The following is a 113,405-nucleotide window of genomic DNA, read 5'->3' as shown; positions in this document are numbered from 1 at the left end:
GCGTTCAGCCCGGGCTGCGCGGCCACCTCGAGGTCGGTGAAGACGCCTGCGACCTGGGGCTTCTTCTCGACCGGGACGGTGCCGGCCGCACCGGGGATGCCGATGAAGTCGGCGCCGACGCCGTCCGGGTCGGCCCAGACGTGCAGCGTGCTGCAGGCGCCGCTCTCGACGGCGGGCCGCGACGCGACGGTGGCCACCTGGTCCCGGAACGCCACGATGACCGACTCGGCGTCGGCCCGCACGAACAGCCCGTTGCGTCCGGCGTCGATGCCGCCCGCGGGAATGGTGGAGAAGACGACGCCGCCCGACTCGGGGAGCGTGGCCACCGCCCGGCAGGGGATCGACACGTCGAGCGAAAGGGGCGCGCCGGACACCAGTGGCGCTGTGACATCGGTGACGAGGCCGTCGGCGCCGGGGCCCTGCGGCCACAGGATGGTCGCGGTGGTCTGGCGGACGGGGAGCAGCGGGGTCAGAGCGCAGAGCAGGATCCCGCTGATGCCCGCGATGATCGCGATGAGTCGAATGGTCCGGGCGGGCACGACGCTCAAGGGTAAGGGACGCACTCGTGTGCTCTGCGCCGCCATGCGGGTGGCGCGGTCACGACAATCTGAGCGGTCCCGGGCTCCACAGCCCGCTGCGGGTCTCGGTCCCAAGATCGATGCGCGCCGGTTCCGCGTTCGGGTACCAGGGCGTCAGCGACTGCAGCGCGCCCCAGTCGCGGAACCAGTCGTTCTCGAGGTAGGTCGGCACGGGGTTGGCGCGCACCAGGAGTTCGGTGATGCCGAGCGGTCCGCCGCCGATGTAGTCCATCACCGGGGAGTTGGCCTCGGCGCCGAACCGGTCGGGCAGGATGCGCCACTTCGGCACCTCTGTGACGCCGTTGTTGTGCCCGAACGGTCGCTGGCACGGGAAGGCAAGGCCCACCAGCCAGTCGAGCAGCACGGGGTCGGTCGAGCCGACCACGTCCTGCAGCGTGCGCAGTTCGGGGATGCGTGGCGGCGTGATCGCCATCCAGTGGTTGGGTGCGAGGTCCTCGTCGGAGGCGACGATGCGGACCTGGGTGGCGTCGTCGGGGATCGCCGACATCGGGGCGCGCAGGTTGCGCCATGCGGGCACCGCGCCCACGTCGGCGAGGCCGAGGCCACCGCCGGGCTCGTCGTCGGCGGCTTGGGCGTCGGTGGCCCACTGCACCGTCAGCTCGCCCGGGTCGAAGCGGCCTGCCGCAGCTACGACGAGCAGGGGCCCGCGCTCGTCGACGGGCGGGAGCCGGTACCACGCCGACCGGAGCCGGGACGGCTGCTGGTTGCCCGACCGCCAGCTGCCCATCACGGGGACCAGGCGCGGGTTCAGGCCGTAGGGCAGCCGGGCGCGTGAGCCGTTGATGCCCGCGGCGGTCGTGGTGCCGCCCTCGGTGCCGGGCTCGCTGCCGCTGGCCGCGGAGTCGTCGGTGTCGGCGAAGTTGTCGCTGCCCTGGGGCTCCATCACCGGGTCGGCCGACACGTCGGTGGGAATTCCGTTGGGGCTGAAGCCCTGCGTGGTCGTCGCACCCAGTGCGGCAGCGGCGGGAACGCCGATCGGCTCGAGCAGACCGCCGTTGGGGTCCTGTTCGACGAGCACGTCGTTGGCCAGTCCGCAGGTCTTCCCGGTGAGCGCGTCGAGGTTGGACCGGCCGACCGACCACGCGGGGTACTGGTCGATCATCGCCAGCGTCAGCGAGACGACCTCGAACATCACGACGAGCCACACGGCGACCGCGAGCGGCGCCTGTCCGACGCGCGACCATCGTCGCGGCTTGCTGGGCGGGGTGTCCGACCGGCCGGAAAAGTGCAGCCAGGCCGCCACGAGGAGCGCGAGCACCGACAGCCCGAGCAGCATGGTGGTGAAGCCGAACTGCCACTCCGGGAACGAGTTCGACCACGGCACGCCGAAGTTCGACACGTACCACCAGCCGTTGACGGTCGCGAACGACAGCGCGGCGACGAACAGCACGATCGCGGTGAACACCGTGCGGTTGCGCCGCGACTTCATGGCGGCGGCGGTGACGGCGACCGCGGCCAGCGCACCCAGTGACCCTGCGAGACCGGCGAACACGCCGAAGTGGTGCGTCCACTTGGTCGGGGTGAACATCATCGCGAGGAACGAGATGATCGTGATGCCGATGATGCGGCGGCTCGGTCCGAGCGCGGTGCCCGGAATCCTGCCCTTGCGCAGCGACATCGCCACCGACACCGCGAGCGCGAGCAGCAGGGTCAGTACGGCGAAACGCCGGGCGACCGAGCCGTCGGGACTGGTGGTGAACAGTCGTTCGTAGCGGATGTGTTCGTCGAACCAGCTCAGGCTGGGACCCACTGCCGACTTGAACGAACTCGCTTGCAGTTCGGCCATCAGCGTCTGGTCGCGGAAGATCAGGATGACGGTGACCGTGCACGCGGCGAGCACCGGCGCCAGCAGTGCCAGATAGCCGAAGCGCGAGACGTGTTGGCCGACAATGGTCTTCAGCGGGCCGATCGCCACCAGCAGCGCACCGATCGCCGCGATGCCGGTGGGTCCGGAGAACAGTGTCAGCGCTCCGATGATGACGGCGATCGCCACCGGGAGCAGCCGGCTGGTGGCGACGCCGCGTTCCACCGAGCACCACGTGAGCAGGATCCCGAGCGCGATGATCGGCTCGGGGCGCAGTCCGTTGTTCAGTGGCAGCCAGAACGCGAGGAACAGTCCGGCGGCGGTCCAGGCCGCCACCCGGGAGTGCTTGACGGCGTGCCCGAGCCGAGGGATCACCTCGCGGCTGATCACCCACCAGCAGGCCAGCCCGATCAGCAGGGTGGGCAGCCGCATCCAGACGCTCGCGGTGCTCACGTGCGCCCACAGGGCGAGCAGGTCGTAGTACCAGCCGAACGGCGCTTCCGGTGTGCCGAACCAGCGGTAGTAGTTGGCCATGTAGCCGGCGTTGTCCGACAGCCGGGCCATGGTCAGGATGTAGCCGTCGTCGGCGGTGTTGGCGCCGACGATGTGCCACCACACCATGACCGCGGTGACCAGACCGTCCAGCGGCGTCAGCGACCACCAGCGTGGCGGCAGGAAGCGCCGGTGCCGGACGCCGTCGGCGACGTCGAGGCGGTGCAGGGCGCCGAGAGCGATGAGCGTCATCACGACGCCGATCACCATCGCGAGCGTCTTGAACAGGGTCGGCGACGTGCTGTAGCGGGAGTCGATCGTGGCGGCGAACGTCAGGCCGGGCGGGGCGGGGCCGGACAGGTCGGTGAAGACGCCGACGATCTGCGGCCGGAAGTCGTAGCCGCCGCGCTCGCCGCGCAGCGGTGCGCCCGGGTCGTCGGACTCGGGGCCCTTCTCGAGGCCGACGAACTCGCCAGTCACCTCGTCGGCGCCCGCGGTGAACGTCAGCCGCTCGCACGCCGGGCTGAGCACCTCGTCCAGCGGTGCGCTGACGACGGGGGTGTTGCGCACGATCATCAACACGTCGTCGCCGACGCGCTCGATCAGCAGGCCGCGGTCGATGGCCTTCGGCGCCTGCTTCGGCACCGTGGACAGCAACACGTTGCGCGCACTGGTGAGGCCCGCGGCGGTGCTACACGGAATGCTGACGTCCATGGAGGTCGGCACGTAGCCGATCAGCGGCGCGTCGACGCTGGTGAGGACGCCGTTCTGCGGCCAGTTCAGTTCTGCGGTGGTCTGCTCGACCGGCAGCAGCGGGGTGGCCACGGCGAGCAGCGCGCCGAGGAGGCCGGCGACGATGGCGATGAGTCGTACGGTCCGGTGGTTCGACACCCCCGCGGCACCCTGTCGGCTCACGGGGCTAGATGTTAGTGGTCCGGGTTCCGCAGGCGTCTGGCGCTCGTCGCTCACTTGCGGATCGCCAACACGAACGGGCCGACGTCGGTGGTCTCCCAGCGCGGGTCGTCGAACAGCGCGGCGTCCAGCGCGACCTGGTAGCGCCGGACGTTCGGCTGGTTGGGGTAGACGTCGCTGGCCAGCCGCAGTGTGTAGGTGTCGTTGGCGCCGTGCCGCATCAGGAACACCGTCGGTGGCTGCCACGGCAGTCCGTCGAGCGAGGCGATGAGGTCGTCGGCGTCGGTCAGCGTGGCCCAATCCTCGATGACGGCCGACCGCTCCTCGAACTGGGCGAGCGGGTTCGCGTAGTGCGACGTCAGACCCTGGAAGCCGTAGTAGGGGTAGTAGGCGAGGAAGCCGAAGTCCGCGGTCATGACGACGGTCTCGTTGCGCGGCCTACCGGTCGCCGCGGTGATGCGTGCGTCGACGTCGGCGTAGTAGCGCTCGGCGCCGGGCGGTCGCCGGTCGGCGCGTTGGCCGTAGCCGTCGGTGTCGGTGTAGGCCACGGCGATGTCGCCCCGCAGCACGTTGGGGATGTCCTGGCTGAACGTCATCGCCCCGATGGCGCCGACCACGGTGGCGCCTGCGAGCACGCGTCTGCCCGTCGTCGGGGTGACGCGGGACGCGAGCATCCGGGCGGTCGCGATGAATCCGAACACTCCTGCGGCGGTCAGCAGCACGGTCAGCGTCGGCTGCAGCCGGAAGGAGAGCAGCGTGGTGCCCGCGAGCGTGGTCAGCATCGACAGCAGCGACCACGCGTAGACGGCGAGCACGCCGATGGCCAGGGCCCCCGCGCGGGTGGAGCTGCGGGCGTACACCACCAGCCACAGCGTGCCGAGTAGGCAGAGTGCGCCGAGCAGCGTGAACGACAGCATCGGGAAGGTCAGCTGAGCACCGTCGTCGGGCAGGTAGTGCTGGGCGGTGCCGCGGTCGGCGGGTGCGCCCCTGGCGGCGGCCAGCAGGTACGGCCCCCAGCCGATCAGCGCGATCGCACCGGAGATCACGGCGATCACCCCCAACCGCAGCAGCGGGTCCCACCTGGCGCGACCCCGTCCGGCGAGGACGAGGACCAGCGCCATCAGCACGATCGTGAACGCCGCGTACCCGAGCAGCAAGGTGTAGAAGAGCGCGGCGACGCCGAGGAACAGCCCGACCCCGATCACGGCCGCCCACCCAGCTTGCCGATTCCCGCGGCCTCTACCCCGCAGCCCCGACCACGCCAGCACGAACACCGGCGGCAGCAGCACGGAGATGATGGCCGCGTAGGGCTCGGTCGACGAATAGGCCAGCGTCGTCGCGGTGGTGGCGGTTGCCACGGCCAGTGCGTACTCGAACCGGATCATGAACGCCCACAGCCCCAGTGCGACGGCCACGGCGGCGGTGATCGAGATGATGGCCCAGGGCTTGAACGCCTCCCAGCCGGGCATGCCCGTGAGCGCGGCCATTCGCCCGCCCAGCCAGAACCAGCCGGGTGGGTAGTACGGCGGCAGTCCGATGTAGGTCATGTCGTGCGGAATGGCGGAATCGGTGAGCCGCGTGAGGTACTCGGTGCGGAACTGCTGATCCACCGAGACGCCGAACAGATACAGCTTGGTGGCGCCGAGCGGCATGGCGAGGGTGACGACGGCGAATGCGGCGAGGAACGTCACGCCGGCCGCGCGGGCCAGCCACTGTCTGCCTCGACGCCACAGCCATCCCGCGGCGAAGATGCCTGCCAGGGCGCCGAACTGGCCGACGGTGGTCAGTGCGTGCAGCTGGTTGCTGGAGTTGAACGCGGGCCATTCCACCCTGGCGATCGCCGCCAACGCGACGACGGCGACGACCACCGCGACGGCCGCGGCGCCGACCATCGCGGCCGCCGCCCGGCCGGCTACGACTAGCACGTCAGATCGGCAGCTTCCGAAAGATCGGCCGTGGCACGTGGCGCAGCACCATCATCACGTAGCGGAAGGCACCGGGAGCCCACACCAACTCCTTGCCCTTGGCCGAGGCGCTCACGGCCAGTTCGGCGACGTACTCCTTGTCGACGGTGAACGGTGCCTCCTTGGCCCCGGTCGCCTCCCAGTGCGCAATCGTCGTCGACGTCCGCACCTGGCCGGGCCTGATGACGAGCACCCGAACGCCGAACTCGCGCAGCGCTTCTCCGAGTCCGAGGTAGAACCCGTCGAGGCCGGCCTTGGTGGAGCCGTAGACGAAGTTGGACCGCCGCACCCGCTCACCGGCGGCCGAACTCATCGCGATGATCCGGCCCGACCCCTGGGCGCGCATCCGCTCGCCAAGCAGCACGCCGACGGAGATCGCTGCGGTGTAGTTGATCTCGGCGATCTGCACGGCCTTGCGCTGGTTCTGCCACAGTTCCTCGGCATCGCCGAGCAGTCCGAACGCGACGATGGCGACGTCGACGTCTCTCTTCGTGGCACCTTCGCCCCAGGCGGCATCCATCACCGCGGGGTGCGCGTCGGTGTCCACGGCGTCGAAGTCGATCCACTCGACGGACTTCGCGCCCGCCGCGGTCATCGCGGCGATGGCGGCGTCCTTGCGCGGGTGGCCCGGCAGGTCGGCCAGGATGACCCGTGCCGACGCGTCACGCAGGTAGCGCTCGCAGATCGCGAGGCCGATCTCGGAGGTGCCGCCCAGCAGCAGGATGGTTTGGGGGTTGCCCGTGGCATCGAAGACCATTTACAGAAGCTCCAGACGTCGGGCCATGTCGGAGACGAAGACGCCGTCCGGATCGACCTTGCGGCGCACGGCGATCCACTCGTCGATGCGTGGATACATGGCGTGGAACATGTCGGCCGTGGTGCGCGCGTCCTTGGCGGTGTACAGCCTGCCGCCGAACTCGAGCACCCGGCGATCCAGGCCGTCGAGAAATTCGCCCAGTCCCGGCCGGATCGGGAAGTCGACGCAGACGTTCCATCCGGGGATGGGGAAGCTCAGCGGCGCCTGGTTACCGGGCCCGAAGAGCTTGAACACGTTGAGGAACGAGACGTGTCCGGAGCGCTGGATGTCGACCAGCAGCCGCTTGAACTCGTCGACCGCCTCGACGGGGACCACGAACTGGTACTGGGTGAAACCGTCGGAACCGTAGGCGCGGTTCCATTCTCCGACCATGTCGAGCGGGTGGTAGAACTGCGTCAGGTTCTGCGTCTTGCCGCGGTAGGTCTTGCCCATGCGGTACCAGACTTCGGTCATGGGGCCGAACGTCAGCTTGTTGGCCAATCCGTTCGGGAACACGTCGGGCGCGGTGAAGAACTGCGGCGCATCGAATCTCAGCGGATCCTTCCGAAGCTTCGGCGGGAGCTGGTCGATGGTGGCCAGTGAGCCGCGGGAGATGACCGCGCGGCCCAGCTTCGGCGGCGCGCTCATCGCGTCGAACCAGGCACTCGAGTAGGTGTAGTTGGACTCGGTGCCGTCACTGTGGAACGCGATGGTCTCGTCGAGGCCGGACGTGACGTCGCCGTCGGCGATGAAGTAGGCCGTCTCGGTCGGCGTCATCGCGATCGTGGCGCGCAGGATGATGCCGGTCAGTCCGTTGCCGCCGACGGTCGCCCAGAACAGCGGCGCCTCGTCGCCGTCCGGGGTGAGGTGGTGCACGTTGCCGTCGGCCGTGAGCAGGTCCATGGCGCGGACGTGGTTGCCGAAGCTGCCCGAGCTGTGGTGGTTCTTGCCGTGGATGTCGCACGCGATGGCGCCGCCGACCGTGACCTGGCGGGTGCCGGGAAGGACGGGCACCCACAGGCCAAGTGGCAGGGCCGCGCGCATCAGCTGGTCGAGGTTCACGCCTGCGTCGACGTCGACCAGGTGGCTGTCGCGGTTCATCGAGTGGATCTGGTGCAGCGCGGTCATGTCGACGACCACCCCGCCGCCGTTCTGCGCGTTGTCGCCGTAGGAGCGGCCGAGCCCGCGCGCAATCACGCCGCGGCCGTCGGCCTCGGTGACGGCCTTGACGATCACCTCGGGATCGGGTGTCGACAACACCCGGGCCACGGTCGGCGCAGTGCGGGCCCAGCCGGTGAGCCGGCGGGTCGTGGTCTCCAACATCGTGACGAGGGTACCGCGCCCGCCCCACCGCTCACCTCAGCCGGAACATCCCCCGGTCGCTACGCTCCTGCCCACCGGAAGATCACCGCCCGCTGCACCACGAAGTTGATCACCGTGGCCGTGCCCTGCGCGATGACGAAGGCGACCGGCACCCGCCACGGCTTGTCGTCCCAGAGCGTGTACAGCGCGTAGTTGATGCCGACCTGCACGGCGTAGGTGACGGCGTACAGCACGCACACCGCGATGAATCGCGACCGGCTCGGCGGCGCCTGGAACGTCCAGCGCCGGTTGATCAGATACGCGGTGGTGGTGCCCGCGATGAAGCTCAGCGTCTTGGCCACGTTGACGTGTAGACCCAGTCGCAGGAACAGCACGTACAAGCCGAAGTCGACGATCGCAGACAGCCCGCCGGTGGCCAGGAACCGCCAGATCTGGGTGGTCAGACTCAGGTTCGGCGACATCGGGGGCTCGGCCACGCACGGAGCTTAGCCAGTGGACCCGCGCAGGCCCTCCACGCCGCCCAGCACACCGCACAGTGCGTCGACGGCGGCAGTGAAGGCGTGCTCGGCCGGTGTGCCGAAGCTGACCACGATCCCGTCGGTGCGCGGCGTCTCGGGTGTCGCGTCGGGGTGTCGGAGCAGTGCCAGCCCGGACAGCCCGATGCCGGCCTCTCCGGCGCGGCGCAGGACTTCGCCTTCGGTGCCGTCGGGCAGGGTCAGCATCAGGTGCAGCCCCGCCGACATGCCGCTGATGCCGACGTCGAAGGGGGCCAGCGCCTCGACCAAGCGGTCGCGCCGACGCCGGTAGGCCAGCCTGGCGCGACGAATGTGCTTGTCGTACATGCCCGTCGAGATGAAGTCGGCCATGGTGAGTTGCGCAATGGCGTTGACGTAGAACTGCTGGCCGCCGAGTGCAGCCACCACGCGGTCGACCAGGTCGTCGGGCAGCACCATCCACCCGATGCGCAGGGCGGGGGACAAGCTCTTGCTGGCCGACCCGAGATACACGACGCGGTCGGGGTCCAGTCCTTGCACGGCGCCGATGGGCTGCCGGTCGTAGCGGAACTCGCCGTCGTAATCGTCCTCGAGCAGGTGGCCGCCGGTGCGGTGCGCCCACTCCACGACCGCGGTGCGACGAGCGGGATGTAGGGGGACGCCGTGGGGGAAGTGGTGTGCCGGCGTCAGCAGCGCCGCGGTCGCCGAGACGCGGTCGAGGTCGGAGATGATGGCGCCGTGGTCGTCGACGCCGGTCGGGACGGTCCCGATGCCCATGGCCGCCAGCGCGTCGCGGAAGAGGAACAAGCCGTAGGCCTCCACGGCGAACGGCCCGCCGAGCGCGCGTCCCAGGATCTCGACGGCGTGCCGGGTGCCTGCGCAGATCACGATCTCCTCGGGCGAGGCGCGGACGCCGCGGACGCGACCGAGGTACTCGGCGAGTGCCTCGCGCAGCTCGATGCGCCCCCGGGGGTCGCCCATGCGCAGCGCCTCGGTGGGGGCGGCGGACAGCGCACGCCGGGTCGAGGCCAGCCAGGCGCTGCGGGGGAATGCGGCGACGTCGGGAGAGCCGGGCATCAGGTTGTGCGTCGGCGTGCCCGGTGCGCCGCGCGGTCGGGCGGGCAGCGGCGTGGGGCGGCCGTCGAGCACCCACGTGCCCGCGCCCTGCCGTGAGCCGAGCAGGCCCTCTGCGACCAAATCGGCGTAGGCCTCGGCGACGGTGTTGCGGGCCAATCCGAGGTCTGCGGCCAGCGTGCGCGACGGCGGCAACATGAGACCGGGAGCCAGCCGACCGCTGCGCACCGTGTCACGCAGCGCGTCGAGCAGCAGCTCACGGACGCCCCGGGTGCCCGGTGTGATGGCGTCGCGCAGTTCGAGGTGCAGGTCGCGGGCGCCGGTATTGGCCCATGAAGTCACCGTCGAATTGAAGCACTCCGGTGATGGCTCGGGGTGGCCTCAACCGGGTCACCGAAGGGTCCCAATTGCCTTTCGGCCGGCTTCTTCGCTCGGCGGCTCTGCGAAACTAACGCTGGGCTGGGACTGCCGACCCGAGGAGGAGCGCATCACCGACTTCGCGGTATCCGAGACGTGGCACGGCCGTGTCGTGGTGCTCGTGGCGACCGGGACCGTCGATACGACGACGGCACCCGCGCTATATGGCGCGGCCGCGGTGGCCGTCCAAAAGAAGCCGGACGGTTTCGTCTTCGACTTCACCGGGGTGGACCTGCTGACCTCGGACGGGATTCAGGTCCTGATCACGACCATGCGGATGCTCGGGCCCGACGTCGGATATGCGGTGGCGGCCGATGGACCCGGCACCAGTCGACCGCTCGTCATGGCGGGGGTGACCGAGCACATCGGCCTGTACCCCACCCTGGCCTTGGCGCTGGACGCGGTGACGGGCCGCAACGCCTCGTCCTGATTGGCCCATGAACACCGCCCAGAATTGATCCATCTCAGCGGTCCTTTGCCGCCTAGCGTCGTCGTCATGACGCAGACACTCGAACACCCCACCGCCATCGACCGACTCAGCATCTACAAGGTCTCCCCCGAGCTGTACGACGCGATGATGAAGCTGTCCAACGCCTCGGCCAAGGACGTCGACCCGACCATCGGCGAACTGATCAAGATCCGCGCCAGCCAGATCAACCACTGCGCGTTCTGCCTCGACATGCACGTCGCCGACGCACGCAAGCACGGCGAGACCGAGCAGCGCCTCGCGCTGATCGCCGCATGGGAGGAGGCAGGCGATCTGTTCAGCGCCCGGGAACGCGCCGCGTTGGAACTGACCGAGGCCATCACCGAACTGCACCACGGACACGTCTCCGACGATGTCTACTTCAGGGCCGCCGAGGTGTTCAGCGAGAAGGAGTTGGCGCAGGTGATCGCGATGGCGGTCACCATCAACACCTGGAACCGGTTCAACGTGGCGACGCGGATGAAGGCGCCGCGCCGCTGAGCGGGCCGCGCCGGGTTACACCCAGTACGGCACGCGCGCACGGTACTGCTTCATCGCGAACGCCGTGACGATCCAGCCGACGATGGTCAGTGCGATCACCACCACCCAGTGGTGCAGTTGCTGATCGGCGCCCAGCAGTGGAGCACGAACGATGTCCAAGTAGTGCAGCAGCGGATTGAACTCGATGATCTTCGCCCAGCCGCCTGCGCCCTGATCGCGCAGCGTCTGGTCGTTCCAGATGATCGGGGTCATGTAGAACAGCAGCTGGACCAGGCTGAACAGCAGCGGGCTGATGTCGCGGTAGCGCGTGGCCAGGATGCCGAAGCACAGCGCCACCCAGACGCAGTTCAAAACGATCAGGGCCAGCGCAGGGATGAACATCAGATCGGTCCACTTCCAGGGCTGCGGATAGATGATCGCGATCACGACGAAGATGACGATGTTGTGCCCGAACAGCAGCACCTGCCGCCACACCAGGCGGTACACGTGCACCGAAAGTGGCGTCGGCAGTTGCTTGATCAGTCCCTCGTTGGCGACGAACACGTCCGCGCCCTCGAGGATCGCCGCGTTGATCAGGTTCCAGATGATCAGCCCGAGCGTGACGTAGGGCAGGTGCTCGGACAGTTCGAGGTTGAACAGCTTGGAGTACAGCCCGCCCAGGGCAACGGCCATGGTGCCGGTGGCGATGGTGATCCAGATGGGGCCGAGCACCGAGCGCCGGTACCGCTGCTTGATGTCCTGCCAACCCAGGTGCAGCCATAGCTCGCGCTTGGCGAAGCCCGCCGTCAGGTCGCCCCACGCGCGCGCCATCGTCTTCGACTGCGCGGCGGCGTCGGTGAAGGTCATGCTCGACTCGTCCTCCCGAATCTCTCGCGTCTACCCAACCGTCGCAACCTGATCCACTCCCGCAGGCCGGCCGGGTCCCTGCGTGACACCAGGAAGAACCAGCCGAATCGCACCCACTCCTGGGGGATCAGCTTGCGCAGCCCGGGCTGGGACTGCAGGTAGCCGCGGTTGCGGTAGGTGAAGAACCGCTTGGTCTCGTCCGCGGGGTACTGGGTGTGCATGCGCCCGCCCAGGATCGGCTTGAACTCGTCGGAGCCCTGCGGATGCAGGTACACGGTGTCCAGGCAGGTACCGAACGGGAGACCGGAGCGCACCAGCCTGCGGTGCACCTCGACCTCGTCGCCCCGGATGAACAGTCGGATGTCCGGTACGCCAACGGCTTCCAGCGTGGCGGCGCGGAACAGGGCGCCGTTGAACAGTGACGCGATGCCGGGCAGCAGGTCGCCTGCGCCGTCCACGCGCAGCTCGGACACCCGTCGCCGCCACACCAGGCCGCGCCGCAGCGGGAACGCCAGGCGCGCGGGGTCGTCCATGTCACACACCATCGGCGAGACCTCGGCGAGCGAATGCCGTGCGGCGCAAGCCAACAGCGTTTCCAGCACGGTCTCGTCGGCGGGGCGGCCGTCGTCGTCGGCGAGCCACACCCAGTCGGCGCCGAGTGCCAGTGCGTGCAGGATGCCGAGCGCGAAACCGCCTGCGCCGCCGAGGTTTCGCAGAGAGCCGAGATACGTCGTCGGCACCGGCAGCGCGTCGACGAGTTCGCGGACGCGGGGGTCGCCCTTGCCGTCGGGGAAGTCGTTGTCGACGACGATCAGGTGGTCAGGCGCCCGGGTCTGCCCGGACACCACCGTCAACGAGCGGGCGAGGGCGTCGACGCGGCGGTGCGTGACCACCACCGCGATCACCAGACCGTCGGCGTTAGCCACCCGGGGCATCCCAGCGATCGTGCTCGTCGATGACCTCGCGCACGTGCCGCGCGGCGTCCTCGCCCTCGTAGGCGCGCACGACGTCCTCGATCTCGCCGGCCATCCGGACGGTGCCGTGGTCGATCCACATGGCGGTGTCGCAGAGCTGGGCCAGGAATTCGTTGGAGTGACTGGCGAACACCAGGATTCCCGAGCGTGCCACCAGGTCCTGCAGCCGGGTCCGGGCCTTCTTCATGAATTCGGCGTCGACGGCGCCGATGCCCTCGTCGAGCAGCAGGATCTCCGGATCGATGCTGGTGACGACGCCCATCGCTAGGCGCACCCGCATGCCGGTCGAGTACGTGCGCAGCGGCATCGACAGGTACTCGCCGAGTTCGGTGAAGTCGGCGATCTCGTCGACCTTCGCCATCATCTGCTTGCGGGTCTGCCCGAGGAAGAGCCCGCGGATGATGATGTTCTCGAAGCCCGAGATCTCGGGATCCATCCCGACGCCGAGGTCGAACACCGGCGCCACCCGGCCGGTGACGGTCGCCGATCCGCGGGTGGGTTCGTAGATCCCCGACAGCAGCCGCAGCAGCGTCGACTTGCCCGCTCCGTTGTGCCCGACGAGCCCGACGCGGTCGCCCATCTTCAGCGAAAGCGTGATGTCGCGCAGCGCCTCGATGACCACGACGTTGGAGGCGTTGCGGCCGATGGTGCCGCCCGCCTTGCCAAGGAAGGCCTTCTTCAGCGATCGCGACTTGGCGTCGAAGATCGGGAACTCGACCCAGGCGTTCTGGGTCGAGATGCGAGGTTCCACCTGTGTCAGTTTCCGCTCAGCGCCTAGAGGTACTGACCGGTCCCGGTGGAGTGTCCGGGGCCGCGTGGGCCCGGCGCTCCGACGCCCGGCGGCAGCGCGCCCTGGCGCATCTGCTCGAGCTGCTGGCGGGCGGCCATCTGCTGGGCGAACAGCGCGGTCTGGATGCCGTGGAACAGACCCTCGAGCCAGCCGACGAGCTGGGCCTGGGCGATGCGCAGTTCGGCGTCCGAGGGAACGGTGTCGTCGCTGAACGGCAACGTCAGGCGTTCGAGTTCCTCGCGAAGTTCCGGAGCCAGCCCGTCCTCGAGTTCGGCGATGCTGGTGCGGTGCACGTCACGCAGCTTGGTGCGGCTGGCGTCGTCGAGCGGAGCGGCGCGAACCTCTTCGAGGAGCTGCTTGATCATCGTGCCGATGCGCATCACCTTGGCGGGTTGCTCGACCAGATCGGTCAGCGACTTGCCGTCGCCGCCGCCATCGCCGTCACCCTCCTCGTCGGGGATGTTGCTGATGATCTCGAAGTCGCTGTCGTCCTGTGTCATGCCCTCTGCATTCCCTCTCAGCCGCGACCTACCGCTGGCCGGCCCCAACGGAACCCTGCCACTCGTAGATGCGGTCCTCGCCGTTGTCGTAGATCTTCTTCCACGACCGTGACTCGTCTAGCGACACTAGTCCGTCGGGCATGACGAACCCGCGCACGACCGGTGTGCTGGTCAGGACGTAGCGGATGTCGAGCGCCCGCACCGCCTCGGCGACCCGGGGATCGGTGTCGGCCTGATCGGCGTACGCCCAGAAGTTGAACCGCTCATACCCCGGGCCCTGCTGCTGCGGGAAGTCGTAGTGGGTCCACAGCGGGTGCAATCCCGCAACGGCGTACATCCACGCCGTGCCGTCGGTGTTGGCGTTGCCGATCACGGTGTCTCGGGCGCCGGGCAGGGTCGCGAGGTGGGCGAACGCCTCCAGGTCCTTGGCGTTGATCATCACCGAGTCGTACTTCTCGCCGATCAGGTACCGGTGCCGGGGCAGGTAGTGCCAGGCCAGGCCGACCGTCACGCCGACGAGCACGACGGCGGTCACGGCGTGCCACGCCCGCGGCGGCACGCGGGGGGCGAGCCTGCGGCCGCGGTCGACGACGAAGGCCGTTGCGGTGAACATTGCGATGCCCGCCATGGGTGCCAGCAGCATCGTGACGACCGCCGACAACCGCCGGGGGTCGCTGTAGAAGAGGTCGCTGAAGACGCCGGTGACCGCGCCGATGGGGCCGCCGAACGGGGCGGCGGAGTGCACGATCGAGACGATCAGGAGCAGCCACACCGCCAGCGGCCACCAGATCCGCCGGACGATGAGGTAAAGGAAGCCGAGCGCCGACAGCAGCAGGATCGCGTTCTGGATGGGGTAGTCGTTGAGGTGGCGGGTGTGCTGGGCCACGGCCTCGAACAGCACCCGCCTGCGTCCCTGATGGGTGACGTAGGCATGGCCGGCGATGATCTCGGCTTGGGCGAGGACGCCCAGGAACTGGGGGAGCAGCAGCAGCACGGCGGGCACCGCGACGAGGGCGAGGGTGACGGCGTCGGCCCCCCGGCCCCGGATCGGCCGCCAGAGTCCCTCGATCAGCCACCACGCCGCGACGAACGTCACCGCGACCACGCCGCCGGTGATGTGCACCGAGAAGATGCCCACCAGCGCGAGGACGGCGATCGGGACGAGGGTGCGGTGCCGCACGGCGGAGACGACGAGGACGGCGGTCGGCGCTGCCAGACCGAAGGCGGCGAGGTTGGGCATCGACGCCGTGTCGAACTCGACGTAGGGCACGGCGGTGAACGACGCGGTGAGCGCCGCGGCGGCCGCCGCGCAGCCCGCCGCCCGCCACCGGTCGTGATCGCGCAGCAGGAACCACGTCAGTGCGGCGGCGCTGACCGGGAACAGCCAGATGGCGGCGATCAGCGAGGACAGCGTGTATGCGCTGGTTGCCGCGATGCCGGTGAGCTGGCACGCCAGGGCGGCGAGCGCGTGGAACGCCGACGGGTAGAAGAGCGTCGCGTGGGTCTCGACGTTGCGCAGCTCGCCCATGTGGGTGGGTGAGGCTTGGCCGGTGTCGACGATGAAGCGGATGGTGTTCGCGTGCCACACGGAGTCCCAGTTGCTCGGCACCGACTGCCACTGCGGAAGTCCTCGCGCGGCGGCGTACCCGATGAGTACCGCGCCCAGCATCACCCCGGCTGCGACGACGAGTGCCGGCCCGGTCGACATCACAGTTCCCGGCGGAGGACGGTCGCGGAACCGCGACAGCGAAACCTGCAGCGCTGTGATGGCGATCACGATCACCAGCAGCGACCCCAGGGCCGTCCAGCCATTCCACGGAATGCCAACCGCGCCCAACGGCAGGATGGCGAGACCCACGACCCCGTAGGTGAGCGGCGCCCCGACCGCGATGGCGACGGGCCAAGTTAGCTGAGCCGTGCGGGCGACGATTGCTCCGGGGATGACTAGCAACGACCAAGCCACTAGCACGCCGAAGGCCAAGCTCACTGCACTAGTATGGCTGCCGAGGTGGCCCCGTCTGATCAAGGCACGGGCGTCGGAAGATGCCGTCGGTCACCCGAGATCGTTGGAAATTGCGGTTTTCATTCGCTCGAAGGTGGGTGGCATGGCATACGACGTCGCCCGGGTGCGTGGTCTACACCCGTCGCTGGGCGACGGCTGGGTGCACTTCGACGCCCCCTACGGCATGCTGCTTCCCGACTCGGTCGCGACGACCGTGTCGACCGCCTTCCGCGGCTCGATGACCACCGACGTCGGCCCGCATCCCGCCGCCAAGCGCAGTGCCGCGGTGCTGGCGGCCGCGCGCCAGGCCGTTGCCGATCTGGTCGGTGCCGATCCCCGCGGCGTCGTGCTGGGCGCCGATCGCGCGATCCTGCTCGCCTCGCTGGCTGACGCGTCCTCGTCGCGGGTGGGCCTCGGGTACGAGGTGGTGGTCAGTCGCCTCGACGACGAGGCCAACATCTCGCCGTGGCTGCGCGCAGCGAATCGGTATGGCGCGAAGGTGAAGTGGGCCGAGGTCGACATCGAGACCGGTGACGTCCCCGCGTGGCAGTGGGAGAGCCTGATCACCAAGCCCACGAGGTTGGTTGCGCTGACGTCGGCGTCGTCTTCGCTGGGCACCCTGACGGACCTGCGCCCCGTGACCAAGCTCGTGCACGAGAACAACGGTCTGGTCGTGGTCGATCACTCGGCTGCCGCTCCCTACCGCCTGATCGACATCGACGAGGTCGAGGCCGACGTCGTCGCTGTGAACGCGGTGGCGTGGGGCGGCCCCCCGATCGGCGCGCTGGTGTTCCGCGACCCCTCGCTCATCGACACCTTCGGGTCGGTCGCGTTGGACCCGCTGGCCACCGGTGCCGCGCGACTGGAGGTCGGCGCACACCAGTACGGCATGCTCGCCGGCGTGGTCGCCAGCGTCGAGTACCTCGCGAACCTCGACGAGGCCGCGTCCGGCACCCGCCGCGAAAGACTGGCGCTGTCAATGCAATCCGCCGGCGCCTACATGGACCGGCTGTTCGAGTACCTGCTGGCGGCGTTGCGCTCGCTGCCGCTGGTGATGGTGATCGGAGCGCCCGAGGCCCGCATCCCCGTGCTCAGCCTCGCCGTGCACGGCGTTCCGGCGGAGCGGGTGATCCAGCGTCTCACCGACAACGGCGTGCTGGCAGTGTCCAACACGACGTCGCGGGTGCTCGACGTGATCGGCGTCAGCGACATCGGCGGTGCCGTCACGGTCGGCCTCGCGCACTACACGACGATGGCCGAGGTGGACCAGTTGGTCCGTGCGCTCGCCTCGCTCGGCTAGCGTCAATCCCGTACGCGCAGCAGCACTTTCCCGGTCACTTCGCCGGCCGTCAGCATGCGGTGGGCCGCAGCGGCCTCGGTGATCGGCAGCTCGGCTCCGACGATCGGGCGCACCTTGCCCGCGGCGATCATCGGCCACACGTTGGCCACCACCTCGTCGACGATCGCGCCCTTGCCGGATGGGCCGTCCAGCGGCCGTGAGCGCAGCGCCGTCGCGATGACGCCTGCCCGTTTGGCGAGGAGCTTGCCGATGTTGAGTTCGGCCTTCACGCCACCCTGGAATCCGATGACGACGAGGCGCCCGTCCGGAGCGAGCGCATCGACGTTCCGGTCGAGGTAGGAGGCGCCCATGATGTCGAGGATCACGTCGGCCCCCTGGCTGTCGGGCTCGCGCTTGATCGCCTCGACGAAGTCGTCCTCGCGATAGTTGATCGCGACGTCGGCACCGAGTTCCCCGCAGAACGCGAGCTTCTCCGCCGAACCCGCCGTGACGGCGACGCGGCAGCCGAGCGCGCGGGCCACCTGGATCGCGTGGGTGCCGATGCCGCTCGCGCCGCCGTGGACGAGCAGGAGGTGGCCCTCGGTCAGGCCGGCGGTCATCACGAGGTTGGACCAGACGGTGCACGCCACCTCGGGCAGGGCCGCCGCGCTGTGCAAGTCGACACCGTCGGGCACGGGCATTACCTGCGCCGCGGGAACGGCGACCCGCTCGGCGTAGCCGCCGCCTGCCAGCAAAGCGCACACCTCGTCGCCGACCGACCACGTGGCAACGTTCTCACCGATCTCGGCGATCCGCCCGGACACCTCCAGCCCCATGACGTCGCTCGCGCCGGGCGGCGGCGGATAGTTGCCCGCCGCCTGCAGGACATCGGCTCGGTTCACCCCTGCGGTCACCACTTCGATGATCACTTCACCAGGCTGAGCTGCGACGTCCGGCACCTCCACCCAGCGCAGATCGTCGGCCGAGACAGCAGGGATAGCACGCATGTCAATAACGCTACTACTTGCGGTCGAGAGTTCTACTATGACGCCATGGAGGGGATGATTGCAGGGCGAACCGCGAGCGCCATGCCTGGGCTCGACATTGCCGAGGAACGATCTTGGCAAAACTTTCTAGATGCCGCGTTGCGGCTGTACGCCACGTTGAACAAACAACTGGTGGAATCGCACCACCTGACGCTCAACGACGTGCGACTACTCGACCTGCTCGACAGGTCACCGACGGGCTCAGCGCGGATGGGGGATCTCGCCGAGGAACTGATGTCGTTGCCCAGCCGGGTCACCCGTCAGATTCACCGGCTCGAATCGCAGAGCCTGGTCGGTCGCTGTTCGAGTCCGGACGACGGCCGCGGCGTGCTGGCCACCATCACGCCCGAGGGCCGGGCACTGCTGAAGGACGCGTTGGTCACCTACGGGGACGGGGTGCGCACCCACTTCCTCGGCAGGTTGTCCCGGACGCAGATCGCCGCCATGGGGGAGAACTGCCGACGCATCGGCGCCGGACTGCGCGATGCCGCGCCGCCCGCCAGGATGGGTCGGGTCTGAAGGCCTTAGGCTGTCCCACGGTGGCGTGGCAGAGCGGCCTATTGCACTCGCCTTGAAAGCGAGAGTCGGCTAACACCGACCGGGGGTTCAAATCCCTCCGCCACCGCCAGTCCTCCCAAACCGTCGCACGCCGTCAGGCGTACCCCAGCGCGGTGTTCTCCGTGCGGATGCGCACGTTCAGCATGGCGGCGTTGGCCGCGCTGAACACGATCGCGGTGACCCACGCGGAGTGCACCAGCGGCAGGGCCGCGACCTCCATGGCGACTGCGGTGTAGTTCGGGTGGTGCAGCCAGCGGTACGGTCCGCGTGCGACGAGTGGAGCGCCGGGGATGACGATGATCCGTGGGTTCCAGTGCTTGCCGAGCGTGGCGACGCACCACCACCGCGTCGCGGTGCTGAGCGCGACGAGGGCCACCATCGGCCACCCCAGCCAACCGACGAACGGCCGGTGCCCGACGGCCACCTCGATCACGCAACTGGCCAGCAGCAGCCCGTGCATGGCCACCATGGCCGGGTAGTGTCCACGGCCGAACTCCCTGCCGCCGTTGCTGATCGACCACGCGGTGTTGCGCCTCGACACCACCAGCTCGACGAGCCGTTCGGCGCCGACGGCCAGGATGAACAGGTAGTACACGGTCGCGCTCACCAGCTCAGGAGCAGGAGTTCGAAGCTGAATCCCGGGCCCATCGCGAGCATGACGCCGAGATCGCCTGCCGCGGGTGGCTGCGCCAAGGTCCGCCCCAGCACGTCGAGCACCGACACCGACGACACGTTGCCGTGTTCGCGCATGGACTGCCTGCTGTGTGCGAGCGCCGCGGGCGGCAACTCGATCGCGTTCTGGATCGCGTCGATCACCTTGGGTCCGCCGGGGTGGCAGATCCACGTGGAGATGTCGGCGGTGGTGAGACCGTGGTCGGCGAGGAACCGGTCGACCTCGCCACGCAGGTGATCGTCGGCCATGCGGGGAACGTCGCGCGACATCACCAGCCCAAAGCCGCCGGTGCCCACCTTCCAACCCATCACGTCCACCGTGCCGGGGAACAGTGCGCTGCGCGTCGCGAGGACGGCCGGGCCGCTCGGCGCGGTCGCGTACGTCGGAGCGCGGTCTGCACCCGTGGCGACGACGGCACCCGCCCCGTCCCCGAACAGACACACCCCGATGAGTGCGGGGATCGAGGAGTCGTCGCGTTGCAGCGTGAGCGAGCACAGTTCGACCGACAGCAGCACGGCGACGTGGCTCGGATAGCCACGGAGGTAGTCGTGCACGCGGGACATGCCTGCCGCGCCTGCGACGCAACCGAGCCCGAACAGGGGGATGCGCTTGACGTCTCGACGCAGTCCCACCATCGACGCCAGTCGCGCGTCGATGGTGGGCACCGCGACGCCGGTGCTCGACACCGAGACGATCGCGTCGACCTCGCGGGGGTCGACGTGTGCTGCGTCGAGAGCCGCTCGCACCGCCTGCGTTCCCAGATCCACCGCCACCTCGATGTAGGCGTCGTTCGCGGCGGTGAAGCCGTTCAGCTCGGGGTAGCGCGACAGTGGCAAGGCGAGGTTTCGGGTGTCGACACCGCTGGTGCGCACGAAGCGTTCGAAACCTGTTGGGGCGACGCCGATCAGTTCGCGTGCGACGTCGTCCTGGGTGTGGCGGTGCTGCGTGAAGGCCACGGCGGTGCCGGCGATGCGCGGCGAGCCCGTCCCATGGCGGGCGGGCGGTTCGGTGGTGGTGCGGTGCGTTGTATTGGTCATGGAATCGGATGATCCGCGTCGAGTCTGGAAACACGCCTCGAAGTGAGATAGTAGACATTCGCCGATATCAGGGAATAAGCAGTGGCACAACGATTCTGGGAGTCACCCGACGATCCCCTGGCAGGATGCCGCGAATGACGGCTACATCCCGTAGCGCCGGCGTATGCCGTGAAACCGCTGCCACATCTGCGCGACGCGCTCCCGGGGACTGACGCGCGCGGTGTCGGCGGGCAGGGCCGCGTCGAGATCGGTCGAGTGGACCAGGCGGGTATGCAGTGGCACGGGATTGCCGCTCAGCATGTGCCGGTAGGTCAGGTTGCCGCGTTCGAAGCGCTGGCTGTCCATCCAATTGTGCACGCCGGGGTCGTCGTGGGCGAGGACGATCCGCACCTTGCCGTCCGCGTCCACCGCGGTCCTGCTCGGCGTGTAGGTCACCGGTCGGTAGAGGTAGTCCATGCTGGTGAAGAACGGCCCCATGTTCGTCAGCATCCACAGCCCGTCGTGAGCATCGAACTCGACGATCAGTGCCTCGTCAGGGCCGAGCCTCCAGTGCATGTTCGTCGCTGCGCGGCCACGCCTTTCGTCGCCATCGGCGGACTCGAGCGCGGGGAACGCGTTCGGCCGGTGTTCGTCGACGCCGCCGTAGGTGAACGGGAACTCCGGCCAGTCCCGCATCAGGCCGGTGACGAAGTCGCCTGCCCACGCCATGGCGTCGACCATCGCCGCCGGAGTGGGCACCGGTTTGGGGGCGTCCATGTCGATGCGTTCGATCGACAGCCGCGCCGGCGTCTCGTTCCAGTCGTCGAAACCCTCTCGGATGAACAACTTTCGCGACTGAGTCGTGGTGGGGAGCCAGTTCGCGTCGCGCTGCGGGCCGCCGACGAACAACTCGAGTTCGCCGTCAGCCGTCGTCGTCAGCCGATCGCCGGTCAGGTTGGCCTCGGGGACGTCACCGAACGGCTCGTGCAGGACACCCGGTCCGTCGGGCCGGGCGCCCTGGACCGTGACGTTGAAGAACGGGGCGGTGCCCCGCGTGCCGGTGATGCGGTAGCTCGACCGCCCGTCGATCCAGGCCTGGTGGTAGGTGAAGTCGCCGCAGTCGCCGCCGAGCTTGCGGGTCGGGTGGCTGAACGCGTGCAACAGCGGGTACCGGGGGTCCTTGGACTCGAGCCCGAGATCGAAGGCCTGCCCCAGGTTTTGGGCGAGAAACCGGAAGGCGTCGGCGCGGTGCGGTCCCGACGCCGGGTTGCGGTCCTTGAACGCCTGCCCGCCTGCCTCCTTGAGGCGGTCGCAGAACGACGCCCAGGCGTCGCGCAGTGCCTGGTCGTCCTCGCCGTCGCCGAATGCCATTGCCGCCTCAGCCAATCCGCGCCAGCATGGCCGCCACGGTCACGCAGGCGCGCCGTGCCGCATCCAGTGGTCCCTCGCGGTCGATGCGTGGGCCGATGAGTTCCAGGTCGAACCCGTGGCGGTAGCCGTTCTCGATGGCGTGCCGAATGAATCGTTCGATGGGGATCGCGCCGTCACCGGGTACGGCGCGGGCGGGTAGCGATCGGTCGCCCAGCACGTAGTCGCTGAGCTGAATCGACTGCGTGCGCGGCAGGACCCGCTCGACCAGCGTGGCCAGGTCCGCCTCCGCCCAGCAGTGGAACAGGTCGACGACGACGTCGAGATCGGCCATCTCGGCGAGCGTCGCAGTGTCGCGCAGGGAGTGGGCGATGTGGATGTCGGCGTACAGCGCGGAGGCGTTCTCGATCGCCAGCGCGACGCCCACGTTCCTGGCGTGATCGCGGCACGGCGCGACCGCGTCGCAGAACCGCTCGGCGGCCTGTTCCCACGTCAGTCCGTCGCGACCGCCGGTCAGCATGTACACGCACCGGGCGCCGATCGCCGCCGCGGCGTCGACGACGGCGTCGAGTGCCTCCGCGGTGCGGAACAGGTGGAAGACGGTGTCGACGACGTACCCTCGGTCGGCGATCAGCGGCACCAGGGCGGGGTCGCGGAGGTGGTCGTCGACCAGGCTCACCCGGCCGAGACCCAGTGTCTGCCAATAGGCGTCGTACTCGGCTGGTGCGGCACCGAGCATGCCGACGCCGTGCACCGAGAGCCGTCCGACGTCAGCCACGGTTCTCGATTGGGACGCCGAATCGCTCGCGGAACGGCCGGAACTCCTCGTGCAGTGCCGCGAGGTCCTCCCCGATGTCGGTGAGCAGCGAGGTGGAATAGCGGAACTTGCCGTGCCGGTCGCCGCGGTTGTTGGCGAGGTAGTGGCGCATCGCCGCCTCGCCGTCGGAGGTGAGCGTCCGGTCGCTGAAGGCGTAGAACCGCTCGACGGTGCCGACCGGATCGGCGACGAAGTCGGTGTAGCGGACGTGCAGGATCCGCGGGTCGTCGACCAGGGGATTGGTCATCGTGTTGGTGACGCCCGCCCTGGTCATCTCGAGATGCCTGCGGGCCTCGACGTGCAGGTCAATCGGTCCGACGATGCCGTCGAGGATGTCGGCCATCATCATGGTCCGCGATGCGGCGACCTGTACCGGATCGCGGTGCAGCCACAGAAGGGTGGCGTCGGGGTAGGCCTCGAAGAACTCGGCGAGGCGAAAACCGTGGAAGCCCTTGCACACCCACCGCTTGGGCGCCGTGGCGAACTGGAACTGCTGCAGCATCGCGCGGTGGATCCGGTACTGCGCTGCGGCGTCGGTGGGAAGACCGCCGACGACGGTCGGCATGGGCACCCGCCACCACGCGGTCGGCGTCATGACCCGGAAGTCGAACGCCCACGTCCGTTCGTCCTCGGGCAGGCCGTCGCCGAGCATGTCGTTGTAGGGGTGGCTGTGCAACCACTTCGGCATCTTCGCGTTGATCTCGCGCCAGTCGTCGTCGGCCCGGGCTCGACGCTCGTCAGCGGCATCCGCGAGCCCTGGTGGCGGTGACGGGTACATCACCTCCCAGAAGCGCAGGGCACGGGACTCCGGGTCGGCGGCCATCAGCGCGTGGGCGAGCGTCGTTCCCGACCGCGGCTCGCCGGTGGCGAACATCGGGCGGTCGATCACCTCGTCGGCGATGGGCAGTCGGCTGCGATCGCCGAAGAGTCGAAGGCGCGACGTCAGCAGCCAGTGGCACGTCTCGGCCGCGCGACGCCTGCCGTCGTCGTCCATCGGGATGGCGTTGAGGTGATCGATGGCCACCGAGAAGCGCTGTGGCAGAGTCGGATCGTCGAAGTCGGCGAGACCCGTGGCGGCCTGGGCGGCGGCCAGCAGCTCCGCGGCGTCGAGTGCGGTGTTCATGACTGCCCGCACAGTTCGAGCAGGGCATCCTCGGTGGCGCGGACGCGTTCGGCCGACGCAGCGGCATGGCGACGTCCGGCCATGGCGCCGTAGTCGAGGATCTTCGGTACGCGGAGTCCGGCGTCGACGAACTCCTTGATCCGGGCGGCGACCCGACGCGGCGATCCGTGCGGCACTACGGCCAGGATGGCCGCCGGGTCGACCCGGTCGAGGAAGTCGAGGATGCGGTCGCGAGTCATGGTGGCAGGGTCGATGTCCTGGAAGCCCCGCCACTGGTCGCCGCAGGGGTGCTCGAACCCGAAGTCCGCCAACGTCTTCGCCGACACCTGCAGCAGGAAGGCCTGCACCAGCGGAGCGGCGACGATCTCGGCGAGTTCGTCGTCGTCGCCGATCAGACACACCTGGATGAAGCACGGCGTGATCGCCATGGGGTCGCGGCCCGCGCGTTCGGCCGACGTACGCACGGCCCCCAGCATCTCGGCGTAGTGGTCGGGCGTCCAGGCGCCCGCCGGCCACCACCCGTCGGCGTAGCGGCCGGTGATCTCGAGCATCCGGGGCCCGCTCGCCCCGATCCATATCTCGGGAAAGTGTCCGTCGTACGGTTCGGTGTCGAGGCGGGCGTGCTCGAGTTGGTAGAACCGGCCCGAGAAGTCGACCGGCCCTTGGCCTTCCCAGAGCAGGCGGATCACCCGAAGTGCCTCTTCGAAACGGCTGACGGGCGCGGCGAAGTCGAAACCGTAGGGCACGACGTTCTCGGTCTCGCCGCTGCCGAGGCCCAGGATGAACCGGCCCTTGGCGAGGTGGTCGATCGTCAGCGCGGATTGCGCCAGCATCACGGGGTGGCGCCGGACGGTGTCGACCACACTCGTGGCGAGCGGGACCCGCTGGGTCAGGACCGCCGCTGCGGCTGCGACGGCCATGCCGTCGAGGTGGCGGTGCGGGGACGGCGACGCCTCGGCGAGGTCGGTGAACTCAGGCGTCCAGATCGTGTCGGGCCAGAAGCTGACCATGTGGTCGGGCAGCCAGACCGAGTGGTACCTGCCGTCGTCGACCCGCGCCAGGGCGTCGAGGTCGATGGGCAGCGTGGTTCGAAGGAACGCGGCGGGCTGTACCTGCACGCCGTGATGCTAAGCGTGTGCACAGCACGATGCGTGCGTTTCGGCTACTCGCCCGTGAACTCGGGTGGACGCTTGGCGAACATCGCCGTGATGCCCTCGGTGAGGTCCTTGCTCGGCAGGAAGGCCGAGTTCCACGCAGCGACGTAGCGCAGGCTGGCGGCGACCTGCGCGGTGCGCTGCTCGTCGAGGACGTCCTTGACGCCCTGCACCACCAGGGGCGGGTTGGCCGCGATCTGGCGGGCGGTCTGGTGCGCGGCGGCCAGCGACGCCTCGGCGTCGGGGAAGACGTCGTTGACGAGGCCGATCTTCTCCGCCCGTGCGGCGTCGATGTCCTTGCCAGTGAGGGCCAGCTCGCGCAGGTGGCCGTCGTTGAGAATCAGCGGCAGGCGGGCCAGCGAGCCGACGTCGGCGACCATGGCCAGCTTGATCTCCCGCACGGAGAACTTGGCATCGGCGCTGGCGTAGCGGATGTCGACCGCCGAGATGAGGTCGACGCCACCGCCGATGCACCACCCGTGCACCGAGGCGACGACCGGCGTACGACAGTCCGCGACAGCGGTGATCGCGCCCTGCATCTTCTTCAGGTCGCGGTGGAACTCGGCGCGAGGCCGGGCCAGCGCGCCCTCGGCGAGCACCGGCGCGAGCGTGCCGCCCATCGACGTCAGGTCCAGCCCGTAGCTGAAGTTGCGGCCCGACCCGGTCAGCACGATCGCGCGCACGTCCGGGTCGGCGTCCAGCGCGGCGAACGCCGTTGGCAGTTCGGCCCAGAACTCCGGGCCCATCGCGTTGCCCTTGCCGGGGCCGGTCAGGGTGACCCGGGCGACGTACTCGTCGACGTCGACGGTCAGGGATTCGTAGGTGTCGGCCATGGCTGGGAGGCTAACCGGTTAGGGAGGCGAGCCGCCCAGCAGGATGTCGTTGAGCGCGATGTCCTTCGGCAGGAACTGGCACATCGCATCTGCGGCCATCCGCATGGTGTCCATCTCGTCGGTGCCGACCATGTCGCCGTAGTTGCCGAAGATCTCGCCGATGACGGCGGCCTGATCCTCGGGCGTCATGTCCATGAACTCGCCGCACGTGATGGTCTGAGCCACACCCGGTGCGCCCGGCGTGCCGGGCGTCGTGGTGCGGGGTGACGTCGAGGGCGACGATCCGCCGATCGGGGCTCCCGGTTCGGTCGTCATCGCGACGGTGCCCGGCACGGTCTGGCTACAGCCGCCGACTGCGCCGGCGACGAGCAGTGCCGCCGCCGCAACCTGAACTCGGGTCCTCATCTGGACCACGATAGGCGCTAGACGCGACGCAGGTAGAAGTACAGGTAGCGCGGGGCGCCCGATGACGTGTCGATGGCTCCCTTGCCGTTCATGATGCCCAGCACGGTGTCGTCGTCGACCTTCTTGAAGTGGTCGTGGACGGGCTTGCCGTCGTAGACCATCGACGCCGTCACCTCGCCGCGGAACTCCTCGAGCCACAGGCTCGCCTCGCCGTTCATCGCCTCGGTGTTGGAGAACTTGTTGCCCTCGGCGTCGAGGCACACCAGCGGCTTGGCCTCGGCCGCGGAGACGAACGTCTTGCCGAACCAGTTGAGCCGCTTCATGAAGCCGTTGGCGCGGTGCCCGGTCTGGAACTCGCCGCCCTGCCACTCGCCGATCATGAAGTCGATGGTCGTCGGCTCCAGGGTGTCCCAGAACGCGTCGAGGTCGGTATCGGAGATCTCGTCGGTGCGCCCGACGAAGTCGGCGAAGGTCTTCTGCGCGGGGCTCATTCTCGTCCTATCCAGTGGGTGGCGAACTCAAGGAACGCGTCGTTCTCGTGCTTGGCGGCGACCGTCACCCGCACGCCGTCCTGACCGTAGGGCCGGACCAGCAGACGGTTGTCGGCGGCGCTGTTGACGAAGTCGTCGGTCCGCTCGGCCAGCGGCAACCAGACGAAGTTGGCCTGGGAAGGCGGCACCTCGAAGCCGGCCTCGCGCAGCGTCGTCGTCACGCGGGTCCGCTCGGCCACCACGACGTCGGTGCGGGCCAGCAGTTCGTCGGCGGCCTCCAGCGACGCGATGGCCGCGGCCTGGGACACGCTGGTCGCCGTGAACGGCACGTAGACCTTGCCGAGCGCGGTGATGACGTCCGGATCGCCGACGGCGTAGCCGACGCGCAGGCCTGCCAAGCCGTAGGCCTTCGAGAACGTGCGGAGCACGACGACGTTTGAGTGCTCGCGGGCCAGGCCGAAGCTGTCGGGCAGCATGTCGTCGCGGATGTACTCGACGTAGGCCTCGTCGATGGCGATCAGGATGTCGCTGGGCACCGCGGCGACGAACCGGGCCAGCGCCGCGGGGTCGACGACCGTGCTGGTGGGGTTGTTTGGGTTGCAGACGAAGATGAGCCGGGTGCGATCGGTGACCGCGGCGAGCATGGCGTCGAGGTCGAAGGTGTGGTCGCGCAGCGGCACCTGAACCGGGGTTGCGCCCGCGGTCCGCACCTGCAGGGGATAGATCTCGAAGCTGCGCCAGCCGAACAGCACCTCGTCGCCCACCGAGGACGTGATCTGGATGAGCTGCTGGCACAGGCTGACCGATCCGCAGCCAACGGCTATGTGCTCGGGGGCGAACGATCCGCCGTCGAGCGTCTTGGCGAGGACGTCGCGTAGTTCGAGGTAGCCGTTGTCCGGGTAGCGGTTGATGGTGTCCATCGCGGCGGCGACGGCTGCCCGCACGCTGGGCAGCGGACCGTCGGTGGTCTCGTTGCTGGCGATCTTGATGGCACCCGGCACCGTTCGGCCAGGCGTATAGGCGGGCAGATCGGCCAGCAAGGGGCGCAGGCGGGCGGTCACCCGGTCAGTCTAGGGAACGCCGATATCGGCTTCGCTCTACCGGCTTTGCCTTCGTCTGGCTGGCCTGTGTACGCTTGCCCCTCGGATCGTTCGGGAGGCGTGCCAGAGCGGCCGAATGGGACTCACTGCTAATGAGTTGTCCGCCTTAAAGCGGACCGGAGGTTCAAATCCTCTCGCCTCCGCCACACTGGCCCGCGCCAGCGTGACAACTGAATATGCAAGCGCCCGTAGCTCAACGGATAGAGCATCTGACTACGGATCAGAAGGTTAGGGGTTCGAATCCCTTCGGGCGCACTCACGAGCTGGCACTCAGCTCTCGATGGTCTTCACGAACCGCTCGACCTCGCCGAACGCGGGAGCGTCGGCGGCCGGATCCTCCCAGAGCGATACGACGTGGTTGGCTGCTCCCCGCAGTAGGCGCAGGTACTCCGTCGTGTCCTTGGCACTCGAGTTCTTCAGGCGGTCGCCGATCGCGGGCACGATCGGCTCCAGCGCCACGGCGACGCTGAGCCCACTGCCCTCGCTCGGGCCCGCGCCGGCCAGCGTGACGATCTTGTCGAAGTCGTCCCGGCCCATGCGCGGGTACGCCTCGGACAGATCTGCCAGTACGTCGTCAACAATGCTCAACGGTCTACGACCTTCCCAGTCGACTGCGGGTCGATCGACCCGACCGGTGCTTGCCCAGCCCGGCCAATCGCCAAACGAAGCGCGATCACAGACTCGCCGACCGCAAACTGCTGCGTTGCGCCGAGCTGCCGGATACCGTCACCGTCAGATATTGACGAAGGAGACAAAATGGCAGCGCATCGTTCGAACACACGGTCGAATCCTCGTCGGGCGGGCGGTTTCGCGGTCGTGCGCTGGCTCAAGGTCGGAGCCGCGTCGGCCGGTATCAGCGCGGCGCTGCTTGGCTGGTCGGCGACGGGGGCCGTGGGCATCGCGGCTGCTGACGACTCCAACCAGTCGTCCTCCGCCTCGTCGGATTCCACGTCCTCCAAGGACGACAAGCCGACGTCGAAGGACGACGGCCCGTCGCAGAACGACAGCGCTACGGACGCCAAGGACGACGACAAGGACGTTCCTTCTTCCGCCGACGATGCGCCCGCCAAGGACGACGAAGAGGCCCCAGAGGCAGAAGACGAAGAAGCCGAGCCCACCAAAGAGTCGGAGCCCACCGCCGACCCACAGCCGGACAAGGTCTCGAAGCCCGCTAACGATGCGCCACCCGTAGCGCCCGAGCCCCAGCCCCAGCCGGCGCCCGACCCCGACCCCACGCCCGCTCGCACGGCAGCGGCCGCCCCCGTGAGCACCCCCACCCTCAGCGAGCCGATCGTCACGACCGCCGCGGCACCGGAGATCGCCCAGGCCGTCGCAGCCCCCACGCCGCCCTGGGCGCTGCAGGCGGTCAGCTCGCACGACGCGCGGCAGCAGACCATCACCGCTCAGCTCAACGCGTTCACCTCGTCGGTCCGGTCCTTGATCGACGCCCTACCGCTGCATCCCGTCTTCAAGGTGCACCTGGAAGGCGCGCTGTGGACGGCGCGGCGCACGTTCCTCAACCAGGCGCCGACGGTGGCGCCGGTCCTGGTGAGTTCGTCCGGCGGGCCGATCGCGGGCCGCGTCGACGCGGTGGACCCCGAAGGCGACAGGCTGGTCTACCGGCTCTCCAAGGCGCCGACCCGAGGCAGCGTGCTCGTCAACCCGGACGGCACCTATGTCTATACGCCCGGCGCGGACTTCAACGGCGTCGACACCTTCGTGATCACCGCCGACGACATGGGGACCGACGTCAATCTGCTCAATCCCTTCCGGGGAGTGGGCACCTCGGCGGGCATGCTGGTGAACCAGGGCGCCATCACGTTCTCGTTCAACTACACGACCGGCGCACAGTACTGGTCCACCGAGGCCCGCGACGCCCTGCGCTCAGTCGCCGACGGGATGGCGACCCAATTCCTGGTCACCGCACCGGTTGTCATCACCTATGACGTCACCGCGGAGAACTCGTCGACGTCGGGCAAGCTCGCAGCCGCGGGCAGCGACCTCGTGAGCGAGGCGGCCGGCTTCCTCCGGACCGTGGTGCAGAACAAGCTCATCACCGGTGTCGACGCGAACGGATCCGCAGCCGACGGCGAGATCGAGTGGAACTTCGCGTATGGGTGGGGGCTTGGCGACACCGTCGGAGCCGACGAGTACGACTTCGCGTCCACCGCGATGCACGAGCTGCTGCACTCGTTCGGATTCCTGTCCTACATCGATGAGCGGGGCAAGAACACCGGGCGGTCGTGGACGTCCATGGACGGCTTCATCGTCACGCAGACGGGCGCTAAGCCGATCGGGTCGGGGTACCGCTGGAACACCGCCTACGACGGCAACCTGACCGGCGCCAAGGGTGGCCTCTTCTTCGGGGGAGCCCACGCCGTCGCCGCCTACGGCGGACTCGTGCCGCTGTTCACCCCGAATCCGTGGGAGAGCGGCAGCTCGGGCTCGCACCTCGACGACGCGACCTTCACCGGGGCGAATCAGAAGATGATGAACGCCAAGACCGACACCGGTCTCGGTATCAGGGTCCTCAGCCAGGTAGAGCTGGGCATCCTCAGGGATCTCGGATACACCGTCGTTCCGCAGACATCGACCGTCGCGATGGCCGCGATGGTGCTCATCGTGGTTCGTCGCACGCGGAAGGCGCCGCTTGCGAAGATGGAGGCATGACACCTCCCGCGATCGAACGCTGGCACGCCTTCATCTCCGGCGGGCACGACCCCGCCGTGCTCGACGCCCTACTCGCCGACGACGTCGTGTTCCACTCGCCTGCGCTGTTCTCGCCGCAGGAGGGACGGGAGAAGACGGCGATGTACCTGACGGCGGCGGCGAAGGTGTTCGGCGGAACGGACTTTCGCTACGAGGGCCAGTGGTTCGCGGAGCGGTCTGCCGTCCTGGAGTTCGCCGCGACGATCGACGGCAAGTACGTCAACGGCATCGACATGATCGCGTGGAACGACGATGAGCTGATCACGTCGTTCAAGGTGATGATTAGGCCGTTCTCGGCCCTTCAGTTGGTGATGGGGAAGATGGCGGAGTTGCTGCAGCCGAGCTGACACTGTTCTCGTAGCGCCTCGGCCGCCATGGGCCGGGCGAAGTAGTGGCCCTGGGCGACGTCGCAACCTGCCTCGCGCAGCCAGCTGGCGGTGGCCTCGTTCTCGACGCCCTCGGCGACGCAGGCGATGCCAAGCGCGTGGGCGAGGTCGATCACCGACTGGACGATCGCCGCGGCCCGCTCGCTGCGCAGCACGGGTGCGATGAACTGGCGGTCCAGCTTCAGCTCGTCGATCGGTAGATCACGCAGGTAGCTCATGGTGGCGTATCCGCTGCCGAAGTCGTCGATGGCGATGCGAATCCCGTTGGCTCGCAGCCGTTGAATGACCCCGCCGGCCCGCCGGATGTTGGCAAGGAGCAGGTGCTCGGTGATCTCGACCGACAGCGCCGACGGGGGGAGGCCCGTGCGGTCGAGCGCGGCGGCGATGCGGTCGGGCAGGGCCAGGTCGTTGAGCGTCGGCGCGAACAGGTTGATGGCGACCGGTATCTCGCACTCGGCGGAGTCGTACCACGTCACCGCGTCGTGCGTCGCTCGATACAGCACCAGGTCGGTGACCGCACCCATCAAACCGTTTTGGCGCACCAGCGGCAGGAACTGATTGGGGGTCAGCACGCCGAACTCGGGGTGCGGCCACCGCACCAGCGCCTCGACCCCGACGGTGTTGCCCGTGCTGAGGCTGATCTTCGGTTGGTAGACGAGGTCCAGTTCGAAGTCGTCGATGGCCCGCCGGAGTTGTCCCAGCAGTTGGATCCCCGCCACGGGGGAGCGCCGGCGCTTGCCCGCATGCCATGACGGACTCTGCGTCTCGGTGCGGTCCACGTGGCGCAGGTCGGCGGTGAAGGTCTGCACGCCTCCGACGCCGGCGCGCTTGGCGGCGTACATCGCGATGTCGGCCCGGCGGATCAGTTCGTCGGCGTTCACCTCGTCGTCTTCGAGGCCGGGTGTCACGGCCAGTCCGACGCTCGGGTGCATGAACACCTCCTCACCCTCGAGGAAGAACGCCTTGTCGAAAACCTCGACAACGCGTTGCGCCGTTGTCTCGGCGGGCTGCGGCCCATCCTCGATGAGGATGGCGAACTCGTCGCCGCCGAGGCGTGCGACCGTGTCGCCGGTGGGCACGACGGTGACGAGTCGTTCGGCGACGGCGCGCAGCAGCGCGTCACCGGCCGGATGCCCGAGGTTGTCGTTGACGAGCTTGAACTCGTCGAGATCGAGCGAGAGCACGGCCACTTGGCGGCCGTCGCGGTCGCGCATCTCCATCGCGTGGTTCAGGCGATCAGAGAACAGCAGGCGGTTCGCCAGGCCGGTCAGGGGATCGCGCAGCGCCTGATCCGCGACGGCCTCCAGCAGGGTTCTGTTGTCCAGCAGCATGATCAGCTGCCGGACCAGTGCGGAACCCACCAGGATCCCACCCGAGACCAGCACCGGTATCGCCGCGGACGTCGACGACAGATCGATCAGCCCGACGGCGGCGGCGATGGCCATCGGAACGTAGGGCAGCCACTGCCACAGTCGCGACGAGTGCGGCTTGCCGGGCGCTTCGTGGTCTAGGTTGCGGATGGCGAGCAGGGCGCCCGAACTCAGCAGCACCAGTCCCACGGCCCACCCGACGACGAGCAGGTCGCTGCTGCGGATGCCCCTGGCATTGAGGTACACCAGCAGCGAGTCCGTGATCGCCAGCGTCGACAGGCCGGCGGTCACCAGGGCGAGGACCCGCCGATGGCTCGGTGGGGCGGAGGTCAGTACCAGTACCGAGATCGCCACCATGAACACGTCGGCGACGGCGTAGGTGAGTGACGTCGCCAGCTCCGCGCCATTCTTCTGATGGGCGGCGAAGATCTGTCGCAGCACCAGGACCCAGGAGACCAAAAACAGCGACGACGTGATGATGAGGCCGTCGATGAGCGGTCGCAAGCCGACCAGTCGCCGCGCGGACGCAGTGATGATGAACGCGACGATGGTGCCGACCGGCAGGGCCAGGTAGGCGACGTCGGCTATCGACGGCGACGGTGGTTCGGCGTGCACGACGAGCCCGTAGCAGGCCCAGATGGCATCGCCGATGACCCAGCCGAACAGTCCGACCGCGACGGCCATCCACGCGCGACCGCGCAACTGCGGCGTGCGGAGCGCCGCGGTGAGCGCACACCCGAAGGCGAGTGCGGAGAACCCGAGCGAGCCCAGCGCGCTGACGGCCGCCGTGACGTCCGGTCCACCCCATCCTGCGCCGAGCCAGGTGGCAAACACGACGACGGCGATGCCCGCGGCCAAGATCACCGGCTGAACTCTGTTCTTCAGGACGCGAACCCCCAGATCGAGGCCATCGTTGGGCATGTTGCCACTCTTTGTCAAGCAAGCCTGACCTTTGTTCAAACGACGGCCAGATAGGTCGTCAGCAACCAACCGACGGTATCGGTCGCGATTTGGCGTCCGTTATTCTGCTTTCGATGCGTTTGCTCCTGATCGCCGACACTCACGTACCCAAGCGCGCCAAGGACATGCCTGCCGCGGTGTGGGACGAAGTCGCGCGCGTCGACGTGGTGATCCATGCGGGTGACTGGGTGGAACCCTCGCTGCTCGACGATCTCGAAGGACGTGCCCGCCGGCTGATCGGCTGCTGGGGCAACAACGACGGCGAGGAGTTGCGCCGGCGGTTGCCCGAGCGTGCGGACGAGACGCTCGAGGGCGTGCGGTTCACGGTCGTGCACGAGACGGGGCAGTCGGCCGGGCGCGACGCGCGCATGGCGCGGCTCTACCCGGACACCGACGTACTCGTGTTCGGCCACAGTCACATTCCGTGGGATGCGACGGCTGACACGGGGCTGCGCCTGCTCAATCCCGGTTCGCCGACCGATCGGCGCCGTCAGCCGTTTTGCACGTACATGACGGCGACGGTGGCGGACGGGTCGCTCGACGACGTCGTGCTGCATCGTGTCTGACCGTCCGGCCACCGCGGCCGACGTGCACCGGATCGCGTCGTCCATGCCGCACGTCTCCCGGATCGATGGTTCGAAGGGCAATTCGATCTATCAGGTGGGCGGCAAGTCGTTCGTGTTCTTCCGGACCAAGCGTCCCGACGCGCCGTTCGACGACGTCATCGTGCTGTGGGTGGAGTCCGACGCCGACAAGTTGGCACTGGTGCAGGACGAGTCGTCGCCCTTCTTCACCACCGACCACTTCAACGGCCACAGGTCGGTGCTGGTGCGCGCCAGCGAACTGCACCGGGTCGGGCTAGACGAACTGACCGAACTCATTCAGGACGCCTGGATGTCGCAGGCGTCGAAGCGGCGCGCTCAGCAGTGGTTGGAGAGCCGCGGCTAGCTGGCGTCTGCCGCGCAGATCAGTCCGATGTGCTTGGTCGCCCAATCGCCGAGCGGCTCAAGCGCATCGAGCAGTTCGCGGCCCGCGGGCGTCATCGAGTACTCGACCCGCGGTGGTACCTCGTGAAAGCTCTCGCGGTGGACGACGCCGTGACGCTGCAGTTCCTTGAGATTCTGGGTGAGCATCTTCTGCGAGATGCCGGTCAAGCTCCGATGCAGCGCGTTGAACCGCTTGGGCCCGTCCTGCAGCTCCCAGAGAATGAGTGGCTTCCACTTCCCGTCGACGACGTCCATCGCCGCGTCCAGGCCGCAGGTGTATCTACCGAGTTGAGTCACTGCTGGTCACCGCCATTGCTTTCGTCTAGGTAAGTACCGCACTCATTAGTGGGTACTTGTCGAAGGGGATGCGCGATTTCACGATGGTGTCATGAACAACCCACGACTTTCACCCGTTTCGTTCCTGGGGGTCGGCGAGATGGGCGCGGCCCTGATCCGAGCCGCCACCGCCGCCGGGTTTCCGGTCACCGTATGGAACCGGGACCGTTCCAAAGCCGATGCGCTGAGCGGTGTTTCGGTCGTCGACGGCGCTGCCGACGCGATCGCGGCGGCGCCGACGGTGGTGGTGTGCCTATTCGACATCGCGTCGGTGCGCGAGGTGCTCGACCCGGTGGTCGACGGGCTCGCCGGCCGTCGGCTGGTCAATCTGACGACCACCTCGCCCGACGGTGCGCGTGAGCTGGCGGCGTGGGCCGCCGCCGCGGGAGCGGAGTATCTCGATGGCGGCATCATGGCGACCCCACCGATGATCGGGACGCCGCACTCCAGCGTGCTGTACAGCGGTTCCCAACACGGCTTCGACGGCTCGCGCGAACTACTCGAGACGTGGGGTGCCGCAGAGTACTTCGGTGACGACGCCGGCATGGCGTCGATGTACGACCTGGCGCTGCTGTCGGGCATGTACGTCATGTTCGCCGGCTTCTTTCACGGCGCTGCGATGGTGGGTGCCGCCGGAGTTCCCGCGAAGGAGTTCGCAATCCGCGCGGTCGCGTGGCTGCAGGCCGTGCTCCCTGCGCTCACCGAGTATGCCGAGGTCATCGACGGCGGCGACTACTCACTGCCCGGTCAGCAGAGCCTGAACTTCTCCGACCTGACCGACATCCTCGACGCGAGCCGACAGCAAGGCATCAGCACGGAAGTGGTCGACGTGGTGCAGCGGCTGATCCACCGGCAGATCGACGCCGGGCACGGGAGCGACGGGTTCGCCCGCGTGATCGAGAGCATCAAGCACCCCGAGGTGGCAGCGTGACCCATCTGACCGCCATCGGGCTAGGACCGATGGGGCAGGCGCTCGCGGGTGCCCTGCTCGACGCGAATGTGTCCCTGTCCGTGTGGAACCGCACCGAGTCGAAGGCCCGCGGCCTGCTGGCGCGTGGTGCGGAGTGGGCGTCGAGCCCAGCCGCGGCCGTCGCCGCGAGCGATCTGACGCTAATCAACGTGGTGGACCACGCAGCGCTGGACGCCATCGTCGACTCCGCAGGGCGAGCGGTCGCCGGGCGCACCATCGTCGGAGTGTCCTCGGATGCACCCGAACGCGTGCGGGGACGGCCGCAGTGGTCGAGAAGCTCGGTGGCCGGTATCTCGACGGTGCCATCATGACGCCGACGGTGACCATCGGGACGCCGGACGCCAGCATCCTGTTCGCAGGACCGCGTGATCTCTACGACGCGCACCACGCCACGTTCGACACGCTGGCGACGCCGACGTGGGTCGGTGACGAGGTGGGACGGGCCGCCGGCTTCGACATGGCGCTGCTCGACCTGTTCTGGACGTCGGTCGGCGGTTTCATGCACGCACTGAAGGTCGCGGGAGCCAACGGGATCGGCCCGGCCGAGTTGCTCCCACACGCTCACGGGATCGTGGGGATCCTGCCCCCGATTCTCGACGAGGTCGCCGAACGCGTGGGCGCCGACCGCCACGGCGACAGCGACGCGTCGGTGTCGTCGCTGGGGTCGTCGCTGCGCCACTTGATCGACGCGTCCCGGGACGCCGGCGCGGACACCGCTGCGCTGGAGGCGCTTCGTCGGTCCGCCGACGCAGCCGTGGCCGCCGGGCAGGGCGACGACGAGGTCAGCCGGGTGACGTCCTACCTGTAGTCACGCAGCGTGTCCCGTGATGGCGATGCTCACGCGTCGTTCGACCTCGCTGAGGTCGAAGCGCCGACGGCCGGGGAGCGGCGGGGCTTTCGAGCTGTAGGTGGTGCCGGTGGGTGTGGTGAATTCGGTTGTGTGGCAGCCGTCGTCGTGGTGGGTGCGGACGCGCCAGCGGGGTGCTTCCTTGGCGTAGTTGCACGCTTCGCACATGCCGTTGCCGTTGAGTGCGGAGGTGGGTCCGCCGCGTGCCTTGGGTTGGGCGTGGTCGGTGTGGCGGATGGGGGCGTTGCAGTAGGGAGTGCGGCAGGTGTCGTCGCGTAACGCGATGAACGCCGCCAACGCCTTCGGGAATCGTCGGGCGCGGGATTCCATCGTCACGAGTGTGCCGGTCTTGGGGTGGCGGTAGAGCCGGCGCAGGGTGGCTCGGGATCGGTCGTCGCCGACCGTATTGGAGATGAGGTGGCGGGCGACTGCTGCGGGGATGGGTCCGTAGCCCGGTATCCGGGCGGGTTCGGTGTCCCCGCCGAGCAGGGTTTCATCGGTGATCACCAGATCGACGGTGACCGGGACGGGGACGTCGGCGGGGCGGCCGGTGATGCGTTCGACGGCGGTGTCGGCCATGACCTGGCCACGGCTGCGCCCATCACACGTGGTGTCAGCGGCCTGCTTGAGGGCGGCATAGAACGACACCCCCTGGGCCATCGGGAGCAGGATCGTCACGTAGGTCATGACATCGGGAGCGGGCCGGACCCACACACCGCGTTCCGTCTCCGCCCGGCGGGCCTTCTCCACCACCGCGTGCGGGTCGAGGCGGTAGGCGATGGCCTTCGCGTCGGCTTCGATCCGCTTGTCACCCTTGCCCACCAGGCTGGTGGGGTCGGCGCACATCTCGGCGTCCAGGGTGCGGCGGTCCTCGACCTCGAGGCAGGCCGATTCCTTGACCAGCAGCGTCGCCCGCCACTCCGACAGCGTGCCGGTTTCCAGGGCGGCCAGGGTGTGGGGCATTTCGTGGACCAGGGCGCGGGCGAACCCGAGGTGGCGACCACCCTGCTTCGGTGACTCCCGGCGGGCCAGCCCGATCTCGGAGGCCAGGCCTTGTCCGCGCTTGCGCATCGGGATGCCGGCGTCGGCTTCGGCGGTGCGGCGCATCAGGTCCAGGGCGGCGGTCATCCGGGCCTGGGCGGCTGCGGCGGTGGACTTCAACCGTTCCAACTCGGTGATGCGGTCGATCAGGCCGGCCTCGTCCACCGTGGCGGGGTCGAAGTCCAGCAGGTCGAACACGTGTTCGATCCTACGACCACCCACCGACAACATGACCACCAATTCGCTCCGTGGCGGAGATCGCGGTGGCAGCCTCGACGTCATGGAGTCTCACCTGGCATCTGCCGCCATCGCCGCCGCCCACGCCGAGCATCGCGCCAATCTGCCGTTCGACGACACCCGCGACCTCGCCGACGCCGACCGCGGGTTCATCGGAGCACTGGAACCCGGTGTCGTGACGGCAGCCGACGGACGCACGGTGTGGGACAACGACGCCTACGCGTTCTTGCAGGGCGACGCCCCCACGACCGTGCACCCCAGCCTGTGGCGGCAGTCCGCGCTCTGCGCGAAGCAGGGGCTCTACGAGGTGGTCGACGGCATCTATCAGGTTCGGGGACTCGACCTCTCGAACATCACGTTCGTCGAGGGCGACACCGGCGTCATCGTCATCGACCCGCTGGTCTCCACCGAGACCGCAGCGGCCGCACTCGGGCTCTACCGGCGACACCGCGGCGAGCGGCCCGTCGTCGCCGTCATCTACACCCACAGTCACGTCGACCACTTCGGCGGCGTCCTCGGGGTGACCAGTCAGGCCGACGTCGACGCGGGGAGGGTCGTGATCATCGCCCCCGAGGGCTTCACCGAGCACGCGGTGCAGGAGAACGTCTACGCCGGAACGGCAATGGCTCGCCGCGCGGGCTACATGTACGGCGCCGCACTGCCGCGGGGTGAGCAGGGTCAGGTCGGTTGCGGGCTGGGCCAGACCACGTCCAAGGGCGAGGTCGCCCTCATCGTGCCGACGCTCGACATCCGGGAGACCGGCGAGACGCACACCATCGATGGCGTCGAGATTCAGTTCCAGATGGCGCCGGGCACCGAGGCACCCGCCGAGATGCACTTCTACTTCCCGGCGTTGCGGGCGCTGTGCATGGCGGAGAACGCCACGCACAATCTGCACAATCTGCTGACCCTGCGTGGGGCGCTGGTGCGCGACCCGCACGGCTGGGCGGGCTATCTGACCGAGGCGATCGACTCGTTCGCCGATCGCGCCGACGTCGTCTTCGCCTCGCACCACTGGCCGACCTGGGGACGAGAGCGGATCGTCGAATACCTTTCGCTCCAACGGGATCTGTACGCGTACCTGCACGATCAGACGCTGCGCCAATTGAACCAGGGCTACACCGGCATCGAGATCGCCGAGACCTTCCAGATGCCGCCTGCGTTGGAGAAGGCCTGGCACACCCACGGCTACTACGGCTCGGTCAGCCACAACGTCAAGGCCGTCTACCAGCGCTACATGGGCTGGTTCGACGGCAATCCGGCCCGACTGTGGGCGCACCCGCCGGAAGCGATCGGGCCGCGATACGTCGAGGCCATGGGCGGGCTGGACCGCGTGGTCGAGATCGCCCGCGCCGCATTCGACGACGGCGATTACCGTTGGGCCGCAACGCTACTCGACCACGCCATCTTCACCGACCAGAGCCACGCCGCCGCCCGCGACCTGTACGCCGACACCCTCGAGCAGCTCGCGTACGGCAGCGAGAACGCCGTGTGGCGGAACTTCTACCTCTCCGGCGCCACCGAACTGCGCGACGGCAACTTCGGCACCCCGACCCAGTCGGCCTCACCGTCACTGCTGGCTCAGCTCACCCCGGAGCAGATGTTCGACGTACTGGCCATCAGCGTCAACGGTCCACGCGCCTGGGATCTCGACCTCGCCATCGACGTCACCTTCGACGACTCGGCGGCGAACTATCGGCTGACGCTGCGCAACGGGGTACTGGTGTACCGGAAGGTGTCCGCGGACGAGTCGACCGCCGACGCCACCCTGCGGCTGGAGAGCAAGAACCGCCTCGTTCGGTTGGCCGCGGGCGACCTCGCCTCGCCCGGCTTCGAGGTCCTCGGCGACTCCGGCGTCCTTCCCGCGCTGCTCGGGACGCTCGATCGGCCCAACCCCGCCTTCGACATCGTCACCCCCTGATCTCTAGGGGATGCCGCCGTCGGCGCGCAGAATCGACCCGGTGGTGAAACTCGAAGCATCCGACGCCAAGAACAGTGCGGCGCCGATGATCTCGGCCGGCCGCCCGGCGCGCTGAAGGTCCAGACCGGAGAACGGATTGGACGGCAGTTCGCTCTGGGTGCCCAGGTCCCAGGCCTTGCTGATGTCGGTCAGGAAGGGCCCGGCCATCAGCGTGTTCACCCGCACGGTCGGCCCGTAGGCCTTGGCGAGCCCCTCGGTGAGTGCGTTGAGCCCTGCCTTCGCCGCCGCATACGGCAGCATGTGCGGGTCGGGCCGCAGCGAGCCGGTGGAGCTGACGTTGATGATGGACCCGCCGCCGTCGGCAACCATGCGCTCGCCGATCAGCGAGGACAGCCGAAACGGACCCTTTAGGTTGAGGTTCACCACCGCGTCGAACAGCTTCTCCGTCACCGATGTCAGCGAATCGTAGAGCGGTGACATGCCGGCATTGTTGATCAGGACGTCGACCCTGCCGAACCGGTCGTAGCTCGCGTCGACGAGCCCGTCGAGCTGATCCCACCGACCCACGTGCACCTTATGGGCGAACGCCGCCCGGCCCGTCGACGACGAGATCTCCTCTGCCGTCATCACGCAGGACTCCAGGTCACGGCTTGCGATGACGACGTCCGCGCCGCACTCGGCTGCGGCGAAGGCCATCTCGCGTCCCAGCCCGCGACTACCGCCGGTGACGAGCACCACCCTGTCGGTCAGGTCGAACAGGTCGTCGGCGTAACCCATGTCATCCTCCTGCCCCGGTCCCGTTCTCCGGTGATGCTTGCACGGGCCATAGGGTGGCACGGGCAAGATCGAGAAAGGCGCTCATGCAACTCCTCGTCATCCGGCACGCGCTGCCGCTGCGCAGCGAACCCGGTCAAGGATCGGACCCCGACCTTTCGCCCGAGGGCGTCGAGCAGGCCGGCCGACTACCGGAGGCGTTCAAGCGGTTTCCAATCACTCGGCTGGTGAGCAGTCCGCAGCGCCGCGCCATGCAGACGGCCCAGCCCGTCGCCGACGCACTGGGCCTCGCCATCGACGTCGACGACCGGTTGGCCGAGTACGACCGCGACCTCACCCACTACACGCCGATCGAGGAGGCGTCGCAGGAGGACGTGCAGCGCCTGATCGACGGCCACCTGCCCGGCGGGGTAGACGAAGACGCCTTCATCGCCCGAGTGCTCGACGGCGTCAAGGACATCGTCGCTGCCGCCGAGCACGACGACACGGTGGCGCTGTTCAGCCACGGCGGCGTGATCAACGCGCTGGTGCACGATATGTTGCAGACCGAGCGGCTGCTGTGCGTGCAGGTGGACTATGCGGGAATCACCCGGCTGCTCGCATCGCGCGAGGGCAAGCTCGGCGTGGCCTCCATCAACGGCACCGAACACGTATGGGATCTGCTGCCGCGAAACAAGCGGTGGTAGACAAGTGCCGTGACAACGGACGTTCCCCCCGACGCAACCGCGAGCCCGGACGGCCTCGACCTCACCGCCCTCGACCGGCACCTGCGGTCCATCGACGTTCCGCGCACGGGTGACCTGCGCGCCGAGCTCATCGCCGGTGGACGGTCCAATCTCACGTTCCTGGTGTCCGACGACGCGTCGAAGTGGGTCCTGCGCCGGCCACCCCTGCACGGTCTGACCCCGTCGGCCCACGACATGGCCCGCGAGTTCAAGGTCGTCGCCGCGCTGGCGGGAACCAACGTGCCCGTCGCACGCGCGGTGGCGATGGCCGACGACGACTCGGCCATCGGCACCACCTTCCAGATGGTCGAGTACGTCCCCGGCCGGGTCGTGCGGCACACCGACGAACTACGGGCGCTGGGCGATCAGGCCAAGATCGACGCCTGCGTCGACGCGCTCATCGAGGTACTCGCCAACCTGCACGCCGTCGATCCGGACTCGGTGGGTCTCGGCGACTTCGGCAAGGCGACCGGCTATCTCGAGCGGCAGGTGCGCCGCTGGGGTTCGCAGTGGGACCTCATCAAGACCGACGACGACCCGCGCGACGCCGACGTCCGCCTGCTGCACGCCAAGCTCGGCGAACGCATCCCGCCGCAGAGCGGGAGTTCGATCGTCCACGGCGACTACCGGATCGACAACACCATGCTCGATGCCGACGACGCCACCAAGGTCCGCGCCGTGCTCGACTGGGAGATGTCGACCCTCGGCGACCCTCTGAGCGATGCCGCACTGATGTGCGTCTACCGGCACCCCACGTTCCACAACGTGCACGCCGACGCGGCATGGGCGTCGGAGTTGATTCCCTCGGCTGACGAACTGGCGCAGAAGTATTCGGTGGCTGCCGGCCAGCCCCTGGCGCACTGGGACTTCTACATGGCGTTGGCGTACTTCAAGTTGGGCATCATCGCCGCGGGGATCCAGTTCCGTGACCGCATGGGCGGCGGTACCGAGTACGGCGTCGAGGTCGGAGAGGCCGTCGGCCCGTGCATCGCGATGGGACTCGCCGAGCTGCGCTGAGGCAACGGACCGGCGGGGTAAGTCCGCTCACACCCGCACGACGTGCGGTTTCGCGCTCGTCGTGATGGGGTAGGCACGGGGCTGCTCGCGCCCGTGGCGAGACTCCCACGAACAGGAAAGGCGGTCGCCATGCCGTCAGTGACCCCGCACGCCACCGCAGAGGCGGCTGCGCCGGAGTCCGGTGCCGAGACGACGCTCAAGCGCGACGTCGGCGTCGACCTCGACGTCTGGATCGACGCGCCGACGACGCTCGAGTTCCAGATCGCCGTCGCCCCGCATCCAGGAGCCCAAATCACCGAGTCGCTCTCGTTCACGTTGAACGGCAAGGAGATCGAGGCAGAAGAGATCACCGGAGACCACGGCAACCGCATCCACAAGTTCGACGCGGGCAAGGGCAAGCTGCTCGCCAGCTACAGCGCGACGGTCATCGGACAGGCCGACCCGGCGCCCGTCACCGAGATCGACCTGTCGACCTATCTCCGGCCCAGCCGCTATGCGGAGGCCGACAAGTTCTTCGGCTTCGCCGCCACCGAGTTTGGCCGGTACGTCGACTCGGCGACGGTGCTGGCGAAGGTGTCGTCATGGGTCGGCACGCGGCTGCACTACGTGCCCGGCTCGTCGGATCCGATCGACGGCGCCGCCGACACGTTGCTCGCGGGTGCGGGCGTGTGCCGTGACTACGCGCACCTCGTCGTCGCGCTGCTGCGCGCGGTGAACGTGCCCGCGAGGCTCGTCGCGGTGTACGCGCCAGGATGCGACCCGATGGACTTCCATGCCGTCGCGGAGGCGTACGTCGACGGCGTCTGGCGCGTCGTGGACGCCACGCTGCTGGCGCCACGGCAGACCCTGGTGCGGATCAGCACCGGTCGCGACGCGGCCGACACCGCATTCCTCGACAACCACAACGGGTCGATCACGCTGAACTCGGCCGTGGTGCGGGCCGTGGTGGACGGCAACCTGCCGAACGACTCGATCGACGAACTGGTCTCGATCCGCTGAGCTAGCGGATCGCGGCCTTGTAGTTCTTCTTGGCCGCACGTCGCAGTTGGAAGATGCGCGCCGCGCCTGCGAGCACGGTGATCAGACCGCCCAGTACGGCGGCGAACATGATCGCCACGCCCAGCGGCAGGCTCCAGTTCCAGCCGAGGAACTGGAAGGCGGTCGACTCGGTGTTCTGCGCGATGAAGATCAGCAGCACGATCAGCACCAGGAAGCCGACGATCAGCGACGACCACAGCGCACCCGCGCGGGTGAACTTGACCTCGCTGGCGGGCGGCGGGGGGTTGGGCGCCGGCGAGTCCGACGCCGACGCGTGCGCCGGGGGATCGAATGGCGCCGAAGACCCCGTGTTGACGGGCGGCACGTGCGGGTCGGTACTCATAGGTGCATCCTTGCCCCTCTGGCATCGGAATGAAACAAATATGACGGACCCGTTGTGCTTGACCATGACGATCCAAAGGCGGGCGACGCGCCGTGTGGGCCGTTACTGTCGCTGTTTGGTGGGGGATACGTCGAAGGGACGTTGGGAATGAAATCGGCGCGAGGAGCAGTGCGCTACCGGGGGCCGATCGCCCTCGCCGCACTCGTCATGCTGTTGCTGTCTGCCTGTGGAAGCTCGAATCCGCTGGGCGGAGGCGAGATATCCGGTGACCTGAAGTCGATCAAGGTGGGCTCCGCGGACTTCCCGGAGTCGAACATCATCGCCGAGATCTACGCCCAGGCGCTGGAGGCCAACGGTTTCGAGATAAGCCGCCAGTTCGGCATCGGCAGTCGCGAGACCTACATCCCGGCAGTGCAAGACCACTCGATCGATCTGATCCCGGAGTACACCGGCAACCTGCTGCAGTACTTCGACAAGGAGAACGAGGTCACCGACCCCCAGGCCGTGCTGCTGGCGCTCTACGACAAGATCCCCGGTGACCTCTCCATCCTGACGCCGTCGCCCGCCAACGATCAGGACACAGTCGCGGTGACGTCGGAGACCGCACAGCGCTGGAACCTGAAGACGATCGGCGATCTCGCCAGGTACTCCGCGGAGGTGAAGTTCGGCGGGCCGTCGGAGTTCATCAGCCGCGCCGAGGGACTGCCCGGGCTGAAGGCCAAGTACGGCCTCGACATCCCCCCGGCCAACTTCGTCTCGATCAGCGACGGCGGCGGCCCCGCAACGGTTCGCGCGCTCGTCGATGGAACGGTGACGGCCGCCGACATCTTCAGCACGTCGCCGGCCATCCCGCAGAACAACCTGGTGGTCCTCGAGGATCCCAAGAACAACTTCCTGGCTGCCAACGTCGTGCCGCTGGTGGCGTCGCAGAAGATGTCGAACCAGCTCAAGTCGGTGCTCAACGCCGTATCGGCAAAGCTGACCACCGAGGCGCTCATCGAGATGAACACCGCCACGTCGGGCAACGGCGGCATGGACCCGGATGAGGCGGCGCAGAAGTGGGTGCAGGACAACGGCTTCGACAAGGCTATGGGATGAGCGCTCGCGCGAAGACCAGAAGAGTAGGGATGAGCGCGTGATCTCGTTCGAGAACGTCACCAAGACGTACCCCGACGGCACGGTCGCCGTGGACGACCTCACTCTGACCGTGCCCGAGGGCACGCTCACGGTGTTCGTCGGTCCATCGGGATGTGGCAAGACCACGTCCATGCGCATGATCAACCGGATGATCGACCCGACGTCGGGCACGCTGACCGTCGACGGCAACGACGTCACCAAGGTCGACGCCGTCAAGCTCCGTCTCGGCATCGGGTACGTCATCCAGAGCGCAGGCTTGATGCCGCACCTTCGGGTGATCGACAACGTGGCTACGGTCCCGGTGCTGATGGGCGAGTCACGGCGGAACGCCCGCAAGAATGCCCGCGACGTCATGGAGCGGGTGGGGCTCGATCCCAAGCTGGCCAACCGGTACCCGGCGCAGCTCTCAGGCGGACAACAGCAGCGCGTCGGCGTGGCGCGCGCACTGGCCGCCGACCCGCCGATCCTGTTGATGGACGAGCCCTTCAGTGCGGTCGACCCGGTGGTGCGCGAGGAACTGCAGACCGAGATCCTGCGACTGCAGAGCGAACTGCGCAAGACCATCGTCTTCGTCACCCACGACATCGACGAGGCGCTCAAGCTCGGCGACAAGGTCGCGGTGTTCGGCCGCGGCGGCGTGCTGCTGCAGTACGACGCACCCGCCCGGCTGCTGTCGAACCCGGCCAGCGACGACGTGGCCGGCTTCATCGGCGCCGATCGCGGCTACCGCGGCCTGCAGTTCACCGATGCCAGGGACCTCCCGCTGCACGACGTGCGCACCGTCGGTGAGCCGGGTGTCGACGCGCTCGACCTGAAGCCGGGTGAGTGGGCTCTGGTCATCCGGCCCGACGGGTCGCCGTACGCGTGGATCGACGCCAGCGGCGTGGGTCTGCACCGGCACGGAAAGTCGCTGTACGACAGCACGATTGCCGGTGGCTCCCTCTTCGTGCCGGGTGGTTCGCTGCGGCTGGCGCTCGACGCCGCGCTGTCGTCGCCGTCGGGCCTTGGAGTGGCCGTCGACGCCAACAAACAGGTGATCGGCGGGGTCCGGGCCGACGACGTACTCGCTGCACTCAAGAACCGCCCGCGCGACCACTGGGGTGAGCAGACCGCGTGAACTATCTGCTCACCCATCTCGACGACGCGTGGGAGCTGACGCTCATCCACCTGTGGTTGTCGCTGCTCCCACTGCTGCTCGGGTTGGTGATCGCGGTGCCGCTGGGTGCGTTCGTGCAACGGACGAGGGCGCTGCGGCGGATCACGACGATCACGGCGAGCATCATCTTCACCATCCCGTCGCTCGCCCTGTTCGTCGTCCTGCCGCTCGTCATCCCGACTCGAATCCTCGACCAGGCCAACGTCATCGTGGCGCTCACGCTGTACACGGTCGCGCTGCTCGTGCGGGCGGTGCCAGAGGCGCTCGACGCGCTTCCGCCCGCCGTGCTCGACGCGGCCACCGCCGTCGGTTACACGCCACTGAAGCGAATCATCAAGGTGGAGTTGCCGCTCGCCGTCCCGGTGCTCGTCGCCAGTTTGCGCGTCGTCGCCGTCACCAACATCTCCATGGTGTCGGTGGGCTCGGTGATCGGCATCGGCGGCCTCGGCACCTGGTTCACCGAGGGCTACCAGGCCGACAAGAGCGATCAGATCATCGCGGGCATCATCGCCATCTTCGTCCTCGCGATCGTGATCGACACGCTCATCATGTTGGCAGGCAAGCTCGCCACACCGTGGGTGCGGACCGACCGCAAGGCGAAGGCGGGTGCCCGGTGAACTTCCTCTCCCAGGCGCTGTCGTACATCTTCACCGCCGCGAACTGGGCGGGCCCTGCGGGAATCGGCGCACGCATCGTCGAGCACCTCGAGTACACCGCGATCGCGGTGCTCTTCTCGGCGCTCATCGCGATCCCGATCGGCATGGCGATCGGTCACACCGGGCGCGGCACCTTCTTCGTGGTCACCGGTGTGAACGCCTTGCGCGCGCTACCGACGCTCGGCGTCCTGCTGCTCGGCGTGCTGCTGTGGGGTCTCGGGCTGATCCCTCCGACCGTGGCGCTGATGCTGCTCGGCATCCCGCCACTGCTGGCTGGCACGTACTCCGGTATCGCCAACGTCGACCGCGCGGTGGTGGACGCCGCCCGGTCGATGGGCATGACCGAGATGCAGGTGCTGCTGCGCGTCGAGGTGCGCAACGCCCTGCCGCTCATCCTCAGCGGGCTCCGGACGGCGACGCTGCAGATCGTCGCCACGGCGACCGTCGCCGCGTACGCCAGCCTCGGCGGACTCGGCAGGTACCTCATCGACGGCATCAAGGTCAGGGAGTTCTACCTGGCGCTCGTCGGTGCGCTGATGGTCACGGCGCTCGCCCTCATCCTGGACGCGCTGCTGGCATTCGCGGTGTGGGCGGCCGAACCGGGCGCGGACCGCTTCCGTCGTTCGGGCGACCTGCCGCAGCCGTTCCTGAGCGACGAGATCGCACTGTCGAACGCGAGTTCGTCTCGATCTGGAGCCAGTTCACCAGCTCGCTACGAACGCGAGGGTCCGTCGCCTACGGTAGAGGGGTGAGTGCAGCAGACCGCTCCGAGGAGACCCCAGGCCCCTGGCCGTCCGTGCTGACGTGGCGTGCCCACGACTGCACCCGGATGGAGTCGGTCCGGGTTCAAGTGTCGGGCAACCGCATCAAGGCGTATGGCCGCATCGTCGCCGCCGCGTCGGACACGCATCCCGCGTTCAGCGCGTCGTACGACCTCGTCACCAACGACGCAGGCGCCACCAAGCGGCTGTCGGTGACGGTGACGTTGGCCGAACGCGAGCGCCAACTGTCGATCGCCCGTGATGAAGAGAACATGTGGCTGGTCCAGGACCATCAGAATCAGACGAAGCGCTCGGCGTTCGAGACCGCGCTGGACGTCGACGTGGCGTTCAGTCCGTTCTTCAACGCCCTGCCGATCCGCCGCACCGGCGTGCACCGCAGTGGCGAGTCGGTGTCGCTGCCGGTGGTCTACGTCCGCCTGCCCGACCTGACCGTCGAACTCGAGACCATCAGCTATGCGAGCGTCGACGGCGCCATCGAACTGTCGTCGCCGTTGGCGAACACCGCCATCAGCGTCGACGACGACGGCTTCATCCTGGACTACCCAGGACTGGCAGAGCGGATCTGATCACCCCGCCGGCCCGCCCGGCTGCGGCGAGTTCGTCGCGCCAGTCGGGGGCGCCGATCGTCGTCGCCAGGATCTGCGGCCTGCTGAAGCTGTCGTAGCGCATCCGGGCCGCGTGGCCGGTTTCGACGAGTTCGGCCACCGATCCCGACCCGGCCAGGCTGGCGCGCGCCCTCGTCAGCAGGTCGATGGCCTGGTCCAACGACCCGAGCAGCTGCTCGGAGTTCGCCTCGCACATCGCGCGCACCAGGTCGGGTGCGGTGGCCGCGACCCGCGTGCCGTCCCGGAAGGAACCGGCGGCCAGCGCGAACGCGAGCGGCACGTGGCCTGCTGTGGCGGCCAGCGCCTCGGCCAGCAGGTGCGGCAGGTGCGAGATGGCGGCGGCCGCGGCGTCGTGCTCGTCGGATCGCGCGGGCACCACGAAGGAGCCGCAGGCCAACGCCAAGTGCATGACCGTCGCCCACACCGACGGATCCACGCCGTCGTCGACGCTGAGCACCCACGGAGCGCCCACGAAGAGTTCTGCGTCGCCCGCCGCCCAACCGGAGTGCGCCGTGCCGGCCATCGGATGGCCACCGACGAAGCGCTCGGCGAGACCGTGCTTGCGCACTGCCTGTAGGACAGCGCCTTTGACGCTGGTGACGTCGGTCAGCGCGCAGTCGGGTGCCGTGCTGCGGATGTGGTCGAGCATGATGGGCAGCGCAGGCATCGGCACGGCCAGCACGATCAGCGCGTCACTCCGAGCGGCGCGATCCAGTACGCCGTCGAGGGAGTTGGAGGCGTCGAAGCCGTCGAAGCGCGCGGCCTCGACCCCGTCCATGGACCGGTTGTAGCCAAACGCGTCCAAGCCGGCGGCCTTGGCGGCCCGCATCAGTGATCCGCCGATCAATCCCAAGCCGAGTACGCAGACCTGCGGTCCGCTCCGTGGACTCCCCATGAATCTAGGTTGGCATACGGCCTCGCCGAGGTGGCGCAGGGCTTGGCCTTCACCGCTGGTCAAAGGGCGTCGTCGAGGACTAGCGTCTAGCTCATGGGAGCACAGCGTGCGCAGGCGCAGAACCAGGCCGCAGACCTCCCCGACGGCTTCGGCATCGCCGTCGTTCGCGAGAATGGCAAGTGGCGTTGTACGTCGATGGCACGCGCAGCGTTGACGAGCCTCAAGGCCGCTGAGACGGAGCTGCGCGAGATGCGCAGCGCCGGAGCGGTCTTCGGGCTCCTCGACATCGACGACGAGTTCTTCGTGATCGTCCGGCCAGCGCCCGCGGGCACCCGGCTGTTCCTGTCCGACGCCACCGCGGCCCTGGACTACGACATCGCCGAAGAGGTGCTTCGCAAGCTCGATGCGAACATGGATCTCGACGACCTCGAGGACGAGGACCCGTTCGAGGAAGGCGACCTCGGTCTGCTGTCCGACCTCGGGTTGTCCGACAGCGTGTTGAGCATCATCCTCTCCGACGACGAGTACGCCGACGAGCAGCTCGGCCGCATCGCCCAGGAGATGGGCTTCGCCGACGAACTGGCGGCGGTGCTCGACAAACTCGATCGTTGACCCTGACCGACGAGCAGGCCATTCGCCTCGCGCTCGATGCCGCCTCGGCGGCAGGGCCGGCCGACGTGCCGATCGGGGCGGTCGTGTTCGGTCCCGACGGTGCCGAATTGGCCCGGGCCGCCAACGCCCGAGAGGAACTGGGCGACCCGACCGCGCACGCCGAGATCATCGCGATGCGCGCCGCGGCCAAGGCGTTGGGCGACGGGTGGCGACTCGAGGGCACGACCCTGGCGGTGACCGTCGAACCCTGCACGATGTGCGCAGGGGCGCTGGTGATGGCCCGCGTCGCGCGGGTGGTGTTCGGGGCGTGGGAGCCGAAGACCGGTGCGGTCGGGTCGCTGTGGGACGTGGTCCGGGACCGGCGGCTCACCCATCGTCCGGAGGTCCGGGGTGGGGTGTTGGCGCAGGAGTGCGCCGCGCCGCTCGAGGCGTTCTTCGCGCGGATGCGGTGACGCAGCTTTCTCCGCCGAGACTGCTGCCAGATCGCGAAATCGGCGTCAAGAGCGATCTCCCCGCAGTCTGGACGCGATTAGGGGCGCGGCCCGGTTGCCGGTAAGCTGCCACACGGTGGCGTGTCCGAGCGGCCTAAGGAGCACGCCTCGAAAGCGTGTGACGGGTAACCCCCGTCCGAGGGTTCAAATCCCTCCGCCACCGCCATAACCGCCCCGCTGCCACGGCAGTCAGGGGCGGTTTTCTTTGGCCGACGAATCTTGGCGCCAGTGGCCCAAACGGAGAACGGCCCCCTCGTCGCCGAGGGGGCCGTTCGTCACATCGTTTCCGTGCTTACTCGTCGCCACCCGAGCTGTCGGAGTCGCTGCCGCCGGACTTGTCGCTGTCCGAGGAGGTGCTATCGGAACCACTGCCGGAGGCGTCGCCGGCCGTGGCGTCGCTGCCCGAGGCGGCGTTGCCACCCGATGCGGTGCCGCCGGCGGTGCTGCCCCCCGTGCTACCCGAGGTGCCGGTGCCCGTCCCGCTGTCGGTTGCCTTGATGTCGGATTTGTCGCCGCCCCAGGTACTGGTGGGCTTGTTGCTGCCCGATTCGGTCTCGGTCTCGTCGGAAACCGGTGTGACAGCCGGGGTCTCGTCCACAGGCGTCTCGGTGGCAGGCGTCTCGACCGCGGGGGTCTCGACGGCAACCGGCTCGGCAGCTGAGGTCTCGACGGCAGGGGTCTCGACAACCGGTGCGGTGGCGCCGGTCTCGGTCTCCGTGGTTTCGGAGACCACGGGTGCCGTCTCGCTGGCATCGGCGGCCGGAGCCTCGACCGAGATCAGCGACGCGCTGGCGGCCGGGATGTCGGTCGGCGACGTCGTCGTCAGTGCCGCGGTCGTGACCGTCGGCGCCGCGGGAGGTGCCACCGATGCGTTGAGCGCGGTGAAGATCGCGTTCGGCAGATCGTTCAGGAAGTAGTCCAGCGGACCATTCGGGCTGAGCAATCCCTGGAACAGCGAGCGCGTCGGGAAGTTCGGCACGTAGCCGTTGACGAAGGCGTTGGCCACCTTGATCGGCATGTTGATCAGCTCGCTGAGAGCCGTGCCGAAGTCGCCGACGACGACCGAGGCGCGCACGGCGTCGAGGATCTCCGCCACCTGGAGCGTCGCGGTGATCGGCGCGACGAACAGCGCGCGGGTCAGGCCCGAGAACACGCCGCGGGTAAGCAGCGAGTCCAGTACGTTGGCCACGATCTGCCCACCGGGCAGTGCTGCCGCGATGTCACCGGGGATGCTGAAGATCGGCACCAGCGGGTTGCCGGGCCGCTCGATCAGTCGCACCAGGAAGTAGATGTTCAGCTCGCTGAACGCCTCGACGAACTGACCGGTGCGCAGGAAGTTGAACGCGTTGGTCAGCGTGGCGGGCAGCAGCTCCAGCGAATCCTGCAGCGCAGCGTTCGAGCCTGCGGTGGCGTTGCCGATGATCGAACCGAAGTTCGTGTTGAAGTTGGCGAGCTGAGCCAGTAGTGGCCCGGGGTTCGTGGCGTTGGCCGCGATGAAGTTCGCGATCTGCGCGTAGACGGCCGGGTTGGTCAGGGCTGCTGCCGCGTTGCCGGTCACACCCGCCGACGCGGTGGTGAGCGCACCGAGGTTGTTGAACGTGTTGGCGATCGTCTGCTGCAGCGTGACCAGCGGGTTGGTGAACGCGGCCAGCTCGACGGCACGCTGCTCGATGAGTTCGGGCAGCGCCGGCGTCACGGGTGTGACGACGAGAGCGCCTGCACTCGCCATCGCGACGCTGGCCACCATCATCTTGGTGCGGCTAGTCGGCGTCGTGCGGCTCGGCGAGTAGTCGCGAGCCGGCGAGTCGGCAGGTAGGGCTAATTGCACGGTGTCTCCTGTGGTGCGGGTGGGTTACCTGTGTGGCTCGTGAAGATTAGCTGAGGGTTACCTAATAAACAATAGGTACGCCTTGCCTAACTAAGGCGACCCTTGCCGGTGAACGCCACGATCTTGACGCGACGTCCAATGGGCCGACTCCGCAGGTGAGGCGTCAGATCTGGCCCGCCCTCGGAAACCGCCGCCGTGCCGGCCACGAAAATTGCGCGCGCGTCACTCGGCGCCCCCGCGAGACCTCGTCGCGAGCGGTGCCCAAACCGGTGTCCTAGGACCCCCGGCAAAATGGACGAGCCCGAACCGTGCTGGGGTCAAGCGAACCCGCGACGGTCCTCAGAGCCGCCCGAGGAAGTCGCCCGTGAGCCGTGCGACGAGATCCGGTTGCTCGTCGAGCGGAAAGTGACCCGCGTCGATGACGTGTGCCTCGGCGGCCGGCACGTCGCGCTGATAGGCCGCGACCTCCTCCACGCGGAACGACGGGTCGTAGCGACCCCACACCACCAGCAGTGGCGGCTGGGTGTCGCGCAACCACTGCTGCCATGCCGGGTACGACGCGACGTTGGTGCGGTAGTCGAAGAAGAGATCGGTCTGAATGTCTTGTTGCCCAGGCTGATTCAAGAACGCGAGTTCGTCGGTCCACAGGTCGGGGTCATAGCCTTCGGGACGAGGACTGTTGCCGACGTGACGCTGACGCGTTGCGGCGGGGGAGAAGAAGTTGGCCCGTAGCGCATCTTCGTGAGCGGCCCTGTCTGCCCAGAACGCCCGGCGCGTCTCCCAGAGGGGGCCGAGGCCGTCCTCGTGACTGACCGCGTTCTGCACGACGAGTGCGCTGACCCGTTCTGGCCGGCGGACGGCCAGACGCATGCCGACGGGCCCGCCATAGTCCTGCACCACCAGCGCGTACCGCCCGAGGCCGACCACCTCGGTGAACTGCTCGACGACGTCGGCGACGTGGTCGAAGGTGTACTCGAAGTCCGTCGGCCAGGCGCTGTGCCCGAAGCCCGGATAGTCGGGGGCGATCAGCCGGAAGCGATCGGCGAGCCGGTCCATCAGCGGCTGCCACATCCGCGACGACGACGGGAAGCCGTGCAGGAGGAGTAGTGCGGGAGCGTCCGCGGGCCCGGCCTCGCGATAGAACACGTCGATGCCGTCGACGTCGACGGTGCGGTAGGTCGTCACGACGCCAATCTTCCCGGAGCTACGGGCGCTTGACGCCCCGACGGATGCGCGGTGCCAACTGCACGACCTCCGGCACGACGCTGGGGTTCGCGACGGCCGCCATCACCAGCGACACCAGGGTGTTCGCCACGTCCTGCAACTGCGACATCTGCTCGGGCAGCTGGCCGTGCTCGACCCACGACTTCATCAACTGGGACAGCAGCTCCCGGTCGGCGCCGCGGAGGATCTCGGTGTCCTGCGTCGGACCGATCCCGACGCGCACGATGGACAGCTCGGGATGCTCGTTGCGCCAGGCGAGCAGGATCTCGTCGAGCGCGGCCTTGCTCGCACCGTAGGCCGCGACGCCCGCCCTGGGACGGCCGACGTCGTTGTTGGAGGCGACCAGCACGACGCCGTCCTCCGACAGGTGCGGCAACGCCGCGCGCAGCACGTTGTTGGCACCGACTGTGTTCACGGTGAACGCGTGCATCCACGTCACGACGTCGGTGTCCTCGATGTGGGCGAACGGGATGACGGTGCTGGTGAACACCACGGCGTCGAGCCCGCCGAGCGCCACGGCCGCCGCATCGACGACCGGACCGATCGAGGCGGTGTCGGCCACGTCCAGTTCGAACGCGAACCCGCCGATCGCCGTCGCCAGTTCGTTCAGTAGGTCCATCCGCCGTGCGGCGACCGCCACCTTGGCGCCCAGTGACGCCGCGCTGGTCGCGACGGCATGCCCGATGCCCGACGAGGCTCCGACGACCAGTAGACGGAGTCCGGCTTGTTCACCACTCACTGCAGACCATCCTCGAGGATCGCGGGCACTGTTCACCGTCACATTAGAGTGTCGACCAAGGATTGCCTTACATGGCCGGTGAAAAGTGTCACGTCAGGGTGGCGGACACGTGCTCGTCGGAGGCAGGCCGGCGAACCTCGCACTGGTCCACTCAGCAGGCACGGCGCCGAGATCCAACTGACCGTGGCCCTGGCCCGGCGCCACCACGGTGTCGACCACGTCGCCCATCCCGCAGGCACGCGCCACGGCCGCCGCGGTCCACGCGGGCAGCACCACCCGATCCTCGTCGCCGTAGGCCACGAGCATCGGTGCGCTCGCCCGCTGCCGGGGCAGCGCGTCGTCACCGAGGATCCGTCGCAGCACGTCTGCCGCCTCCGGACTGGACGGGGTGAAGTCACTCGTCGGCGCAGCCTGAGCGATCGAACCCTTCACCTCGGAGTTCTCGTTCTCGCATCCGGCGAACGCGTTCATCCGTTCGAGCATCGTGCCGTGCAGGTAGTCCTCGATGCGCAGCTCGGGGTGAGCAGCCCGAAGCCCGCGCAGGATGCTCGGCATCAGGACGCGCTGCTCGACGGTGAGCGTGCCGTCGACCATCGCATCGACCAGCGGCCGCAGGTCGGTGGGAGCCGCGACGCTGATCGAGCCGACCAGGTTCAGGCCCGAGCCGTATTCGGCGGCCAGCTCGTTGGCCGCCCAGACCGCCTGTCCGCCTTGCGAGACGCCGTATCCCACCCATGAGGTCGAGGCCTCGGGTACGGCCTCCCGTGCGGCCCGCACCGCATCGATCACGTTGTAGGCGGCCGACTTCGGTTCGAGGTAGGGATGCGGACCGGGCGTGCCCAGGCCCTGGTAGTCCGACATGGTGACCAGGAAGCCGTACGTCAGGAACGCCGCGACGGTACCTGCGTTGCCCATCAACCCGGGGTAGGCCGACGGTGCGCAGCTGCTGCCGAGCCCGGCCGTCGGATGACCTATGGAGGCCACCGGCCAGCCGCCCTCGGGTGCATCGCCATTGGGCACGAACACCACGCCGGACACCGTGGTGGCAGACCCGTCGATCCCGGAGGTGGACTGGTAGCGGACCTTCATCGCGCGCTGCGACAACCGGTCGAGCGCAGGGAAGACGGGCAGCGGGCTCGGTTCGCCGAGCAGGGTTCCGCGTGCCCCGATCGGCGCGGCGGACGGCGTCGTCTCGGGTGACGGGTCGGAGGTGCAGCCCGACACGGCCAGCGCCAGTGCGATCAGCAGCGCGGCCACCGACCGGCCGTGGTGCCTGCCCGCGTGGCCGGTCACGTCAGTGCTTGGCGGCCAGCAGTGTGCCCAGCGGATCACTGCACATCCGGGTCAGCGCAGCGTCGATGAGATCGGGCTCGACGACTGCGCTGCAGAACGTCGCGGTGAAGGTGCGCCCGCCTGCGAGTTCACTGATGAGGAGGGTGACCGCATCCGGTCCGTCGGGCTCCAGGTACGCGGCCAGTTGGGGAGGCCGGTCGCCGGCCGCCCACGTCACGTGATCGAAGGATGGCAGGCGGCCGAGATCGCTGACGGACAAGCGGATTCGGCCGGACGCGTCGTACGTCGACGGCAACAGACCCGTCTCGCCCCTGCCGATCAGCGACTTGGCCGCGGCCATCAGCAGCACCACGATCGGCCACCCGGAGTCGTAGACGCGGCGCACCAGCGCGGCGATCTCCGCGGGGGAGGCGGACAACGGCAGGCGGATCGGCATGGCCACCGCGAAGTTGCCTTGGGATTGCTGGAACTCGGGCGCGAGGTAGCGCCTGCAGTTCATCAGCACCATGAACCGGTCGTCGATCCGCGCCCCGGCGGCACGCAGCGCTGCCCGCCAGAGCGCGAGGGTCACCGAGGCGGTGGTGGCACCGGGCGCGTTCGCCTTCGCCCAGGAGCGTACGTCGGCCACCGCCGAGGGCGGCAGATACGCAGTGGCGCTTCGGTTGTGTTCCTGCCACCCCTCGATCGACCGGGTGGGCCGATCGCCGGCGTCGGGCTTGTTCTCGGCGCGCAGGCGGGCGATGTCGCGCGTCGCCCCGGGGTGGGCGCGGAAGTGCCGCAAAGCCGCACGCCGCGTGGCCCCCGGTGGAAGGCCCTGCGCGAGCGATGCCGACCGCGCCTCGTCGAGATCGCCGCTCAACGCAGACAGCAGCGCAACCCCGAACTGCCCATCGCCGATCCCGTGCGAGTAGTCCACGACGACGTGGTCGCCGGTGATCAGCGCATCGAGTGGTCGCTGCGGGCCCGGTTGATGCCGGACCGTGGTCAGCAGTGCGCCCAGGTCCGCCGTCGGCAGGTCGTCGAAGTGGCGCACGCACTGACCGACGCCGTTGTCACCGAACCACTTTCGATCGGTCGGCGACGGCTGCAGTGCGAGCCGGGCCCGCGGGTGTGCCTCCGCTGCCGTCAGCACTGCGCGCGCGCGGTCGACGTCGAGGCCAGCCACGGGACCGACGGTGGCAACGGTGCGACTCGGGGCGAGCGCCCGGTCGAGCACCGTCGAGCGGTACCAGCGGTCAGACGGCGGCATCGACGACCTCTTGCATCCGACGGCGGAAGGTGTCGCGGGAGAAGCCCTCCGCCCAGGCGCGGATTCGCGTCGCGTCGAACTGCGCCGGGTCGAAATCGCGCATGACGGAAGCGAAGCCGTCGGCGACCTGCCGGTCCGAACCCTCGGCCACGTGCAGTCCCGTGACGCCCGGTACGACGGTGTCGACGGCACCGCCTTCGTCGAGGGCAATCACCGGTGTGCCGGTGGCCATCGACTCGACGGGCACGATGCCGAAGTCCTCGACGCCGGGCATCAGCAGGGCACGGGTGCGGCGGTGCAGGTCCAGCAGCTGCTCGTGCGGGACACGGCCCAGGAACGTCGTCTTGGGCCCAGCGATCTCGCGGCACGCCTTCATGGCGCGGCCGTCGCCGGCGACCACGAGCGGAACGTCGGCCAGCCGCGCTGCCTCGATAGCCAGATCGGGCCGCTTGTAGGCCACCAGACGGCCGGCGAGCAGGAAGAAGTCCTCGCGTTCGATGCCGGGGTCGGGCGTGAACCCGTGGGTGTCGACGGGTGGGTGCACCACCACCGCCTCGCGGTTCCACCACTCCGAGATGCGTTGCGCCACCGCCGAGGAGTTCGCGACGACGGTGTGCAGCCGCGGGGCCGCCTTCGTCTCGCCGCGGCGGGCGATCGCCGCCAGCCCGGTCAGGATGGCCGCCCCCAGCGCTCCGCCGCCCTCACCCGCGCGCAGCGAGGCATCCCACGCCCAGCGGGCGGGGCTGTGCACGTAGCCGATGACTGGTGCGTCGGTTGCGAACACCGACTGGGTGGCGAAGGCGTGATGGCTGGCGATCACGGCTTGCACGTCACCGATCGGGAGTCGCCGAAAGACGCTCGGCATCAACGGCATCACCGGCGCGTAGGACTTCTCCCGCAGCACGCGGTGGTAGATCGGATTGAGCCACGTCGCATTCGGGGGCCGGCTCAGCCCGGGGGAGACGCCTTCCGGCCGGACGATGCTGGCGTAGACCTCGGCGTCGGGCCACTGCAGCGCCAGCTGCTCGACGACGTGCTCGGACCCCGCCACTTCCGTGAAGCGTTCGTGGACGATGGCGATGCGCTCAGCGGTCATGGTGTTGGGCCTGATTCAGTTCGGTGGTCTCGGTCGGGGACGCCTCGGGCGAGGGCTTCGCGTGGCGCCGGTCGTGCCGGCGCGCGTTGCAGCACCAGGTTTCGCGGCACGCGCAGGTCCGCCAACTGGCGCAGTGCGCGTTCGGCTGCCGCGCGGTCGGTTCCGGTGACGGACACCACTACGACGGCGGTGCCCGCGGCCCCGGCATTCACCCGCTGCCACCACGGGCTGGCCAGCGGCGCGTCGAACAGCGTGCGGAACCGACCGCGGTCGGCATCTCGAGCCGTGGTGAGTGACGGTGGCGCGGCGGCGTGTTCGCCGACGAGGAGCAGTGCGGGTCTGCCGTCGCGGATGGCCTGCACCAGCTTGGCCGACGTCAGCGGGTCGAGTTCTCCGGCAGGCACCGAGGACGGGTCGAAGTGTGCGCCGTAGCGCCGCGCGACCCGCCTCGCCCAGGTTCGGTTGGGCTTCTTCCCGATCCGGCTGCGCCACGCCACGATGAGTTCGGCGACGACGATCAGGGTCACCACACCCGCGACGAGCCCTTCGGACACGGGTTGTGGCGATACCGGCGACGTGTCCTGGGCGGGGCTCGCCAGCAGCGTCAGCGTGTCGCCACCAGAGTTCTGCAACGTCGCCAATTGTCCTCGGAGTTCGGCGAGTTGGCGGTCCGACTCGGGCCTGGCCGGGTCCTCGGGCAGCAGCGTCGCGTTGCGCGCCTCCTCGGCACCGATGGACGCCTGTATCTGGTCGAGCTGCGCGCTGATCTCGCGACTGTGGTTGGCGAACGCGGCCTGGCTGACCGTCACGACCATGGACCGGGCGATCTGCTCGGCGAGTTCGGGTGAACCGGCCGTCGCCGTGAAGACGAGGATCTGCGGCGCCGGTCCCTTGGACAACTCGACGTGCTCGCTCAGCGTCTGGGCGTCCCAGTCCGTGTCCACCTCGGAGAGCACCTGGTCGAGCACCGTGGTGTCCTGGGCGAGACCCATGAACGGAGCGCGCATCTGCTCGACGAACGCGTCACCGGGCACCAGTTCGCCCGATGGCGTGATCTCGGTGACCAGATTGGCGGCATACTCCTTCTCGGCGAACATCGTTCGCAAGGCGAAGACGAGCCCGCCGACGATCAGTGCGACGACCAGCGCGGGCACCAGTGCGCGTGCGAACTCGCGCAGGTGTCCTGCCAAGTCGACGGGCGGCGGTACGTCACCCCGGTGCACCGGGTCCTCCACGGTCACCAACCGGACTCCTTCGGTTGCCCGGGCGCAGTATTGCGACCCGAGGTGTCGTCGACGTGGGATCCCGATGCTACCGAGATCGTCCGCGGGATATGGCTAACCGCATGGATCGGTTCGCAAACTCTCACGTGCCCGCCTCCCCGAACCCGCGGACCACGTCGTAGGCGGGTTTTGGAGTGAAGTCGCGCCGCAGGATGCCGAAGTTCTGTTCGGTGTCGCCTGCGTCGGATCCACTGTCGCGCATGCCGTACACGTATGCGGCACCGATCCACGGCGTGTTCTCCGCGACCGCGAGCAACTGACGCAACGTGTCGGCCTGTACCGCGTCGGACACCGCGCGTCGGCCGGTTCCGGTCGGTGCACCGCACTCGGTGATCCACATCGTCTTCGACGAGTCGCCGCCGTCGACCATCACGGTGCGCATGTCCCACATCCGCTGCGCGGTGTTCCACTCCGCCGTGCTGGGATCGTCGGGCAGTGCGGGGTAGGTGTACGGGTGGATCGCGAACGCGTCGAAGTACCGGTTCGAGCCGTTCGCGTACAGCCCCCGTAGGAACGTCAGGGGCGCGATGTCGCGACCGTTGTCCTCGGCCGGTGCCAGCCCGCCCGACAGGATCGTCGCGTCCGGGTCGATGGCCTTGATCGCGCGGTAGGTGGCGGCGAGCAACAGGCCGTACCGGGCCGGATCGGGCTTGGGCCTGAAGTAGTTGACGGTGTTCGGCTCGTTCCACACCTCCCACACCGAGATGCGGGATCCGTAGCGCCGCGCCGCCGCGGCCGCGAACGCCGCGAAGGACTCGGGGTCGGTCGGGGCGAAGTATCCGCCGCTGGCATCGGGATGGTCCGACGCCCAGTCGGGAGCGTAGGTGACGAGGCCGAGCGGGCAGAGGCCACGGGCACTGACCGCGTCGACCACCCTGTCGACGTCGGACCAGTCCATGCTGCCCTGCCGGGGTTCGACACGGGTCCAGTCGACGTCGATGCGCATCGACCACATCCCCGCCGCCGTCACGCGATCCAGCAGCGTCGCCAGGTCGTCGTCGGACATGGTGAGGACGTCGGAGCCCTGTGCGGCGCCGACGCGTCCCTTGGCCGTGGCGGCGCGACAGTCCGACGCGTCGTCGGCCCGCGCGACGGTCAGCAGCAAGAGGCCGACGACCATGGCCAGCCCGAGACCCAGTGCCAGCGCCGCGCGCCGGAGATCAGGACGCCAGCGCATGCAGCATCGCCGGGATGGTCGCGTTGACGTCGTGGTGGGCGGCGACGTACGCACGTGCCGCGTCGCCTACCGAGCTGCGCAGTTCGGCGTCGTCGAGCACCCGCTGGATCGCGGCCGCGAGCGCCACCGGATCTCCGGGTGGGTACGGCACACCCGCACCGCCTGCGAGGAACTCGCTGGTGCCGCCGTGGTCGCTGCCCACCACGGGCAGCCCGTGGGACATCGCCTCGAGGACGTTGAGCGGACCGGCCTCGGGGAGCACGCTGGCGGACACCACGACGTCCCACCCTGCCATCGCGGCCGCCGGGTCGACGTGGCCTAGAAAGCGCACCCGCCCCGCCAGGTCGGGGGCGGTGGCTCGCGCTTCGAGTTCGGAGACGTAGCCTGCGTCGCCCGGGAAGCTGCCCCCGGCCAGCTCGAGTTCGACGTGGGGCAGCCGCGCGACGGCATCGAGCAGTACGCGGTGGCCCTTCCACGGCGTCAGCAGGGCGAGCATGCCGACAACCGGCGGCGAGTGCAGTTCGCCGCCGAGGCGGGGCACCGGCCACGACACCCCGTTGTGGGCGACCACGACGGGAAAGCCCATGGCGCGCAACGGGTCTCCGGTCGCCTCGGACACCGCGACGGCCTTGCGGATCGCGGGCTTGCCGATGGTCGTGACGGCCCGCTGCTTGCCGTTCACCACCGTGTCGTGCACCAGCCAGGACGCGCTGGACCGACCGCCGCCGATGCGGACCGCGGGCAGCGCGAACAGGGAGTTGACGATGGTGACGGTGCCACCGCGACGCATCAGCGGCCGCAGGATCCGGCCTGCCCGGACCCAGCGCCCCAGCAGTCGACCCGCGCCGACGACGCGGGCCGCGCCCGACTCGCCGCCCAGACCCAGCGGCGGCAGCTCGACGTGCGTCACGGCGTCGGGTAGCCGGTCGGCCAGCGGGCCGGTCGGGCAGGCGACCGTGATGGGCCGTCCCTCGCCGACGGCTGCCGCGACGAGGCGCAGCAGCACCTTCTCCGCTCCGGACACGTTGCCGGTGTGCGCGACGAACAGCAGAGCCGAATCGGTCACGTCGACTTCCTCCGCACGGGCAGCGGAACTCCCACCAGCAGGCGCAGCGCGTAGGCCAGGCCGACCAGAACGGCCACCGCGACCACGGACACCAGCGGCCACAGCCCGGGGAGGCGGTCCACCACGGCGGTGCCCGCCGCCGACAGCACCACGACGAGTGCGACGAGCACCGAGAGCTGTCGTAGCGGTAGCAGCCCACCGACGGGCAGCGTCCGGTGGATGACGACCCACAGCAGGGTCACCGCCACGGCCCACGTGACCACCGTCGAAATCGCCGCGCCGTCGTAGGACAGTCGCGGGATCAGGACCAGGTTCAGCGCGACGTTGACGGTGAGGCCCACCACGGCGACCCACGGGTAGCTGCGCTGCTTGCCAGCCGCGGTGAGCAGGAAGATGCCGAGGATGATCAGCGCGGTGAGTGCGGCCCCGACCACCAGCAGGCGCGCGGCCGAGGCCGATGGCGCGAAGCGCTCGCCGTACAGGAGCCGGATGAGCGGCTCGGCCGACGGCCAGAACGCCACCACGCAGACGGCGCCACCGAGGCCGAACAACGTTGCCGCGGTGCGCGTCCGCTCCCGGAAGGCATCGAGGTCCGCAGGCCACGCGGCCACCAGCAGCGTGCTGATCGGCGCGGCCGCCGCGAGCGCGAAGGTGTCGATGACGTCGGAGAACTTGTAGCCGATCGAATAGAGGCCGACGGCGTCGTAGGTGTCCATGAGGCTCAGCATCAGGATGTCGATCTTCATCATCGCGACGGTGAGCGCGAAGCCGATCGCCAGCGGAACCGCCTCGACCAGCATGGGCTTCCACCGCCGCACGTCCAGATGGCGCGACGGGTGGATGCCGACGGAGTCGCGAGTCACGCCGAAGCCCTTGACCACGAGCTTGAACAGTTCGTTGGCGACGACGGGAAGCACGAAGATCAGCAGGGCCGGGGCGAAGACCGCCGCGGCGATGGTGAGCGCGAGTTGCAGTACCTGTCCCAGGCTTTCGGCCACGGCGACCAGGAACATGCGGTGCCTGCTCTGGAACAGCACCGTCAGCGCATGGCTGGGCGTGGCCAGCACCACCACGAGACCCGCCACGGCGGTGGCCACGACGACCTCGGTGGGGTAGCGCAGCAGCACCACGTAGCCGACGGCGAAGACGTAGCCGACCAGGCCGAGCACGGTGCGCAGGGCGATGAACGACGATGCCGTACGGACGATTTCGTCGCGGTCGGCACCGATCAGGTGGGCGAGCACCACGCGGCCGACGCCGAGATCGGTGACGATCGACATGACGCCGAGCAGCGCGAAGACGAAGCTGAACTGACCCCATTCCTCCGACGAGAGGGAGCGGGCGACGACCACGCTGCCCACCCAACCCAGCGCGGCCACGACGACGCGGCTGGCCAGGACCACCATCGTGGCGCGCGCGGCAGCCCGGGGATCGGCGGCGACCTCGCGGTAGTCGGTGACCGGCTCGGCGCCCTCGGCGATCGGGTCGTCGGTCACAGGGGCGCCCCGGCATTGCGGCAGGCCTTGATGGACAGTTCCGTCGTGCGGCGCCACGTCATCGCAGCGGCGGCCTGCAAGGCCCTGGTACGCAACCCGTCTCGCGCAGCGGAGTCGCACAGCAGCGGACGCATCGCCGCCACCCAGTCGGCCGGGCGCGACGACTTCGCCAGGACGGCACCGTCACCCACCACCTGTGGCAGCGCACCCACTGCACTGGCCACCACCGCGGCACCGCACGCCATGGCCTCCACCGGGGGTAGTCCGAACCCCTCGTACTTCGAGGCGTAGGCCGTGATCGTGGCCATGTGGTACAGCGCAGGAAGGTCTTCGACGTCGACGTAGCCCAGCCCGACCGCCGTGCGAGGCGCGGCGGGTCCGGTGGATCCGGCGCCCGCAAGCACGCAGGGAACGTCGAGCGCGGCGGCGGCCTCGGCGACCAGTGCCACGTCCTTGCGCGGTTCGACGGTGCCCACCTGCAGGACGAACCGCTCGGGTAGGCCGTACTTCGCCCGCACCCCGGCGACCACGTTCGCCTCCGGTGGCCGCGCCCAGGACGCGGGGGCCAGTTCGACCACGGCGGAGTCGCGGCCGCTGATCGCCTTGATGCGTTCGGCGGTGAACTGAGACACCGCGAGCAGCAGATCGGCCTTGCGCAGCGCATGAGCGACGAGTCGCCGCTCGCCTGCGGCGCGGATCCGGGTCGATGCCGACGGCATGTCGAACACCGACATGTCGTGCACAGTCGCCACCGTGAACGCGCGGGTGGCTACGGGTAGGTCGACGTCGAGCGCGTGGAAGGCGTTGCAGGAGTAGGTCGGCACGCCGCCGAGGACGGCACGGACGGCGCCCGAGGACACCGGCCGCGGCAACGGGCGCACCTCGCTGGGCAGGTCGTCGACGGCGTCGCGCTGCACGACGGCAGCGATCTCGGCGTCGGGCAGGAGCGCGGGAACCTCCCTCAGATACTCGCGGATGTAGGTCTGTACCCCGCTGCCGCCGGGCCGGAGAGCGAGCGCTCCGTAGACGCATCGTGCTGCGCTGCTGCGCATCCAATCACCCCCAAGAAGAGCCAGAAGTAGACGTCGATCGGGAAGATCTCGAGATAGGTGGCGACCAGACTGGCCACCATGCCGGCGATCAGCGATGCGCTGATACCCAGTGCGAGCGCGCCGTCGCGACCGGGCAGCGTCCATGCCAGACGCGTCGTCCACGTCACCGCGGTGATGAAGATCGCCAGCACCAGCCACAGCCCGACCGGGCCGAGTTCGAGCAGCATCTTCACGTAGTAGTTGTCGGGCTGATAGTTCGTCGACACGCCGCTGAACGTCACGCCCTGCGCGGTCGACATCCGGTCCGCCGCAGCCCCGCTCGCGCCGAGGCCCAGTCCGACCGGGTGCACCAGGATGCTGTCGATGATGTCGCTCCACCCGGCGCCCCGTTCCCCGAGGCTGCTCGACGACAGGAACACCCGGGAGATGGACGGCACGAACGGGATGACCACCGCGACGGCCACGGCGCCCACCGCCAACGGCAGGAACAATGATCGGAATCGCAACACGGCCAGCCACAGCATGCCGACGACGAGCCCGAGGATGGCGGCGCGCACGATGGAGCTGGCCATCGCGACGACCATGATCGGCGACAGCGACAGGAACACCAGGTTGCGCCGGCGCCAGGGCTCGGCGAGCGCGACGGCGCCGCCCACGAGCAGTGCGAGCATCACGTACAGCCCGAACGGGAACGGCTGGACGAAGGTGCTGAACGTTCTGAGCAGTCCGCCCGAGGTTCTGACCTCACGGCCGTACTCGTAGCCGAGTGACACCAAAGTTCCTGGGCCCACGATCAATTGGCCGATGCCGACGAAGGACGTCAGCACCGCCATCCCCATCAGGATGCTGACGAAGTGGTCGCGGTCGCGGGCGTCGAACGGGGCGAACCACATGACGGCCACTACGGCGACGAAGAAGAACGTCACCTTGATGGCGAACAGGCCGAACCAGCCGAAGACCACGATCGCCGAGATGCTCCCGACGACCAGCCACAGCGCGGCGGCCGGCCACCAGGGCAGGTGCAGGGGTGCTCGGCGGTGGGGTACGGGCGTGCGGGCGCGCCGGAGCCACGCGCACACCGCGGTGAGGATCAGCAGGCCTTCCTTCCAGCCCGCCGCGATCCCGGGCAGCGGGAGGATGCCGAGCAGGCCGTGCAGCGGTGTGAGCGCGGCCAGGATCAGAAGTCCGCGTTGCGGTCTGCGGTAGATCGCGGCGGTGGTGAACACTGCGATGGCGGCCGCGACCGTGCCCAGGACGAGCAGCACGAGCAGGGTCATGGCGTCGCGCTCAGTCCTCGGCGCGCTTCAGCACCGCGCGCACGGTGAGGAACAGGATCTTGACGTCGAGCCAGATCGACCAGTTCTCGATGTAGTAGTTGTCCCACTCGGCGCGGTCGGCGATCGACGTCTGACCGCGTAGACCGTGCACCTGCGCCCACCCCGTGACGCCGGCCTTGACCCGGTGACGTTCGCCGTAGCGGCGGATCTGCGCCTCGAACAGTGCGACGAACTCGGGCCGCTCGGGTCGGGGGCCCACCAGGCTCATGTCGCCCTTGATGACGTTGAGCAGCTGTGGCAGTTCGTCGAGCGACGTCTGCCGCATGATCTTGCCGATCCGGGTTCGGCGATCGATCCCCTCGACGCCGCCCGGTGCGGCGCCCGACTTCAGCTCGAACGCAGCGTCGGACTCCCGTGGCGGTCGCATCGAGCGGAACTTGTAGCAGTCGAAGACCTTGCCGTCGCGGCCCACTCGCTTCTGCTTGAAGAAGATCGGCCCGGGCGAACTGAGGCGCACCAACAGCGCAAGCCCGAGGAAGATCGGCGAAATCAGGATCAGCCCGATGGTGGTCAGCACCCGGTCGAAGAAGCCCTTGACCCAGAACTGCCAGCCGAGCGGGTTGACGTGCGGCAGCACCAGCAGGGGCAGGCCGCCGAGGTGTTCAACGCGCGCTCGGTTGCCGACCGCGTCGTGCAGTCGCGGTACGACCCAGACCCGCATGCCGAGGCGCTGTGCGGCGCGGACGGCCCCGACGATGTCGTCGAAGTGGACGTCGTCGCAGAATCCGACGATCAGCTCCTCCGCGTGCGTGGCGCGGGCGACGTCCTCGAGGTCGAGTGGAGCGCCGAGGTGGGGGACGTTCAGGAAATCCGGAAGATCGTCGCGCTCACGCGGAACGTAGGAACTTGCGCGCAATATGCCTACCGGCAGCAAACCGTATTCGGGCATTTGCTGCATGCGGGAGATGATTTGATGCGATATCGGTCCGTCGCCGATGACGAGAGTGGGCGCAGCGGAGCGAAAACGTTGGCGCAACATGCGTTGCAGGACGGCACGGACGAGTCTCGCGGCGGGCAGCAGCACCGCCGCGCACACCCAAATCCGGGCCACCACCTCGCCGGGCCTGCCCTCCGAGCCGGCGGCCAGCATGATGGTGAGCAGCACCAGCGTCGTCAGGGCGATCGACGTCTCGACCGGTCCGATCTCGTCGAGGAAGTTCCTGCGCAGGCTACGGCGGTACATCGCGTGCGACGCCAGCAGCGCGAGAACCATTGGCACGAACAGCCATGGCAGCGCTCCGACCAGCGCCTGGGTCTCACTGCCGCGGCCCAGTGCGAGGGCGGCGGCGACGGCCGCGACGGCTGCTGCCAGGTCGATGAGGATCGTGACGACCGTGTGCAGCGGGTCGCGACGGAGCAGGTCGGGCAGCGACCGCCTGGCGGCTTTGGGCTCGGGTACGACATCGGGGAGCCGGACGCCGGCGCGGGGTGACATTACGGGCGTAGCCACGGTGACCTACTTCACACAGCCATTCACGAGGTTGAAACTACCCCGTACCCGTGAAGATCATGCAGCAGTTTGCTCGGCGATTGTGCAAACCCGTATTCGCGAGGGTCCCGTAACATTTACGTTAGCGGTGAATAATGCGTCTCACCGCGCTATTTCGCGGAGAAGACGCGTTCGCTGACGATGTGCGCGAGGTCGTCCAAGATCTGCACGTGGCTGGTGCTCCACTGGTGCGGCTTGTCGTCCCACACGCACAACGTGCCGATGGCCAGGCCGGCCGGGTCGATCAGTGGGATGCCCGCGTAGGAGACCAGGGTGCCGTCGGTGACGGCCGGGTGGTCGTGCAGCATCGGGTGGGTGCGGGCGTCTTCGACCACCAGCGGCTCGCCCGTGGCGACGGCGTAACGGCACACCGAGCGGGACATCGGCGTCTCCCGCACCCCCTCGGGCAGGCCGAGGACGCTCTTGAAGAACTGGCGGTGGTCGTCGACCAACGAGATCGCCGCCGCGGACACACCAAGCGCCTCCACGGCCATGGACACGATCCGGTCGTAGGACGGGTCGGCATCGGAGTCGAGCAGGCCGGTGTCCTGCAACGCCTTCAGGCGGGCCGGATCGTCGAGCACGGGATGCAGGCTCGAGACGGTGCCGGTCGCGGTGTTCTCGGCGATGCGGGTCAGCAGGTCGAGCAGGACCCCGTGCTCCGGGTCGCCAGACGACTCGAGGTCGCTGCGCAATCGAGCGGCGACCGCTCGCTGTACGTAGACGTCGATCGACTCGCCGGCACGGGCGGCCTGCGCCCGCAGCGCGCGGTCGAGTTGCTCGTCGAAGCCGGGTAGCTCAGCCATGAGGACAAGATACGACCGCTCACCACGTCCCCGTGCCCGGCCTCCCGAACCTCACGCAGTTAGCCGGGTGAGCTGGGCGTCGGTTGCTGGCACCGCTGCCGGACCCGACGGGGCGAACTCCAGGATCTCCGCGAGCGCAGGTGCAGTGCCGATCACCGCGCCCCGTGCGGTGCCCTTGGGCGTCGGGATGATGATCGTCGCACCGGGCGTCAGGTCGTCGCCGACGTCCGTCCGTCCCTCGAACCAGTCGTCGAGCCAGCTGACCGCCAGTTCCTGCACTGCTGCCGGGTTCTGCGGCTGCGGGAAGCCTGCGGCGACGAAGGCTGCGAACTGGATCAGCGGGTTGCCGCCCTGCATCGAGTCCATGTGCACGCCGCCTTTGAGCACGACGCCGTTGAAGCGGTCGGGTCGTGCCGCCGACAGGGCCTGCTTCACGTTGCTCGACGCGTTCAGGTAGTTGGCGGGTGCGCCGATCTCGCGGATCGGTACGTAGTGTCCGGACGCCAGCTCGTATGCGTCGAGCTTCACCAGGGCGTCGGGCATCGTCGTTCCCAGCGGCACGCCGTCGAGCGTGATGACGCCGACCAAGTCGCGGGCGGCGCCGTTCTCGGCGAGGAACCCTGCGGCTCCCGCCACCAGGTGACCGCCCAGTGAGTGGCCTGCCATCGCGAACTTCGTAGGCAGCGCGGCTGTTTCAGGGTTCAGGCCGTAGCGCGTCGCGTATCCGGCTGCGATGGCGCTCTGGGTGAGCGCGGCACGGTCGCCGACGAACAGGTCGGCAATGGCCGACGCCATGCCCGATCCGCCGAGCCAGGCGTCGTCACCGGCGAACATGTTCGACGGCAGTGTCGGCGTCACCACGATGCTGTTCGTGCGGGAAGCGAGGTTCGCCGCGGTGTAGCTGTACATCGGACCCTGCGCGAGGAACCCGTGCTGCAGCAGGATCATTCGCGTCGGCGGGACGTCACCCTCCGGGTAGTACCAGTTCGCGGCGACGCGCTGCCCGGTGTTCAGCTCGATCGTCGAACTGCGCACGGTGACGGTGCTTCCCGGCGGTAGCACTGGAGGACCCTGAACCAGTGCCTCGAGCGCCTGCAACGTGTTGATCACTAGCGACCCGAGGTTGACTACCACGGATGCGATCACCGAGCCCACGACGTCGAGCAGCGACGGCGGGGACGGCGGCTTCACCGCGGTGATCGACTGCGTGACCCGGGCTGCCGGAGCCGGAGCGCTGTCCGTGACTGATTGCGCGGCAATGGGTGTCACCTCGACGGTCGGCTGCGCGGGCGTGGCGGGGGCGTCGGTGTCGCCGGTGTCATCACGTGATGACGCCACTGGGTCGGGCTCGGTGACCCGTGGCGGTGTGACGACCGAGTCGGGCTTCGTGGCGGGAGCGGTCGGGTCCGCCGGGGGAGTGGAGTCGTTCTTCGGTGCTTCCGGCGCCGGGGTCGCGACGTCGACCTCGGTTTCCGGGGTGGGTGCAGGCTCTGCGGGGGCTTCGGGCTCGGCGTCGTCGACGTCGGGCTCGGGTTCGGGCCCGACGTCGGGTTCGGAGTCCAACGCGTCCGGCTTGGTTTCGGGCTTGGTCGCGGTGTCCGGGTCCGATGCCTTCGGTGCCGAAGAACCAGCCGCCGAAGAACCAGCCGCCGAAGAACCAGCCGCCGAAGAACCAGCAGACGTCGACCCAGACGAGTCAGTCGACGAACTTTCCGCTGACGTTCCCTCGGAGCCGCCAGACTCGCCATCGGTATCGGCCCCCGCCACGCCGGCCCCGGCAAGCATCGCCGCCGACAGGCCCGCCGTGACGAGGCCTGTGCTCACCCAAACCGACAACTGCTCCACGCCGACCCCCTTTGGCCTCCCGGTCACGGCCCCGATCTTGACAGTGAACGCAGCGCCCGGTGGCGCTTTGATGGGGATCGGGCCCCGGGGCTCAGGCGATGGTCAGCCCGGGACGTCCATCCGCTGGGTTCCGACGACCGACAGCAATCGCATTGCCTCGTCGGATGGCGACCCGGGTTCGGCGGTGTAGACGACCACCCGCTGATCGCGGTCGGCGATGTCGAGCACGTCGCAACTGACCGACACCGGCCCCACCAGCGGGTGGTCGAAGGTCTTGCACAGCGTGGTCGCGGCGGTGACGTCGTGGTCGTCCCATAGTCGCGCGAACTCCGCACTCCCACTGCGCAGTTCGTCGATCAACTGCGCGGTCTCGGGGTCGTCGGGGTAGCGGACGACGGTCGCACGCAGGTGCAGCGCACAGGTGCGGGCGAACTCGTCGGCATCGGAGACGCCGTACAGCCGCCGCCCGTCGGGATGCTGCCCGAGGAACGCGCGGCGGGCGAGGTTGCGGTCGCGGCGCGACAGCGCGGAGAAGTCCTCCATCATCGCGCAGGCCAGGTCGTTCCAGGCGATCACCTCGTACGTCGCCGAGATCACGATCGCCGCCGCGTTCGGCAGCCGGTGCAGCAGGTCGAGGATGCTCTGCCGGACCTGGCGCGGCGGTCCGGGCGCGGCCGCGGGCTCCACGCCCGCGAGGCGGTGCAGGTACACGCGTTCGGCGTCGGTCAGGCGCAGTGCCCGCGCAAGCCCTCCGACCACCTCGCGCGACGGATGCGGGGCGCGGGCCTGCTCCAGCCGGGTGTAGTACTCGGTGGAGATGAACGCCAGATGGGCCACCTCGTCGCGGCGCAGACCGGGGGTGCGACGTCGCGGGCCTGCGGGGAGCCCGACGTCGGCGGGCGAGATGCGTTCGCGCCTGCTGCGCAGGAAGGCACCCAGTTCGCGTTTGTCCACGACTCCATTCTGCTGCGTCCCGACCGGATAGCCAGGTATGGCGAGTACCTAGATGATGCGCCGCACCCTGGTGAGACTCGACGACGTGAACACCACGAACGGCATTGGAATGCTGACCGACAAGGTCGTCTTCATCTCGGGCGCAGGCCGCGGCATCGGCGCGGCTGCGGCGCGACTCTTCGCCCGCGAGGGAGCCCGCGTGATGCTGGCGGCACGAACGGAGGCGCAACTCGCCGCGGTCGTCGACGAGGTGACCGCGGCCGGCGGGCATGCGGAGTTCGTCGTCTGCGACCTGGCGGACGGTAACTCGGTGCGAGCCGCGGTCGACGAGACGGTGAAGGTCTTCGGGCGGCTGGACGCCGCGTTCAACAACGGCGCGACGATCGTCCCGCCCGGTCCCCTCGACCAGGTCACCGAGGCGGACTTCGATCTGGTGTACGGCGTCAACCTGCGGGGCGTGTACGTCGCGATGGCCGCAGAGGTCGCCGCGATGCGCGCCACGACGGGAGCGGGGGCGATCGTCAACACCTCCAGCGTCGGAAGCCTGCGGGGCAACCCCGAACTCCCCGCGTACGGCGCGATGAAGCGAGCGGTGAACAGCCTCACCGAGTCCGCAGCCGTCACCTACGGCCCGGAGAACATCCGCGTCAATGCGATCGCGCCCGGCACCACGTTGACCGAGATGATCCGCGAGTGGGAGACCGCCAGTCCCGGCGTGATCGAGCGACTCAACGCGGACACACCGCTGCGGCGGGGTGCCTACCCGGCCGAGGTGGCCGAGGCCGCAGCCTGGCTGTTGAGCGATCGCGCCTCGTACGTGACGGGTGCGATCCTGCGCGTCGACGGGGGAGCGTGGGTCTGAGAATCGACAGGTTTCGAACGCCTGTTCGCCTGGGTATCAAGGTGGCATGAGCGAAGAGAACACCCAGGCGCAGCAGGCGCCCAACGAGAATGCCGAGAAGGATCCGTCCGACTGGGTCACCGGTGACGAGCCGATGACCGGGGCGCAGCGCAGCTATCTACACACGCTGGCCCAGGAGGCCAAGCGCGAGGTGCCCGAGGACCTGACCAAGGCGCAGGCGTCGGAGATGATCGACGAACTGCAATCCAGCACGGGTCGCGGCTAACACGACAGCAGCAGACACACGAAACCCCGGCCACCGAAGTGGCCGGGGTTTCGCTTGGTCGGTCAGTCGTCGGTCAGGTGATCAGACGCCGACGACCTCGCGAGCGATTTCGGCGACGCGCGTCTGCGCGGCAGACACGACGCTCGCGCGGTTCTTGTGCTGCTCTTCGTACGCGATGACGGCGCGGATGTCGGCCGGCTCGGTGAGGTCCTTGACCGCGGCGACGGCAGAGCTGACGTTCAGCTCGTCGTAGTCGGCGATCGGGAGTTCTCCGGAGTCGACCACGCCTGCTGAACTACGCAGCGAGTGGAGTACGTCGGCAGCATCGTCGGCGCCCGCGTCGCGGGTCACCTTCTCAGCGGTCTGCAGTGCCGCGTCACGCGAGGCCGAGAAGGCCTTTGCGGCGACGGAGCCGGCCTGAGCGCCGCGGTCGGCCAGGTCCTCGAGTGCGGGCTGCGTGTTGCGGATCGCGTCGAGTGCACGGTCTATGCCACGCGTCGACCAGGTCAGCGGCAGGTTGGCGATCTTCACGGCGATACCGGCAGCGGCCTGCGTCGGGGTCCGGCGCAATGCGGCCGGGCCACCCAGCGCGTCCTCGGCCAGCACGGTGGTGAGCCAGTCGACGGTCGCGGTGTGAGCGGTGATCAGCTCGGCAGCCAACTTCTCGACGTCCTTGTTGCTGGCAGCCACGGCGAGCGCCTTCAGGTAGCGCGACCGGTCGAGCAACTGGTGCTCCAGGGCCAGGTCGCCCAGCAGCGCCTCGTCGAACGGCCCGGCCTGCTCGGTCAGGGCCTTCAACGATGCCGCGACGCGACCGAAGAACGGTGCGATCACGTCGGGGTAACCCCCGAGTGCGCGGATCGCGGCCTGGATCTTCAACGCACGCTCACGGCCGTGGCGGGCGTTCTCGGTGAGTTCGCGCTCGACGGCTTCGGTGCGGGCCTGAGTGATGCGGGTCTCTGCGACCTGCACCTCGGTGTTGGTCAATTCGAGTACCGCACGCAGCTGCGCGAGCAGGTTGGTGGTGTCCGTGTTGGACATCTATCTCATCCCCGTTCGTGTTTGGATTGTCTTCCGACGCCGTAGTGCGCCTCGGTCTGTTGGCTACCCGGGTCCCCGTGAGGCCCAACCGCCAATGCGGTGTTGCCTGGGTCACGTTGCGGGCTGTGGGGGCATCGGTGCACGTCACGGGCCATTAGTCGATGCCGACGCCAACCTGCGAGAATGGCGGCAGACATCCCAGCGGCGGCGTCAGACGTCGAGCACGGGGTGAATGCGATTCCGGTGCCGCTCACGACGAGGTGAACGGGCCGCCGCCGCGGCAGCGCGGCGCACATACACGTCTAGGAGCGGCCCCGTGGCCTTGAACACCATTGCGCTCGAACTCGTACCGTCCAACGTCGAGCGTGGACCACAGTTCGCGATCGACGAGGCCCGCAAGGTGGTCGCTCTCTCTGCAGAGTCGGGCATCGAGGGCCGGATCGGGCACGTCATGATCCCCGGGATGATCGAGGAGGACGACGACCGTCCGATCGAGATGAAGCCCAAGCTCGACGTGCTGGACTACTGGTCGACGATCAAGCCGGAGCTGCCCGGCGTCCGCGGCCTGTGCACGCAGGTGACGTCGTTCCTCGACGAACCGGCACTGCGCACGCGGCTGACCGAACTCAGCTCCGCAGGCTTCGACGGCATCGCGTTCGTCGGCGTGCCGCGCACCATGAGCGACGGCGAAGGCGCGGGCGTCGCCCCCACCGACGCCCTGTCGATCTACGACGAGCTGGTGCCGAACCGGGGTGCCATCCTCATCCCCACCCGCGACGGGGAGCAGGGCCGGTTCAACTTCAAGTGCAAGCAGGGCGCCACCTACGGCATGACCCAGTTGCTCTACTCGGACGCGATCGTCGACTTCCTCCAGCAGTTCGCGCGGGAGACCGATCACCGTCCGGAGATCTTGCTGTCGTTCGGGTTCGTCCCCAAGATGGAGTCCAAGGTCGGCCTGATCAACTGGCTGATCCAGGACCCCGGGAACGCCGCCGTCGCCGCCGAGCAGGACTTCGTGCGCAGCCTCGCCGGGATGGAACCCGGCGACAAGCGGACCGCGTTGGTCGACCTCTACAAGCGAGTGGTCGACGGCGTCGCCGATCTCGGGTTCCCGCTCAGCATCCACCTCGAGGCCACCTACGGTGTCTCGCGCCCGGCGTTCGACACGTTTGCCGAGATGCTCGCCTACTGGTCGCCGTCGCAGGGCTGACCCGCCCGCGTGGCACGATCGAGGTGTGCCGACCGCGTCCGACCCGCTGACGAACTTCCCGGTCGTCGCGCCGTCGCTCCCGTCGCCGGTCTTCACCACCCAACGGTGGAGTGACCTCGTGTTCCTGCACTGGCCCGTCGATCCCGCCGCTGTCGCCCACCTGTTCCCTCCCGGCAGCCGCCCCGACGTCTTCGCCGACGGCATGACCTACGTCGGTCTCATCCCGTTCGCGATGCGCGACCTGTCGTTCGTCGCGCCGACGCCCGTTCCGTACTTCGGTGACTTCCTCGAGACCAACGTCCGGCTGTACTCCACCGACGACGATGGCAGGCACGGCGTGCTGTTCCGGTCTCTGGAGACCGAACGCCTCGCGATGGTCGGGATCTCCCGCGCGGCGCTGGGCCTTCCGTACACGTGGGCGCGAATGCGCTTGACCCGCAACGGCGATCGCATCACCTACGTCACCACGCGCCGGTGGCCGGACCGCGGGCTGCGCTCGGAGATCACCGTCGACGTCGGCGCACCCGTCACGGCCACGCTACTGGAGACGTGGCTGACGGCACGGTGGGGCGCGCACACCCGCAAGGCAGGCCGGACGTGGTGGGTGCCGAACGAGCACGCGCCGTGGATGTTTCGCGCCGCCGAGGTCGGAGGAATCGCCGACGAACTGGTGGCCGCGGCGGGTGTCACGCCAGCCGGTGAGCGGCTGCGGGCCCTGTTCTCCCCAGGTACGTTCACCCGGTTCGGCCGGCCCTGCGTCGTCTAGCCGGTCCCGTCTAGCCGGGCCCGTCGCCGGATGCCCGGAGCTGACCGACGACCCCGTAGAGGTCGGCGACGCCCCAGTGTTCGACGATGCGCCCGTCGCGCACCCGCATCGCATCGACGGTGTCGAACCGTACGGTGCGGCCGGTCGGCGCGATGCCGAGGAAGTCAGCGCTGTGGGTCCCGTGGTAGGTCTTGTAGGTCGTGACCAGATCGCCGTCCACCGTCTGCCAGTGGATCTCCGGGTGGAAGTCCGAAAAGGCATCGCGTAGACGGTGATACAGCACCCGCACGCCGTCCTTGTCGGCGGTGGTGCCGGGTTGCGGAGTGTGGTCGACGAAGTCGTCGGCGAACAGTTCCTCGAACAGTTCGAAGTTCCCGCGCCCCTGCACCTCTTCGGTGTTGCGGCGCACCACGGCGATCGCCTGCTCGCCTACGTCGTCGTGGCTCATCGGCCTGCGTCCTCGCGGGTCGTGGCCGCCCGCTCGGGCGGCGTCTCGGGATCGGGCTCGTGCCAGTTGGCGAGGAGCCGCAGTGCGGTGTCGGAGGCCGAACCGGGGTCGGTGGTGTAGACGATCAGCGTCTGGTCTTCGTCACCACCGGGGTTCAGCGCCTGGTAGCGGACGGTGAGGTCGCCGACCACCGGGTGGTGGTAGCCCTTGGTTCCCGTGGTGCGGCGCTGCACGTCGTGGCGCGGCCACCAGGTACGAAACTCCTCGGAGTGGATGGACAGGTCGCCGACCAGTTCGGAGAGCTTCGGGTCGTCGGGGTGTCTGCCCGCGTCGTCGCGCAGCATCGCGACGGTGTCCATCGCCACCTGCTTCCAGTCCTCGTACAGCTCGCGGGCGTGGGGGTCGAGGAAGACGAACCGGGCCTGATTGCGTTGCGGCGCAGGCAGACGCAGGAAGTCGGTGATGAGCGCGCCTGCCAGTCGATTGTGCGCCAGGACGTCGAGCCGACGACCCAGGACGAAGGCCGGTGACGCCGCGTCGTCGAGGCGCTCCATCAGGTGCAACGTGGTCGGGTCGACGTGCTGGGGGCGGGGGCGACTCCTGCGCTTGGCCGGCTGCGGGCGGCCCAACCGGTGCAGGTGATCGCGTTCGGCGTCGTTGAGCCGGAGCGCCGTCGCCAGCGCGTCCAGGACGTCGACCGACGCGCTGCGGCTGCGGCCCTGCTCGAGCCGCGTGTAGTAGTCGACGCTCACGCCTGCCAACTGCGCCAGCTCCTCGCGGCGCAGACCCGGTACCCGCCTGCGGGCGAACTCGCCGCGCAAGCCGACCTCCTCGGGGCTGATGCGGGCGCGTCGACTACTGAGGAACTCGGCGAGGTCGTTGCGGTGGTCGTCCACGAACACCAGTCTGACGTGCGATGCGGGCCTCGGCATCTTCGAGGGTGGCCCATTCTGTCCCCCGATCGGCTGGGCACCCTTGGGCCCCTTTCGGCGGGACTTCGGGTGGTTGGTTCGAGTGCAGTGATCCACCTGCACATCCACCAGAGAAGGGAACACGTCATGTCGACAGTCATCGCAGCCACCCCGCTGACCGGCCGCACCGCCGTGGTGACCGGAGCGTCCAGCGGAATCGGCGAGGCCACCGCGATTCGGTTGGCCAAACTCGGCGCCAAGGTCGCGGTCGCGGCCCGCCGCAAGGACAACCTCGACGCGCTGGTCGAGCGCATCACCGCCGACGGCGGCACCGCACTGGCGGTTCCGCTCGACGTGACCGACCGCGACGCCGTGACCGCCGCGGCCGAGCGGGTGGCGGCCGAACTCGGGCGCGCGGACCTGGTGTTCGCCAACGCGGGCGTGCAGCTCGTCTCGGCCATCGACGACCTTCGGGTCGACGACTGGCAGCGTCAGATCGACCTCAACGTGACCGGCGTGATGAACACGATCGGGGCGTTCGTGCCGCAACTCGTGGCGGCGGCCGCGGCGGGTGGTCCCGCCGACCTGGTCACCACGTCGTCCATCGCGGCGACGCGCGTGTTGGAGAAGTTCTCGGTGTACTCCGGGACGAAGGCGTACCTGAGCCAGCTGACGCGGCTGCTCCGGGTCGAGCTGGGCCGCAAGATGGTCCGCGTCTCGACCGTCGAACCGGGCATGGTCGACACCGAACTGCCCGACCACGTGACCGACCCGGACGCCAGCAAGCTGATGGCCGACCTGCTCACCGAGATCGACGTGCTGAGCCCGGCCGACGTCGCCGAGACCGTGGCGTTCATCGCGTCGGTGCCGCGTCACGTGAACCTGACCGAGATCACCATTCTGCCCACCCAGCAAGCCATTTGAGAATCGCCACCACGGCAGAGAGAGAGCAGTAAGAAGATGTCCAACGACGAGAAGGTCGTTCTGATCACCGGTGCCAGCAGCGGTATCGGCGAAGCCACCGCACTGCGACTGGCACGTGATGGCCACCGAGTGTTCCTGGGCGCCAGGCGCGCAGACCGGCTCGAGGAACTGGTCGGTCGCATCACCGCTACCGGCGGGCAGGCCGCGTTCCGGCGTCTCGACGTCACCGATGCCGCCGACGTCGAGCGCTTCGTCGCCGCGGCGCAGGAGCACTTCGGACGGGTCGACGTCATCGTGAACAACGCAGGCGTGATGCCGCTGTCGCCGTTGTCCGCGCGCAAGGTCGACGAGTGGGACCGCATGATCGACGTCAACGTCCGCGGTGTCCTGCACGGGATCAGCGCCGTGCTGCCGGTGATGACGGCACAGGGCGGCGGGCACGTCGTCAACGTGGCGTCGGTCGGTGCGTACGAGGTGGTGCCCACGTCGGCGGTGTACAGCGCGACGAAGTTCGCGGTGCGTGCGATCACCGAGGGGCTCCGCCAGGAGTCCGGCGGCGACATCAGGGTGACGCTGATCTCGCCCGGTGTCACGGAGTCCGAACTGGCCGAGTCGATCTCGGATTCGGGGGCCCGCGACGCGATGAAGGCCTACCGTGCCGTGGCGTTGCCGGCCTCGGCCATCGCCGACGCCATCGGTTATGCCGTCGGGCAACCGCGGGAGGTCGACGTCAACGAGATCATCGTGCGGCCCGCGGCGAGCGCGCAGTAGCGCCGCCGACGGCCTTGCTGAAGAAGACCCGGCGGTAGCCGTCCTGGGTGCCGCGGCCGGTCTCGGCGTATCCGCGCCGCGGGTAGTACTCGAGGTTCTCGGTCATGAGTTCGTTGGTGACCAGCCGTACCTCGGTCAGACCCAGTTCGGCGGCGTCGAGTTCGGCTCGGTCCAGCAGGATCCGGCCAAGCCCGCCACCGCGTGCCGACTCCGCGACGGCGACGGTGTCGAGGAGCAGGTGGTCGGGCCGGGCCAGCGTGACGATCATGCCGATGGGGCCGTCCGCGCCGTCGATGACCCAGATCCTGCCCTCGTCGAGCAGCGCGCCGTAGTCGGCGAGCATGGGCGCGGGTGGCTTGCCGATCCGCTCGACGTACATCGCGAACGCATCGGCGACCAGCGTCGTAACGGCGGCGACGTCGGCATGGGTCGCGCGTCGCGGATCGGCCATGGGTGCAGCGTAGTTCGCGCTACGCGGCGGCTGCGTCGTCCGCCGAGTCGTCGGTCGCCGGGTCCTCCGCCGGCGCGTCCGCTGGTGTCTCGGGGTCGGGGGCCTCGGTCTCGGGATCGGTGGTCTCGGTCTCGGGATCGGTGGTCTCGGTCTCGGGTTCCGGGGCCGACGTCTCGGCGGTGCCCGTGGTGCCGACGCTGGTGGTGGGTCCCGGGTCGACGCCGCCGGGCGTCACCTTGTTGCCGTCCGACACCAGGGTGGGGCGCAGGGCGTCGGCGTCATCCTCGGGGGCGGCTGGTGCCTCAGCCGTCGGCGACTCGTCGTCGTCCATTGCCGTTGACGGAGTGCGGGTTTCGACGGCGGGTGAGTTGGACGGGGCAGAGGTGGTGCGTGCACTGTCCGAGGCGGGCGCGGTGACGGCCGGCGCACCGCCGGTCACCGCATCGGTGACGCCTTGGATCAGCGCACCGGGGACGCCGAGCAGGGCCTCGATGATCTTGCCCGGCGGCGTGATGAGCGAGAACGGGACGTGTTCGCCTGCCGTCGCGTAGGTGCGGTCGGTGTAGCCCATGTCGACGACGAGGCGCAGCAGCGGCTCGATCACGGCGAGCAGCGGCCTCGTCAGCGGCGTCAGGCCCAGGTTCGCGGAGATCTCCCGAATTGGTCCCAGCAGTGGCAGGTGCGCATTTCGGTACAGCACGTAGGTGTCGGTACCGCCCGCAGAGTTGACCACCGTCGTCGTGACCTTGGGCGCGGTGGCCGGGTCGATCGGGTTGTAGTGCCGGTCGGGGTGGGCGTAGCGCATCCCGAACAGCGAATTGAGCACCGACAGCGGGTTGAAGTAGGCAGGGAAGTCGGCGATGGGGTCGTACTCGAGTGCGTGATAGGTGGTGTCGTACCTCGTCGGCTGACTGGGCGCTACGGGGTCGATGACGAACGGAATGCTCAGGCCGGGGAACCGGCCGTAGATGCCCCCGTTCGGGGCGAACGGCGACGCAATCATCACGAACGTCAGCTGTGAATTCGGTGGCGGCGAGGCGGTGGGCGGGAGCGCCTGCAGTTCCCGTCGTGCCCGCTCGGCGACCAGCGCGCCCTCGGAGTAACCCACGACCGTCAGCTGTGCCTCGGCCGACCGCGACGAGATCTCCGCGAGCATCACCGGGACGCCTGCGTCGCGGCTGCCTGCGAGGTCATAGTTGGCGGGGTAGACGACCGGTGCGTACCCGTAGCCAGGCGGTTGCACCGTGCCGGACAGCTTCGCCTGGACCCTCTCGCCGAACACGTCCGAACGTCCCCCGGCACCGATCATGGTGCTGGTGAGCGTCACCGCGGAACTCACCGGTGGTGTGCTCGGAGAGAGCCCCGCACCGAGCACCAGGGTGCTGCAGACGCTCGCCGTGGCGACAGCGGTCAGTACCGCTGTCTTGGTCCTCCGTTGCCGAATGTGGTGATGTCGAGCCACGCATTCCCCCGATTCCGTGTGCTGCGCAACGTCCGCGCGCCATGGACGCTACCGCGTGCCCGGCAGGTCCAGACCGGTTTCGATGAGGCCGCGTGGCGGGTGCGGCAACGCAAACGGCGACGCCCCAGCCGGGACGCCGCCGTCGCTGGCCTGTGACCGGAGCTATGGGCAGGTGACCTCGATCTCGAACGGCTTGGTGACCGGTGACATCGGGTTGGCCATGTCGATTCCGGTGGCGTTGCCAGTGATCTTGTAAGTGTTGCCATCCTTGACCGCCGTGGCGTCACCCGCGCCCATGCCCATCGCGAGCGTGACGCCGTTGACGTTGCCGAGACCCACCGAGGTGACGGTGGGCGCGTCCCCTTCGCTGATGACTGCGGCGATGCCTGAGCCGCCCTGTCCGATCGCGATGTTGAGGTTGCCGCCCATCGCCTGGCAGACCACCTGGCCGTCGATCTGCTGGTCCTGGCCGTCGATGGTGACCTTCGAGCCGCCGGCAGCGGCGCTTGCCGACTCCGACGCGGAGGACGAGGCCGACGAACTGGACTCCGACGAGGCGGACGACGAGGAACTCGGCGACGCCTCCTCGCTCGACGAACAGCCGGACAGGCCGGCGACCAACGCCGCGCCGCTCAGGGCAATCAGCAACCCACGCTTCACGAGTGTTCTCCTTCGGTTGTCGCGACCCATCAAGATCGGCGGGTCATCCTCCGTATGATGGCGCTCCGTTGACCCGGGGTCTCGGGTTTGGGAAAAATTCGGCAGTCGGTGTCATTCCCGCGGACGTCGGCGGCGGCGGTCGCATCGGCGGGGATGCGAGAATCAACGACCGTGACCGCTCCCACCCGCCCATTCTTCGAGGTCGAGGCGGAGCTGTCCGGCCGGGCCGGACGCGTCGGCGTCATCCACACCCCGCACGGCGACATCCACACCCCGGCGTTCATCGCCGTCGGCACCCAGGCCACGGTCAAGGCCGTCCTGCCGGAGACGATGAAGGACGTTGGGGCGCAAGCGGTTCTGGCGAACGCCTATCACCTCTACCTGCAGCCCGGATCCGACGTCGTCGACGAGGCGGGCGGACTCGGCGCCTTCATGAACTGGCCGGGCCCCACCTACACCGACAGCGGTGGGTTCCAGGTGATGTCGTTGGGCGTCGGGTTCAAGAAGGTGCTCTCGATGGACGCGGGGCGGTTGCAGACCGACGACGTCATCGCCGAGGGCAAGGAACGGCTGGCCCACGTGGACGACGACGGCGTCACGTTTCGGTCGCATCTCGACGGGTCGAAGCACCGGTTCACCCCGGAGGTGTCGATCGGCATTCAGCACCAGCTCGGCGCAGACATCATCTTCGCGTTCGACGAACTCACCACGCTGGTCAATACCCGCGGCTATCAGGAGACGTCGGTGCAGCGGACGCATGACTGGGCCGTGCGGTGCCTGGCCGAGCATCGGCGGCTCACCGTCGAGCGCGTCGACAAGCCGTACCAGGCGCTGTTCGGCGTGGTGCAGGGCGCGCAGTACGAGGATCTGCGGCGCAGTGCCACCCGCGGGCTCACCGAGATCGTGGACGACGAGGGCAGGGGCTTCGACGGGTACGGCATCGGCGGCGCGCTGGAGAAGCAGAACCTGGCGACGATCATCGGCTGGGTCACCGACGAGCTACCCGCCGACAAGCCCCGGCACCTGCTCGGGATCAGCGAGCCCGACGACCTGTTCGCCGCGGTCGCCGCGGGCGCGGACACGTTCGACTGCGTGTCGCCGTCGCGGGTGGCGCGCAACGCGTCGATCTACTCCGCCGACGGCCGGTACAACATCACCGGCGCCCGCTACAAACGCGACTTCACCCCGCTGGACGCCGAGTGCGACTGCTACACCTGCGCGAACTACACGCGCGCCTACGTCCGGCACCTGTTCAAGGCCAAGGAGATGCTGGCCTCGACGCTGTGCACGATCCACAACGAGCGCTTCACGATTCGGCTGGTCGACCAGATCCGCGAAGCGATCCGGGACGGTCGGTTCGACGACCTCCGCGATCACGTGCTGGGCCGGTACTACTCCACGCGTGCACAATAAAGGGATGACGACAGCGCAAGCGCAGACGCTGCTGATGCAGCTGCTCGACCCGTCGAACCGCGCCGACCCGTACCCGGTCTACGAACGGATCCGCGAGGCGGGCCCACTGCTGATGCCGGAGGCGCACCTGACCGTGTTCTCCAGGTTCCGCGACTGCGACGATGTGTTCCGGCATCCCGACTCGGCCAGCGACGGCACCAAGTCGACGATGGTGCAGCGCCGCATGGCCGACGGCGAGGTGGTGCGACCGCTCGGGACGCCCGGGTTCCTGTTCCTCGACCCGCCCGACCACACCCGGCTGCGCAGGCTCGTCAGCAAGGCGTTCGTGCCCAAGGTGGTCAAGGCGCTCGAGCCCGACATCACCGCCATGGTCGACGACATGCTGGACCGCGTGGCCGACGCCGGCCGCCTCGACGTGATCGCCGACCTGGCGTATCCGCTGCCCGTCGCGGTGATCTGCCGCCTCCTCGGGGTGCCGCTCGAGGACGAACCGAAGTTCAGCCGCGCCTCGGCCGTGCTCGCCCAGGCCCTCGACCCCTTCATCACCGTCACCGGCGAGATGCCCGACAATGTCGACGAGCGGCTCCAGGCGGGCGACTGGCTGCGTGGCTACCTGCGGGAACTGATCGACCTGCGTCGCAGCGCACCGCGCGACGACCTGATCTCGGGACTGATCGCGGCGGAGGAGGCGGGCGACCAGCTCACCGAGGACGAGATCGTCGCGACGTGCAACCTGCTGCTGATCGCCGGCCACGAGACGACGGTCAACCTCATCGCCAACGCCGTGCTCGCGATGCTGCGCCAGCCCGGGCAGTGGACGGCGCTGGCTGAGGATCCGAGCCGGGTGGCCGCGGTGGTCGAGGAGACCATGCGCCATGACCCGCCGGTGCAGCTCGCGATGCGGATCGCGGGGGAGGACATGGACATCGGTGGGGTGCCCATCCCCAAGGGCGACACGATGATGATGCTGCTCGCCGCGGCGCACCGCGACCCCGAGGCGTTCGACCGACCCGACGTCTTCGACCCCGACCGCGACGGCATCCGCCACCTCGGCTTCGGCAAGGGGCCGCACTTCTGCCTCGGCGCGCCGCTGGCCCGGCTGGAGGCGTCGGTGGCGTTGCGCGCGGTGACGGCTCGCTTCCCCGACGCGAGCATCGGTGGCGAGCCGGTCTACAAGCCGAACCTCACGCTGCGCGGCATGGAGTCGCTGCCCGTCACGCTCTAGCGATTTCGGCGCGCGAACCCGCGGTGAGCGCGGGAGGACGCGCCGAAGTCCCGGATAAGGTGGCGCCATGCCCACCGAGTTGACCGCCGAGCAGGCCGCCGCGCGGCTCAACCCCGACGACACTCTCGGCATACCGCTCGGACCCGGCCAGCCGCCCGCATTCCTGCGGGCACTCGGCGAGCGTGAGGACTGGACCGATCTGCGCGTCTACGGCGCGCTGCTCGCGGTCCTCACCGAACTGTTCACCCGCCCCGGCGTGCACTACCTGTCCGGGTTCTTCGGCCCGCTCGAGCGCGCGCTGCTGGGCGCGGGTGCGGACGTCGGGTTCACGCCTGCGGACTTCCGGCGCTTCGGCCCGCTGCTCCAACGACAAGCGCCGCGCGTGATGACGACGGTCGCGACGCCACCCGACGCCGACGGCTGGTGCTCGCTGTCGCTGCACGCCGGCGGGACGATCGGCGAATTGCGCCGCGCGGGAGCCGATCCCGACCGATTGCTCGTCGTCGAGGTGTCCGATGCCTATCCCAGGACCCACGGGCTGGGCGAGACACACCGGCGGGCAGGAGCGGAGCGACCCGGGAAGACATTCCGGCACGCACTGCACGTCGACGAGATCGACGTCTTGGTGCACTCGACCGACGCGCCGCTCGAATTGCCGGGCGGTGACGCCGAACCCACCGACGCCGACAAGGCAATCGCGAAGTACGCCGTCGCGTGCATCCCCTCGGGTGCGACGCTGCAGACGGGCATCGGCTCGATCCCCAACCAGATCGCGACGCTGCTGGCCGACGGCGACGGCCGCGACTACGGCCTGCACAGCGAGATGTTCACCGACGGCTGCATGAAACTGCACCGCGCAGGCAAGATCAGCAATGCGGGCAAGGGTCAGTACGACGGGGTGAGCGTCACGACGTTCGCGTTCGGGTCGGCGGATCTCTACCAGTGGCTCGACGACAACGCCGACGTCGCGTTCCTGCCCGTCGAGGTCGTCAACTCACCGGAGGTCATCGGCGCCAATGACGACATGATCTCGATCAACGGCGCGCTCGCGATCGACGTCCACGGCCAGGTGGTCGCCGACACGATCTCGGGCAAGCAGTTCAGTGGGATCGGCGGTGCGGAGGACTTCGTGGCCGGCGCCGGTCTGCAGATGTCCGATCGCTCGCTGATCTGCCTGCCCGCCACGTTCAGCTCCGACGGTGAACTGCAGTCGCGGATCGTGCCGTCGTTCGGCCCGGGCGCGGTGATCACGACGCCCCGGCACCACGTCGACATGATCGTCACCGAGTACGGCGTCGCCGAACTGGAGGGCAGGACCGTCCGCGAACGCGGTGAGGCGCTCGCCGCGATCGCCCACCCCCGGTTCCGCGACGAGCTGTTGGCGGCCGCGGCCCGGGCCTGAGCGATTCGTGCACGTTCAGGCGCGGTCAGCGCGCCTCAGCGTGCACGAATCACCTCGCGGGCGGCCCGTTCGCCCGCCTCGACCGCACCCTCCATGTAGGCGCTCCACGACGACGCGGTATCCGTTGAAGCCCAATGGATCACGCCGATGGGTGCGGCCAGCGTCGAGCCGAAGGTCGTCCACACCAGCGGACCCATGTTGGCGTTGTAGCAGCCGCGCGTCCACTGCCGGTCCGACCATTCGCCGTCGACGTAGAACTGCGGCCGCGCTGCCCTGCTGCCGTAGTGGCGCACCAGTTCGTCGGTGAGTGCAGCCTGGCGCTCCGCCGGGGTGAGTCGGTTGGCGGCCCTGGCCTGATCGCCCTCGAGGAACAGCAGGATGACGCCGTGGTCGTCGCCGGGGACGCAGGTGTCGTTCGACATCCGGGCCGGGCCGACGTCGGAGATCAGCTGGCCGTTCAAACCGTCTGTGCGCCAGAAGGGTTCGTCGTAGACGAAGAACGCCTTCATCGCCGAACCGTTGGGCATCCGCTGGGTCAGCTGATCGCGGTCGCCGGGCAGCGGTGGGTCGTAGGCGATCCGGCCCGCGAGGGTGGGCGATATCGCGACGATCACCCGGCGGCCGCGGAACGTGCGTGCGCCGCGGCAGTGCACGGTGACGCCGTCGGCCGCGTGTTCGATCAGCTGCACCGGCGCATCGAGCACGATGTGTTCGGACAGCAGGGCCGCGAGGCGACGGGGAATCTCGGACGTCCCGCCGACGAACCGCGTGGTCTGGGCGCCGCCCTCGGATTCGGCGAACAGTTCCGAGGTGACCCCGCAGGTCTGGATCGTGAACAGCAGGTGCAGGAACGACACCTCGGCAGTCGGAACCGCGAGGATGCCGACGGTGCAGATCTCCAGCAGCGTGCGCGCGACGACCGACAGCCCCTGCGCGTCGTACCAGGCCGCGGCCGTGATCGCGTCCCACTCGGCTGCGCGGGGCGCCAGCCACGGCGCGTCGGCGGGGACCTCGGCGGCTAGCTCGTCGAGCGTGCGCAGGACGCGTTCGAGGTGGGTCAGCTCCTCGCCGTAGCGGGCGTGGAAGTCGTTCTGCCGCATGACGCCGCTGCCCGCGAGGTCGTAGGACGTCTCACCCTCGTCGTACTGGGCGAACGTCTCGACGCCGAGGTCGGCGGCGAGCGCGAACATCCGGTGATGGGTGTCGCCGATCCACTGGGCGCCCAGGTCGAGGGGTATGCCCGGCAGTGCCTCCTCGGTGAGGATGCGCCCACCCACGCGGTCGTCGGCCTCGAGGATCAGCGGTGTCAGCCCCGCCTCGAGCACCGTCCGCGCGGCGATCAGCCCCGACAGCCCCGCTCCCACGATGACGACGTCTGCTTCCCGTGCGCGTCCCTGCACCATGTGGCTGCCCATTCCCCTCCGCGAGCGTGCGTGTCTGCGGCCGACACACCGAGCTTTCACCGTAGTTCGCGCACGCTCGCGACAGGTCTACAACCGCCTACAGCGGGTTGAGGATGCGCTGCAGGAACTGTCGGGTGCGGTCTTCCCTCGGGTTCTCGAGCACCTCGGCAGGCGCCCCCTGCTCGAGGATGACGCCCTGGTCGGTGAACAGCACCTGGTTGGAAACCTGCCTGGCGAACTGTATTTCGTGCGTCACGATCACCAGCGTCCAGCCCTCGACCGCGAGGTCCTTGATCACCGACAGCACCTCGCCGACGAGTTCGGGGTCCAGCGCCGAGGTCGGCTCGTCGAACAGCACCACCTTCGGCTTGAGCGCGAGCGCCCGCGCGATGCCGACGCGCTGCTGCTGACCACCGGAGAGCTGGAACGGGTACTGGTCGCGCTTTTCGGCCAACCCCACCTGTTCGAGCAGTTCGAGTGCCTCGGCCTCGGCCTGCTCCTTCGGGCGCTTCTGCACGAACACCGGCCCCTCGGTGACGTTCTGCAGCACGGTCTTGTGCGGGAACAGGTTGTGGCTCTGGAACACGAACCCACTCTGGGCCTGATAGCGGCGGAGGCGGTCCTTGGGCACGGGTTGGGAGAAGTCGATCTCCTCCTCCCCGACGCGGATGACGCCCGAGTCCGGCACGTCGAGCGCGTTGAGCGCGCGCAGCAGCGTGGTCTTGCCGGAACCCGACGGCCCGATGATCGCCGTCGCGGTGCCGCGCGCGACGCGGAACGACACGCCCTTGAGCACCTTGTTGTCGCCGAAGGCCTTCTCGATGCCGTCGGCGGTGACCCGGTACTCGGGTCCGTTCTCGGCTGCCGTGCTGTCGCCGGGCTCGGTCATCGCGCCACGTACCTTTCGAGTCGGTGTTCCAGGCGATTCTGACCGAACGAGAGGGCCAGGCAGATCACCCAGTAGTACACGGCGGCAGTGCCGTAGAGAGCGAAGAACTCGAACGTCGGCGCCGCGATGATCTGCGCCTGCCGCAACAGCTCGGTCACCAGGATCGTCGACGCCAGCGACGTGTCCTTCACCAGCGAGATCAGCGTGTTGGACAGCGGTGGCACGGCGACGCGCGCGGCCTGCGGGAGGATGATGCGGCGCAGCGCGCCCACGTAGTTCAGGCCGATGGTCTCGGCCGCCTCCCACTGGCCCTTCGGGATGCTCTGGATCGCCGAGCGGATGATCTCGGCCGCGTAGCCGCCGACGTTGAGGCTGAACGCGATGACCGCGGCGGGGAACGGGTCGATCTTCACCCCGAACTCCGGCAGCGCGAAGAACACGATGAACAGCTGCACCAGCAGCGGCGTGCCGCGGATGATCGAGATGTAGAACCGGGCCACGTTGCTCAGCACCACGTTCGACGACAGGCGCGCCAGCGCGACCCCGAGCGCGATCACCAGGCCGATGACGAAGCTGATGATCGTCAGCGGGATCGTCATCGTCAACGCCGCCTTGGCCAGCGGCCACAGGTTGTCGAGCACCAGCTGCCAGGCCGAGCGGACCTGCGGCACGTCCTGAGGGTCCTGCCCGCTCTGCTGTGCGCCCGCGGCGGTGCCGGTCGCGTCGGTCTTGAGGTAGCGCTGCGAGATCTCGGTCAGCGTGCCCGATGCGCGCAGCTCGTCGAGGGCACCGTCGAGTTCGGGCAGCAGGCCGCTGTCCTTGCGCGCGGCGAAGCCCTGCTCGCTGCGTTCGCCGGTCTCGGCGGCGATCTTCACCGACTGGTCACCGGTCTCGGCGAGATAGGCGTAGACGGCGATGCTGTCGTTCACGGTGGCGTCGATGCGACCCTGGTTGAGCAGGGTGATCGCCTGCGCGAAGCCCTCCACTGCCTCGACGTTGGCGCCGGCGTCGCGGGCGACCTGCGCCCAGTTGCTGGTGGTCGACTGGGCCGTCGTCTTGCCCTTGAGGTCGGCCAGCGAGGTGATCGAGTCGTCGTCGGCTCTGGTGACGATCACGCCCTCGCCGACCGAATAGGGTCTGGACAGGTCGTACTTGGCTTGGCGTTCCGGGGTGATGGTGACCTCGTTGGCGACGACGTCGAAGCGGTTCGCCTCGAGCGCGGCGAAGATCGAGTCCCACGGCGTCTCGACGAACTCGACTGGCACGCCGAGTTTCTCGCCGACGGCCCTCGCGACGTCGACGTCGTATCCGGTCAGTTCACCGGTCGCAGGGTCGTGGTAGCTGAACGGCGAATAGGTGCCCTCCGTGCCGACCCGCAGCACCCCGGCCGACCGAATCGGGGCCGACGCTGGGGCTCCCGTCGCGTCGGCCTTGAGGTACTTCTTCGAGATCTCGGTCAGGGTGCCGTCGGCGCGGAGTTCTCCGAGCGCGCCGTCGAGTTCGGGCAGCATGCCGCTGTCCTTGCGCGCGGCGAAGCCCTGCTCGCTCTTCTCGCCGACGGTGCCGGAGATCTTCACCGACTTGTCGCCCGTCTCGGCGAGGTAGGCGTAGACGGCGATGCTGTCGTTGATGACGACGTCGACCCGGCCCTGGTTGAGCAGCGTGATGGCCTGCGTGAAGCCCTCGACGGCCTCGACCCGGGCACCGGCGTTGCGGGCGACCTCCGACCAGTTGCTGGTGGCGTTCTCGGCGGCGGTCTTGCCCTTGACGTCGTCGAGGCTCTTGATCGAGTCGTCGTTTGCGCGGGTGACGATGACGCCCTCGCCGACGGTGTACGGCTGCGACAGGTCGTACTTGGCCTGGCGTTCGGCGTTGATGGTCACCTGGTTGGCGACGACGTCGAAGCGGTTGGCCTCGAGCGCCGCGAACATCGAATCCCATGGTGTCTCGACGAACTCGACGCGCACGCCGAGTTTCTCCCCGACGGCCTTGGCGACGTCGACGTCGTAGCCGACGAGATCACCGGTGGCGGGATCGTGGTAGCTGAACGGTGCGTAGACGCCCTCGGTGCCGACGCGCAAAACGCCCGCCGACTTGATCGGGTCGCCGCTGCCCTCGTCGGACGACCCACACGCGGCCGCGCCCAGGACCCCGGCCGCGACGAGGAAGACCGCGAGCAGTGCCCGGCGGATGATGGTTGTCACGGGCGGACGGTAGCAATGCTCGCCCGATTCGCGAAGGGTTCTGCTCACCCAGCCCGATATACCCACGGCTCGCGCGGCAACCGTGCCGGGTCGAACTCGGCGAGCATGCCGGCCACGGTGGTCGCGGAGTAGCCCAGTGATTCGGCGATCAGAGCCGTCGCGCGGTCGGCGTCGATCTCGGCGAGCGTCACGGCGCCGTCCCGCTTGGCCAGCCGCTTGCCGTCGGGGTTGAGGACGAGGGGAACGTGGGCGTACGTCGGCGTCGGCAGCCCCAGCAGCGTGCCGAGGTAGGCCTGCCGCGGGGACGAGGACAGCAGGTCGTCACCGCGCACCACCTGATCGACGGCTTGGGCGCTGTCGTCGACGACGACGGCCAGGTTGTAGGCGAACACGCCGTCACCGCGGCGCAGCACGAAGTCGTCGACGACGCCGGTGTACTCGCCGTGCAGCACGTCGGTCACCGTGTAGGCGTCGACCGACGAGCGCAGGCGCAGCGCAGGGGGGCGGCCCGACGCCGCGGCACGCTCGGCCCGCTCGGCGGCGGTGAGGTCGCGGCAGGTGCCGGGGTAGGCACCCTCGGGAGCATGCGGTGCGCGAGGCGCCGCGAGGATGTCCCTTCTGCTGCAGAAGCATTCGAAGACCAGGCCACGCGAGGCCAGCTCGTCGACGGCTGCCTGGTACCGGGCCGCGTGAGCGGTCTGGTGCTCGGGCGGCTCGTCCCACGTCAGTCCGATCGCGGCGAGGTCGGCGACCTGGCGCGTCGCCACCTCGGGGAAGGTCCGGTCGTCGAGGTCCTCGATGCGGATCAGGAACCGGCGGCCGGTGGAACGGGCGAACAGCCATGCCAGCACGGCAGTGCGCAGATTGCCCACGTGCAGGTCGGCCGACGGGCTGGGGGCGAACCTGCCTGCGGGGTCGGGCGCCATGCCCGCAATCTAGTCGCCCGCTAGGCGGACGCCGACGACGACAGCCGCTCCCGCGCCTCGGCCACGCAGTCCGCCCACTCCCCGCCGGTCACGTGGACGGCCGTCTCGCTCGGAAAGGCGCTGGAGATCACCAGATCCGGCGTCAGCGTGGCCAGGGTGCGCAGGCTGTCGGCCAGGGTCGCGGCGTCGCTGATGGGCGGGATGTATCCGGCCGTCCAGATGCCGTCGTCGCCGAGGAAGATCGTGTCGCCGGTGAAGAGGTAGGTCTGGCCGTATGCCCCTGGCACGAGGTAGCAGGTGCTGCCCGGCGTGTGCCCCGGAGTGGGGATCACCTCGATGCCATTGGCGTCGACGTGACGCGAGGACAGCGGCACGTCGACGTGGGCATGCGCGCCGATGTCGGCGAGTTCAGCTGCGGGAGCGTGCAATCGGACGCCGAACCGGGCGCCGAGACGCGCCAGCATCGGGCCTGCCTCGTCGCGGTGCGAGAGGTACTGGTGGCTGACGCCGCCGAGCCGGTCGATGCCGTCGAAGTCGTCTTCCGTTGCGGTGCCGTAGAACAGCACATTGCCCGCGGGACCGCCGGTCCACAGGTAGGCGTGCGTGGTCAGGCCGGGGAAGGGATTGTCGATCCGGGTCTCCCACAGATCTGCTCGTATCGGTTTCATGCCCTCACCCTGCAACCTCAACCGCGGTCGAGGTCAACTGGCCTTGTTCCGCGTCTCCTGGCTCTGCAGGGCGACGGTCGCCGTGTCCACCGAGGACTGCACGCCGACGCCGCGCCCCTGCACCGTGACCGCGAGACGGGTCCGGTCGCCACGGAACAGGTCGCGGGAGAACTCGCACGGCGCGCCGTGCTGGTCGTAGGTGATGCGGGTGATGAGTAGCAGTGCCGAGCGCGGCTTGATGCCCAGCAGCGTGGCCTCCTCGGCCGTGGCGTTGACCGCCTCGATCCGCTCGTCGGCCCGCGCGGTCACCAACCCGTAACGCTCCTCCAGTATTTCGTAGATAGAACCACCCAGCTGCTGTTCCAGTAGCCCGGGGAACGCGTCGGCGCGAAACTGCGCGAGTTCGAGCGAGATCGGCGACCCGTCGGCCAGTCGTACCCGCTGGATCTCGACGACGAAGTCGTCTGCTCCGACGCGCAGTGCCTGCTGGGTGGCGCGCTCGGGCGCGGTGATCTTCGTGGACAACACCCGGGTGCCTGCCACGTAACCCTGGTTGGCCAGGAACGCCGGCACCCCGACCACGTCGGAGAGGCTGCGCTGCACCTGGGCGTGGCTGATGAAGATCCCGCCTGCCCGGCCGATGACGCGGTCGACCAGCCCCGCCTCCTCCAGCGCGGCGAGCACCTGCCGGAGGCTGGACCGGCTGGTGCCGTAGCGGTCGGCCAGTTCGCGTTCGCTGCCGAGCTTGGTGCCCGGCTGCCCGGCATTGATGTCGGCAACGATCCGGCGCCGCAGTTGTTCGGTTGGCGTCGGCACCGAACCCCCTCCCGAACGATTTGGTACGACCAATTCTAGGGGATGGCTCGCCATCCGCGGGGCAACTACATCTCGGCGAGTGCTTCGGCGGATTCCGGGAGGATCTGGCCACCGTCGACGATCAAGGTCTGACCCGTGACGTACGAGGCCTCCTCGGTGGCGAAGAACAGCGCGGCGTTGCCGATGTCGGTCGCGCTGCCGAGTCGGCCTGCCGGGATCGCCTTGGCCATTTGGTCCATGTATTCCTGGCCATTTCCGATCAGGCCCTCGGTGACGATGTTGCCGGGCAGCACCGCGTTCACCGTGATCTTCTTCGGTGCGAGCTCCATTGCTGCGGTGCGCAGGAAACCCAGTTGTGCGGCCTTGCTGGCACCGTAGTGCGACCAGCCGGGGTAGCCAGTGACGGGTCCGGTGATCGACGACGTGACGATCACTCTGCCGTGGCCGCTGGCGGTGAGCGCCTCCATCGCCGCCTGCACGATGTACACGGTGCCCTTGAAGTTGACGCCGAGCACCTGCTCGAGGTCGTCGGGCGTCAGGTCCTCCAGCCGCCCGAACGGGAAGATGCCCGCGTTGGCGCACACGATGTCGAGCCCACCGTGCCGCTCCACGGCGGTTGCGACGACACGACGGCATTCCTCGGGGCTCGCGACGTCGGCCGACACGCCGCTGACTGCGCCGGGCCTGCCCGCGAGGGCATCGACGCAGGAGTCGACGTCGGCCTGATTGCGGCCGGTGAGCACGACGTTGATGCCCGCATCGGCGAACGTCTCGGCGATGCCCCGCCCGATTCCCTTGCTGCCGCCGGTGATGACGGCGGTACGGCCTTGCAGTGAGGTGAACATGGGTCCCTCTTTCGATTCGTGGCGGGTGGGTCAGGCCAGGCGTTGGCCGTTGAAGGTGAGGTACCGCTCGGCGAGGGCGCAGCTGCCCTCGGCGTAGGTGATCGACATGGCCTGCGACTCACGCGAATGGCTGTGCGAGCCCATCCACGCCAGCAGCAGCAGTCTGCGCAGCAACACGAAGCTCGGGAGCATCGCCTCGTCGGATGGTGCGAGTGGGCGCCGTGATCGGTAACCCGACACCCAGGCCTCCTGCCACTCGGGCACGGCGGGGTCGTCCTCGAAGAAGGACACGGCGGTGCCGAAGTCGTAGAAGTACCAACCGAATCCGCAGTCGTCGAAGTCGATCACGGTGATGGTGTCACCGTCGACGAGCAGGTTGGCCAGGCGCAGGTCGGCGTGGACGAGGCCGAACGTGTCCGGGCCCGTTCCGTAGTCGGCCAGCCGCTGCCCGAGCAGCTGCGCGGCACGGCCGAGCGTGACGGCCTCGGACTCGCCGACGCCGACGGCGTCCTGCCAGCGGCCCCAGCGCGGGGTATCGCCGAGACTGTGCTGCCAGTCCCAGGAGAACCTGCCGAAGCTCTCCGGACGCGTCCACGACCGCGAGTGGTCGTGCAGCGAGGCGGTGATGCAGCCCAGCGTGTGGAAGTCGTGGACCGTCAGCGTCTCCTCGTCGGGTTCGACGCCTGCCACCATGTCGAAGTGCACGACGTGGCGAGCGGTGCCATCGTGCTCGACCGTCACGACGCGTTGCCCGTCGCGAGTGGGCAGCACCGTGGGGACGGTGACGTCGCTGTCGCGCCGCAGCGCCTCGAGCCAGTCCAGTTCGGACTCGATCTCGTGGCGCCGGTGGTAGTCCTTGCGGTGCACCCGCAGGATCGACTTGTCCCCGGTGGTCGCGTCCTCGACTGCGTACGTGGCGTTCTCGGACAGGTTGAGCAGCCGCAGCCTCGACTCTGGCGAGATGTCGTAGGACGCCAGGGCGAGTTCGGCGACCTCGACGTCGTCGGCCACGAAGGTCGCCTCGGGTCGAGGGTCTTCCATCTCTGGTGCGTCCATCAGTGGTCCCGTCCCTCGATGCCGGCCAACACCTCCGTGATGCGGTCCCTGGCCGCGGTGACGTCGCCGGTGCTTCCGCCGATGTACAGCCTGCCCGCCGCACCGATCATCTGCACGTCGACGAGTGTGAGGCCGGGGGCGACCCGTTCGGCCTCGTTCGCCGCGACGGCCGCGAACAGCGCAGGCGTCATCTCGTAGACCAGCAGCGACTGGCCGGGCAGCACCATGGATGCCTGCCGGGTGCGGTTGATGATCACCGCGTGCTGATCGGTGATGTCCTCGATGATGTCGTGGTAGAGCACTCGCGGACGCAGTTGATCGGCAGCCGCGTTGCCCGTGCCCGCCAGAATCGCCTCACCGGCCCGACGGACGTCGGACAGATCGGCGGAGTGGATCTCCAGCACGCCGAATTGCCGCTCCACATACAGGATTCCGGGTGAGATGCCGGGCACCTCCCGCAGCGCGAGGTCGATCACCCGCTCGATCGCCAGGGCGGGGGACACCTCGACGATCAGTGCGTGCTCACCGGCGTACGGCGGATATCCGCGGGCCCGGGTCGGAGTCCCGAGATACGCGGCGAACTGCTGCTGGAGATCCTCGACCAACAGGTAGACGCGGATGTCGGTCCGCGTTCCCGTGCCGGTCGCGGTGTCGATCGCGGCCATCGAGCAGGACTACTGGGCTGCGAGCGAGAAGTGCGCGCCGAGTTCGCTGTGGGGGCGCGGGATGACGTGCACGCTGATGAGTTCGCCCACCTGCGAGGCGGATTCGGCACCTGCCTCGGTGGCGGCCTTGACCGCGCCCACCTCGCCGGTGACGATGACGGCGACCAGGCCGTCGCCCACCTGCTGGCGGTCGGTGATGGTCACGTTCGCTGCCTTGACCATCGCGTCCGCGGCGGCGAGTGCCGCGACGTAGCCCTTGGTCTCGATCATTCCGATCGCGTTGCTGGCCATGGTGTTTCTCCTTCGTGGTGGTGGTTACTTGGTGGAATCGGGGTCGATGGAACCGATGATGAGGGCATCTACCGGGGGCGGTGTGCCGGTGAACCAGCCGGCCGCCACCGAGCCCTGCGCCACCAGGACCTGCTCGCCGACGCCGCTGCCGAGGACGTCGAACGCGATGAGGCGAGACCCGGCGCCATCGACCTCGACCTCGAGGAATGCGCCGGGAGGTACGCCGTCGATGCGGCGGGTCGACCAGACCTGGCCGGTGACGGTTCCCCGGATCATCGTGGCTCCTCGGTGATCATGTGCGCTCCTTCTGAATGGTGAGGCCGAGCGCGCGGGCGCGTTCCCGCGCGAGCGGGGTGAGCACGGCCCGCGGCCCGAGTACCAGCGTTGCCCCGGTGTCGGCGATTTCGGCGACGTGGCGTTCGGTGACGGCGCCGCGCTCGATCCGGCGCGTCGACCCGCCGGAGCCCCGGTGCGTGCCCGCCAGGCGGAAGTCGAGCCTGCCGTTGCGCAGGTCGGCTCGCGTCTTGGGGTTCTCGAACAGTCGCAGCAGCGTCCGCACGAAGGCGTCGAGATCGGCGTCCGAGCCGATCCGCACGGTCTCGGTGCGGCGGCGCTCGTCGGCGGCCAGCGGGCCCGTCGGAACGGGCCCGACCGGTGCCGGGGCCGGGGTGGCGACCGGCGTCGGCGCCTTCGGCGGTGGTGCGGATTTCGGTGCCTGCGGCGCCAGATCGCGGACGGCGTCGCGCACGACCTCCCTGACCAGGAGACGCAATTGCTCGCGGTCGAAGGACGTCACGACCCGCTCCGTCGCAGCGCATCCTCGGCGGCGGCGGCCGCCTGCCGGACGTCGGCCTCGGTGCCGGACAGGTAGACCCGGCCGGTCGCACCGATCATCCGGAAGTCGACGACCTTCACGTCAGCTGCCTTCTCGGCCTCGTTGGTGGCCAGGATCGCGTACGACGCGGGGGCCACCTCGAGTACGTAGAGCGACTCGCCGGCCAGGACCATCGACCCGATCTTGTTGCGGTTGATCAGGAATGCGTGCTGCCGGTCGACGCTCGAGATGATGCGCGAGGCCAGGATCGTCGGGGACGTGGCCGAGTCGGCGCTGCCGCCCAGTTCGTCGAGGGCCGCATCGGCGGCGGCCTTGACCGATCCCGTCTCGCCGTGGAATTCCAGGTAGCCGAACTGGCGCTCTACTACGAGGACACCGGCCATGACGTCGGCGTGCTTGAGGGCGACGTCGGTGACGCCCTCGATGTCCAGACCCGGCGCCACCTCGATGATCTGGGCCGCCATGTCGGCGCGGGGCAGGGCACCCTTGATCCAGGTGCCGAGGTACGACATCGTCTGCGGCTGCAGCCTGTCGATGAAGATGAACGAACGTAGTTCAGCCACGGGTCACCTCTTGATCAGTTGAGCGAGTTCTTCGACGACCAGCGCGCGCAGTTCGGCCCGCAGCGCCTCGATCCCCGGGTCGTTGGACCGGGCAGCGGTCGGACGGGCGTCGCGGCGCACCGGCTGTGGCACGGCACCGGAGTCGTTGGACGCCAACGGGTATGCGGGAACCCGACCGGCGGGTGTCCGCCATGGTGAGATACCCGAGAAGCTCGGCATCACCACGCCGGCGTCGGCGTTGTAGGCGATCCGGGTGTGGTTGATTAGATTGTGCGGCTGCAGGTTCTCACCGATCGCGCTGCGTCCGACGAAACCCGTGCCGATCGTCATCGACGGCGCGAGGTTGGTGTCCAGTCCAGAGCTTCCGGTGCTGTTTCCGACGTTGACCGACACCCGCAGGACCGGCACCTGCGCGGCGAAGTCGGTGATGACGCGCGGGTCCTCGCTGTGGATCGCCGCCGAGTGCCCGGCTCCGGCGATCCTGACCACGGCGCGGGCGGCGCGGATGCCGCGATCGGGTCCCACCACGGTCGTCATGCCGAGGACGGGGCAGAGCTTCTCGTGGGTGAGCACCTCCTCGCCGACGACGTCGGTGAAGGGCGCGATCAGCAGCCGGGTCTTCGGCGTCACCCGTAGGCCGAATTGCTCGGCGATCCACGCTGCCGACCGGCCAACCACGTCCGTGTTGAGCTTCCCGCCGGGGAACATGAACTGCCGCAACCGATGTGCGCCGTCATCGTCCAGGATGTGCGCGCCATTGCGGGTGAGTGCCGCACTGAGCTTGCCCGCGACCGCCTCCTCGACGATCAGCACGGATTCGTTGGTGCACAGCACCGAGTTGTCGAACGCCTTGCTGTCGACGATGCGACGGGCCGCGGCCTCGACGTCCGCACTGGCGTCGACGAAGACCGGCACGTTGCCCGGCCCGACCCCGAGCGCGGGATTGCCCGACGAGTACGCGGCCCGCACGACCCCGGTGCCGCCGGTGGCGACGATGACGTCGGTGCGTTCGTCGGCCATGAGGGCTTCGACGAGGGGGATGGACGGTTCCTCGACCACCGACACGATGCCGTCGGGGGCTCCGGCGCTCACTGCGGCCTCGGCCAGCACGCGCACCGCGTCGACGGAGCACTGCCGGGCGCGGGGGTGCGGCGCGACGACGACCGCGTTGCGGGTCATCAGGGCGAGGATCACCTTGAAGTAGATCGTCGACACCGGGTTGGTGGTGGGCGTCAGCGCGAGGACCACGCCTGCGGGACGGGGAATCTCGACGATCTTGCGGGCGTGGTCGACGGTGGGGGAGACGAAGTCCTCGCCGCGGTAGTAGTCGACGATGCCGCGCGAGCAGGCGCGGTTCTTGCGCACCTTGTCGGCGACGACGCCCATGCCGGTCTCGGTGACCGCGGCTGCGGCGAAGCGTTCGGACTCGGCGTAGGCGGCGTCGGCGACTGCCGTCACGATCGCAGCGACCGCCGTCTGGTCGTACTCGGCGTATGCGGCCGCAGCCCAGCGCGCACGCTCGAGCAGGTGGCTCACCGCAGGCATGGTGCTCACGACTTCCTCCGTCCAGTGGGCGGGGTCATTCCCCGGGTCGCTCCGCTCCTGCCCGCCGAGTTGCGCGCGAACTCGCGCGCCGCCCCGACCGCCACGTCCAAGCGATCCAGGACGTCCTCGCACAGGTCACGGCTGAGCAGTAGACCCGGCTTGAACTGCAGCACACGGGGATCGAGTGTGGAGAAGATCGCCCACACCCCCCGCTCGTAGAGTTCGCGCATCACGAACTTCGCGCCCTCGGGGTGATCGAACTCGAGTCCGATCACCACGCCGTTCTGTCGAATGCCGATGAACCAGTCCGGGTAGTCGGCCTGGATGCGGGCCAGTCCCTTGGCGAAGATGTCGGCGATGTAGTGCACCGACGACCGCACCTCGGGCCTACCGCTGATCTCGAGGGTCTTGATCGCTGCGACGCAGCCGAGTTCGGCGCCACCGAAGGTGGAGATGTGGCCGAACCCGTCCTGGTCGAGCCATTGGGCGGCGCGGTCGCCGAGCATCGCCGCAGTGATCGGGTACATGCCGCCCGAGAGGCCCTTGCCCGCGACCATGATGTCCGGTTCGATGCCGTGCTTGGTGATGGCCCACATCTCGCCCGTGCGCATCAGACCGGTCTGGACCTCGTCGGCGATGTAGAGCGCGTCGTAGCGGACGCATAGGTCCTTGACCGCCTCGAGGTATCCCGGCGGGGGCAGGGGGAAGCCGTACGTCGCCGGGATGGTCTCCATGATCACGGCGGCGACGTCGCGACCGCGCACGGCCTGTTCCATCGCGTCCACGTCGCCGAATGGAACCTGGATGAACTCGTCGGGCTGGTCGGAGAGGAACAGTTTCGCGAACCGATCGTCGCCGGTGGCCACCGCGAGCCCGGTATGCCCGTGATAGGCCTTCACGATCGAGACGATCTTGCGGCGCTGGGTGGCGTGGCGGGCGCTCTTGAGCGCGATGTCGATGGCCTCGCCACCGCCGGAGCCGAAGGCCACCTTGCTGATCGACGCCGGTGCGGACTCGACGAGCCGCTGCGCCAGCGCGGTGCGGGCGACCGACGGGAAGTGGTGGTTGCCGACGTCGAAGTGCGCCATGCCGTCGATGAGTGCTTGCATCACTTCGGGATTGCGGTGACCGAGGTTGTAGGTGCCGCCGTTGAGGTGCATGTCGATGAGCCGGCGGCCGCTCATGTCCCAGAGGAAGTAGCCCTCCCGGCGGTCGATGACCAGATCGACCCCGGCGTCGGTCCAGAACTGCGTCTTGTCCGGGTTCCAGAACGTCTTCGCCCGTTCCAACACCTGGGTCTTGGACTCGAACGAGAATGTGCCGTAGTCGTACACGAGACTCCTGTGGTGAGTTCGTTGGGCTGCGTCGAACTCACCCTAAAATGGTCGGACCATTTATGTCAATGGATACCATTGGCCGAAAAAAGGTCGCCGTTCCGGTTGCGGAGTCTATTTGGTAGTGCCAATATACGTTGGTCGGTTGTGGGTTGGACCACACCAGAGCCATGCCCGACTCCTACCGTTCACTTGGAAGGCATCCGGAATCCATGACCGATCAAGTCGTTTCGCGCGAAGAAAACACGGGTGACTCCGTCCAACGGCTCAAGCGGAACGCCGTCGGAACCCTCGGGGTCATCTTCATGGCCGTCGCGACGGCCGCCCCCATCACCGCAATGGTCGGCAACGTGCCGATCGCAGTCGGCTTCGGAAATGGTTCGCACGCGCCGGCCGGATACATCGTCGCCACCGTCGTGCTGGGGCTCTTCGCCATCGGCTACGCCACCATGGCCAAGCACATCACCACGACCGGTGCGTTCTACGGCTACATCTCCCACGGCCTGGGCCGCGTCGTCGGCATGGCCAGCGGCCTGCTGATCACGATGGCCTACATCGTCTTCGAGGCGTCGCTGATCGGCATCTTCTCGTTCTTCTTCAAGAACTTCCTGTCGTCGCAGTTCGACGTCGAGATCCACTGGATCATCCCGGCGCTGCTGATGCTGGCGCTGAACGCGATCCTCACCTACTTCGACGTGAACCTGACCGCCAAGGTGCTCGGCGTCTTCCTGGTCACCGAGATCATCATGCTGTCGCTCGGCGCCATCGCGGTGCTGGTCAAGGGTGGCGGGCCCGACGGCTTCGCCATCGCCGAGACGCTCAACCCCATCGGGGCGTTCACCCCTGCGGCCATCGCGGGCGCCAGCGCCGGCCTCGGCCTGTTCTTCGCGTTCTGGTCGTGGGTCGGCTTCGAGTCGACCGCCATGTACGGCGAGGAGTCCAAGGACCCGAAGCGGATCATCCCCCGCGCCACGATGATCGCCGTCCTCGGCGTCGGCCTCTTCTACGTGTTCGTGTCGTGGATGGCCATCGCGGGCACCGGCCCGCAGCAGTCGATCGAACTCGCCCAGAGCGCGGACACCTCCTCGGAGATATTCTTCGGACCGGTCCGCGACACCTACGGCGAGTGGGCCATCACGCTGTTCAACATCCTGCTGGTGACCGGTTCGTTCGCCTGCGGCATGGCATTCCACAACTGTGCCTCGCGCTACCTCTACGCACTCGGTCGCGAGGGTCTGTCCAAGGGCCTGCAGAAGACGCTCGGCGCAACGCATCCGACCCACGGGTCGCCGCACATCGCGTCGTTCGTCCAGAGCGGCATCACGCTGGTGCTGATCCTGGCGTTCTTCGCCGCGGGCATGGATCCGTACGTGCACATGTACACGCTGCTCGCGATCCTCGGCACCATGGCCATCCTGATCGTGCAGTCGCTGTGCGCCTTCGCGGTGATCGCGTACTTCCACTTCCACAAGAACCACCCGTCGAGCGCGCACTGGTTCAAGACGTTCCTGGCACCACTGCTCGGTGGCCTCGGCATGCTGTACGTCGTGTACCTGCTGTGGGAGCACAAGGACGCTGCCGCAGGCGCGGCGTCGGGCACCCTGCTGTTCAAGCTGACGCCGTGGATCGTGGTCGGCCTGTTCGTCTTCGGTGCGGGCATGTCGCTGTACTTCAAGCTGCGTGACCCGCGGCGCTACGACCTGATCGGCCGGGTCGTGTTCGAGGACAACGAGATCCGCGACTGATCGTCGTCGATCAGGGAAGGGGTTCGCCGTGAGCGAGTTGGGCCGCATGAAGGTGCTCAACGCCAAACCGGTCAACCTCGACGGGTTCAGCGTCGCCGACGCCGACCTCGGCCTGATCGCAATGCGCAGTCCCCAAGACCCCTCCCCGTCGCTGCTCGTGCGCGACGGGGAGGTGCTTGAACTCGACGGCAAGTCCGTCGCCGAGTTCGACGTGATCGACGAGTTCATCGCCCGCTACGGCATCGATCTCGCGGTCGCGGACGAGGCGATGGCACTCGACGACGCCGTGCTGGCCCGCATGGCCGTCGACGTCAACGTGTCGCGGGCGGAGGTGGTGCGGCTGATCGGCGGCACCACCCCGGCCAAACTCGCTCACGTCGTGGCGCTGCTCAGCCCCGTCGAGATGCAGATGGCCATGACCAAGCTGCGTGCCAGGCGTACCCCGAGCAACCAGGCCCACGTCACCAACCAGCTCGACGATCCGCTGTTGATCGCCGCCGACGCTGCGAGCGCAGTGGCCTACGGCTTCCGCGAGGTCGAGACGACGGTGCCCGTGCTCGGTGACGCTCCGTCGAACGCCGTGGCACTGCTGATCGGCAGCCAGGTCGGGACGCCGGGGGCGATGGCGCAGTGCTCCATCGAGGAAGCGCTCGAACTACGACTCGGTCTGCGCGGCCTCACCAGCTACGCCGAGACCATCTCGATCTACGGCACCGAGCAGGTGTTCGTCGACGGTGACGACACCCCGTTCAGCAAGGCGATCCTGACGTCCGCGTACGCATCCCGGGGCCTCAAGATGCGCGTCACCAGTGGCGGTGGCGCCGAAGTGCTGATGGGCGCGGCCGAGCGGTGCTCGATCCTCTACCTCGAATCGCGGTGCGTGTCGCTGGCGCGGGCACTGGGTTCCCAGGGCGTGCAGAACGGCGGCATCGACGGTGTGGGCGTCGTGGCATCGGTGCCCGAGGGCATGAAGGAACTGCTCGCCGAGAACCTGATGGTCATGATGCGCGACCTCGAGTCGTGTGCGGGCAACGACAACCTGATCTCCGAGTCGGACATCCGGCGAAGCGCGCACACCCTGCCCGTGCTGCTGGCCGGTGCCGACTTCGTCTTCTCCGGATTCGGGTCGATCCCGCGCTACGACAACGCCTTCGCGCTGTCCAACTTCAACTCCGACGACATGGACGACTTCCTGGTCCTGCAACGCGACTGGGGCGCCGACGGCGGCCTGCGCACCGTCTCGGCCGACCACCTCGAGGCGGTGCGCCGCCGTGCGGCGCGTGCCGTGCAGGCCGTCTACCGCGACCTGGGGCTCGCCGACTACGACGACGACCGCGTCGAGGAGGTGGTGTTCGCCAACGGGTCCCGCGATCTACCGCCCGGGCACCCGAAGATCGTGGCCGAGGCAGCCGCCTCGATCGAGGCCCGGCAGCTGACGGTCTTCGACGTGATCGCCTCGCTGCACCGCACCGGTTTCGGCGACGAGGCCCAGGCGATCACGCGGCTCACCGAGGAGCGGCTGCGCGGCGACCAGTTGCAGACCTCGGCGATCTTCGACGACGAGTTCCGCGTGCTGTCCAAGCTGACCGACCCCAACGACTACGCAGGTCCCGGAACGGGTTACGCGCCGACCGCGCAGCGGCAATCGGAGATCGACGGAATCCGGCAGGCCCGCACGTCGTCGGAGCTGACCGCCGATCAGGCCGAGCACCACGGGCACGTGATCGTCACCGACGTCGAACCCGCACGCCAGGGCAGCGACCCTCGCGAGGTCTGCATCGGACTGTCGCCGGCGTGGGGCCGCAGCGTCTGGCTCACGCTGTGCGGGCTGACCGTCGGCGAGGTGCTCCGGCAGATCTCGGCCGGTCTGGAGGAGGAGGGATGCGTGCCCCGCCTGGTGCGGGTGCGCTCGACCATCGACGTCGGACTCATCGGGCTGACCGCTGCGCGACTGTCCGGCTCGGGCATCGGGATCGGCCTGCAGGGCAAGGGCACGTCGCTGATCCACCGGCGCGACCTGGCGCCGCTGGCCAATCTCGAATTGTTCAGCGTGGCACCGCTGTTGACGGCGGGCATGTACCGCGATCTGGGCAAGAACGCGGCCCGCCACGCCAAGGGGATGGCGCCCGTGCCGATCTTCACCGGCGGCACCGACGAGTCGATCTCGGCGCGGTACCACGCCCGCGCCGTCGCACTGGTGTCCCTCGAACGCCAGGCGTGCGAGCCCGGCGAACCACCCGTCACCATCGAGGTGCGCCGGCCATGACGGGCGAACGCGTCGACATCACCGTCGAGAACGCCGTCGACGGCAAGCTCGGCCTGTCGGACCTGCGGATGGACCCGGCGGTCCTGGCACACCAGGCCGTGGTGGCCGAGGAGGGCGGCAATCCGCAGCTCGCCGAGAACTTCCTGCGCGCAGCCGAACTCGCCACCATCGACGACGAGGACGTCATGGCGCTCTACGAGGCGCTGCGTCCATACCGGTCGACGGCGAGCCAGCTCGACGAGCTGAGAGCGTCGCTGGAGGCGCGGGGCGCGGCCCGCTGCGCGGCGCTGGTCGAACAGGCCGCGACGGTGTACGCCCGGCGGGGCCTGTTGCGTTGACCGTGCTGGCCGGCATCGACGTCGGCAACCACACCACCGAGATCGTCCTCGCCCGCGTCGTCGACGGGTCGGTGACACCGCTCGCGCACGGCCAGGCACCGACGCGCGGTCGCAAGGGGTCGCGGGACTCGTTGCACGGCGCCGCAGCGCTGCTGCACAGGATCGAAGTGGACGCGGGCATCGCCGCCGACGAGCTGGTGCTTTCGGCATTGCGTCCCGTCGACACCTCGACCGCACCGCTGCCACCGGCCACCTCGCCACGTGCGCCGGTGCGAAGCCTGCGCAGACCGGACGCCAGCACCCCGGCCGGCGCGGGATACGGGGTGGGCAGGCACGTACCGCTGGCCGAGCTCGCCGACGACGTGACCGCCGGCCCGATCGTCGTATCCGTCGACGACGCAACGGACTTCGAGGATGCGGCCCGCACCATCACCGAGGCGGTGCGACGTGGCAGGCGCGTGGTCGGGGTCGTCGTCGCCCAGGACGACGCCGTGCTGATCCGCAACCGCATCCCGGTCGACGTCCCCGTCGTCGACGAAGCGGACGTGAATGTGCCTGCCGGTGCGCTGATCGCCGTCGAGGTGGTCGAGGAGGGGCGCTCCTACCGAGCGATGGCCGACCCCATCGCGCTGTCGGCCGCGCTCGGCGTCGAGCACGGCGCGATCCACGACGTCGCGGAGTTCTGCCGAGAACTGGCCGATGCCTCGGCCATCGCCGTCACCCTTCGCACCGAGCCGCCACCGCAGCCCGCCGTCGACGACGACTACGTCGACTGCCTGGTCGACGGTGAGGTGGTGCGCTACACCCCGGCCCAGGCGCATGCGGTCCTGCGCCTGGCACCGCCGGGCTGCGTGACGCACATCAGGCTGCGCGCCGTGCCGACCGCCGAACACGGCATCGCGGTCTCCGACGCGTTCTTCACCGACCTCGCGACGATCGACGACGGGGCCTGGCTGCGGCGCGGCGTCGCCGACGCGCGCGGCACCGTCGTCGCCATGCTCGCCGCCGACGAGGTGTCCGATGCGGCGGTCACGATCGCCGAGCTGACGGGTCGGCCCGCCCGTACGCTCGCCACCGAGCCGGAGGCCGCGGCATGGGGCGCCCGCACCACGCCGGGCCTGCCGCCGGATTCGGTGGTGTGCGACATCGGCGGCGGCACCATCGATCTCGTCGGAAAGAGCGGCACGGTCGTTGCCGCGGGAGCGGGGGAAACCATCACGGTGGCCGTCGCCCGGGTGCTCGGGATCCCGCGGGCGCTCGCCGAGCAGGTGAAGCGCACGCCTGCGATCCGGGTGGAGGGTCCGCACGTCGCGCACGAGGAGGATGGCCGCCGCGTCTTCCTCGACTCGCCCGCGGCGTCCGAGGCGATCGGCAGGTTGTGCACCCGCGGCAGCGCGGGCCTGGTGCCGTTCTCGAATCGGCTGGCCGCCGAGGAGTGGCGCAGCCTGCGGTTGGCGATCAAGCGGCAGACGATCGCCGCGAACATCGCCCGGTGTCTACGGGCGTTCGACACCCCGCCGACCGCACTGGTGCTCGCCGGCGGTGGCGCGATGGACGACGAATTGCTGCGTGCGGTCGCCGAGGCGTTGCGCAGCGTGCCGATCGCGGTGGGGCGCGCCGACGTCGACGGCGTGCACGGTCCCCGCTACGCCGTGGCAAGCGGTTTGGTGCACCTCTACGCTGCGGGCAGTGGCTAGCCTCCCACTCGGCACAGCGCGCCCGTCACACGAGTCACAACAGTCACCGCGCGGGCCGGCCTCGTCGACCCGCACTTGTTCCACCTGGCCAGCGAATCGATCACGATCGTTGACTGCCGATGACCATGGCAGTCGGCAATTCGCTCGTCAGGCGGGACAGTCGTAGTTCGGTCGGGCCAAGCCGTTCAGGGACTTCTGTGGCTGGTGTGACGCGGCGCGTCACACCGGCTTGTCGTCCGGTTCCCGGCCCAGCAGATCGCGCACCGCGCGTCGCGGCCCGTAGGGGCGCAGCATCTGGCTGGCAGGCCTGGTGCGGACGATCTGCGGCCACCAGAACCAACGGCCGAGCAGCGTCGAGATGGCGGGCGTCATGAACGATCGCACGATCAACGTGTCGAACAGCAGGCCTAGGCCGATGGTGGTGCCGATCTGCCCGAGCACCACCAGATTGCTGAAGACGAACGACGACATGGTCGCGGCGAACACCAGCCCCGCGGTGCCGGTCTTGAGTCCAGCACCCACCTCCTCCTGGAGCCGGGAGATCAGCAGCAGGTTGTAGCCAGCGCCGACCGCGAGCAGCAGAATGATGCCCAATGGCACGACGATCCAGTACAGCGGGATGCCGAAGATCTACTGCCACACCAGAACCGACAGCCCGATCGACGCACCGCGCGACGGTTCCCACGATGACCAACGCCGCGACGATGCTCTTGGTGATGAACATCATGATGAGCAGGATCAGCGCCAATGCCGCCAGCGCACAGATGATCAGGTCGTACTTCGCACCGTCCTGAATGTCCTTGTAGGAGGACGCGGTACCGGCCACGTAGATGCTGGCATCGGACAGCGGCGTCGCCTTGATCGCGCCGAACGCGGATTTCTTGGTGGCGTCGATGTGCGAAATGCCGTCGGGAGTGGCCGGATTGGCCTCGTGGGTGATCGTCATGCGCGCCGCCTGGCCGTCACCGCCTCCAGCGTCAGCCGCTCGTAACCGTTGTCCTGCAACAGCGCAAGCGCCGCGGCGAGCACCTCGGCCGGAGCCACGTGGCCCACCCTAGATGCTGGGCAGCGCGCGGGGCACCGTCGAGGCCCTCACCGCCTGGTCGACCCGAGCCCCGGCACGATGTCGTCGAGGTCGAATACCACCGGCTGCTCGAGTTGCTCGAAGGTGCACGACCGCGGATCGCGATCGGGCCGCCACCGGTTGAATTGCGGTAGATGCCGGAATCTTTGGCCCTCCATGTGGTCGTAGCGCACCTCCACGACGCGCTCGGGACGCAACGGCACGAACGACAGATCCTTGCCGGCATTCCACCGCGATCCCGCATTCCGCGGTGTCGGACTTTCGACCGCATGGCCGCCCCAGTTCCACGGGTGCTCGTCGAATGGCACTACCAGCGGCTGCAATTCGGCCAACAACGTGCGCCGGGTGGCCATCGGGAACGCGCCGATGACGCCAACGGACGCGAGGTCGCCCGCGTCGTCGTACAGCCCCAGCATCAGTGAACCGACCGCATCGGCACCCGACTTGTGCAGGCGATAGCCCGCCACCACGCAGTCGGCGGTGCGAGCGTGCTTGATCTTGAACATTATTCGCTTGTCGGGCTGATAGGTGATGGTCAGCGGCTTGGCGATCACGCCGTCGAGGCCCGCGCCCTCGAACTCGTCGAACCAGCGGTGTGCGGTTTCCAGGTCCATCGTCACCGGCGTCAGGTGAAACGACGGCCCCGAAGCCGCCAGCGCCTGCTCGAGCGCAGCGCGCCGCTCGCCGAACGGCCGTGCCGTGAGGTCCTCGTCGCCGATCGCCAGCAGGTCGAACGCGATGAACGCCGCCGGTGTCTTCTCGGCCAGCATGCGCACGCGTGACGACGCCGGATGCATGCGCAGTTGCAGCGCGTCGAAGTCGAGGCCCTCGGCACCCGCGACCACGATCTCACCGTCGACCACGCAGCGAGGGGGCAGCTCGGCGAGGGCTGCGGCGACGAGTTCGGGGAAGTAGCGCGTCAGCGGCCGCTCGTTGCGGCTGCCGAACTCCACCTCGTCACCGTCGCGGAAGCAGATCGACCGGAACCCGTCCCACTTCGGCTCGTAGGAGAGCGCGGGCGGGCCGGTGGGGATGTGCGGGACCGACTTCGCCAGCATCGGCGACACCGGGGGCATGACGGGAAGGTGCACCGGCCCATTGTCGCGCCCTGGTGATGAGTTTCCCCGCGATGGGTAGTCCACCTACCGCGAGCAGACACCAACTCGCACTCAGCAGGGGCAACCCGTGCGATTTGGCGTCTGCTCGCGGATGTGTTGACTCGTGAATCAGGATGGACACCGTGCCCTTCACCGCAGACCTGCCGGTCATGCCGCCCGTGGAACCGATGCTGGCCAAGGCCGCTGCCAAGGTGCCCGACGACCCCGGCGTCTGGTCGTACGAGCCCAAGTGGGACGGTTTCCGCGCGCTGGTGTTTCGCGACGGCGATGAGGTGATGCTGCAGTCGCGCAACGGCAAGGATCTGGGCCGCTACTTCCCCGAACTGCTCGAGTCGCTGCGCGAGGAACTGGCGCCACGCTGCGTCCTCGACGGCGAGATCGTGGTGCCCCGCGAGATCGACGGCCGTACCAGGCTGGACTGGGAATCACTCAGTCAACGCGTCCACCCCGCCGCGAGCCGGGTAAAGCTGCTGTCGCAGCAGACGCCCGCCCACTTCATCGGCTTCGACGCGCTGGCCACCGGCGACCGGTCGCTGCTCGCCGAACCGTTCCGGGTGCGGCGGCAGGCGCTGTCGGAGTCGGTGCACGAGAAGACGTGGTGTCACGTCACCCGCATCACCGAGGAGGCCGAGCAGGGCGCGCACTGGCTGACGACGTTCGAGGGCGCAGGCCTCGACGGCGTGATCGCCAAGCGCCTCGACGGCCGCTACCTACCCGGCAAGCGCGAGATGGTGAAGGTCAAGCATGCCCGCGACGCGGACTGCGTGGCGATCGGCTACCGCATCCACAAGAGCGGCGAAGGCATCGGATCGGTTCTGCTCGGGCTCTACCGCCCCGACGGTGAACTCCAAATGGTCGGTGGTGCAGCGTCGTTCACCACGAAGGACCGGCTGAAGATGCTGGCCGAACTCGAGCCGTTGCGTGAGGGCGACCAGGTCCACGATGGCGAGCCGTCGCGCTGGAACTCTGCGGCCGACAAGCGGTGGATACCGATCCGGCCCGAGAAGGTCTGCGAGGTGGCCTACGACCAGATGGAGGGCGCAGGCAGCGCGGGCGAGCGCTTCCGGCACGCCGTGAAGTTCGTCCGCTGGCGCCCCGACCGCGACCCGGCGAGTTGTACCTTCGATCAGTTGGACACACCGCTGAACTACGACCTCGCCGACGTCTTGGAGTCCTGATGGCAACGCCTGCAACCGAAGTGGACGTCGACGGTGTGATGGTGCGCCTGACCAATCCCGACAAGCCCTACTTCCCGAAGCTCGGCGCCGCGGGAACCAAGGGCAAGCTCGTCGAGTACTACCGCGCCGTCGCCGAACCGATGGTGGCGCTGCTGCGTGACCGTCCGACGCATCTGCAGCGCTTCCCCGACGGCATCGGCGGCGAGGAGATCTACCAGAAGCGGTTGCCGGTGAAGCGCCCCGACTACCTGGAGAGTTGCACCGTCACGTTCCCGTCGGGCCGCACCGCCGACGCACTGAAGGTGACGCACCCGTCGGCGATCGTGTGGGCGGCGCAGATGGGAACCGTGACCCTGCACCCCTGGCAGGTGCGCTGCCCCGACACCGAACACCCCGACGAGCTGCGGATCGACCTCGACCCGCAGCCCGGCACGGGTTTCGTCGAGGCCCGAGAGATCGCGGTCGACGTGCTGAAACCGCTGCTCGACGAGCTGGGCCTGGTCGGTTACCCGAAGACCTCCGGCGGTCGCGGCGTGCACGTGTTCATCCGGATCAAACCCGACTGGGACTTCATCGAGGTCCGGCGAGCGGGCATCGCGTTGGCGCGCGAGGTGGAACGGCGGGCGCCGGACGCGGTGACGACGTCGTGGTGGAAGGAGGAGCGCGGGGAGCGGTTGTTCATCGACTACAACCAGAACGCCCGCGACCGGACGTTCGCGTCGGCGTACTCGGCGCGGCGCACGGAACTCGCGACCGTCTCGACGCCGCTGTCATGGGACGAACTCGCCGACGCCGACCCCGACGACTACACGATCGTCACCGTGCCCGACTTCGTGGCGGGGCGACCCAACCCCTGGGCGAACATCGAGGACGTGGCCCACTCGATAGACGGGCTGCTGGACATGGTGAAGGCCGACGAGGAGGAGCGCGGGCTGGGCGACCTGCCGTACCCGCCGAGCTATCCGAAGATGCCCGGCGAGCCGCCGCGCGTGCAGCCGAGCAAGAAGGTGGACGCCCACTGGGACGCTGACGGCAACGCCGTCAAATAAGCGGTGACGGCAACGCCGTCAAGTAGGCAAGTGACGGCAACGCCGTCGAATAGGCAGCGACGGCAACGCCGTCAAATAGGCGCCTAGCGCATCGCGAGGAGCATGCGGTCCGGCGTGCGGGTCATCCACGACTCGGGGACCGTGGCCGGCTTGCGCCATGACCTCGCGGCAGACCACACGGCCACCGAACTCATCTCGATGACGCCGACCAGCAACAGCGGCCAGAACAGTCCGCCGGCGACGGCCAGAGCAAAGGTTCGCCCCGCCGGGATGCCGGTCTCGCACAGCCGTCGTGCCGCCAGGTAGGCGACGGCTGTGCTGACCGTCCACCCACCCAGGTAAGCCAGCACCCACGTCGCCATCAAGACCCAACTCCCTTGCCGAGTGATCTCCGTCTCATGCAATGTAACCACGGGTCAGGGGCTCAACAAGCAGGTTCCCTCGCCCGGCCGGCCATGTCGAGCGTCGGCAAACGCCCTGGCTACGGGCTATTCGTTAGCTGGCAGCAACTACGCCGCGGGGCAGCGTCAGCGTCAGATCGTTGTAGGTCGCGATGCCCGGCTCGGCGGCCACGACCGCGGAGATGGCGTTGATCGCCGGCATCGCGGTCATGATGTGCCCGAGGACCATGAATTCCTCGAGCGTCGTCGCCTCGAAATCCGGGGGAGGTAGGAAGCTGATGACGTTCTTCACCGTCGGCCTGCCGTCGACCTGGAGCACCCAGCCGTCCTGCTCGATCTTCCAGTCCGGCTCGAGCGTCTGACCCTTCCGCCAGCGAACGTTGATTTCGACGACGGTCTTACCTGCGAGGACGCCCTTCCAGCTGGCGTACACCCCGGCGACGCAGCCCGCGGGAATGGTCCAGGAGCCGAGGTCGAGGTCGGCGGTGGTCTGCGCGTACTCCGCATCGCAGCGCACTTCGTCGAGTTCGACGCCGAGCGCATCTCCGATCAGACGCACTGCCTCGCCGAATACGCCGGTGCCCCGAGTCGTCATCGTCGGGAGTTCGGGATCGTCGATCGGCCTGCCGAAGCCCACCGGCTTCTCGGTGGCGGGCGAATCGTAGAAGGTGGTGTCGGCCGCTTCGTCGATCGTCACCTTGTCGACCCGGTCGCAGATACTTGCCGTCAGAATCGCCAGCAAGTTGATGTAGCCGGGACTGATTCCCGACCCGAACATGGTCGAGCCGCCGCGCGCGCAGGCCTCCGCGATGCGATCGCGACCCTCGCCCTGGTTGTGTCCGGTGATGAACGAGGCCGTCGCGACGACATTGACGCCAGCGGAGAGGATCGTCACCAGTTCGTCGACGTCGATCCACATCGGGTTGTAGACCACGCAGTCGGGCTGCAGTTTCAGCAACGCATCGACGTCGTTGGTCGCCGCGACGCCGAGCGGCTCGATACCGGCCAGCTCGCCGGCGTCACGGCCGACCTTGTCCTGCGACCACGCGTAGAGGCCGACGAGTTCGAGGCCCGGGTTGGCGGCGATCGCCGCGACGGAACTCTTGCCGACGTTGCCCGTCGTCCATTGGACGACGCGGAGGGGAGTGTTGTTTGGCACTCGCTCAGCATAGGGACGCGGTGTGGCGACGAACGGGAATCCGCGAGATCTCCGAACCCGGCCCCGACTACGAGGTGAGCGTCGCCTTGCCGTTGATCTGCTGACCCGCCCGGTCGATCCACACCAGGTCGACGACGTCGCCCGGGTAGTGCCGATCCAGCACGTTGGTCAGCGTCGTCGCGGAGTCCACCGGCGCGCCGTCGAGGCTGATCAGCACGTCGCCGTTCTGCAGTCCGGCCGCCTGGGCAGGCCCGCCCGGGATCACCTCGCGCACGATCACGCCGTTCACCGACGGATCCTGGTCGCCTGTGCTGACGCCGACGCCGAGGAGCGTCGGGCGCCCGATGTGGACGCTGTCGGAGCGCACGCCTGCCCTGATCTGACCGGCCGTCGCGAGCGCGTCGTTGATCGGGATCGCGAAACCGGCACCGCCGGGGCCCATGCGGAAGTTCACGGTCGCGGCGGTCGTCACGCCGACCACGCGGCCGGACGAGTCGACCACCGGTCCGCCCGAGTCGCCCGCCCGCACGGGTGCCGCGAATTCGATCAATCCGGTCATCTGCTCGAAGCTGCCGGTGAGTTCGTCCTTGGCGCTGATCGAGCGGCCGAACCCCGTGACAGTGCCTGCCTCGTTGGTCAGCGGGCCGCCGCTGCCGCGGGCATTGCCCAGCGCAACGACGGGTTCGCCCTCCCTCAACGTCGAGGAGTCGCCGATGGCGGCGGTGGGCAGGCCGCCGGCGCCACGCAGCTGCAGGACGGCGATGTCCCTGGTCCTGTCGTAACCGACCAGGTCAGCCGTGAACGACCGGCCGGCCACCGTGGCCGTGATGGTGTCCGCGCCCGCGACGACGTGATAGTTGGTAACGACCGCACCGTTCGGGTCGATGACGAAACCGGTTCCGGAACCGATCGCCCCCTGGTACTCGATGGTGGTGTCGATGCGGACCGTCGCAGGCTCCACGGCCAGGATGGCCGAGGTGAGGTCTGCCGGTTCCGCATGGGCCGCCGTCGGTGCCACCAGCGACAGGGTCATCGCCAACAGTGCACCGAGGACGAGCTGCCATCGGAAGAGGATTCTGGTCATGCGCCGCCTTCGACTCGCTGGATCCCGCGCCTACTCCATGGTGCAGGCAGCACGGCCAGCTGTCGACGAGGGCGTCTCGGCTGGTCAGTCGTCGAGGGCTACCCCGCCGCGATTGCGGCGAAACAGCCCTGACGAGGGCTTACCGGTCGCGCGGCGATTGCGCAGCCTGCCACCGGATTCCCCGGAGTCCTTGTCGCTCTCGAGTTCCCCGGCGTTACCGTCGGCGTCGGGCGCCGTCTCATCAGACCCATCGGTCGCTGCGGTCACTGCGGTCGCGTCGGCCTCGGTGTCGGCGGATTCGGTCTCCGCCGGCGTCTCGTCGGCTGATGCATCGGTGACCTCGGTGGTCTCGGTATCCGCGGTCTCGATCACTGGGGCGGACGCCGCGTCCTTGCCCCGGCCGCGGCCGCGGCTCGACGCCTTGGGCTTGGTCTTGAGCGGCTTCGGCGGTGGTGGCGGCAGCTCAGCGAGGTAAGCCAGGTAGAAGGCCAGCGCACCGAGGAGGGCGATGGCGGCGGCCGCACCGTAGACGCCGAACAGCCATTGGCCGACCTCGTCGAGGCTCAGCCAGATCTCGCTGACCGCCGCTCCCGCGATGAGCAGTGCGGCGAGCACGTGCAGTGCGATCGACCCGACGCGCAAGGTCAGGGCCAGTTGCGGGGTGCCGTACTCGGGCTTGCGGGAGCGCAGCCACGTGAACACGACGGGCAGCGCGGCCAGGCCGATCAGCACGGCGCACAGGATCCGCATCGCCGTGCCGAGCGTGGAGTTCCACTCACCGGTCAGCTCATACCAGCGGGGCAGCACGAAGAAGAAGTACAACCCACCTGCAATGACCAGGAACGATGCGTGCCACAGGATCGCGATCCAGCGCCGCATGCTCCTCCTCGAGTCAGGTGTCGTTCGGTATCCGGAGTGCGACCGGCGAGTCCGCCGATCGCACCCCGAATCCGAGTGCGGAGGATAGGGGATTTGAACCCCTGAGGGCTATTAACCCAACCCGCGTTCCAGGCGAGCGCCATAGGCCACTAGGCGAATCCTCCGCGGGCCATGGTAGCCGACCCCGCCGGTCGCTCCCACCAGTCGACGGCGTCTGCACCCGTCGAGCCCGATCTGCCCGGGTACTACACTCGTCTGCGGACCCCGCGCGGCGTCCATCCTGTGAACTCCCCCAGGGCCGGAAGGCAGCAAGGGTCAATGGGCTCTGGCGGGTGCGCGGGGTCCCCTTCTCTTCAGGGCCGCCAGGCCCGGTTTCGGTGAAAGGCGCGCGCCGTGTCGTTTGAATCCCTCGGCCGCGACGAACTGCAGGCGCAGCACGAACTGCAACGACGCAACTACGCCGAACTGCAGGCCAAGAAACTGGTCCTCGACCTCACCCGGGGCAAGCCATCGCCCGCGCAGCTGGATCTGTCCAACGCCCTGCTGACGCTGCCCGGCGAGGACTTCCGCGACGGTGACGGCACCGACACCCGCAACTACGGCGGTCTGCACGGACTGCCCGAGCTGCGGGCGATCTTCGGGGAGCTGCTGGGCATCCCCGTGCCCAACCTCATCGCAGGCAACAACGCGAGCCTCGAGATGATGCACGACGTCGTCGTGTTCTCCCTGCTGCACGGCGGCGTCGACTCGCCCCGGCCGTGGATCGAGGAACAGCGCGACGGCACCGGCATCAAGTTCCTGTGCCCGTCCCCCGGTTACGACCGGCACTTCGCGATCACCGAGAGCTACGGCATCGAGATGGTCCCCGTGCCGATGCACGAGGACGGTCCCGACGTCGACCTCATCGAGGAACTCGTCGGGGCGGACCCTGCCATCAAGGGCATGTGGTGCGTACCGATGTACGCGAACCCGACGGGTGCGACCTACTCCTGGGAGAAGGTGCGCCGCCTGGTTCAGATGCGCACCGCCGCAGCCGATTTCCGCCTCTTCTGGGACAACGCCTACGCCGTGCACACGCTGACCCACGACTTCGACCGTCAGGTCGACGTGTTGGGCCTGGCCGCGGCCGCCGGGAACCAGAACCGGCCGCTGGTGTTCGCCTCCACCTCGAAGATCACCTTCGCGGGCGCGGGCGTGAGCTTCTTCGGCGGCTCGCTGGGCAACATCGCCTGGTACCTGCAGCACGCGGGGAAGAAGACGATCGGCCCCGACAAGGTCAACCAGTTGCGCCACCTGCGGTTCTTCAAGGACGCCGACGGCGTACGCCTGCAGATGCAGCGCCACCAGGAGCTGCTGGCGCCGAAGTTCGCGCTCGTCGCGGAGATCCTCGCCGATCGGTTGGGGGAGTCGAAGATCGCCTCCTGGACCGACCCGAAGGGCGGGTACTTCGTCAGCCTCGACGTGTGGCCGGGAACGGCCAAGCGCACGGTGGCGCTGGCCAAGGACGCGGGTATCGCGGTGACCGAGGCCGGAGCCTCGTTCCCGTACCGAAAGGATCCGGACGACAAGAACATTCGGATCGCCCCGACGTTCCCGTCGCTGCCGGACCTGCGCGAGGCGATCGACGGCCTGGCGACGTGCGCGCTGCTCGCCGCGACCGAGTCGCTGCTGGCGCGCGACTAGGTGTACTGACCTGAGAGGTTAGGTACGCGGCTGGCGGGTGGTTGACCCCCGAGTGCTGTGTGGCCGCGGTGGTAATTGTAGGTGTGCAGCCATCGTGGGTATTCGGCGCAGCGTTCGGCGTCGCTGGT

General features: G+C 68.7%; 110 protein-coding genes, 5 tRNA genes, 1 other RNA gene and 2 pseudogenes (1 of these 118 running past the window's edge). 43 read left to right on the top strand and 75 right to left on the bottom strand.

Features of this window, described 5'->3' with window-relative positions; translation table 11 throughout:
- The 7 genes in view from LOK44_RS20545 to pdxR are tightly spaced (at most 59 nt apart) and all read right to left on the bottom strand, a layout consistent with a single transcriptional unit that may run on beyond the window.
- Positions 1–539, bottom strand: partial view of an arabinosyltransferase domain-containing protein gene (locus LOK44_RS20545; RefSeq protein ID WP_237571942.1) — the 5' portion only. The gene continues 2,713 nt to the left of window position 1, outside the view; 539 of the gene's 3,252 nt are visible here — the first part of the coding sequence; it begins with the start codon at positions 537–539; its stop codon lies beyond the left edge, outside the window.
- A gap of 58 nt (positions 540–597) precedes the next feature.
- A complete protein-coding gene (locus LOK44_RS20540) occupies positions 598–3,810 on the bottom strand; it encodes an arabinosyltransferase domain-containing protein (RefSeq protein ID WP_237571941.1) in 3,213 nt (1,070 codons plus the stop codon).
- Positions 3,811–3,860: 50 nt separating this feature from the next.
- A complete protein-coding gene (locus LOK44_RS20535) occupies positions 3,861–5,699 on the bottom strand; it encodes a galactan 5-O-arabinofuranosyltransferase (protein ID WP_237572120.1) in 1,839 nt (612 codons plus the stop codon).
- Positions 5,700–5,733: 34 nt separating this feature from the next.
- Positions 5,734–6,528, bottom strand: a complete 795-nt coding sequence (dprE2, locus tag LOK44_RS20530; protein WP_237571940.1) for a decaprenylphospho-beta-D-erythro-pentofuranosid-2-ulose 2-reductase — start codon at positions 6,526–6,528, stop codon at positions 5,734–5,736.
- Complete coding sequence (gene dprE1 / locus LOK44_RS20525) at positions 6,529–7,890, bottom strand: decaprenylphosphoryl-beta-D-ribose oxidase (RefSeq protein WP_237571939.1); 1,362 nt, start codon at positions 7,888–7,890, stop codon at positions 6,529–6,531.
- Positions 7,891–7,949: 59 nt separating this feature from the next.
- A complete protein-coding gene (locus tag LOK44_RS20520; protein WP_237572119.1) occupies positions 7,950–8,351 on the bottom strand; it encodes a GtrA family protein in 402 nt (133 codons plus the stop codon).
- A 24-nt stretch (positions 8,352–8,375) separates the two neighbouring features.
- Positions 8,376–9,800 (bottom strand): MocR-like pyridoxine biosynthesis transcription factor PdxR, encoded by a 1,425-nt coding sequence (pdxR, locus tag LOK44_RS20515; RefSeq protein ID WP_237571938.1) that lies wholly within the window; start codon positions 9,798–9,800, stop codon positions 8,376–8,378.
- Between pdxR and LOK44_RS30140 the strand changes: the two genes are divergently transcribed.
- Complete coding sequence (locus LOK44_RS30140; RefSeq protein WP_372481277.1) at positions 9,742–10,305, top strand: STAS domain-containing protein; 564 nt, start codon at positions 9,742–9,744, stop codon at positions 10,303–10,305. The two genes, pdxR and LOK44_RS30140, sit on opposite strands and share 59 nt — an antisense overlap.
- Positions 10,306–10,371: 66 nt before the next feature.
- A complete protein-coding gene (locus LOK44_RS20505) occupies positions 10,372–10,842 on the top strand; it encodes a carboxymuconolactone decarboxylase family protein (RefSeq protein ID WP_237571936.1) in 471 nt (156 codons plus the stop codon).
- A gap of 15 nt (positions 10,843–10,857) precedes the next feature.
- Here LOK44_RS20505 and wzm read toward each other — a convergent pair whose 3' ends face one another.
- From wzm to LOK44_RS20480, 5 genes are read right to left on the bottom strand one after another with little or no spacing between them, the layout of a single operon-like run.
- Positions 10,858–11,688 carry a galactan export ABC transporter permease subunit Wzm/RfbD gene (gene wzm, locus LOK44_RS20500; RefSeq protein ID WP_237571935.1) on the bottom strand — a complete coding sequence of 277 codons (831 nt, stop codon included), beginning with the start codon at positions 11,686–11,688 and terminating at the stop codon, positions 10,858–10,860.
- Entirely contained in the window at positions 11,685–12,623 is a 939-nt protein-coding gene (glfT1, locus tag LOK44_RS20495; RefSeq protein WP_237571934.1) for a galactofuranosyltransferase GlfT1, read from the bottom strand. Before glfT1 ends, wzm begins: the two co-directional genes overlap by 4 nt.
- Positions 12,607–13,413, bottom strand: coding sequence for a galactan export ABC transporter ATP-binding subunit Wzt/RfbE (gene wzt / locus LOK44_RS20490; protein WP_372481276.1), 807 nt, complete (start codon positions 13,411–13,413; stop codon positions 12,607–12,609). Before wzt ends, glfT1 begins: the two co-directional genes overlap by 17 nt.
- 23 nt (positions 13,414–13,436) lie before the next feature.
- Complete coding sequence (locus LOK44_RS20485; RefSeq protein WP_237571933.1) at positions 13,437–13,952, bottom strand: bacterial proteasome activator family protein; 516 nt, start codon at positions 13,950–13,952, stop codon at positions 13,437–13,439.
- A gap of 28 nt (positions 13,953–13,980) precedes the next feature.
- On the bottom strand, positions 13,981–15,939 hold the full coding sequence (locus LOK44_RS20480; protein WP_237571932.1) for a DUF6541 family protein: 1,959 nt from the start codon (positions 15,937–15,939) through the stop codon (positions 13,981–13,983).
- A 118-nt stretch (positions 15,940–16,057) separates the two neighbouring features.
- Here LOK44_RS20480 and LOK44_RS20475 point away from each other — a divergent pair, with 118 nt between their 5' ends.
- The gene (locus LOK44_RS20475; RefSeq protein ID WP_237571931.1) at positions 16,058–17,254 is read left to right on the top strand and encodes a cysteine desulfurase-like protein; all 1,197 of its coding nucleotides are present in this window, start codon (positions 16,058–16,060) and stop codon (positions 17,252–17,254) included.
- A gap of 2 nt (positions 17,255–17,256) precedes the next feature.
- On the opposite strand, the gene LOK44_RS20470 is transcribed toward LOK44_RS20475, so the two are convergent.
- Positions 17,257–18,240 carry an NAD(P)H-quinone oxidoreductase gene (locus LOK44_RS20470; RefSeq protein ID WP_237571930.1) on the bottom strand — a complete coding sequence of 328 codons (984 nt, stop codon included), beginning with the start codon at positions 18,238–18,240 and terminating at the stop codon, positions 17,257–17,259.
- 45 nt (positions 18,241–18,285) lie between these two features.
- On the opposite strand from LOK44_RS20470, the gene LOK44_RS20465 reads away from it, so the two are divergent.
- Positions 18,286–18,798, top strand: a complete 513-nt coding sequence (locus tag LOK44_RS20465) for a MarR family winged helix-turn-helix transcriptional regulator (protein ID WP_237571929.1) — start codon at positions 18,286–18,288, stop codon at positions 18,796–18,798.
- A gap of 19 nt (positions 18,799–18,817) precedes the next feature.
- Positions 18,818–18,907, top strand: a tRNA-Ser gene (locus LOK44_RS20460).
- A 24-nt stretch (positions 18,908–18,931) separates the two neighbouring features.
- On the opposite strand, the gene LOK44_RS20455 is transcribed toward LOK44_RS20460, so the two are convergent.
- From LOK44_RS20455 to LOK44_RS20410, 10 genes are all read right to left on the bottom strand, one after another.
- Positions 18,932–19,432, bottom strand: a complete 501-nt coding sequence (locus LOK44_RS20455; protein WP_237572117.1) for an isoprenylcysteine carboxyl methyltransferase family protein — start codon at positions 19,430–19,432, stop codon at positions 18,932–18,934.
- Positions 19,433–19,440: 8 nt separating this feature from the next.
- The gene (locus LOK44_RS20450; protein ID WP_237571928.1) at positions 19,441–20,547 is read right to left on the bottom strand and encodes a type III polyketide synthase; all 1,107 of its coding nucleotides are present in this window, start codon (positions 20,545–20,547) and stop codon (positions 19,441–19,443) included.
- 141 nt (positions 20,548–20,688) lie between these two features.
- Complete coding sequence (locus LOK44_RS20445; protein WP_237572116.1) at positions 20,689–21,897, bottom strand: DUF1214 domain-containing protein; 1,209 nt, start codon at positions 21,895–21,897, stop codon at positions 20,689–20,691.
- A gap of 7 nt (positions 21,898–21,904) precedes the next feature.
- The gene (locus LOK44_RS20440; RefSeq protein ID WP_237572115.1) at positions 21,905–22,633 is read right to left on the bottom strand and encodes a sugar phosphate isomerase/epimerase family protein; all 729 of its coding nucleotides are present in this window, start codon (positions 22,631–22,633) and stop codon (positions 21,905–21,907) included.
- 31 nt (positions 22,634–22,664) lie between these two features.
- Positions 22,665–23,834, bottom strand: coding sequence for a sulfotransferase family protein (locus tag LOK44_RS20435; protein WP_237571927.1), 1,170 nt, complete (start codon positions 23,832–23,834; stop codon positions 22,665–22,667).
- Positions 23,831–24,952 (bottom strand): LLM class flavin-dependent oxidoreductase, encoded by a 1,122-nt coding sequence (locus tag LOK44_RS20430; protein ID WP_237571926.1) that lies wholly within the window; start codon positions 24,950–24,952, stop codon positions 23,831–23,833. Before LOK44_RS20430 ends, LOK44_RS20435 begins: the two co-directional genes overlap by 4 nt.
- A 44-nt stretch (positions 24,953–24,996) precedes the next feature.
- Complete coding sequence (locus tag LOK44_RS20425) at positions 24,997–25,821, bottom strand: crotonase/enoyl-CoA hydratase family protein (RefSeq protein WP_237571925.1); 825 nt, start codon at positions 25,819–25,821, stop codon at positions 24,997–24,999.
- 18 nt (positions 25,822–25,839) lie between these two features.
- Complete coding sequence (locus tag LOK44_RS20420) at positions 25,840–26,226, bottom strand: hypothetical protein (RefSeq protein ID WP_237571924.1); 387 nt, start codon at positions 26,224–26,226, stop codon at positions 25,840–25,842.
- Between the two features lie 17 nt (positions 26,227–26,243).
- Positions 26,244–26,717, bottom strand: a complete 474-nt coding sequence (locus LOK44_RS20415) for a DUF4334 domain-containing protein (protein ID WP_237571923.1) — start codon at positions 26,715–26,717, stop codon at positions 26,244–26,246.
- Entirely contained in the window at positions 26,714–27,778 is a 1,065-nt protein-coding gene (locus tag LOK44_RS20410; protein WP_237571922.1) for a pyridoxal phosphate-dependent aminotransferase, read from the bottom strand. Before LOK44_RS20410 ends, LOK44_RS20415 begins: the two co-directional genes overlap by 4 nt.
- Before the next feature lie 93 nt (positions 27,779–27,871).
- Here LOK44_RS20410 and LOK44_RS20405 point away from each other — a divergent pair.
- Positions 27,872–27,963, top strand: a tRNA-Ser gene (locus LOK44_RS20405).
- Between the two features lie 36 nt (positions 27,964–27,999).
- Positions 28,000–28,072, top strand: a tRNA-Arg gene (locus tag LOK44_RS20400).
- A gap of 15 nt (positions 28,073–28,087) precedes the next feature.
- On the opposite strand, the gene LOK44_RS20395 is transcribed toward LOK44_RS20400, so the two are convergent.
- Positions 28,088–28,405 carry a hypothetical protein gene (locus LOK44_RS20395; RefSeq protein ID WP_237571921.1) on the bottom strand — a complete coding sequence of 106 codons (318 nt, stop codon included), beginning with the start codon at positions 28,403–28,405 and terminating at the stop codon, positions 28,088–28,090.
- Between the two features lie 168 nt (positions 28,406–28,573).
- Here LOK44_RS20395 and LOK44_RS20390 point away from each other — a divergent pair, with 168 nt between their 5' ends.
- Both LOK44_RS20390 and LOK44_RS20385 read left to right on the top strand, forming a co-directional pair.
- Positions 28,574–30,487: an Ig-like domain-containing protein gene (locus LOK44_RS20390; protein WP_237571920.1), complete on the top strand. Its 1,914-nt coding sequence runs from the start codon at positions 28,574–28,576 to the stop codon at positions 30,485–30,487.
- Positions 30,484–30,873 carry a nuclear transport factor 2 family protein gene (locus tag LOK44_RS20385; RefSeq protein ID WP_237571919.1) on the top strand — a complete coding sequence of 130 codons (390 nt, stop codon included), beginning with the start codon at positions 30,484–30,486 and terminating at the stop codon, positions 30,871–30,873. Before LOK44_RS20390 ends, LOK44_RS20385 begins: the two co-directional genes overlap by 4 nt.
- Here LOK44_RS20385 and LOK44_RS20380 read toward each other — a convergent pair.
- Complete coding sequence (locus tag LOK44_RS20380) at positions 30,828–33,203, bottom strand: putative bifunctional diguanylate cyclase/phosphodiesterase (protein WP_237571918.1); 2,376 nt, start codon at positions 33,201–33,203, stop codon at positions 30,828–30,830. The genes LOK44_RS20385 and LOK44_RS20380 overlap by 46 nt on opposite strands.
- A 113-nt stretch (positions 33,204–33,316) precedes the next feature.
- Between LOK44_RS20380 and LOK44_RS20375 the strand changes: the two genes are divergently transcribed.
- Positions 33,317–33,808, top strand: coding sequence for a metallophosphoesterase family protein (locus LOK44_RS20375; RefSeq protein ID WP_237571917.1), 492 nt, complete (start codon positions 33,317–33,319; stop codon positions 33,806–33,808).
- Positions 33,801–34,190, top strand: coding sequence for an MmcQ/YjbR family DNA-binding protein (locus LOK44_RS20370; protein WP_237571916.1), 390 nt, complete (start codon positions 33,801–33,803; stop codon positions 34,188–34,190). Before LOK44_RS20375 ends, LOK44_RS20370 begins: the two co-directional genes overlap by 8 nt.
- Here LOK44_RS20370 and LOK44_RS20365 read toward each other — a convergent pair.
- Positions 34,187–34,525, bottom strand: coding sequence for a winged helix-turn-helix transcriptional regulator (locus tag LOK44_RS20365; protein ID WP_237571915.1), 339 nt, complete (start codon positions 34,523–34,525; stop codon positions 34,187–34,189). The genes LOK44_RS20370 and LOK44_RS20365 overlap by 4 nt on opposite strands.
- Positions 34,526–34,616: 91 nt before the next feature.
- Between LOK44_RS20365 and LOK44_RS20360 the strand changes: the two genes are divergently transcribed.
- From LOK44_RS20360 to LOK44_RS20355, 3 genes are read left to right on the top strand one after another with little or no spacing between them, the layout of a single operon-like run.
- Complete coding sequence (locus LOK44_RS20360) at positions 34,617–35,495, top strand: NAD(P)-dependent oxidoreductase (RefSeq protein ID WP_237571914.1); 879 nt, start codon at positions 34,617–34,619, stop codon at positions 35,493–35,495.
- Positions 35,492–35,845 carry an NAD(P)-binding domain-containing protein gene (locus LOK44_RS30180; RefSeq protein ID WP_308192772.1) on the top strand — a complete coding sequence of 118 codons (354 nt, stop codon included), beginning with the start codon at positions 35,492–35,494 and terminating at the stop codon, positions 35,843–35,845. Before LOK44_RS20360 ends, LOK44_RS30180 begins: the two co-directional genes overlap by 4 nt.
- Positions 35,800–36,342 carry an imine reductase family protein gene (locus tag LOK44_RS20355; protein WP_308192776.1) on the top strand — a complete coding sequence of 181 codons (543 nt, stop codon included), beginning with the start codon at positions 35,800–35,802 and terminating at the stop codon, positions 36,340–36,342. Before LOK44_RS30180 ends, LOK44_RS20355 begins: the two co-directional genes overlap by 46 nt.
- Here the strand turns inward: LOK44_RS20355 and LOK44_RS20350 are convergent, their stop codons facing one another.
- A complete protein-coding gene (locus tag LOK44_RS20350) occupies positions 36,343–37,620 on the bottom strand; it encodes an HNH endonuclease (protein WP_237571913.1) in 1,278 nt (425 codons plus the stop codon).
- A gap of 82 nt (positions 37,621–37,702) precedes the next feature.
- Between LOK44_RS20350 and LOK44_RS20345 the strand changes: the two genes are divergently transcribed.
- Positions 37,703–39,580, top strand: coding sequence for an alkyl/aryl-sulfatase (locus LOK44_RS20345; protein WP_237572114.1), 1,878 nt, complete (start codon positions 37,703–37,705; stop codon positions 39,578–39,580).
- A gap of 3 nt (positions 39,581–39,583) precedes the next feature.
- Here the strand turns inward: LOK44_RS20345 and LOK44_RS20340 are convergent, their stop codons facing one another.
- Positions 39,584–40,357 carry an SDR family NAD(P)-dependent oxidoreductase gene (locus LOK44_RS20340; RefSeq protein ID WP_237571912.1) on the bottom strand — a complete coding sequence of 258 codons (774 nt, stop codon included), beginning with the start codon at positions 40,355–40,357 and terminating at the stop codon, positions 39,584–39,586.
- An 83-nt stretch (positions 40,358–40,440) separates the two neighbouring features.
- Between LOK44_RS20340 and LOK44_RS20335 the strand changes: the two genes are divergently transcribed.
- The 3 genes from LOK44_RS20335 to LOK44_RS20325 all read left to right on the top strand — a co-directional run bounded on the left by LOK44_RS20335 (position 40,441) and on the right by LOK44_RS20325 (position 43,095).
- Entirely contained in the window at positions 40,441–41,040 is a 600-nt protein-coding gene (locus tag LOK44_RS20335) for a histidine phosphatase family protein (protein WP_237571911.1), read from the top strand.
- A 9-nt stretch (positions 41,041–41,049) separates the two neighbouring features.
- Positions 41,050–42,096 (top strand): phosphotransferase family protein, encoded by a 1,047-nt coding sequence (locus LOK44_RS20330; protein ID WP_237571910.1) that lies wholly within the window; start codon positions 41,050–41,052, stop codon positions 42,094–42,096.
- Between the two features lie 129 nt (positions 42,097–42,225).
- Positions 42,226–43,095, top strand: a complete 870-nt coding sequence (locus tag LOK44_RS20325; RefSeq protein ID WP_237571909.1) for a transglutaminase-like domain-containing protein — start codon at positions 42,226–42,228, stop codon at positions 43,093–43,095.
- Position 43,096: 1 nt separating this feature from the next.
- Here LOK44_RS20325 and LOK44_RS20320 read toward each other — a convergent pair whose 3' ends face one another.
- Positions 43,097–43,477, bottom strand: coding sequence for a LapA family protein (locus tag LOK44_RS20320; protein WP_237571908.1), 381 nt, complete (start codon positions 43,475–43,477; stop codon positions 43,097–43,099).
- Positions 43,478–43,624: 147 nt separating this feature from the next.
- Between LOK44_RS20320 and LOK44_RS20315 the strand changes: the two genes are divergently transcribed.
- From LOK44_RS20315 to LOK44_RS20295, 5 genes are read left to right on the top strand one after another with little or no spacing between them, the layout of a single operon-like run.
- Positions 43,625–44,575 (top strand): ABC transporter substrate-binding protein, encoded by a 951-nt coding sequence (locus LOK44_RS20315; protein ID WP_237571907.1) that lies wholly within the window; start codon positions 43,625–43,627, stop codon positions 44,573–44,575.
- Between the two features lie 37 nt (positions 44,576–44,612).
- The gene (locus LOK44_RS20310; RefSeq protein ID WP_237571906.1) at positions 44,613–45,731 is read left to right on the top strand and encodes an ABC transporter ATP-binding protein; all 1,119 of its coding nucleotides are present in this window, start codon (positions 44,613–44,615) and stop codon (positions 45,729–45,731) included.
- The gene (locus LOK44_RS20305; RefSeq protein ID WP_237571905.1) at positions 45,728–46,387 is read left to right on the top strand and encodes an ABC transporter permease; all 660 of its coding nucleotides are present in this window, start codon (positions 45,728–45,730) and stop codon (positions 46,385–46,387) included. Before LOK44_RS20310 ends, LOK44_RS20305 begins: the two co-directional genes overlap by 4 nt.
- Positions 46,384–47,178, top strand: a complete 795-nt coding sequence (locus LOK44_RS20300) for an ABC transporter permease (protein WP_237571904.1) — start codon at positions 46,384–46,386, stop codon at positions 47,176–47,178. Before LOK44_RS20305 ends, LOK44_RS20300 begins: the two co-directional genes overlap by 4 nt.
- On the top strand, positions 47,175–47,774 hold the full coding sequence (locus tag LOK44_RS20295) for a putative glycolipid-binding domain-containing protein (RefSeq protein ID WP_237571903.1): 600 nt from the start codon (positions 47,175–47,177) through the stop codon (positions 47,772–47,774). Before LOK44_RS20300 ends, LOK44_RS20295 begins: the two co-directional genes overlap by 4 nt.
- Here the strand turns inward: LOK44_RS20295 and LOK44_RS20290 are convergent.
- Positions 47,737–48,708, bottom strand: coding sequence for a prephenate dehydrogenase (locus tag LOK44_RS20290; RefSeq protein ID WP_237571902.1), 972 nt, complete (start codon positions 48,706–48,708; stop codon positions 47,737–47,739). The genes LOK44_RS20295 and LOK44_RS20290 overlap by 38 nt on opposite strands.
- 93 nt (positions 48,709–48,801) lie before the next feature.
- Here LOK44_RS20290 and LOK44_RS20285 point away from each other — a divergent pair, with 93 nt between their 5' ends.
- From LOK44_RS20285 to LOK44_RS20275, 3 genes are all read left to right on the top strand, one after another.
- On the top strand, positions 48,802–49,320 hold the full coding sequence (locus LOK44_RS20285; RefSeq protein WP_237571901.1) for a tRNA adenosine deaminase-associated protein: 519 nt from the start codon (positions 48,802–48,804) through the stop codon (positions 49,318–49,320).
- 2 nt (positions 49,321–49,322) lie between these two features.
- Positions 49,323–49,772 carry a nucleoside deaminase gene (locus LOK44_RS20280; protein ID WP_237572113.1) on the top strand — a complete coding sequence of 150 codons (450 nt, stop codon included), beginning with the start codon at positions 49,323–49,325 and terminating at the stop codon, positions 49,770–49,772.
- A gap of 114 nt (positions 49,773–49,886) precedes the next feature.
- A tRNA-Ser gene (locus LOK44_RS20275) sits at positions 49,887–49,977 on the top strand.
- A 126-nt stretch (positions 49,978–50,103) separates the two neighbouring features.
- On the opposite strand, the gene LOK44_RS20270 is transcribed toward LOK44_RS20275, so the two are convergent.
- The 16 genes from LOK44_RS20270 to LOK44_RS20195 form a co-directional block, all read right to left on the bottom strand.
- Positions 50,104–51,639, bottom strand: a complete 1,536-nt coding sequence (locus tag LOK44_RS20270; protein ID WP_237571900.1) for a hypothetical protein — start codon at positions 51,637–51,639, stop codon at positions 50,104–50,106.
- A gap of 339 nt (positions 51,640–51,978) precedes the next feature.
- Positions 51,979–52,824, bottom strand: a complete 846-nt coding sequence (locus tag LOK44_RS20265) for an alpha/beta fold hydrolase (protein ID WP_237571899.1) — start codon at positions 52,822–52,824, stop codon at positions 51,979–51,981.
- A gap of 19 nt (positions 52,825–52,843) precedes the next feature.
- Complete coding sequence (locus LOK44_RS20260; protein WP_237571898.1) at positions 52,844–53,602, bottom strand: SDR family oxidoreductase; 759 nt, start codon at positions 53,600–53,602, stop codon at positions 52,844–52,846.
- A gap of 93 nt (positions 53,603–53,695) precedes the next feature.
- The gene (locus LOK44_RS20255; RefSeq protein ID WP_237571897.1) at positions 53,696–54,895 is read right to left on the bottom strand and encodes a lipase family protein; all 1,200 of its coding nucleotides are present in this window, start codon (positions 54,893–54,895) and stop codon (positions 53,696–53,698) included.
- A 1-nt stretch (position 54,896) separates the two neighbouring features.
- Complete coding sequence (locus tag LOK44_RS20250) at positions 54,897–56,144, bottom strand: hypothetical protein (protein WP_237571896.1); 1,248 nt, start codon at positions 56,142–56,144, stop codon at positions 54,897–54,899.
- Complete coding sequence (locus tag LOK44_RS20245) at positions 56,131–57,240, bottom strand: glycosyltransferase (protein WP_237571895.1); 1,110 nt, start codon at positions 57,238–57,240, stop codon at positions 56,131–56,133. Before LOK44_RS20245 ends, LOK44_RS20250 begins: the two co-directional genes overlap by 14 nt.
- Positions 57,237–58,481, bottom strand: a complete 1,245-nt coding sequence (locus LOK44_RS20240; protein ID WP_237571894.1) for a YveK family protein — start codon at positions 58,479–58,481, stop codon at positions 57,237–57,239. The genes LOK44_RS20245 and LOK44_RS20240 overlap by 4 nt, the downstream gene beginning before the upstream one ends.
- Positions 58,482–58,605: 124 nt before the next feature.
- On the bottom strand, positions 58,606–59,700 hold the full coding sequence (locus LOK44_RS20235; protein WP_237571893.1) for a glycoside hydrolase 5 family protein: 1,095 nt from the start codon (positions 59,698–59,700) through the stop codon (positions 58,606–58,608).
- Complete coding sequence (locus LOK44_RS20230; protein ID WP_237571892.1) at positions 59,684–60,766, bottom strand: glycosyltransferase family 4 protein; 1,083 nt, start codon at positions 60,764–60,766, stop codon at positions 59,684–59,686. The genes LOK44_RS20235 and LOK44_RS20230 overlap by 17 nt, the downstream gene beginning before the upstream one ends.
- Positions 60,763–62,262 carry a flippase gene (locus LOK44_RS20225; protein WP_237571891.1) on the bottom strand — a complete coding sequence of 500 codons (1,500 nt, stop codon included), beginning with the start codon at positions 62,260–62,262 and terminating at the stop codon, positions 60,763–60,765. Before LOK44_RS20225 ends, LOK44_RS20230 begins: the two co-directional genes overlap by 4 nt.
- The gene (locus LOK44_RS20220; protein WP_237571890.1) at positions 62,259–63,314 is read right to left on the bottom strand and encodes a glycosyltransferase; all 1,056 of its coding nucleotides are present in this window, start codon (positions 63,312–63,314) and stop codon (positions 62,259–62,261) included. Before LOK44_RS20220 ends, LOK44_RS20225 begins: the two co-directional genes overlap by 4 nt.
- On the bottom strand, positions 63,224–64,591 hold the full coding sequence (locus tag LOK44_RS20215) for an O-antigen ligase family protein (protein ID WP_237571889.1): 1,368 nt from the start codon (positions 64,589–64,591) through the stop codon (positions 63,224–63,226). Before LOK44_RS20215 ends, LOK44_RS20220 begins: the two co-directional genes overlap by 91 nt.
- Before the next feature lie 10 nt (positions 64,592–64,601).
- The gene (locus LOK44_RS20210; RefSeq protein ID WP_249783899.1) at positions 64,602–66,086 is read right to left on the bottom strand and encodes a sugar transferase; all 1,485 of its coding nucleotides are present in this window, start codon (positions 66,084–66,086) and stop codon (positions 64,602–64,604) included.
- A 164-nt stretch (positions 66,087–66,250) separates the two neighbouring features.
- Complete coding sequence (locus LOK44_RS20205; RefSeq protein WP_237571887.1) at positions 66,251–66,946, bottom strand: GAF domain-containing protein; 696 nt, start codon at positions 66,944–66,946, stop codon at positions 66,251–66,253.
- A gap of 51 nt (positions 66,947–66,997) precedes the next feature.
- The gene (locus LOK44_RS20200; protein ID WP_237571886.1) at positions 66,998–68,509 is read right to left on the bottom strand and encodes an alpha/beta hydrolase family protein; all 1,512 of its coding nucleotides are present in this window, start codon (positions 68,507–68,509) and stop codon (positions 66,998–67,000) included.
- Between the two features lie 384 nt (positions 68,510–68,893).
- On the bottom strand, positions 68,894–69,745 hold the full coding sequence (locus LOK44_RS20195; protein ID WP_237571885.1) for a helix-turn-helix transcriptional regulator: 852 nt from the start codon (positions 69,743–69,745) through the stop codon (positions 68,894–68,896).
- Between the two features lie 55 nt (positions 69,746–69,800).
- Here LOK44_RS20195 and LOK44_RS20190 point away from each other — a divergent pair, with 55 nt between their 5' ends.
- Together LOK44_RS20190 and LOK44_RS20185 are read left to right on the top strand one after the other, a co-directional pair.
- Positions 69,801–70,607, top strand: a complete 807-nt coding sequence (locus LOK44_RS20190; RefSeq protein WP_237572112.1) for an SDR family NAD(P)-dependent oxidoreductase — start codon at positions 69,801–69,803, stop codon at positions 70,605–70,607.
- Positions 70,608–70,653: 46 nt separating this feature from the next.
- The gene (locus tag LOK44_RS20185; RefSeq protein ID WP_163921031.1) at positions 70,654–70,872 is read left to right on the top strand and encodes a DUF3072 domain-containing protein; all 219 of its coding nucleotides are present in this window, start codon (positions 70,654–70,656) and stop codon (positions 70,870–70,872) included.
- Positions 70,873–70,953: 81 nt separating this feature from the next.
- Here LOK44_RS20185 and LOK44_RS20180 read toward each other — a convergent pair whose 3' ends face one another.
- Positions 70,954–71,913, bottom strand: coding sequence for a DUF8129 domain-containing protein (locus LOK44_RS20180; RefSeq protein ID WP_237571884.1), 960 nt, complete (start codon positions 71,911–71,913; stop codon positions 70,954–70,956).
- Between the two features lie 316 nt (positions 71,914–72,229).
- Here LOK44_RS20180 and LOK44_RS20175 point away from each other — a divergent pair, with 316 nt between their 5' ends.
- On the top strand, positions 72,230–73,123 hold the full coding sequence (locus tag LOK44_RS20175) for a mycobacterial-type methylenetetrahydrofolate reductase (RefSeq protein WP_237571883.1): 894 nt from the start codon (positions 72,230–72,232) through the stop codon (positions 73,121–73,123).
- A 25-nt stretch (positions 73,124–73,148) separates the two neighbouring features.
- Positions 73,149–73,889: a YqjF family protein gene (locus LOK44_RS20170; RefSeq protein WP_237571882.1), complete on the top strand. Its 741-nt coding sequence runs from the start codon at positions 73,149–73,151 to the stop codon at positions 73,887–73,889.
- A gap of 10 nt (positions 73,890–73,899) precedes the next feature.
- Here the strand turns inward: LOK44_RS20170 and LOK44_RS20165 are convergent, their stop codons facing one another.
- The gene (locus LOK44_RS20165; RefSeq protein ID WP_237571881.1) at positions 73,900–74,337 is read right to left on the bottom strand and encodes an ester cyclase; all 438 of its coding nucleotides are present in this window, start codon (positions 74,335–74,337) and stop codon (positions 73,900–73,902) included.
- The gene (locus LOK44_RS20160; RefSeq protein WP_237571880.1) at positions 74,334–75,233 is read right to left on the bottom strand and encodes a helix-turn-helix transcriptional regulator; all 900 of its coding nucleotides are present in this window, start codon (positions 75,231–75,233) and stop codon (positions 74,334–74,336) included. Before LOK44_RS20160 ends, LOK44_RS20165 begins: the two co-directional genes overlap by 4 nt.
- Before the next feature lie 162 nt (positions 75,234–75,395).
- Between LOK44_RS20160 and LOK44_RS20155 the strand changes: the two genes are divergently transcribed.
- Both LOK44_RS20155 and LOK44_RS20150 read left to right on the top strand, forming a co-directional pair.
- Positions 75,396–76,172: an SDR family oxidoreductase gene (locus LOK44_RS20155; protein WP_237571879.1), complete on the top strand. Its 777-nt coding sequence runs from the start codon at positions 75,396–75,398 to the stop codon at positions 76,170–76,172.
- Positions 76,173–76,208: 36 nt separating this feature from the next.
- Positions 76,209–76,943, top strand: coding sequence for an SDR family oxidoreductase (locus LOK44_RS20150; RefSeq protein WP_237571878.1), 735 nt, complete (start codon positions 76,209–76,211; stop codon positions 76,941–76,943).
- Here LOK44_RS20150 and LOK44_RS20145 read toward each other — a convergent pair.
- The 3 genes from LOK44_RS20145 to LOK44_RS20135 all read right to left on the bottom strand — a co-directional run bounded on the left by LOK44_RS20145 (position 76,912) and on the right by LOK44_RS20135 (position 79,516).
- Complete coding sequence (locus LOK44_RS20145; protein ID WP_237571877.1) at positions 76,912–77,394, bottom strand: GNAT family N-acetyltransferase; 483 nt, start codon at positions 77,392–77,394, stop codon at positions 76,912–76,914. The genes LOK44_RS20150 and LOK44_RS20145 overlap by 32 nt on opposite strands.
- A 19-nt stretch (positions 77,395–77,413) precedes the next feature.
- A complete protein-coding gene (locus LOK44_RS20140; protein WP_237571876.1) occupies positions 77,414–78,856 on the bottom strand; it encodes a PE-PPE domain-containing protein in 1,443 nt (480 codons plus the stop codon).
- Positions 78,857–79,018: 162 nt separating this feature from the next.
- Positions 79,019–79,516 carry a lipoprotein LpqH gene (locus LOK44_RS20135; RefSeq protein ID WP_237571875.1) on the bottom strand — a complete coding sequence of 166 codons (498 nt, stop codon included), beginning with the start codon at positions 79,514–79,516 and terminating at the stop codon, positions 79,019–79,021.
- Positions 79,517–79,687: 171 nt separating this feature from the next.
- Here LOK44_RS20135 and tgt point away from each other — a divergent pair, with 171 nt between their 5' ends.
- The 3 genes from tgt to LOK44_RS20120 all read left to right on the top strand — a co-directional run bounded on the left by tgt (position 79,688) and on the right by LOK44_RS20120 (position 83,556).
- Positions 79,688–80,929 (top strand): tRNA guanosine(34) transglycosylase Tgt, encoded by a 1,242-nt coding sequence (tgt, locus tag LOK44_RS20130; protein ID WP_237571874.1) that lies wholly within the window; start codon positions 79,688–79,690, stop codon positions 80,927–80,929.
- A 4-nt stretch (positions 80,930–80,933) separates the two neighbouring features.
- Positions 80,934–82,154: a cytochrome P450 gene (locus tag LOK44_RS20125; protein ID WP_237571873.1), complete on the top strand. Its 1,221-nt coding sequence runs from the start codon at positions 80,934–80,936 to the stop codon at positions 82,152–82,154.
- 67 nt (positions 82,155–82,221) lie between these two features.
- A complete protein-coding gene (locus LOK44_RS20120; RefSeq protein WP_237571872.1) occupies positions 82,222–83,556 on the top strand; it encodes an acetyl-CoA hydrolase/transferase family protein in 1,335 nt (444 codons plus the stop codon).
- 35 nt (positions 83,557–83,591) lie between these two features.
- Here LOK44_RS20120 and LOK44_RS20115 read toward each other — a convergent pair whose 3' ends face one another.
- The 15 genes from LOK44_RS20115 to LOK44_RS20040 all read right to left on the bottom strand — a co-directional run bounded on the left by LOK44_RS20115 (position 83,592) and on the right by LOK44_RS20040 (position 97,596).
- Positions 83,592–84,959, bottom strand: a complete 1,368-nt coding sequence (locus LOK44_RS20115; RefSeq protein WP_372481286.1) for a flavin monoamine oxidase family protein — start codon at positions 84,957–84,959, stop codon at positions 83,592–83,594.
- 97 nt (positions 84,960–85,056) lie between these two features.
- Positions 85,057–85,848, bottom strand: coding sequence for an amino acid ABC transporter ATP-binding protein (locus LOK44_RS20110; protein ID WP_237571870.1), 792 nt, complete (start codon positions 85,846–85,848; stop codon positions 85,057–85,059).
- Entirely contained in the window at positions 85,845–88,052 is a 2,208-nt protein-coding gene (locus LOK44_RS20105) for an ABC transporter permease subunit (protein WP_372481275.1), read from the bottom strand. The genes LOK44_RS20110 and LOK44_RS20105 overlap by 4 nt, the downstream gene beginning before the upstream one ends.
- Before the next feature lie 44 nt (positions 88,053–88,096).
- Entirely contained in the window at positions 88,097–88,978 is an 882-nt protein-coding gene (gene gluQRS / locus LOK44_RS20095) for a tRNA glutamyl-Q(34) synthetase GluQRS (RefSeq protein WP_237571869.1), read from the bottom strand.
- A gap of 20 nt (positions 88,979–88,998) precedes the next feature.
- A complete protein-coding gene (locus tag LOK44_RS20090) occupies positions 88,999–89,646 on the bottom strand; it encodes an MBL fold metallo-hydrolase (RefSeq protein ID WP_237571868.1) in 648 nt (215 codons plus the stop codon).
- A 33-nt stretch (positions 89,647–89,679) separates the two neighbouring features.
- Positions 89,680–90,462 (bottom strand): GntR family transcriptional regulator, encoded by a 783-nt coding sequence (locus tag LOK44_RS20085; RefSeq protein WP_237571867.1) that lies wholly within the window; start codon positions 90,460–90,462, stop codon positions 89,680–89,682.
- 65 nt (positions 90,463–90,527) lie between these two features.
- A complete protein-coding gene (fabG, locus tag LOK44_RS20080; protein WP_237571866.1) occupies positions 90,528–91,307 on the bottom strand; it encodes a 3-oxoacyl-ACP reductase FabG in 780 nt (259 codons plus the stop codon).
- Positions 91,308–91,337: 30 nt separating this feature from the next.
- Positions 91,338–92,363, bottom strand: coding sequence for a phosphotransferase enzyme family protein (locus LOK44_RS20075; RefSeq protein ID WP_237571865.1), 1,026 nt, complete (start codon positions 92,361–92,363; stop codon positions 91,338–91,340).
- Entirely contained in the window at positions 92,363–93,028 is a 666-nt protein-coding gene (locus LOK44_RS20070) for a microcompartment protein (protein ID WP_237571864.1), read from the bottom strand. The genes LOK44_RS20075 and LOK44_RS20070 overlap by 1 nt, the downstream gene beginning before the upstream one ends.
- A 9-nt stretch (positions 93,029–93,037) precedes the next feature.
- Positions 93,038–93,319, bottom strand: coding sequence for a BMC domain-containing protein (locus LOK44_RS20065; RefSeq protein WP_237571863.1), 282 nt, complete (start codon positions 93,317–93,319; stop codon positions 93,038–93,040).
- 24 nt (positions 93,320–93,343) lie between these two features.
- The gene (locus LOK44_RS20060; protein WP_237571862.1) at positions 93,344–93,595 is read right to left on the bottom strand and encodes a EutN/CcmL family microcompartment protein; all 252 of its coding nucleotides are present in this window, start codon (positions 93,593–93,595) and stop codon (positions 93,344–93,346) included.
- A gap of 16 nt (positions 93,596–93,611) precedes the next feature.
- The gene (locus LOK44_RS20055) at positions 93,612–94,115 is read right to left on the bottom strand and encodes a hypothetical protein (RefSeq protein WP_237571861.1); all 504 of its coding nucleotides are present in this window, start codon (positions 94,113–94,115) and stop codon (positions 93,612–93,614) included.
- The gene (locus tag LOK44_RS20050; RefSeq protein WP_163921088.1) at positions 94,112–94,717 is read right to left on the bottom strand and encodes a BMC domain-containing protein; all 606 of its coding nucleotides are present in this window, start codon (positions 94,715–94,717) and stop codon (positions 94,112–94,114) included. Before LOK44_RS20050 ends, LOK44_RS20055 begins: the two co-directional genes overlap by 4 nt.
- Positions 94,718–94,720: 3 nt before the next feature.
- Positions 94,721–96,262 (bottom strand): aldehyde dehydrogenase family protein, encoded by a 1,542-nt coding sequence (locus tag LOK44_RS20045; protein WP_237572110.1) that lies wholly within the window; start codon positions 96,260–96,262, stop codon positions 94,721–94,723.
- A 5-nt stretch (positions 96,263–96,267) separates the two neighbouring features.
- A complete protein-coding gene (locus LOK44_RS20040) occupies positions 96,268–97,596 on the bottom strand; it encodes a class-III pyridoxal-phosphate-dependent aminotransferase (protein ID WP_237571860.1) in 1,329 nt (442 codons plus the stop codon).
- A 212-nt stretch (positions 97,597–97,808) separates the two neighbouring features.
- Here LOK44_RS20040 and LOK44_RS20035 point away from each other — a divergent pair, with 212 nt between their 5' ends.
- Genes LOK44_RS20035 through LOK44_RS20020 form a run of 4 tightly spaced genes read left to right on the top strand, consistent with a single transcriptional unit; the run spans position 97,809 to position 103,642 of the window.
- The gene (locus tag LOK44_RS20035; protein WP_237571859.1) at positions 97,809–99,341 is read left to right on the top strand and encodes an APC family permease; all 1,533 of its coding nucleotides are present in this window, start codon (positions 97,809–97,811) and stop codon (positions 99,339–99,341) included.
- Positions 99,342–99,387: 46 nt separating this feature from the next.
- The gene (locus LOK44_RS20030) at positions 99,388–101,607 is read left to right on the top strand and encodes a propanediol/glycerol family dehydratase large subunit (RefSeq protein WP_237572109.1); all 2,220 of its coding nucleotides are present in this window, start codon (positions 99,388–99,390) and stop codon (positions 101,605–101,607) included.
- On the top strand, positions 101,604–101,945 hold the full coding sequence (locus tag LOK44_RS20025) for a diol dehydratase small subunit (protein WP_237571858.1): 342 nt from the start codon (positions 101,604–101,606) through the stop codon (positions 101,943–101,945). Before LOK44_RS20030 ends, LOK44_RS20025 begins: the two co-directional genes overlap by 4 nt.
- A gap of 2 nt (positions 101,946–101,947) precedes the next feature.
- Positions 101,948–103,642 (top strand): diol dehydratase reactivase ATPase-like domain-containing protein, encoded by a 1,695-nt coding sequence (locus LOK44_RS20020; RefSeq protein WP_237572108.1) that lies wholly within the window; start codon positions 101,948–101,950, stop codon positions 103,640–103,642.
- Positions 103,643–103,861: 219 nt separating this feature from the next.
- Here the strand turns inward: LOK44_RS20020 and LOK44_RS20015 are convergent.
- Together LOK44_RS20015 and LOK44_RS20010 are read right to left on the bottom strand one after the other, a co-directional pair.
- Positions 103,862–104,606 (bottom strand): annotated as a pseudogene (locus LOK44_RS20015) (MMPL family transporter); the annotation flags it as partial.
- A 128-nt stretch (positions 104,607–104,734) separates the two neighbouring features.
- A complete protein-coding gene (locus LOK44_RS20010; protein ID WP_237571857.1) occupies positions 104,735–105,817 on the bottom strand; it encodes an ATP-dependent DNA ligase in 1,083 nt (360 codons plus the stop codon).
- Between the two features lie 176 nt (positions 105,818–105,993).
- Here LOK44_RS20010 and LOK44_RS20005 point away from each other — a divergent pair, with 176 nt between their 5' ends.
- The gene (locus tag LOK44_RS20005) at positions 105,994–107,022 is read left to right on the top strand and encodes an ATP-dependent DNA ligase (protein ID WP_372481285.1); all 1,029 of its coding nucleotides are present in this window, start codon (positions 105,994–105,996) and stop codon (positions 107,020–107,022) included.
- On the top strand, positions 107,022–108,071 hold the full coding sequence (gene ligD / locus LOK44_RS20000; protein ID WP_237571855.1) for a non-homologous end-joining DNA ligase: 1,050 nt from the start codon (positions 107,022–107,024) through the stop codon (positions 108,069–108,071). The genes LOK44_RS20005 and ligD overlap by 1 nt, the downstream gene beginning before the upstream one ends.
- An 83-nt stretch (positions 108,072–108,154) precedes the next feature.
- Here the strand turns inward: ligD and LOK44_RS19995 are convergent, their stop codons facing one another.
- The 5 genes from LOK44_RS19995 to LOK44_RS19975 form a co-directional block, all read right to left on the bottom strand.
- Positions 108,155–108,433, bottom strand: coding sequence for a hypothetical protein (locus LOK44_RS19995; RefSeq protein ID WP_237571854.1), 279 nt, complete (start codon positions 108,431–108,433; stop codon positions 108,155–108,157).
- A 133-nt stretch (positions 108,434–108,566) separates the two neighbouring features.
- Positions 108,567–109,631, bottom strand: a complete 1,065-nt coding sequence (locus LOK44_RS19990; RefSeq protein WP_237571853.1) for an NAD(P)H-dependent amine dehydrogenase family protein — start codon at positions 109,629–109,631, stop codon at positions 108,567–108,569.
- A 67-nt stretch (positions 109,632–109,698) separates the two neighbouring features.
- Positions 109,699–110,715, bottom strand: a complete 1,017-nt coding sequence (locus tag LOK44_RS19985; RefSeq protein ID WP_237571852.1) for a S1C family serine protease — start codon at positions 110,713–110,715, stop codon at positions 109,699–109,701.
- A gap of 84 nt (positions 110,716–110,799) precedes the next feature.
- Complete coding sequence (lucA, locus tag LOK44_RS19980; RefSeq protein ID WP_237571851.1) at positions 110,800–111,594, bottom strand: lipid uptake coordinator LucA; 795 nt, start codon at positions 111,592–111,594, stop codon at positions 110,800–110,802.
- A gap of 78 nt (positions 111,595–111,672) precedes the next feature.
- Positions 111,673–111,758, bottom strand: a tRNA-Ser gene (locus LOK44_RS19975).
- Between the two features lie 92 nt (positions 111,759–111,850).
- On the opposite strand from LOK44_RS19975, the gene ffs reads away from it, so the two are divergent.
- Together ffs and LOK44_RS19965 are read left to right on the top strand one after the other, a co-directional pair.
- Positions 111,851–111,945: signal recognition particle sRNA small type (gene ffs, locus LOK44_RS19970), an RNA gene on the top strand.
- Positions 111,946–111,987: 42 nt separating this feature from the next.
- Positions 111,988–113,277: an aspartate aminotransferase type Ic gene (locus tag LOK44_RS19965; protein ID WP_237571850.1), complete on the top strand. Its 1,290-nt coding sequence runs from the start codon at positions 111,988–111,990 to the stop codon at positions 113,275–113,277.
- Here the strand turns inward: LOK44_RS19965 and LOK44_RS19960 are convergent.
- Positions 113,274–113,405 (bottom strand): annotated as a pseudogene (locus LOK44_RS19960) (IS481 family transposase); the annotation flags it as partial. The gene LOK44_RS19965 and the pseudogene LOK44_RS19960 sit on opposite strands and share 4 nt — an antisense overlap.

Source organism: Mycolicibacterium lacusdiani, from assembly GCF_021916785.1.
Taxonomy (GTDB): Bacteria; Actinomycetota; Actinomycetes; order Mycobacteriales; family Mycobacteriaceae; genus Mycobacterium; species Mycobacterium lacusdiani.
The sequence above is the reverse complement of the archived record's forward strand: the minus strand, read 5'-3'. Positions and strand labels throughout refer to the sequence as shown.

Coding starts and splice junctions, on each gene's coding strand:
- LOK44_RS20535 (WP_237572120.1), bottom strand. CDS start 5,699: ATGGTCGGCGCCGCGGCCGTCGCGGTGGTCGTCGCCGTCGTCGCGTTG.
- dprE2 (WP_237571940.1), bottom strand. CDS start 6,528: ATGGTCTTCGATGCCACGGGCAACCCCCAAACCATCCTGCTGCTGGGC.
- dprE1 (WP_237571939.1), bottom strand. CDS start 7,890: ATGTTGGAGACCACGACCCGCCGGCTCACCGGCTGGGCCCGCACTGCG.
- LOK44_RS20520 (WP_237572119.1), bottom strand. CDS start 8,351: ATGTCGCCGAACCTGAGTCTGACCACCCAGATCTGGCGGTTCCTGGCC.
- LOK44_RS30140 (WP_372481277.1), top strand. CDS start 9,742: ATGGCGTCGCGCAGTTCGAGGTGCAGGTCGCGGGCGCCGGTATTGGCC.
- LOK44_RS20505 (WP_237571936.1), top strand. CDS start 10,372: ATGACGCAGACACTCGAACACCCCACCGCCATCGACCGACTCAGCATC.
- wzm (WP_237571935.1), bottom strand. CDS start 11,688: ATGACCTTCACCGACGCCGCCGCGCAGTCGAAGACGATGGCGCGCGCG.
- glfT1 (WP_237571934.1), bottom strand. CDS start 12,623: ATGCCCCGGGTGGCTAACGCCGACGGTCTGGTGATCGCGGTGGTGGTC.
- LOK44_RS20485 (WP_237571933.1), bottom strand. CDS start 13,952: ATGACACAGGACGACAGCGACTTCGAGATCATCAGCAACATCCCCGAC.
- LOK44_RS20475 (WP_237571931.1), top strand. CDS start 16,058: ATGGCATACGACGTCGCCCGGGTGCGTGGTCTACACCCGTCGCTGGGC.
- LOK44_RS20470 (WP_237571930.1), bottom strand. CDS start 18,240: ATGCGTGCTATCCCTGCTGTCTCGGCCGACGATCTGCGCTGGGTGGAG.
- LOK44_RS20465 (WP_237571929.1), top strand. CDS start 18,286: ATGGAGGGGATGATTGCAGGGCGAACCGCGAGCGCCATGCCTGGGCTC.
- LOK44_RS20450 (WP_237571928.1), bottom strand. CDS start 20,547: ATGACCAATACAACGCACCGCACCACCACCGAACCGCCCGCCCGCCAT.
- LOK44_RS20445 (WP_237572116.1), bottom strand. CDS start 21,897: ATGGCATTCGGCGACGGCGAGGACGACCAGGCACTGCGCGACGCCTGG.
- LOK44_RS20440 (WP_237572115.1), bottom strand. CDS start 22,633: ATGCTCGGTGCCGCACCAGCCGAGTACGACGCCTATTGGCAGACACTG.
- LOK44_RS20435 (WP_237571927.1), bottom strand. CDS start 23,834: ATGAACACCGCACTCGACGCCGCGGAGCTGCTGGCCGCCGCCCAGGCC.
- LOK44_RS20425 (WP_237571925.1), bottom strand. CDS start 25,821: ATGGCCGACACCTACGAATCCCTGACCGTCGACGTCGACGAGTACGTC.
- LOK44_RS20420 (WP_237571924.1), bottom strand. CDS start 26,226: ATGAGGACCCGAGTTCAGGTTGCGGCGGCGGCACTGCTCGTCGCCGGC.
- LOK44_RS20415 (WP_237571923.1), bottom strand. CDS start 26,717: ATGAGCCCCGCGCAGAAGACCTTCGCCGACTTCGTCGGGCGCACCGAC.
- LOK44_RS20390 (WP_237571920.1), top strand. CDS start 28,574: ATGGCAGCGCATCGTTCGAACACACGGTCGAATCCTCGTCGGGCGGGC.
- LOK44_RS20385 (WP_237571919.1), top strand. CDS start 30,484: ATGACACCTCCCGCGATCGAACGCTGGCACGCCTTCATCTCCGGCGGG.
- LOK44_RS20380 (WP_237571918.1), bottom strand. CDS start 33,203: ATGCCCAACGATGGCCTCGATCTGGGGGTTCGCGTCCTGAAGAACAGA.
- LOK44_RS20375 (WP_237571917.1), top strand. CDS start 33,317: ATGCGTTTGCTCCTGATCGCCGACACTCACGTACCCAAGCGCGCCAAG.
- LOK44_RS20360 (WP_237571914.1), top strand. CDS start 34,617: ATGAACAACCCACGACTTTCACCCGTTTCGTTCCTGGGGGTCGGCGAG.
- LOK44_RS20345 (WP_237572114.1), top strand. CDS start 37,703: ATGGAGTCTCACCTGGCATCTGCCGCCATCGCCGCCGCCCACGCCGAG.
- LOK44_RS20340 (WP_237571912.1), bottom strand. CDS start 40,357: ATGGGTTACGCCGACGACCTGTTCGACCTGACCGACAGGGTGGTGCTC.
- LOK44_RS20335 (WP_237571911.1), top strand. CDS start 40,441: ATGCAACTCCTCGTCATCCGGCACGCGCTGCCGCTGCGCAGCGAACCC.
- LOK44_RS20325 (WP_237571909.1), top strand. CDS start 42,226: ATGCCGTCAGTGACCCCGCACGCCACCGCAGAGGCGGCTGCGCCGGAG.
- LOK44_RS20320 (WP_237571908.1), bottom strand. CDS start 43,477: ATGAGTACCGACCCGCACGTGCCGCCCGTCAACACGGGGTCTTCGGCG.
- LOK44_RS20315 (WP_237571907.1), top strand. CDS start 43,625: ATGAAATCGGCGCGAGGAGCAGTGCGCTACCGGGGGCCGATCGCCCTC.
- LOK44_RS20290 (WP_237571902.1), bottom strand. CDS start 48,708: ATGGGGAGTCCACGGAGCGGACCGCAGGTCTGCGTACTCGGCTTGGGA.
- LOK44_RS20285 (WP_237571901.1), top strand. CDS start 48,802: ATGGGAGCACAGCGTGCGCAGGCGCAGAACCAGGCCGCAGACCTCCCC.
- LOK44_RS20250 (WP_237571896.1), bottom strand. CDS start 56,144: ATGCCGCCGTCTGACCGCTGGTACCGCTCGACGGTGCTCGACCGGGCG.
- LOK44_RS20245 (WP_237571895.1), bottom strand. CDS start 57,240: ATGACCGCTGAGCGCATCGCCATCGTCCACGAACGCTTCACGGAAGTG.
- LOK44_RS20235 (WP_237571893.1), bottom strand. CDS start 59,700: ATGCGCTGGCGTCCTGATCTCCGGCGCGCGGCGCTGGCACTGGGTCTC.
- LOK44_RS20220 (WP_237571890.1), bottom strand. CDS start 63,314: ATGCGCAGCAGCGCAGCACGATGCGTCTACGGAGCGCTCGCTCTCCGG.
- LOK44_RS20215 (WP_237571889.1), bottom strand. CDS start 64,591: ATGACCCTGCTCGTGCTGCTCGTCCTGGGCACGGTCGCGGCCGCCATC.
- LOK44_RS20210 (WP_249783899.1), bottom strand. CDS start 66,086: ATGTCACCCCGCGCCGGCGTCCGGCTCCCCGATGTCGTACCCGAGCCC.
- LOK44_RS20205 (WP_237571887.1), bottom strand. CDS start 66,946: ATGGCTGAGCTACCCGGCTTCGACGAGCAACTCGACCGCGCGCTGCGG.
- LOK44_RS20190 (WP_237572112.1), top strand. CDS start 69,801: ATGCGCCGCACCCTGGTGAGACTCGACGACGTGAACACCACGAACGGC.
- LOK44_RS20185 (WP_163921031.1), top strand. CDS start 70,654: ATGAGCGAAGAGAACACCCAGGCGCAGCAGGCGCCCAACGAGAATGCC.
- LOK44_RS20180 (WP_237571884.1), bottom strand. CDS start 71,913: ATGTCCAACACGGACACCACCAACCTGCTCGCGCAGCTGCGTGCGGTA.
- LOK44_RS20165 (WP_237571881.1), bottom strand. CDS start 74,337: ATGAGCCACGACGACGTAGGCGAGCAGGCGATCGCCGTGGTGCGCCGC.
- LOK44_RS20155 (WP_237571879.1), top strand. CDS start 75,396: ATGTCGACAGTCATCGCAGCCACCCCGCTGACCGGCCGCACCGCCGTG.
- LOK44_RS20150 (WP_237571878.1), top strand. CDS start 76,209: ATGTCCAACGACGAGAAGGTCGTTCTGATCACCGGTGCCAGCAGCGGT.
- LOK44_RS20145 (WP_237571877.1), bottom strand. CDS start 77,394: ATGGCCGATCCGCGACGCGCGACCCATGCCGACGTCGCCGCCGTTACG.
- LOK44_RS20125 (WP_237571873.1), top strand. CDS start 80,934: ATGACGACAGCGCAAGCGCAGACGCTGCTGATGCAGCTGCTCGACCCG.
- LOK44_RS20120 (WP_237571872.1), top strand. CDS start 82,222: ATGCCCACCGAGTTGACCGCCGAGCAGGCCGCCGCGCGGCTCAACCCC.
- LOK44_RS20115 (WP_372481286.1), bottom strand. CDS start 84,959: ATGGTGCAGGGACGCGCACGGGAAGCAGACGTCGTCATCGTGGGAGCG.
- LOK44_RS20110 (WP_237571870.1), bottom strand. CDS start 85,848: ATGACCGAGCCCGGCGACAGCACGGCAGCCGAGAACGGACCCGAGTAC.
- gluQRS (WP_237571869.1), bottom strand. CDS start 88,978: ATGGCGCCCGACCCCGCAGGCAGGTTCGCCCCCAGCCCGTCGGCCGAC.
- LOK44_RS20090 (WP_237571868.1), bottom strand. CDS start 89,646: ATGAAACCGATACGAGCAGATCTGTGGGAGACCCGGATCGACAATCCC.
- fabG (WP_237571866.1), bottom strand. CDS start 91,307: ATGTTCACCTCACTGCAAGGCCGTACCGCCGTCATCACCGGCGGCAGC.
- LOK44_RS20075 (WP_237571865.1), bottom strand. CDS start 92,363: ATGGACGCACCAGAGATGGAAGACCCTCGACCCGAGGCGACCTTCGTG.
- LOK44_RS20070 (WP_237571864.1), bottom strand. CDS start 93,028: ATGGCCGCGATCGACACCGCGACCGGCACGGGAACGCGGACCGACATC.
- LOK44_RS20065 (WP_237571863.1), bottom strand. CDS start 93,319: ATGGCCAGCAACGCGATCGGAATGATCGAGACCAAGGGCTACGTCGCG.
- LOK44_RS20060 (WP_237571862.1), bottom strand. CDS start 93,595: ATGATCCGGGGAACCGTCACCGGCCAGGTCTGGTCGACCCGCCGCATC.
- LOK44_RS20045 (WP_237572110.1), bottom strand. CDS start 96,262: ATGCCTGCGGTGAGCCACCTGCTCGAGCGTGCGCGCTGGGCTGCGGCC.
- LOK44_RS20035 (WP_237571859.1), top strand. CDS start 97,809: ATGACCGATCAAGTCGTTTCGCGCGAAGAAAACACGGGTGACTCCGTC.
- LOK44_RS20030 (WP_237572109.1), top strand. CDS start 99,388: ATGAAGGTGCTCAACGCCAAACCGGTCAACCTCGACGGGTTCAGCGTC.
- LOK44_RS20025 (WP_237571858.1), top strand. CDS start 101,604: ATGACGGGCGAACGCGTCGACATCACCGTCGAGAACGCCGTCGACGGC.
- LOK44_RS20005 (WP_372481285.1), top strand. CDS start 105,994: ATGCCGCCCGTGGAACCGATGCTGGCCAAGGCCGCTGCCAAGGTGCCC.
- ligD (WP_237571855.1), top strand. CDS start 107,022: ATGGCAACGCCTGCAACCGAAGTGGACGTCGACGGTGTGATGGTGCGC.
- LOK44_RS19995 (WP_237571854.1), bottom strand. CDS start 108,433: ATGGCGACGTGGGTGCTGGCTTACCTGGGTGGGTGGACGGTCAGCACA.
- LOK44_RS19985 (WP_237571852.1), bottom strand. CDS start 110,715: ATGACCAGAATCCTCTTCCGATGGCAGCTCGTCCTCGGTGCACTGTTG.
- lucA (WP_237571851.1), bottom strand. CDS start 111,594: ATGCGGCGCTGGATCGCGATCCTGTGGCACGCATCGTTCCTGGTCATT.